Source organism: Mesorhizobium sp. M0060, assembly GCF_040323155.1.
Taxonomy (GTDB): domain Bacteria; phylum Pseudomonadota; class Alphaproteobacteria; order Rhizobiales; family Rhizobiaceae; genus Mesorhizobium.
Map to the genome: position 1 here is coordinate 1 of NZ_JAMYUP010000021.1, position 106,301 is coordinate 106,301.

A 106,301-nucleotide genomic window follows, 5' to 3' on the forward strand; every position below is an offset into this window, starting at 1 on the left:
CTTGAACGGCAAGGACGTGACGATGGCGCCACCGCCGAAGTTCAGCGTCAGCTATGAAAACGATCAACTCGTCGTCCAGTTCGAAACGCAGCCGAAGGACCCGTTGGCCCTTGCTGGAAAAGTCAGTATCGGTGTCTACGATCCGACCTTCTACACGGCAATCGATTTTACCGACGACGACAAGCTTGCGGTGGCCGGTCTGCCGCAAGGCTGCTCACGTTCCGTCGTCCGTCCAGATCCGGACACGGCCATCGCGCAGAACCAGAAGAGCCTGACAGACGCGTTCTTCAGTGATCCGACGGGGACCGATCTCGGCAAGATTTTCGCGACGCGCCTCGAATTGACGTGCGGCTGACCCGGAGCCGGTTCGATGGCAATGTTCCAGACGCTGGTCGAGTTCCAACGCACGATTTACCTGGCGCTGGCCGAGCAGATCAAACTGCTTGCGGCCGGCGGCGGTTGGCTGGCGTTCACGGCCTTTCTGCCCATGGGCATTCTGTTCGGTGCGGCGCATGCGCTGACGCCGGGCCATAGCAAGGCTGTCCTGGCCACCTATCTGGCAGGATCGGACGCCAGCGTCCGGCGTGGGCTTCTGGTGTCGCTGACACTCTCCTTCACGCATGTAACGATTGCCGTGCTGATCGCGGCGCTCTCGTTGCCGTTGGTATCGATTGCCCTGGGCAGTGTTGGCCGCGCCCCGCTGCTGGAAGACGTCAGTCGGGGCCTGCTTGGCCTGATCGGCATTTGGATGCTCTGGCGCGCATTGAGCCACGGCCATCACCACAAGCATGAGGGCGAGGCCGTCGGCGTCATGGCCGGCCTGATCCCATGCCCGCTGACGCTTTTCGTGATGACCTTTGCGATATCCAGAGGCGTTCCGGTCGCCGGCATTCTTTTTGCAATCACCATGATGGCCGGCGTGGCGCTGACGCTGTCTTGCGTTGCGATGCTGTCGATCCTGTTTCGTGAACGTCTGGTGCATTTTTTCGATAGCCGGCCACGCCTGTTCGATGCCATTTCCCGAGCCATTGAGGGCGCTGCCGGCTTGGCGCTTGCCGGCGTAGCCGTTTGGCAGATCACGTCGGGCTGAAATGCCGTGAACCAGATCGAGCGGTGGATCAAGACCCGTTTACCTGAAGGTCAGCCGTGTCTTCGTCGCGGCGCAAAGCTTCGACGCGCATCTGCGCTCGTCGGTGGAACAGACGGATAGGTGACGCCCGACGGTCGAAGTGGCGCCGGGCGACCCTGTATGCGCTAGATCATACGCTTGATGTCGATGTAGTCGCCTTCAGTCTGGATCGTCAAGGTCACGTCGCTGCCACCGCGGTTGCGCCAGAACCAACCGTGATTTCCATCGAAGGCGGCTTCAATGGCACCTTCGTCAGCTGGAACGCTGCGACCCTTTTCATAGCTGACGGACTGACCGCCGCCATCGCCGTGCGTCTCGAAGTTCACCACGCCACCGTCAGCTGTCCAGGAAAAGTTTGCCTTGGCGCCCTGCCGCATCACGAGCTTGACTTCGGCACCCTGGCCTGGCGCCAACGTGAAGGATAGCTCGTCTTGCCTTCCATCTGGCTGGATCGGGGCTTCCGAGGTTGCTTCGGTGGCAGGCGTTGTAGCAATGGCCGGAGCCTCGGCAGGAGCGATCTCTCCAACTGTCACATTGTCTTGGGCAACGGCCTCCCCAGTTGGCGACGGCTGCAAAGCAGGCCGTTCGGCGGTCAGGGCGACGAGGAGGTTTTCAATTCGGTCCATGCGCGCCATCAACTCGGCTGGAGGGACCATTTGCGTCATCCGCTCGGTTGGTGCCTTCGCGCTGGCCATTTCGTCGGCTGCCGCCTCGGCTGCCAGCTGTGTCTTGATTTCGCCCATTCTGGTGAGGCCGAGCAATCTGCCTGCTCCGGTCGGGTCGATCGCATACTCGGACGGCATGACGACCGTGATGAGCAATGCGAAAGCCGTCAGCGCGGCAATGAAGGTGGAGCGCTTGAGCTGCGCTGACGTCGGCAAATCGGCGCGGCTGGGAAGGTCGGTGTTGTACATGATTCGGTTCCTTATGCGGCGACGAACAGGCCGGTGAGCTGATATCCGATCAGCAGGAAACCAGCCGTCATCATGATGACGTTTGCGGTATAGGCGTGGCGCCAGAAACTTCGTGTCCGGCGCCAGTAGCCCATCACGATCAGGATGGCGCCAAGAGCCAAGAGCTGGCCGATCTCGACGCCGACATTGAAGGCCAAAAGGTTGGGCACCAGGCCGTCCGGCGAGATGTTGTATTCGATGATCTTCGTCGACAGGCCGAAACCATGGAAGAAGCCGAAGACCAGCGTCGCGATCTTGGTGTTCGGCTGGAAGCCGAGCCATCGCTGGAAAGAGCCCATATTGTCGAGCGCCTTGTAGACTACGGACAGGCCGATGATCGCGTCGATGATGTAGCTGTTGATGCCGACGTTGAAATAGACGCCGAGCAGCATGGTCGTGGAGTGGCCGAGCGCGAACAGGCTGACATAGATGCCGATATGCTTCATCCGGTAGAGGAAGAAGATTACCCCGAACAGGAACAGGATGTGGTCGTATCCGGTCACCATGTGCTTGGCGCCGAGATAGATGAAGGGCAGCACGTTGATGCCCGAGATTTCCTGGATGTAGCCCTTGTCGCCGGCAGCGACAGCATGGGCAAAGGCCGCTCCGGTCAGCAGCGGCAGGGTCAGGAGAGCGATAAGCAGGGGAAGGACGGATCGCCCACACGTGCGACGCGCGCGTGGTCGGCCCCGGTCGAAGGGTCCTTGCATAAAATTTCCAATCTTCGTCGTTGAGGGTGGCCGCGTGAGCGGCCGCGATCATGCGGCGAGGAATGGCCTCGGCGGTCGCTCAAGCCGGAATGTCGTGCCCGGATCGAGGAAAGTCGGCGGATAATTCAGCCAGCTCCGTTCGACCTGCGGAAAGGTCGGTGCGAACCCGACAGGCGTGCTCGCCGTCTCGTGCGAATGGTCTGCCGCATCGTGCCCGTGAAAATGGCCAGCGCTCTGCTCGTCGGCAACGCCGTCATCGTGTGCGTGGTCATGATCTTCGATCTGCGCGGCGGCTCTGCCGTGACGTTCAACCGCGGTGGCAATCGCGATCGGATCGTGTGAGGTCGAATAGCCGAAAGGACGCAGCACGCCGAACATCATCGCTAAAGCGATGACCAGACAAAAAACTGTGCTGTGGATCCGATTCGGCATGAACGGCGATTATTCTCCAAAATCCTAACGAATGGTTGTTGACTGCACCGGAATCGAGGCCTCTTTGAGGCTTGTTGTATCCCCTCCAAGAGGATAGTATCAAGAGATGAGCGAGCAGCCTCATACCCACGAAACCCATCCCGATATCGTCAAGCGCCTGAAGCGGGCTGGCGGACATCTGAAGGGCGTGATCGAAATGATCGAAGCGGGCCGGCCCTGCCTCGATCTTGCCCAGCAGCTCCATGCTGTCGAGAGGGCCATCGCGCAAGCCAAGAAGACCCTGATCCAGGATCATCTCAACCATTGCCTTGAAGACGTCGTCGGGCCGCTGGCGCGCGAGCAGCGCCGCTCGATCGACGAGTTCAAGGATATCACCAAGTACCTGTGAGAGAACACCATAATGGATAAGATACGCGACTGGTTCGGCTTCGGTCCGATGACGCAGGGCTTCGGCGGCCATGGACATGATCATGGTGATGGTGATGGCGGCCATGGCCACACCCACGGCGTCATCGATCCGACGATCGCCACGACGACGCGCGGCATCTGGGCAATCAAATGGTCATTCGTCGTTCTGGCCGTCACGGCAGCGCTCCAGCTTGTGGTCGTGTTCCTCTCCGGCAGCGTGGCGCTGCTGGCCGACACCATCCACAATATCGGCGACGCGGTCACCGCCGTCCCGCTGTGGATCGCCTTCATGCTGGTCCGCCGCAAACCGAGCAAGGCGTTCACCTACGGCCTGGGCCGCGTCGAGGATCTGGCCGGGATCGTCATCGTTCTCATCATTCTTTTCAGCGCCATCGTCGCAGGCTATGAAGCGATCGACAGGCTGATCAATCCGCGTCCCATCGCGTTTCTCGGCTGGGTCGCCATCGCCGGCCTCATAGGCTTCATCGGCAATGAAGCGGTGGCCGTATTTCGCATCCGCGTCGGCCGAGAGATCAACAGCGCGGCGCTGATCGCGGACGGCTACCATGCCCGCACCGACGGCTTCACCAGCCTGGCAGTCGTCCTTGGCGCTATCGGCGTCTGGCTGGGCTTTCCGCTTGCCGATCCGATCATCGGACTGTTGATCACCGTGGCGATCTTCGCCATCGTCTGGCAGTCGTCGAAAGCCGTCCTCACGCGCATGCTCGACGGAGTCGAGCCTGCCATCGTCGATGAAATCCATCATGCCGCCGAACACGTGTCCGGCATCGGGCGCGTTGAAAGCGTGCAGGCGCGCTGGATCGGACATCGTCTGCATGCCGACGTCGCCGTCAGTGTACCGGAGACGGCGACGGCCAAGGACGTGCTGGGCGTAACCGAAGCCCTCAAGCAGGAGTTGTTCGCCCACTTGCCGGCGTTGGCCGAAGCCAATGTCCGCCTGGTGAGCCCGGCCGGGCCGGCCGTCACTGGCGCAGAAACATTTCATGCTCACCATCATGCGCCGGCGCCCTTCAAGGTCGCCTGCGATCTGGCTGCAGGAACATTGGAAATCGTCGATACACCGGCTGGCGAGCGGATGCGGCTGACCATCGATCGCCACGCCGACGATCTGACGGCGACGGTGATCATCGATCGACCCGAAGGGCCAGAGACGCTTCGCCTCGAGCCCGCCGCTGACAACCATCATCGGCTTGAGAGCACCGTCGCCCCTGCCGAGCCGCATGAGTTCCAGGCGAGGTTGATCCTGGCCGCGAAGGGTCGCGAGCAGGTGCTGCCGTTCAAGATGGTCGAGCCGGAAGGTCACCATCACTGAGACAGGCAGGCCGTTCGCGCCAGTTCTCGACGAACCGTCATCCGCTGCAAGAAGACAAATATGCTTCAGGTCCTGGCCAATCGCACTTACCGTCATCTCTTCCTGGCCCAGGTCATCGCCCTGATCGGCACCGGCCTTGCCACCGTGGCGCTCGGGCTGCTGGCCTATGATCTTGCCGGCGCCGATTCCGGCGCGGTGCTCGGCACGGCGCTCGCCATCAAGATGATCGCCTATGTCGGCGTGGCGCCTGTCGCCGCTGCGTTCGCCGAGCGCCTGCCGCGCCGCACCATGCTGGTTTCGCTCGACCTCATCCGGGCTGCGGTCGCGGTGTTCCTGCCCTTCGTTACCGAAGTCTGGCAGGTATATCTTCTCATCTTCGTCCTGCAGTCGGCGTCGGCAGGCTTCACTCCGGCCTTCCAGGCCTCGATCCCTGACGTGCTGCCCGAGGAGAAGGACTACACGCGGGCCCTGTCGCTGTCGCGACTGGCCTACGACCTGGAAAGCGTCGTCAGTCCCATGCTGGCGGCGGCGCTGCTTTCCGTCATCAGCTTCCACGGCCTGTTCGCCGGTACGGTTGTCGGCTTCCTGGCGTCCGCGGCGCTGGTCGTCTCCGTGGTGCTGCCCAGCCCGCAAGCCTCGGAGCCGCGCGGCATCTATGAGCGCACGACGCGCGGAATCCGCATCTATCTGGCGACGCCGCGATTGCGCGGCCTGCTGGCGCTCAATCTCGCCATCGCGGCGGCAAGCGCGATGGTGATCGTCAACACGGTCGTCCTGGTACAGGCGCAGTTCGGCCTTTCCCAAAGCGACACGGCGCTGGCGCTCGCAGCCTTCGGCGGCGGATCGATGATTGCAGCCCTTGCCCTCCCGCGGCTTTTGGAAAATGTCCCGGACCGGGTTGCGATGCTCTCGGGCGCCGCGATCCTGGTCGCGGGCGTGCTGGTAGGACCGCTCGCCGGCAGCTACTATCTGCTGCTGCCGCTCTGGTTCGTGCTGGGGCTCGGCTATTCGCTGGCGCAGACGCCTTCGGGCCGATTGATCAGGCGTTCCGCCGATGCCGTCGACCGGCCCGCTCTGTTTGCTGCCCAATTCGCGCTTTCGCATGCCTGCTGGTTGATCACCTATCCCATTGCCGGGCGCGTCGGTGCAGCAATGGGATTGCCCTTCACCTTCATTCTGCTCGGCATCATTGGCGCCGCAGCCCTGCTTGCCGCGATCTGGCTCTGGCCGAAACACGATCCCGACGTGCTTGTGCATACGCATGTCGATCTGCCTAAGGACGACCGGCACATCGGCGACGCAGTATGGTCGGAAGCGGGCTATGAGCATTCGCATGGCTACGTCGTCGATGATCGGCACCCGAAATGGCCCACGGCAAGCTGAGAGCTCGAAATGTCTGGCGAGCTCGCCATCTATGGCGGTCTTTTCCTGACCGCGTTTGCCGCGGCGACCATTCTGCCGATGCAATCGGAAGCAGCCCTTGCGGGACTGCTCCTGACAGGAAGCCATGCTCCGGCTCTGCTCATCGCTTTCGCAGGCGCAGGCAATGTGCTCGGCTCGATCGTCAACTGGTGGCTCGGCCGGGGGATCGATCGCTTTCGCAACCGCAAATGGTTCCCGGTAAAGCCCTCCGCGTTGACGCGCGCGACGCGATGGTATCAGCGCTATGGACGATGGTCGCTGCTGTTGAGCTGGCTGCCTCTCGTCGGCGATCCGCTGACGGTCGTGGCGGGGGCGCTGCGGGAGCCATTCTGGAGCTTCCTTGCGATCGTCACGATCGCGAAGGTCGGCCGCTACCTCGCGCTGGCGGCGATGACGCTGAGCTGGACTTAGCGCTTGTCGAGACCCGCGCCGGCACGGCGACATTACGCGGGATGGCGCTTTCCTTTGCCAAGCGCAGCGCTGCGCGCCAACTTGGATTGGCGCCGAATATGTCTATACAAATGGGAATGCATGTGTACAATCGCTACCAATCAATCAAAAATGGGGAACTGAAATGATCACTCTCGACCGCCGCAATTTCCTTGTTTCCACCGCCGGCCTTGCCTTCGCCGCCGCGCTGCCACGCACCGCCTTTTCCGAAACCAACGACACGCTGAAGATTGCCATCTCCGCGGAGACCGGCGATCTCGACCTGCTGCAGAATGTTTCAACGCTGAGCACCTACACCATCGTCTTCGATGCGCTGATCCACTACGGCCAGAACGGTGCGCTTGAGCCGGGACTTGCCACCAAATGGACCATTGCCGACGATCAGCTTTCGATCGCTTTCGATCTGCGTGAAGGCGTGACCTTCAGCGACGGCACGCCGTTCGATTCCACCGCAGCCGAATGGAACCTCAAGCGATGGATGGGGGTGAGCGACTTCTCCTGGATCGGCATTTCCGATGCGTTCGACAGCATTGTCACCGATGGACCAAACAAGCTGACGGTCAAGCTGAAGCGACCGGTGCCGGCCGCACTGCTCGAACTCACCATCGTCCGCCCAGTTCGTTTCCTGTCGCCCAAGGCAGTCGACAAGGATGGCAAGCAGACGGCGCCGATCGGAACCGGTCCATGGATCGTCGAAAAATACGATTCGAGCGGCACCAGCCTCGTTCGCAACGACAAATACTGGGGCGAGAAGCCGCTTTTCAGCCGCATGGAATTGAAGGTGGTTCCCGATGAACTCGCTCGTGCCAACGGCCTCCGCTCAGGCGACCTCGATGTCATCGGTGGCGACTGGGTGGCGACGCTATCGCCGCGCCGCGCCCGTGCGCTGGAAAGCGACGGCATGAAGGTTGTTGCCGAGCCGGGCACCGCGACGATGCTGCTCGGCTATTCGCCGAAGTCGAAGATCATCGCCGACAAGGCCGTTCGCGATGCCGTCTATGCATCGGTCGACCGGGCGGCGATCGCCAAGGTCCTGTTCGAGGGCTTTGCCGACCCGGCCGCCGATCTGTTCCCGGCGAACGTGCCGTCGTCGGGCAAGCGGCATGACGTGCCGGTGCGTGACGTGGCGGCGGCCAAGAAGATACTTGCCGACGGGGGCTGGGCAGAGAGCGGCGGCGCCTGGACCAAGGCTGGCTCTCCTCTGACCATCGACTTTCTGGTTTCCGAAGAGTCCCTGCCGGGATCGCGGCGCATCGCCGAAATGATCCAGGGTCAATTGTCCGAGGTTGGTTTCCAGGTCCAAGTCTCCTCGGTGGACAATGCCACCATGCATGAACGGCGTCCGGCCTTCGACTATGATCTCGCTTTCTTCACCACCTATGGCGCGCCCTACGATCCGCACGGCACGCTGGGCAATGCCTTCGTCTCGACGGCGGACAGCGGGCCCGACGGCAAGATCTATGTCTCGGACGCGCTCGACGGCGTAGTCAAGGCTGCGCTCGAGGCGAGCGGCGCCGAACGCGACCTGAAGATGCAGGCCCTCTACGACTGGCTCTACGACAACACCGCCATCTGTCCGCTCGTCGTCAGCCAGCGGCTGTGGGCCCACAATCCGCGCGCGGAGAATTTCTCGCTTCCGGCGACCGACTATGACCTGCCGTTCAAGGCGATCACGCTGAAGGCCTGAAGAGTTCGAGCCCGAGTGAGGCCTGACGATGAAACGCACGATCCTGCGACGGATGCTGCTTGCCTGCCTTTTGATCCTGGCGGCATCCGCGCTGACATTCGCCCTGGTTGCGGCGGCTCCGGGCAATGTTGCGGCGCTCATTGCCGAGCGTGCGGCAGGTCCTGGCGCTGACGCGCAAATGATCGCCAAGATTGGCAACGAGCTCGGTCTCTACGACCCGTTGCCGATCCGCTACGGACGCTGGCTTTCCGGCGCGCTGGCCGGGGATTTCGGCATATCGCTGCGAACGGGAAAGCCGATCTCTTCGGAGTTTGCCGCCCGCATTCCGATGACGGCGGCTCTGCTTGCCGGCGGCGGCATTCTCGCCTTCATTTTCTCGATCGCGCTCGGCATTGCCGGCGCCGTCAGCAATGGTGGCGTGATGGACAGGTTCCTCCATGCATTTTCGCTGATCGGCGCGTCGACCCCGAACTTCTTCGTGGCGGCGCTGCTGGTCATCGTGTTTTCGGTCATGCTCGGCTGGGTGCCCACCTTCGGCACCAGCGGCTTCACCTCGTGGCTTCTGCCGTGGGTGACGATCGCGCTGTTCCCGGCCTCCGTTCTCAGCCGCGTCGTTCGGGTCAACCTCCAGGAAGCGATGTCGCGGCCGTTTGCGACAACGGGCTTCGCAAAAGGCTTTACCAGAACGCAGGTGCTGCTGCGCGAGGCGCTGCCCAACATCGCCATTCCGTTCCTGACGACATTCGGCGCGCAATTCACGCTGATGATCATCGGATCGATCGTCGTCGAGACGGTATTTGCATTGCGCGGCGTCGGTGCCTTTTTCATCGAGGCGATACGTTTCCGCGACTTCATCGGCATGCAGTCGGTGCTGCTGCTGTTTGTCGTCTTCTTCGTCATGGTCAATTTCATCGTCGACATGATCTGCATCGTCGCGGATCCGCGAATGCGCCGGGCGCGGGGAGCATGAGGCGATGAACATTTCCGCTATCAGGGACATCAAGGACTGGCCGTGGCTGGTGCTGCTCCCCGTAATCGGCTTTGTGCTGATCGGCATCTTCGCTCCTGCGATCATGCCTTACGATCCAAGTGCGCAGGACTATTCGGCGACACTGGAGGGCATGAGCTGGAACCACTGGCTCGGCACCGACTATCTCGGCCGAGACGTCTTCAGCCGCATCGTCGGTGGCGCCCGCATTTCCCTGGTGGCGATGGTGATCGTGCTTGTCGCCGCGCTGGCGATCGGCGTCACGATCGGCTCCTTCGCCGGCTATGTCGGCGGCCGTGTCGAGCTCGTCCTTATCAGCATCATCGACATTGCGCTGGCACTTCCCAGCTTGGTGATCGCGCTGGCGTTGATCGGCATTCTGGGCACCGGCTACTGGTCGATGATCACGGCGCTCACCCTGGCGTGGTGGGCGAACTATGCCCGCATGAGCCGCGCCGTCGTCACCGCCGAGCTGCAGCAGCCCTATATCGAGGCGGCCCGCGTGATGGGCGCCGGTCATCTGTGGATTTTTGTTCGCCATATCCTGCCGCATGTGCTTGCCCTCGTCGTGGTCTATGCAAGCGCCGACGCCGGCGCGCTTGTGCTGGCCATCGCCACGCTCAGCTTTCTCGGACTTGGCGTCGCACCGCCGACACCGGAATGGGGCCAGATGCTGGTCGACGGCATGAGCTACATCGAGGAGGTGCCGCGCCTCGTCGTGCTGCCCGGTCTGGCGCTGACGCTGGTCGTGGTCAGCTTCAACCTTCTGGGCGAAGCCTTCGCATTGCAAAAGGTGCCGCGGCCGGTTCGCGGCGCGACCTTGCGCAGACGCCGAAAGGCGCGCGCTCGCGAAGAAGCCGAGCGTAACGCCGTCGAAACGGGAACGACTTCAGCATGAGCGACGCTCAGCCGATCTATTCCATCGAAGATTTGGTCATCGACCTCTACGCCACCACCGTTTCGGTGCGGGCGGTGGACGGGGTGTCGTTCAACGTCCGTCCCGGAGAAACGGTCGCGGTCGTCGGCGAAAGCGGTTCGGGAAAGACCGTAATGACGCTCGGTCCGCTCGGCCTGCTGCCCGAGGGCGTGACCGTGGACATGAAGGGATCGGCGCGAGCCGACGGAAGCGAACTGCTCAGCATCGGTTCCCGGCAATTGTCGGACCTGCGCGGGCGCTATTTCGGCGTGATTTTCCAGGACCCGATGAGCGCGTTGAACCCGATGCTGAAAATCGGCCCGCAGCTGGCCCGCCAGGCGCGCCGCTTCGCCGGCCTGTCGCATGAGGCCGCGCGCAAGGAAGCGGTCTCGCTTCTGGCACGCTCCGGCATTCCGGACCCTGAGGATCGCTACAACCGCTATCCGCACGAAATGTCGGGCGGCATGCTGCAGCGGGCGATGATCGCGCTGGCGCTGGCGGCCCGGCCGCGCGTGCTGATCGCAGACGAGCCGACCACGGCGCTGGACGCCACCGTCCAGGCGCAAATCCTGGAGCTCATCCGTCAGATCCAGCGCGAGGATGGCATCGCGGTCGTGCTGATCACGCACGATATCGGCGTGGTCGCTTCCGTCGCCGACCGCGTCATCGTGCTTTACGCCGGCCAAGTGGCGGAGGAGGGGACGGCGATGGATGTGCTGACCCGGCCGGTCCATCCCTATACGCGCGGGCTGCTCGCATCGGTGCCGGATTTTCGCGCCGACGAACGCGCGGCGACCCGCGAGATACCGGGCCTGCCGCCAAACCAGATCCGGCTGGAACCGGGTTGCCGGTTTGCCGAGCGCTGCGAACTGGTCGAAGCCGGTTGCCGGCAGCACCGGCCGCCGTTGCAGACGATATCCGCGTCGACGAGCCCGCACCGTGTGGCTTGCCCGGTCGTGCTGAAACGAGAGGGGATCGCCGTCCATGTCTGATGTCGCGGCGATCGAGGTCAGGGGACTAAAGGTCCATTTCGCCAACCGTTCGGGTGTCGGCGCGGTGCGGGCGGTCGATGGCATAAACCTGACGGTCGCGCGCGGCGCGTTCCACGGCATCGTCGGCGAGTCCGGCTGCGGCAAGACCACGCTGGCCCGCACCATCGTCGGTTTGCAGAAGGAGAGCGAAGGCACCGTCCTGATTGGGGGAAGGGATCGCGCCGAATGGCTGAAATCGGACAGGAAGTCGTTCAGCCGCGAAGTCCAGTTCGTCTTTCAGGACCCGTTGGGGTCGATGAGCCGCCGCCAGAGCGTCTACCAGACGCTGGAGGAGCCGCTGCAGATCCATCGCTTCGGCTCATCAGTCGAGCGCCGCCGCCGCATCGCCGAGCTTCTGGACCTGGTTGCGCTGCCTGCGACGGTGCTCGACCGTTTGCCAAGGTCACTCTCCGGCGGCCAGCGGCAGCGCGTTTCGATTGCGCGCGCGCTTGCGCTGAAGCCGTCCATACTGGTCTGCGACGAACCGCTCAGCGCGCTCGATGTTTCGATCCGGGCGCAGATCGTCAACCTGTTCACGTCGCTGCAGAAGCAGCTTGGTCTGACCATTGTCATTGTCGCGCACGATCTGGCGATCGTCCGCGAGGTCTGCTCGGACGTGACGGTGATGTATCTCGGCCGCATCTCGGAAGCCGGCCTGACCCGCCCGCTGTTTCGCGAGCCGGCCCATCCCTACAGCCAGGCGCTGCTGTCGGCTGTTCCTTCTCCCGATCCCCGCATCGAAGCGGGACGCCGCCGGATCATTCTCGCCGGCGATCCGCCAAGCCCGAGCGCGCCGCCTCCGGGGTGTCGATTCAACACGCGCTGTCCGGTGGCGATCGATGTCTGCCGGGTCGAGGAACCAATGCTGCGATCCGTGCCGCATGGCGGCGTTGCAGCCTGTCATCTGGCCGATAGCGGCCGCCGCCCGGTTATCTGAAAGATGGCGTTTCTGCGCCCAACGCGTTTCGCGAAGCTGACCGTCATTGCCGGTGTCCTGCGCGAGCTTTTTCGGGTTTTCGTTTTGTTGGTCACTGCCGCCAAAGTCGGCCATTATCTTGTTCTTGCCGCCGTGACGCAGAGCGTCATCTGACGTCGCGAATCTTCTCGAAGCTGAGCTGGTTAGGTCGGCTGGTTCGAAGAAACCAGCCGAAGAGCCCCGTCTGATATAGGCGGACGGGAAGCCTAGTAGCTCTTTTTGACGGCGACCTTGTCGAGGGCTGCGCGCAGGCCTTCGCCAGCTTCTGCGCATCGCGCGACCGGTCAACCAAGCTACGGCGCAGCGCTCCAGCCAACAGCGACATTGTTAAGACATTCCTGTGGCCGCGCGCCAGGCCTGCACAACGAAGCTGTGCTGGTTCCAGATCATCAGCGCTCCACTCACAGCCATGAGCGCGACCACAAGGCCGCGGAACTGTCGTCCACTCAGGCGTTCGAGCCAAGGCTTGGCCAGCAGATTGGCAAGGGCAGCGCCCAAACCCGCGGCTACGCCGTACATGACCGCCTGACCACCGAGCGCGCCGAGTCCGGTGAATACCGCGATCTTGATGACATCTGTCACAAACGAGTTCACCGATTTCGTGGCGACCAACGTCTCCTTCTCCGAACCGTAGTTCAGATAGAGCGAATTCAAGACGGGTCCCACCGTGCCCATCAGCGCCGACAACAGCGCGACGATCAGGCCGGCCGGGAGGAACCACCAGCGGCGGGCTCGGTAGCTCCGCTCGCGCGCGCCGCCGCGAAATTCCCAGACTGCACTGATCAGATAGATCCCTATGAGTATCTGGAGCCATTCCGCCCGACTGTTGGCGAAGAGCCAGGAGCCCGCAGCGGCGCCGGCGATGGCGCCGGGCAGGTACCAACGGACCAGGCTCCAATCGATGTCGCGCCGGAAGGCCAGGGCGCGAATGGGATTGCCGATGAGCTCGGTCAAGGTGATGACCGGCGCAACCGCCGCGCTCGCTGTGATGAAAGTCACGGCGGGGATCAGCAATAGACCTCCGCCTCCGGCCGAGAGGGTGTTCAGCGCCCAGGTGAGGAACCCCGCCAACGCCAGGAGGCCTAGTCTAATCCAGTCCATCGGATCAGAACGAAGCGGGCCTTCGATCGTTCCGAACGCATCGGTTCGCAAAAACCCGGCCCGCCTTTGAGTCTCGTGTGCAATGGAAATAATCACCCGTTACCGGGCCAAACGCGGGCGCCCGGAAGACCGGACTCCGGCGCACCGTACTAGCTTTGAAAGCTGGTTGAAAGCGTACCGCCTAACCAGCCGGAGTTACGGTGAAGTCATCAAAATACACGTGACTGTCGGCCTTCGACCACAAGCCAACACGCCCGGTCACCGGCTCAGGCAGCGTGTCCTGCAGGTAGAGCTTGCCGTCGACATAGCCTTCGACCTTGGTGCCGGCGATGCGCACCTTCAGGTCGTGCCATTCATGGGTTGAGGTTGGGGTGTTCTTGACCCAGGTCACCGACGAGCGTTTCCCCTTTTCGAACTTCCACAACACAAGGTTGTTCTCCAGAGGGTTGGCGCGAATCGTGAGATAGTCGCCATTGGGCTTAAGGTTGAACAATATCCCTGCACCCTGGTCGATGCGGCCGCTGATGCCCTCGAAACGGACGGCGATCTCTCCATCGCGGAAATCCGGCACGCCCTCAAGAACAGCATAGGGGAAGTATGCATAGGCCTGGACGCGGTCGAGGAACTCGGCGTACCGCTCCCCATAGAGGGCCCGCGCCTTGTCTGCGAGACCAGCGGAAGTCTGTCCCTCCTTCCATTGGCGCCCGTCGACGGCCAACACCTTGTTGTCGCCTTCCGTTTCGATCCGCCAAATGCCTACCACGCCGGGCATCGCCTTCGAATCTGTGCCAACTTCCTCGTCCGAAAAATTGACGATGTCCGGCGAACCCGCCGAAGCGGGCAGCAGCAAGGCCACCAAGCCGACACCTGCCGCGGCAATTGTCTTGAGGCTATGTAAGATGTTCACGGCTGATCTCCTTCTGGCTTGAAGTGTATTTGATGGCCGGTGCGCGGCGGCTCCGCCACCAAGCAACCCAGACGAGCAGCGGCAGGCCGCCGACGAACCAGGGAAGCGCGATCCACGGAGCCGCGACGAGCGGATAGCCGGGATAATCGCCGGCCCCGGTCGCCGGCACGGGCAGGGGTACATTTGCGAGCCCATAAAGGAGCGGCAGTACCTCCTCGGTGCCGGTCGATCGACTGACGGCCGACCGGCCGCCATAGCTGTACTCGACTTCGCCATACGACTCATCGCTTGCGCTGCCGACAACACTCTGCTGGTCGCCTGCAAAACGGATGACAATCCGTGGAATGACCCGCTCGAGCTTCGATAGGACGCTTGTTCGCAAATCGGCGTACCGGGGGTCTTCGGGCGCCAGGTGAACGGTGACGGTCAACTGATCGCTGAGGTGCGCCAGGGCCTGTTGGTCGGCAAGCGAGAAAGAGTTCCGTCGGTCCTCGGTCGCATCGGCCGACCATCTGATCTGGGTAGCCGCGACCATCACAAGACAGGTCGCCACGAGGCAGATGAGCGAACGGACAAGCTTGATGCGCACGGTAGCACCCATGGGGAGCCAGATGGCAGCGAGTGCGGCAAATCCAAGAATCGCCGCAAGCACCCCGACGACCAAACTGAGCGACAACAATCCGAGCTCAAAGGTGTGCAGCGTTTGCGTGAGCGACAGCCGCGACGACCAGCCAAGGAGGTCGGGTTGGCTGGCCGCCGCGAAGTCGATGACCCACGATCCGAGTGTGAAGCCGAGTGTGACAATCGCCGCGGTTGCCGCGCTCTCGGTAAGCGCAGCTGCGAATAACGCGATGGCGCCGACCAACAGGCCGTAGAGGAGATGTCCGAGAACAAGATTCAGGGTCTCGGCGACGAACAGATGTCCGCCCATGAACTCCCAAATCGCGAGCGCAGAGAGCGCAGGGATACTGGCAATGAGCCAAGCTGCGAAGACGGCGACCAGCTTGGCGCCAATCAAAGTCGGCGGTCGATAGGGCAGCTGGATCAGGAGCCGCAAGGCGCCGGACTCCTTTTCGTTGCCGAGCACGCGTATGGCAACAAAGGGAAACAGCAGCGTAACGGCGACGTAGAAGCCGCCGAACGTCGGAACCAGTACGCCGTCCAGCGGGGATAGTGCGCTCGCGAGCCCAGGCGAGGTGAGGGCAGTAGCGCTCGTTTCGCCGTAGAGCGACACGGCCTGAAAGAAGCTGAAGCCGACGAGAGGGCAGAGCATCAGCAGCATTGTCCAGAGCGGCCGGCCGCTCGCCATTTCCCGCAGCTCCTTGGCCAGCAAGGGGCCGAAGGGAGCGTCGAGCGGTACCGCTGCCTCAGGTGAGCGCAAGGAAAACCTCCTCCAACCCACCGGAGAGGATCCCCGCACGCTCCCGCAAGTCGCCCAAGGTCCCGACGCCGCGCACGTGGCCTTCTGCGAGCAAGACGAAACGGTCGCATATGCGGTCGGCATCGAGCAGCTGGTGTATGGCGAGGACGAGGCTGCGCCCCTGCGCCGCAACCTTGCGCAGCACGTCCATGATCTCGCGGGTCTGTCGCAAGTCGAAGCCGTCGAAGGGCTCGTCCATCAGCAGCAGTGGATGCGGCGTAATCAGGGCAAGCGCCAACATCAGTCGACGGGCATACCCTTTGGACAATGCAAGCACCCGCTTGTTCAGCACCGGTGCAAGTCCGACCGCCCTAACTGTGTCCGCGACGTCGAGGTCCGATGTCCGGTAAACACCGGCGAAGAACGCGAGCACCCGTTCGACATACTGGTCGCGCCACGGCCGGAGGCCGTCGGGGAGGTAGAAGATCGATCTCCGGCGCAATGCAGGTGGCAGAGGGGCGCCGTGCCAGAAAATCGTCCCCGAGTCGGCGGGAAGAACGCCGGCAACTGCTTCGAGCAACGTGGTTTTGCCGGCTCCGTTCGGTCCGATGAGACCGAGAACTTCGCCGGCTTCGACCGTGAAGGCAACGTCCGCCAACGCTGTTTGCGGGCCGTAGCGCTTTGTCAAGGCGTCGACCCGAAGGGCGACTCCGCTCGCTGGCGGTGTTGCGATTTGCGCCTTGTCAGGCATCCGGCTTCGCATCAACATCGGCTGATTCCCTCCCGGCGTGCGATTGGGCATTGCCCGGCCGAACTCCGCCGTTGGACGCGCGCGCGGACGCCCAATCTAGCTCTTTTTGACGGCGACCTTGTCGAGGGCTGCGCGCAGGCCTTTCGCCAGCTTCTGCACATCGTCGTTCGCCCAGAAATGCATGAAGAAGAGCCGCGGCTGCTCATCGAGCATGTGGCTATGCAATGCCGTGATCTCGATGCCGTTGCCTTGCAACGCCCTGATAACCGGATTGACCTCCTTGGCAGTCAGCACAAAGTCACCTGTGATCGCCGTTTTGCCGCCGCCAGTCGACTGGAAGTTGATCGCTATGGCGGAGCCCAGGGCGGCCGGCACATCCATGCCATTTTCTTCGACCGGTTCTGCGCGCGGTATAGTGAACTGGTAGACCGCGCCGTTGGCCTTGCCTTTGTAGCCAATAGCTTGGTCGACACCCGCCGTGTCGAACTCGATCTTCGAAGCGGCCGCCGCCTGCGAACCGGCGGATGCAGCCATCGGCGTCTTCGTCAGAGCCAAGCCGGCATGAAGCGCTGTGGCGAGTGCTACGGGATCACCTTGGCCGAAGAGGTGCATGTAGAGCGTCATCGGCTGCGCGCGCAGCAGGTGGTTGTGCACCGCGGTGATCTCGATGCCGCCTTCTTCAAGCTTCTTCATGACCGGGTTCACCTCGTCCTGCGTCAGAACGATGTCGCCCATGACCATTGCCTGATTTCCCATGGGATCGAAGGCGATCCAGCCTCCGAGCGCAAAGCCTGGCTTCAGGGACATGCCGTCGAGCGATACCTTCAGGTCGGTTCGTGGCAAGCCAACTCTATAAACGCCGCCAGGCATTTCCGATCCGGATTTGCCAAGTGTCTGCGCGACAGTTTGCCAATCGGGTGCCGCTGACGCCGGTTGGAGAAGCGCCGACATCGCTATCAGCATTGCGCCGGTGATGTGTTTTGCACGCATGGATTTCTCCTTGTGGTCTGCCCCAATATGCCCAATGACTTTCAATCCGAGACGCTAGTCGCGTGCAGAGGGCTTCTGCAGCACGCCCTCCAGGAAGAACGTCCCATCCGGGTCACGAAGCTGTACTGCGGTATCTGAGATCCATACCTGATAGCAGGTCTCTTCGCCTTCAACGGAAATGCAGAGCTGCCCCTTCTCGACGCGCCACTTGCCGGCGTTCTTCTTGCCCATGTCGTAGCGCACGATCCGTCCGTCGCGGCCGAACGCATCCGCCCAATGAACGTCGTCCGTGAAATCCATGCCGGCGAACTTGGCCTTGATCTCCTTGCCCTTGAGGTGCCGGAACGTGTCCGCCGCGTCCGCGGCATTCACAGCAATCAGGCTGAAGCCAAAGGCGATGGCGGCCATCAGCCGCCGACCAACCGTAGCAGTTCCCGGGCTGTTTCTTTCGAGGGTAATCATCTTTTAGGCCGCCGCCGTAGGCTTCATGGCCGGCGGCCAGCTGTGCGTCTCCGCTTTGCGGCGCGAGGCCCAGGCATAAAGGGCATCGTAGATGACGAAGCCGTGCCTCAGCACCTCATGGTCGTCCGGCGTGACGTCCCGGAGCCCCATGGAGATCGCAAGCAGTCCCGCCGACTGTGGCATGAGATCGTGCCGATCGGTGTCGGCGCCGCGCACGATCGAGGCGATCGTCACGATCGCCGGATCGCGCTCGAGGCCGTATTTCGAGACGAAGGTATCGAAGCTGCAGCCGTCACCCACATGCGTGAACTCGACACCGGGCACGTCATAGGGTGTAGCGCCCGTCTCCTGGGCAACTGGGATCACCCGATCCGGCGGCACGAACAGGAATTCTGGCTCCGTGTCGATGAAGCGGGCGATCAGCCAGGGACAAGCAATACGGTCGATCACCGGACGTTCGCGGGTAACCCATTTCATGGCCTTGTCTCCCTTTAGGTTGGCGCCACTCAGCGCGGCCTACTGCTGCGAGACCGCCAACGCTACGCCTGGTTAAAGAATGATACAAGTGTTACATTTATCTTACCCGTGATACGGTTCACTTATGAGTGAATGGAACAGCCCTGGCTGCTCCTTATCCATCAGCTGCCGAGCAAGCCGGCCTCTCCGGGTGAAGATCTGATGGCGCGCACCGAAATCTTGCGGGCCAAGACGGGACATGTTCTGGACATCGGCGCAGCGCTGGCGGTTATCCTGCTCGGCGTTTGGCCGCTGATCCGGAGATAGGTTTTCGATCTTGGCCCACCCCGCCGCACATCCATGTTTGGGGTCCGCCGTGACATCGACTGGATCGATGCCAACGGCTGTCCCGAAGAGATGTGCCGTTCAGCCCTGCCAGCATCGACGAATATGGCAACTTCGACGGAACCGCCACCCAGGCCGACCTTCCCACCGCCGTCGCGCCGCCAACCCGAGCGCGCTGCGCCGAAGTTCTTGGCTTTCGACACATTTCCGCTGCCATTGTATCGCGAGCGCGCGGCGGTCGCATGACTCCTGTGGCGACTGCGACCGGCTATTGCTGCGTGTTGAGTGCCCGCCTCAAGCTCTGTGCCAACGCCTGAGCATTGCCGATGCCCCAGTAGTGCAAGAAGATGATCCGCGGGTCTTCAAAGAACATGTGATTGTGCACCGCCATTACTCCAATCGCTCCAGCTTGCAGTTCACGGATGACCGAAGAGACTTCATTTTCGAGCATCGCAAAGTCGCCGCAGACCGCGGCGCGCTCGTCCGTGCCCTGGAAGCCTGCCCATGTGTTATAGCCCATTGCGGCATCAATATTGAGCTCGCCACAGCGTGTGCAGACGACGGGCACGGATGGGCGCCCCAGGACAAACTTGAGCACGCCGTCCTTGCTCTCGCCCTTGTGCTCGACAATCGCCTCAAGCGGCGGCGCGTCCAAGCTACTATTCACTTTCTTGATGGCGGGTTCGACAGGATGCTTCTGGCGCACGATCTTTATCGCTTCAAAAATCCTATGCGCTCCTGTCGCCAACGCAGTTTCATCAGCCGTACCCTCGACATGCATAAACATCACGCGCGGCTGCTCGCGGACGAAATGATTGTGTAGGGCTGTTACGTAAAGGTTCGCCTGGATCGCTGCGGCCATCGCGTCCTCGATTTCATCTTCGAGCACGACGATGTCGCCCATCAACGTGGCATGATGTGCCCCCTGTTTAAAACTAACCCAGGAGGTGAGGCCCATAAACGGAATGATCTCAAAGCCGTCCAGGGTCATTCTCACTTCACTGCGCGGGACCGATAACTTGAGCACGTCACCCGTGGTCTGTCCCTTCAGTCCGGTAAGGGATTCAATAGCTTGGGTATCGAGCATCTTAGACCTCCTCGTTTCATCGAGCACTAACCGAACCAGATTTCCGTTGGCGCCACACAATGAATCGAGTGCCGAACGCCAACGCCAGCGTCACCATTATAGGTGCAGGGGTGGTATGAAAAAGAGCAGTACGAAGCAGCCAGCCCACCTGGGATCATTGCCAGCAGAAGGGCGGGACCGGCCCGCTCGGCGGTCGCACCAAGGGCACCGAAAATACCCGTTCCGATGATCATGCCGGCAGTCATGAGCGTAGCTGCGGTGCGTCCGACGGCCCGAGTCGCGGATGATCCTGACTGGCTAGCCCCACCCGAGGCTGTCATTTCGGCACCTCCTGTCAGGCATCAGCGAGACAGTCTGCGAGACGTCAACGCTACGCCTGAATATAATATGATACAAGTGTTGCATTTGCCTTTCTCGGTGATACGGTGTGCTGATGAGCGAAGGGGAACTTGGGACCGAGCAGCGCTGGCTGCTCTTGATCCATCAGCTGCCGACCAAACCAGCCTATTTCCGGGTAAAGATCTGGCGGCGGCTGCAGGGTATCGGCGCAGTTGCGGTCAAAAGCACAGTCTATGCGCTGCCCGCCGATGCAGAAACGCAGGAGGATTTCGAATGGCTCCTGAAGGAAATTATCGACGGTGGCGGTGAGGCGATGGTGTGTGAGGCGCGTCTGATCGACGGCCTGACGGACGCACAGGTTCGGGCGCTGTTCGATGCCGCGCGGGACATCGACTATGCAGAGATCGCCAAGGCAGCGCGCGATCTAACGGCGGCTATCGACTCCGACAAGACCGAGGATCGGCGCGCGGATGCCCGCGCGCAACTCGGTCGAATGCGCAAGCGGCTTGCCGAAGTCGTGGCGATCGACTTCTTCGGCGCCAGCGGGCGGCTCGCCGCCGAGGGACTGATCGCCGAGCTCGAGGCTCAGCTTATAGAGGACAAGGCCATGACCAAGGAACCGAAGAAGACGGCCGAGCTGGGTGAGGTCAAGGGCCGGACCTGGGTCACGCGGCTGGACGTGCATGTCGACCGCATCGCCTGCAGCTGGCTGATCCATCGCTTCATCGATGCCGATGCAACGATCCGCTTCGTGGCGGGCAAGGGACACGTGCCAAAGGAGGGCGAATTGCGCTTCGACATGTTCGAAGGCGAAATCACCCATGAAGGGGACCGCTGCAGCTTCGAGGTACTGCTCAATCGTAGTGGCTTAGTCGACCCGGCGCTGCAGGCCATCGCCGAGATTGTCCATGACATCGACCTCAAGGACGGCAAGTTCAGTCGCGAGGAAACCACCGGCATCGCCAGCCTGATCGCTGGGATCGCCATGGCCAATGCGGAAGACGAGCAACGGATCGCCGAGGGTGCTTCGGTGTTCGACAACCTCTATCGATATTTCCGCCAGAAGCGCGGGTGAAGGGGAACCAATGACCAGCGTTCGTGCCGTCCATCCGAATGCGCTCGGCGATGACCCTTCGCATGGCATCCCCTTCGGCGAAGCAGTGCGGGTCTGGGCGCGTGTGGCGGCGTTGAGTTTTGGTGGCCCGGCCGGCCAGATCGCGGTAATGCATCGCATCCTCGTTGAGGAGAAGCGCTGGATCGGCGAGACGCGGTTCCTGCATGCGCTGAACTACTGCATGCTGTTGCCAGGACCGGAGGCCCAGCAGCTCGCCGTCTACATCGGGTGGCTCCTGCATAAAACCCGAGGCGGGCTCGTGGCCGGCACGCTGTTCGTATTGCCGGGCGTGATCGCCATCATGGCGCTGAGCTGGATCTATGCGATCTTCGGCAATGTTGGCGCGGTGCAGGCGCTTTTCTTCGGCCTGAAGGCCGCCGTCCTCGCCATCGTGCTCGAGGCGGTTATCCGCGTCGGCAAGCGGGCGCTCAAGAACAACGTCATGGTAGCGGTCGCTGCCGCCGCTTTCATTGGGCTTTTCCTCTTCCATGTCCCGTTCCCGCTCATTGTCCTGACGGCTGCAGTGATCGGGTATGTCGGCGGGCGGGCCGGGCTGGCACCTTTCATGGCGGGCAACGGCCATGGCAAGGTCGGCGGCAAGCAGGTCGCCGATGCGGAATCGGCGCTCGGCGAAGGCATTCCTGCTCATGCTCGCCCGCCGGTCAGCTGGTCGTTGAAGATCGGCGGTGTGTTTCTGGTGCTATGGCTGGCACCTGTCCTCGGCCTTTTCGTGCTGTTTGGGTCCGGCAATGTCTTCGCCGATATCGCGGTGTTTTTCTCGAAGATGGCGGTCGTGACCTTCGGAGGCGCCTACGCCGTCCTCGCTTACGTGGCGCAGCAGGCTGTCGATACATATGGCTGGCTGAAGCCAGGCGAGATGCTGGACGGCCTTGGCATGGCGGAGACGACGCCTGGCCCCTTGATCATGGTAACCCAGTTCGTTGGCTTCATGGGCGCGTATCGAGCGCCGGGATCGCTTAATCCGCTGCTCGCTGGAACGTTGGGCGGCCTGCTCACCACCTGGGTCACCTTCACACCTTGCTTCCTCTGGATATTTGTCGGTGCGCCGTTCGTGGAAACGCTGCGCAGCAACAAGGCCTTGTCCGCCGCGCTGGCGACCATCACGGCGGCCGTGGTGGGCGTGATCCTGAACCTGGCGGTGTGGTTCGCCCTTCACGTTCTGTTTGGAGCACTGCGCGAGGTCAAAGGGTTCGGCATGACGGTCGATGTGCCCGCATTCAGCTCCGTCAATATCCCGTCGCTCGTCCTGACATTGAGTGCGCTGCTGGCGGTGTTCCGTTTCAAGATCGGCATGCTCCCGGTGCTCGCCGGCTGTTCGATCCTCGGGCTGCTCTACGGGATGGCGACGGGAGCGATCTAACCCCGTGCAGCCAGCGCCCTGACCCGTGGGGTGAGGAGGTGGAGGCATCGTTGACGTTACAGTGGCTGGCACATGGCTTGCGCAAAGCTATTTCGAAGCAACGGTTCAGGCTCCTTCCTGCGGGTGCTGAGCCGACGGCCGCGAACCTGCTGACATCCAGGGGACTCCGGGCGTTCGGTGACGGTCTGGTCAGCATCCTGCTTCCCGCCTATTTGGCCACGCTCGGCTTCGACGCCTTCGAGATCGGAACCCTGTCGACGGCGACGCTCGCGGGTTCAGCCGTTCTCACCCTGGCTGTTGGGATCGTCGCGCATCGCTTCTCCCGTCGCGCGCTGCTGACCGCAGCGGCCGTCCTGATGATAGCCACGGGGATCGTCTTCGCTGTGGTTCACGATTTCTGGCCGCTGCTTCTCATCGCGTTCGTCGGCACGCTGAACCCATCTTCAGGGGACGTCAGCGTGTTTCTACCGCTCGAACATGCGCAGCTTGCGCAGAGCGTCACCGACCGCGACCGCACGGCGCTCTTTGCGCGCTACAGCCTCATCGGCTCTCTCGCCGGCGCCGTCGGAGCGCTGGCCGCAGGAGCGCCCGACTTTCTCCGCGACGCCATCGGCCTGGAAATGAAACAGGCCCTCCAGGCAGCTTTTCTATTTTATGCCTCGCTTGGGTTGGCGGCGGTGCTCCTCTATCGGCGGCTGCCGAGTGACGCGCCTGACACAAACAGAGTGTCGGCACAGCCATTGCGCAGGTCTCGCTCCATCGTTCTAACGCTCGCCGCACTCTTCAGCCTCGATGCTTTCGCAGGCGGCTTCGTCGTCCAGTCGTTGTTGGCCCTTTGGCTCTTTCAACGGTTCGGCCTGTCGCTCGCCGCGACCGGCGCAATCTTTTTCTGGACGGGTGTCCTTTCGGCTGCGTCCTATTTGGTCGCTGTGCGAATTTCCCAGCAGATCGGACTCGTAAACACCATGGTGTTTACGCACCTTCCGTCGAGCCTCTGTCTGGTGCTCATCCCGTTCATGCCGAGCGTCGCTCCGGCTATCGCTCTTCTGCTGATTAGAAGCGCGCTGTCGCAGATGGACGTGCCGACTCGCACATCGTACGTCATGGCCGTGGTGACGCCCGAAGAGCGGGCTGCCGCGGCGAGCATCACCGCCGTCCCGCGCAGCCTCGCGGCGGCCGCCAGTCCAGTCCTCGCAGGGGCTCTCCTTGCCGTCTCCAGCTTCGGCTGGCCCCTGATCATCGCCGGTGGGCTGAAAATTATCTACGACCTTCTGCTGCTCGCGACATTTCGCAGTGTTCGCCCTCCAGAGGAGCACGGGGGCGGGAGGAATGACATGTCAGTCGGCCATGATCGAACTGGCAACGACGCGCGGGTTTCCTGGTGGCGTTGAAGGCACGACCACCAGCCGGACAAATTGCTTACGTCCGCCGGCAACGAAGATGTAGAGACGCGAGAACTCCTCCGTATCGCGATCTTCGGCAATCTTCTCGGCATCCGTACGGGTGAAGAAACTCTTCCGAAATGCCTCTTGATCGATATCGGGAAATGCCAGCGTACACGTCTGCACCGGTTTGCCGCTCATCGTTGCCTTGGTGGTGCCGATGATGGTTCCTGCTGGCAATCCTTCCTCCGCTTCGGCCACCAGCCATGCCTCCACTGAGGTTGGATTAGCGATTGGCGCGAGTTCGGCGAAGCCTGCTTCGGCAATAAGTGTCCACCTGCGCTCGTGCGCGGTCTCTATCATGCGCTCGAAATTGGGACCCTCGGCCAGACAGGTACGGTGAAATTGTTCGACAGCCTGATCCGCATCACTGGCGGCCTGCGCCGGCGACATCGTCAGACCCAAGATGGTCCCTGCCAACGCTAGAAATCGGAACATGTCTATCTCGCGTAGCTGATTGTGGACGAACCACTTATCCTGAACGGGCTACGACACTCGTTGTTCCGGACTGTCGGCGCCTGCATGGCCGGTATTGATCTGGTGGCTTGATGGAGGCGCGAAGCGCCTGCGCAGTTGATGCAATGTTCAGGCATCTGGCAACTGATGGAACCATGCCGCACTGGGTTTCGATGACGGACCCTGCTACAGACCCACTCACACCGCCGGGCGGGACCATTTGATCTCGTGCTGAGTTCCTGGAGACATCTCCCGGCGCTCGCCGAGGAACCTGCATGTCGTGCTCGCCGGCAACCAGCCCCGGTGGTTTTTCGGGCACTTGGCCTATGTCCCAGTCCACTGTGGAAACTTGTTAAAATCCCTTACGGCAAAGGTTTTCGAGGTCCGCTTTTGCCATTCCCTCGAAGCCCAGCGCGGGAAGAATATCATTATCTCCCTTAAGATCGCGACCGTAAGCCGCCGAGAATATGGCAATTCCAGATTCATGGAGAATCGCTGAATTTCCGCTGATCTTCCCCAACAAAACGGTCGGCAGCAGCCCGAACGGAACGTCCTCGAGAATATAGCGGCTTTCGATGGTTGACGGGCCGAAGCCGCCGCGGCCTTGGCGATCCATCTCCTGGTTCATTTCCGAAACGGTGGCCATGGGGACGTGAAACGACAATGAAAAATGCTCTTCAACTGAATTTCGCAGGCGAACGCTCCGAATGGACGATGCCCCTGCCCGCCGTCATCCAGTTCACGTCGCCGGGCCGGATTGTCTCGACATTGCCGGCGCTGTCGCGATGAACCATCTCGCCCTCGAGTAGATAGCTCAGCGTCGAAAGGCCGATATTATGGATGCCTGCCAGATGCTGGTTGATCATCTTCACCGAAGCGCCGATGCCAGGTTCGTGGCCCAGGTGATAAACCTTCGCCGCGACCGCATCCAGGACATGCCGCGCCCGTGCGAAGGCATTCGGGCTACCCGACGCCATGATCGTCAGGGCGCCGCTCGCAGCTTTTTCTGCGCCGCCCGAGATCGGGGCATCGAGATAGAGGATGTCGCGCTCCGCGAGGCGCGTGGACAGGCGTCTCGCCTCCGATGGCGCCATGGTCGCCGACGAAATGAACACCGACCCCGGCGCCATTGCGGGGCCAATGCCGCCATCGCCGAAAAGCACCGCGTCGGTCTGCGCGCTGTTCACGACGACGCAGAGGACGACGCTCGCATTGGCAACAGCTTCACTCGGTGATACCGCTATCCGCGCGCCGGTTGCAACCAGCCTTTCCGTAGCCGTCGCGGAGGGATCGTAGCCCACGACCGCGTGTCCGCATCGCACAAGCGAACTCGCCATACCAAACCCCATCGATCCCAACCCGATGACGGCGACGTTTGATTTTCCCGCGCTTTTGTCAGCAGACATGCGTATCCAACCTCTTGCTTTCAATCCAATCATAATGCAGATTATCTACAATCTGCAACGGGCCGTCGCCGCACTTTTTGAGATTTTCAGGTTGGCGTCCGTGGTGGGCTCAGTGCGTTTGGCTTCGGAGCCATGCGCCTAGAATCTCGGGTGATATGGATGCGAGAGACGAAGCTCCGTGAACAGATTGTCCGCTTCGGCAGGTCGCTGTTCGATCGCGGACTCACCCCCGGTTCCTCGGGAAACATCTCTGTTCAGCTCGACGAAGGCGGATGGCTTGTGACCCCGACAAACGCGTCGCTCGGATTTCTGGATCCGGCGTCCATTTCCCGCATTGACGCAAAGGGCAATCTGGTCTCGGGCGATAAGCCGACGAAGGAGATCCCCCTGCATTCCGCGCTCTACGACACAGTCAAAGGATCTCGGGCTGTCGTGCATCTGCATTCGACGCATTCGGTCGCCGTCACGATGCTTCCCGAAATCGATCCGAAGTCGGTGCTGCCGCCGATGACGCCGTACTATCTCATGCGCGCTGGCCGAACTGCGCTGGTGCCGTATTTCAGGCCGGGCGATCCGGCGGTCGCCGAGGCGATCAAGGGATTGGCCGGCAATTATACGTCGGTCCTGCTGGCAAACCATGGGCCGGTCGTGGCCGGCAAGGATCTCGAGGGCGCTGTGTTCGCGATCGAGGAACTCGAGGAAACGGCGAAGCTGTACCTTCTGCTTCGCGGTCTCAACCCGCGATATCTTTCTGCGGAGCAAGTCGCGGATCTGGCCAGGCAATTCCCGCTTCCGGGCCCTGACGGAGCGCACGACCACCACTAAACAAGGCAGTTTCGTCTGGAGCGGGGTGGTCCAAAAATACGTTGACGTATTGTAGATAATCTGCAATTCTGAAGCTGGGAACAAGGAAGCAAATAATGCTCTCGCAGGACCTGAGTACCGAGCATTTCCGGCAATCGATGCGGCGCGTGGCGTCCACGGTCTGCGTGATCTCGTGCAGGCACGATGGGCGCCGATATGGCATCACCGTCACGTCGGTCACGCCGCTCAGCTTCGCTCCCATTTCGATCCTTGCCTGCGTCAACCGCAACTCGTCGATCAACGTGCCGCTCAAGGAAGAGGGGCAATACTGCATCAACGTGCTTCGGGCCTCGCAGGCCGACATATCCAACTCTTTCAGTGGCGGACGGCCAGCCGAGAGGCGTTTCGACATTGGCGAGTGGACCGAAAAGGACGGCATACCGTACCTGGCAAGCGCCCAGGCGAACCTGTTCTGCGAAATGGATCAGGCGATCTCCTATGCCACGCACGACATCATCATCGGACGGGTCGCAGGGGTGGCATTTGCCTCCGATGTCGACCCCCTGATCTACCAGAACGGCGCCTACGCGCTGACTTCACCCATGGTCCTGCAGAAGGCTGGATAGGACTGTTTGCCAGCGTCGACAGCCGTCGCCGAGGGATCTTAGGAGCAAATGAATGCAGCTTGGCCTTTTTAACCTGATGACGCTTCGCGATCATCCCGACGGTGCCCAGGGCGTGATGCGCGATACCCGCAAGATGGTGGAGACCGCTGATGAGCTCGGCTTCGATGTCGCGTGGTTCGCCGAACACCATTTCGCCAACTATTCGAGTTCGCCGTCGCCGCTGATGATGTGTTCCTACGCGGCGGGGTGGACCAAGCGGATCAAGCTTGGCCCGGGCGTAATCGTGCTGCCGCTTTATAACCCGCTCCGTGTGGCCCAGGAGATCGCTGTCGCCGACACACAGACCGAAGGCCGCCTCATCATCGGCATGGGTACCGGCTATCAGCGCTATGAGTTCGACCGCTACAACATCGTGCTGGACGATCGGGTCGACGTTTTCCTCGAGTATTGGGACGTCATCGAAAAGGCGCTTGTCGATGGCGAGGTAGAGTACAAGGGAAAGTACATTTCCCTCCCCAAGACCCATTTCGCGATCAGCACCCAGCAGAAGCCCCTTCCGCCGATTTTTGTGACCTCCTCCCACCCCAAGCTCCTCGAGCGCTTCAAGAAGTGGAAGGCGGTTCCGTTCCTTGCAGCCAGCACGCTCGGATCGCCCGTGCTCTACAAGATGGTCAACGGGCTCAACGACGCCTGGACGTCCATCGGCGAGCAGCCTTCGACCAAGCCCTTGGCGATCATGCAGTACCTGGCCATAACCGACAGCCGCAGCGAGGCATTGGTCGTGGCGGAGCGGGCCCGGTACGTGGGGCGTATGGCACATTATCTTCGCCAGGCTTCACCGCCGCTGGACGACAACAGCTACATCAGCAACCAGGCGTACGAAGGCGAGTACACGCTCGACCAATATGCGGACAACATGGTGGTAGGCGATGCGCATGCCGTTGCCGAGAAGATGGTCGCGGACATCAAACGTCTCAATCCAAGCAACTACACCTGCAACTTCTCCTTCGGCTGCATGCCAATCGAGTTGGCGCATCGCTCGCTCGTTCGATTCAAGAACGAAGTCGTGCCGCTGATCGAGAAGGAAGTGGGACCTATCGAAGCTCTCGGCGTGTCACCCGGGCTGGCGAGAAAGGCGAGTTGAGCGGCCTCACAAATGCTCAGCCAACAAAAAACTAGTGTGCAATACAAGAAAGGGGAATGAAATGAAAACGATTGTAAAGGCTCTGCTGGCGACAGCGGTCGCTACTTTCACGCTTGCCGCTCAGGCGCATGCCGACTCGGCCCTCGACACGATCATCAAGAACAAAAAGCTGCGTTGTGGCATCATGCTGGACAGTCCGCCTGCCGGCTTCCGCGACTCGAACAACGAGCCCGACGGCTATGACGTGACGTACTGCAAGGACATGGCAAAGGCGCTTGGCGCAGAGCCGGAAATCATCGAGACGCCTTCGCCGGATCGTATCCCGGCGCTGGTTTCGAACCGCATCGACGTCCTTATCGCCTCGACTACGCCGACCCCGGCACGTGCGCTGACCGTGGCGTTCACCCAGCCATACACCAACAACGTCATGGCAGTCGTGACCCGCAAGGACACTGGCATCGCCAAATACTCCGAACTGGCATCCAAGAAGCTTGGTGGTGTCGTTGGCACCACGCCTGAGCAACTCTTCAAGGATGAGCTGGGCAAGGGCTGGGAGGGTACGGGTGCGACCTACACCGGCTTTGCGAGCGATGCGGAAACCTTCCTGGCTCTGCAGCAGGGCAAGATCGACGCCATCGTGATTAATGTCGCCGTCTTCAACTCGCTATCGCAAAGTGGTCAGTTTCCGGAGTTCGTGATGGCCGGACTTGCCCCTCTCGCCGACTTCGGGTCGATTGCCGTCAAACGTGACGACCAGCAGTTCCTCAACTGGGCGCGCGTTTTCGTGTTCACTCAGGTTTCGAATGGGCGTTGGGCCGAGGTGTACCACAAGTACTACGGCAATGGCCCGCTGCCGCCGCTGACAGCTGAAGGCATTAACTTCTAACCATAGGGCTCATGCCGGCAGGAAAACCTGCCGGCATGAGCATGGGATGTTTGGCATGAACGGCTATCAGTTCTACTGGTCCATAGTCTGGGATTCACTGCCCCTGCTGCTGGCCGGAGCCTGGGTGACGATCCAGATCACCATTCTGGCCTTCATTGTCGGCACGCTCATTGCGATGCCCATGGCTGTCGCGCGCCAGCAGGGCGAGGGATGGGCCTACCGGTTTTCGACCTGGTGGGTGGAGCTGTCGCGCAACACGCCTGCTGTCTTTCAGCTCTATCTCTTCTATTTCGGGCTGGGCGCCTTCCACATCAACATCCCCAGCTACGCCGCCGTCCTCATCTCCGTCTCCTTCAACAACGCCGGATACATGACAGAAATTTTCAGGGGTGGCCTCAACGCCATCCCGCGACAGCAGCTGTCGGCTTCGCGCTCACTCGGCATGACCAGCCCGCAGAGCTTCATTCATGTGATCTTTCCGCAGATGTTCAAGGTGATCTTCCTTGCCTATGTCACACAAGGCATCTGGGGAATGCTGAACACCTCGCTTGGCATGCTGGTCGGACTGCAGGAGCTCTCGGGCGCCACGCAGTACGCGCAGTCCGCATCCTTCCGGACATTCGAGTTCTTTCTGGTCACGGCGCTGATCTATTACCTCATCGCCAAAGGGCTGCAGTTCTCGTCCCACCTGGCCTTCCGCCTCATATACAGGAGCTAGGCGTGCAGTTTCAGTTCGCAAACCAAGGGCTCGCCTGGTCGGATGCTTATTTCCTGGCTCAGGGTCTGCTCAACACTGTCAGGCTGGCCGCCGCAGCAACCCTTGTCGGCACCCTTGCCGGGATCGTCCTTGGCTGGTTGCGCACCGTGTCAATGACCGTGAGGATCGCCACGGCCCCCTTCATCGACATCCTGCGCAGCGTGCCGATGATCATCCAGCTGATACTCGCCAACAGCCTCCTATCGATCCTGGGCTTCGGCACTTCACCCTTTTGGTTCGGTACCGTCGCGCTTGGTGCCTGGATGTCGGCGGTAACTGCCGAGGTGGTCCGGGCGAGCCTCCTCTCAGTCCCGGTTCAATACCGCAAGAGCGCTCGCTCGCTCGGCATGAACGGCTACCAGGAGCTCTTGTACATATCCATGCCCCTGGCATTCAGGACGGGATTGGCTCCGTGGATCGGGCTCGTCCTCAGCCTGATCAAGGACAGCGCTCTCGCAGGCGTGGTCGGCTACATCGAATATATGCGTTCCACGCAGATACTCATCACCAGGACACATGAGACCTGGCTGCTGCTGATGGGTGCGGGGCTTTTCTATTTCCTTATCTGCTATCCTGTTTCCCGGTACAGCCGGCACCTCGAAAGAAAGGTCCGCGTATGATCCGCATCAGCAACGTCCAGAAGGCCTTCGGATCGGTGATCGTGCTCAAGGGCATCGATCTCACGGTCGAAAAGGGCGAACTCGTGTGCCTCATCGGCGCGAGCGGGTCGGGAAAATCAACGCTCCTGCAATGCATCAACGGGCTCGAACCGATCCAGGGTGGCGAGATTCTCGTCGACGGCATCAGCGTCCACGATCCGAAGACGGATATCAACAAGCTGCGCAGCAAGCTGGGCATCGTCTTCCAGCAGTACAACGCTTTCCCGCACCTCACGGCGCTGGAAAATGTCGCGCTGGCACCCCGGGTGGTCACAAAGCGAAGCCGCGCGGTGGCGCGCGCACTTGCGCAGAAGCACCTCGAGCATGTGGGGCTCGGCGACAAGGGCGACAGCTTGCCGTCTCAGCTCTCAGGCGGCCAGCAGCAGCGTCTCGCCATCGCCCGAGCGCTTGCGATGGAGCCGAGCTATATGCTCTTCGACGAGGTCACCTCCGCGCTCGACCCCGAACTTGTCGGCGAAGTGCTTGAGACCATGCGTCTCCTAAAGAGCGAAGGCATGACGATGGTGGTTGTCACGCACGATATCAATTTCGCTCGGGAATCGGCGGACCGCGTGGCCTTTCTCTGCCAGGGCGAAGTCTGCGAAATCGGCACGGCCGAAGAGGTGATCGACAATCCCCGCAAAGAACAGACACAGAAGTTCCTGCGGCGCGAGAATCGCAAGCCCCTTGAAATCGTCAGAAGCTCAGTCGCCTAGCGAATTCCATCCAAACGCAGCATCGGAGGGTAACTCATGATCTCGTTCAATCTCACGGGAAAGGCGGCGCTCGTCACCGGGGGCGCGTCGGGCATCGGCCTCGAAACCGCGCGCATGATAGCCAAGGCAGGCGCCAAGGTCGCAATCAACTATCTGCTGGCGGACCAGCGGGGCGAGGCTGCTCTCGTTGAGCTCCAAAAGGAGGGGCTCGACGTCATCGGTGCTCCAGGCGATGTCGGCGACGCCGGGCAGGCCAAGGCAATGGTGCTCGAGGCGGTGGCGAAGCTCGGCCGTCTCGATCTGCTTGTCAACAACGCGGGAATACCTGGCGTGAAGGTCCCGGTGCCGATCAACGACCTGGACAGCATAACCGAGGAGCTTTGGGCAAATCTGCTGAACGTCAACCTTATGAGCGTTTTCAGGTGCTCGAAGGCCGCGGCGCCTGCTCTCAAGCTGGCCAAAGGTTCGATCGTGAACACCGCTTCGATCGCCGGCTTCGGCGCCGTGGCCAGCACCATCGCCTATAGCGGCTCCAAGGCCGCCGTCATCAACCTGACGAAGAACCTGGCGCGTGCGCTCGCGCCCGATGTGCGCGTCAACGCGGTGGCGCCCGGCGTCGTCGAAAGTTCGTGGGCGATTGAATGGTCGGAGGAGCGTCGCCAGAGCACCCTCGCCAGCACACCTCTGAAGAAAGTCTGCACCACGGCGGATGTCGCGGAGCTTATCGTGTTCCTCGGTTTCGCCGGCGCGCTGATCACCGGTCAGACGGTGGCGATCGACGGCGGCATCTCGATCTGATCAGCAATGGAGAACGCCATGGAACTCGTGAAGCTAAAGTCCGGCAGCATCCTGGAAGAGAAGGAAGGCTATTCGCGGATCGTCGCCCTCGACAACTGGATCTTCATGTCCCTGACCGCAGGACGCGACTACAAGACCCGTGTGATGCCTGAGACGGCCGTCGAGCAGGCAAGGCAAGCGATGAAGAACGTCGAAGGCGCGCTTGCGGCGGTCGGCAGCAGCCTTGCGGATGTTGTGCGGCGACGCATCTTCATTCCGCGCCAGGAAGACGTCCCGGAAGTCATGGCCTATATGGGCGAAAAGTTCCGGGACATCTCTCCGGCAAGCTGCGTCAGCTGTGGTCCGTTGGGCGGACCTGAGTATCTCTTCGAAATAGAGCTCACTGCGTATCGTGGTGCAGGCGCCCTTCCGGCGAAGAACCTGTCGGTCTCGCTCTAACGGCAAGCCAGGCGAGACAGAATGTTTTCCACTTATTCCGTAAGGATAGCTTAGTGGCAGGCTTCTCATTATCGCATTCGTATATAGTCTACATTCCGAATGCCTGTGCAGCCGATCTCCTGCGGTCGGCTTATGAGGATCTTGATGCGACACGCAAATCAAATAGGCGCCATTCTGGCTCCCATGACGCAGATGGAAAGCACGCAGTTCGCTGCGGAGCAAATCCGGAACGCGATCATTGCTGGGCACTTCAAGCCCGGCGACCGTCTCGTCGAGCAACAGCTTACCGACATGTTGAACGTCTCCCGGCATCCGGTCCGGGAAGCATTGCGCCTGCTTGCTCGCGAGGGGTTCGTCGAGATCAAGCGGAACAAGGGAGCATCTGTCAGGGCGGTGGACGCAGACAGCGTCATCGAAGTTTACAATATCCGGATGGCTCTGGGAAAAATTGCCCTAGACCATCTGCTCGCCGAGCCAGGTCGCCTGGCTTCGGTTGACCTCAAGCGCCTCGAAAAATTGGCTGAGAATGCCGTCAAGTTCGCTAACCTCGATAGCCAGGTCGAGACCGTTCGCAACGATCTTGAGTTCCAGCAGGCGATCATTGATGCAACGGGATTACAGCGGACCATTCGCTACTTTTCTGAGCTGACCGCAGACGTGAGGCGCTTCAACCATCAACTCGGGGTCGTTTATACTGACCGAAGGGGCGATGCCGAGAAGTATGTTGTCAAGCTATTCGAAAGCTTACGGGACGGAGATCTGCATACTGCGCATGAGATCTGGAATGCCAAGTTCTCGAAGGCTCTTCAGCGCTACCTTTCGCTGATTACCGACAGTGAATCAGATGGGGCGACCCGCAACAGCGTTGGGGTGAAGGCCAGTCGACCCTCAAGGCGGTAGCAAGGCACTGCCTTGCACGTCCTCCCGATTTCGGCATCTAGGTCATGATGCGGCTCGGGCTTGATCGCCGCCATAGGGCGTCGAGCTAGGTGTGACCTGCCAATTTCCATCTGAGCTGCACGCGCTTTTGCTTAAACAATGTTGCACCTGATTTCACTAGCAGAATCGACGCAGACGCGTCATTGTGCAATGAATATTGCGAAAGAGTGCAACATGAAACCGACCGCTGAAGCGCCGCGTGACTATGAAGAGCTCATCCGGCTCATCCACGACCGCTACGACGAAATGAGCAAATCCTACCAGAAGATCGCGCTCTATCTCACCCAGAATCCCAACGACGTCGCTGTCAGGTCGGTGAATGCGATTGGGGATAGCAGCGGAGTGCATGCCTCGAGCTTCGTACGCTTTGCGCAGGCGCTCGGCTATGAAGGCTTCAAGGAGCTCCAGTCCCTTTTTCAGAAGCGTCTGTCGACCGCCGCGCCCGGCTTCGAGGCCCGTATCAAGGCGCTGGAAGGCGAATTGGGAGCGCGAACAGATCGCAGCGAAGTCGGATTCATGCGCGACCTCGTGGTCCGCGACATCGCCTCGCTGCAGGACATGCTGACGCAAATACCGCCCGAGGACCTGGCCAAGGCTGTGACCCTTCTCGAAAAGGCCGACGCGATCTACCTGATCGGGCAGCTGAGGTCGACGCCTGTGGTCGAACTTCTCCGTTATATCCTGACGATGTTGGGCAAACGTTGCGTGCTGCTTGATCCGGGCGGCGGACTTGCCACGCATATGGCGCGCATGATCCGCAAGACCGATGTCTTGTTTGCCGTGTCCTTTCGCTTCTACGCCAATGAAGTCGTCAACGTCGTGGAGGAAGCCGCGCGCAGCGAAGTTCCGATCATCGCCATTTCCGACAGCACGCTGTCCCCGCTGGCCAAGAACGCCAGTGTCCTCTTCGCCGTACCGGAGCATGAATATACATTTTCCCGATCGCTTGCCGCCCCAATGTGCCTCGCCCAGGCGCTGACAGTTGCGCTCGCGGCGCGACTGCAGAACAACGCTGTCAGTCCGCGCATACCCACCGTCACCGGGCAGTAGCGGTTCCCCGACAACAACCCAGGCGTTCCGCGTCCTTGGCATTCCGGTTGCGAAGCAAGCGCAGCAGGTGCACTCGAGTCTGCGATTCGCAATAGAAATTGCGCACTCCGCACGATGCAAAGATTTCATTGTCGCATCGTTGACACATCATTCATTGCCGAATATTTATATTTTGCAATTTTCGTTGCAGCTCGTCCTCAATCCGGATCGGGAGTTGTCCCGCGCCGTCATGAAGGAGGAGACGAACTCAATGTTCCTTGGGAGGAAACAATGAAGCGACTTCTGACTGCATTTCTGACGGCAACCGCTATGGCCGGCGCCTTGGCGACGGCACATGCTCAAGATGCCAAGAAAGTGTTCTTTCTGCTGCCGAATACCACGACAATTCGCTTCACAAGCCGGGACGCGCCGTTCTTTGTCGCGGCGATGAAGGAGAAGGCGCCGAACGCTCACGTGACGGTGCAGAATGGCGAAGGGGATCCGGCGCGGCAGCAGCGGCTGGTCGAAGACGCCATCACCCAGGGTGCCAGCGTGATCGTGCTTGCGGCGACGGACGCAAACCTTGCCGCTGGCAGTCTCAAGGCGGCAGCCGATGCAAAGGTGCCGGTGGTCCTTTATGATCACGATGCGGTCGGCGGCAAGGCCGAAGCGCACGTCGTCTTCGACTCGCTGTCAGTTGGACAAGCGCAAGGCAAGCGCGCCGCCGAGCTGATCAGCGCAATGAAGAAGTCGCCGGTCAAGGTTGCGCGTGTGAAGGGTAATGAGGGCGAATACGGTACAGGCCAGTATGAAAAGGGCCAGAACGAATTTCTTCAGCCGTTGATCGATTCCGGCAAGGTGAAGGTCGTCTGCGAGCAGTACACGCAAAACTGGGATCCGGCGCTGGCTCAATCCTTCGCCGAAGACTGCCTGACCCGCAATGGCGGTGATGTCGATGTCTTTCTCGGCATGAACGACGGCACCACCGGCGGTTCGGTTGCCGCGCTGATCAGCCAGGGCGCCAAGCCTGGCGATAAGCTGGTGACGGGCGGGCAGGACGCGACCGTCGAGGCATTGCGGTACGTCGCGCAGGGATGGCAGGACAACTCCGTGCTCAAGGATCTCAAGGTCGAGGCGACCTATGCGGCGGACGTCGTGGCTTCGATCCTGGATGGCAAAGGAGTGCCAAAGGATCTGATCAACGGCAAGGTGAACAACAAGTTCATGGATGTGCCGGCTGTCTTCCTGCCGGTGAAGAACATCACCCTGGACAATCTCTCGGACGTCGTCACTGCAGGCGTCTGGACCTGGCCAGAAATCTGCAAGGGCATCGAAGACACCGAAGTCTGCAAGAAGAACAACAAATAGCGAGATCGACCGAAGGACAGCGGCGCTCGCTGTCCTTCGGCTACCTGATGGGAGGAGCCTGATGGTCAAAGCGGAAGCAACCCGCGGCGGCGCCGATGTTCATGCGGCGAACCAATCCACGCCGCTTATATCGATGCGCAACATCCGTAAATCGTTTGGGTCGGTCCATGCTCTTCAGGGAGCTTCGGTGGACGTCCACGCCGGCGAGGTGGTGGCGCTTGTCGGCGACAACGGCGCCGGCAAGTCCACGCTCGTCAAGATCATGGCCGGCGTGTTCGGCTTCGACTCCGGTGACTACAGCATCGAGGGCCAACCGGCCAAGATCGCCAGCCCAGCCGACGCCACCGCCCTTGGGATCCAGACCGTCTATCAGGATCTCGCGCTCTGCAACAATCTGGACGCCGTGCAGAACCTGTTTCTCGGGCGCGAGCTGACTGGTCCGGCATGGTTCGGCCGACGGATCCGTCGCGCCGAATGCGAAGTTCGTGCCCGCGAGGTGCTGACGCGCATGCGACTTGGCCAGCTGTCACTGACGCGTCCTGTCGGAGCAATGTCCGGCGGCCAGCGACAGAACATTGCCATCGCACGTTCCATCCTGTGGACGCCGAAGGTCGTCATATTCGATGAGCCGACAGCCGCACTCAGCCACTCCGCCGCCGAGCAGGTCTCGGCCCTGGTTCGCACCTTGGCCAATGATGGGCTCGGCATCGTCGTGGTCAGCCACGACATCCACAATTTCGTCGTCAACGCCACCGACCGCATCGAGGTCATGCGCCTAGGCGCGAACGTCGCGAGTTTCAAATCGAGTGAAGTGACAGGCGAGCAAGTGGTCAACGCGATGGTCGGTGGCAACGAGGCAGTCAACCTCGCTGGCTGAGCCCCCTGGGGCGAAAAGTATCAGAAGGATACGTCAAAAATGGCAAACTCGGCCGCCGCTTCCGGTGACGTCAAACACCGCACTTTCGGCGAAGTGCTCAACAGCGACATGCGTGCGCTGCCCGTCATAATCGGGCTCGTGGCGCTGTGGGTGTTCTTCGCGCTCCAGAGCAATGTCTTCCTGACACCGCAGAACCTGTCGAACCTGCTCGTCCAGAGCACGGTTGTGGGCATCATGGCGATCGGTCTGATGTTCGTGCTGCTGGTCAAGGAAATCGACTTGTCGGTCGCGGCGATCAACGGCGTGACATCAGTCCTGATGGCCAAGCTGGTTGTCGACTACGGCGTTTCGCCCTGGCTGGCGGTGACGGTCGCAATCGTAATGGGTGCTGCTATCGGCAGCTTTTCGGCGCGCTGGGTCACGTTTGTCGGCGTACCGTCCTTCGTGGTGACGCTGGGGCTCGGACTGGCTCTCAATGGCTTGCAACTCGTGCTTTTGCCTCCGACCGCCCGCTACGGTTTGATGGGAACCGGTATCGACAAGATTGCAGAGACTAAGATTTCGGGGATCACGTCATGGAGCGCGCTGGCGATTGGGCTCGTCGCGTTTGCCGCTCTGGTCCTGTCGGGCATTGCCCGCAGAAAGCGCGCCGGTCTGGAAGCTTCCCTGTTCAGCCGCTTTGTGCTGCCGCTCGGCGCGGCCGCGATTTTTGGCGCCATCGTCGTGATGATCCTCAACGCACATCAGGGCATACCAGTTGTGGTTTTGATCTTTGCGATCCTGCTCGGGATAGGCGGGTATATCCTCAAGGAAACCCGGTTCGGCCTCTATCTTTATGCGGTCGGCAACAATGACGAGGCTGCGCGACGGGCCGGCGTCAAGGTTGCGCGCATCAAGATGGCGGCCTTCGCTATTGCCGGCGCTATCGCTGCGCTGGCTGGCGTACTGGGCGCGTCGCGGGCACTAGGCGTTGGCGTCTTCTCCGGTGGCGGAGTAGGGGGCGGCACGCTGCTGCTGGAATCAATTGCCGCCACCGTCATCGGCGGCGTCAGCCTGTTCGGCGGCCGCGGCTCCATTCACGCGGCCCTGTTGGGCGCGCTTGTTATCGGAACAGTCCAGAACGGGCTCAACCTGATGGGCGTCGAGAACTACGTTCGCCTCATCGTGACGGGACTGCTTCTCGTGCTGGCGGTATCGATCGACAAGCTGATCGAAAAGGCCATGGGTCAGCAGAATTTCTGATTTGCGTTGGGTTCGACCCAATCACGCTGAAACGATCGGCGGAAACTGGAAGGCAGTAGTCGCCGGCTTACCTGGGCTGCTATGAAAATCCGGTATTGCGTTCAGCGTAGGTGCTCGATCCGTCATGCGATGGTCAAGGCAAGTCGACGCCAAGGCGTGCGGCATGGTCGAAAAGTGCATCGAACGTCATGCCGCCAAAGCTGTCGGAGACAAAAGCCAGTTTCATCTCGCTATCATCTACCGGTCATACAGGGACGGCTTTTCCGCCCTCGCTATGGCGACACGCTGACCCTCGTGAAGTGCTTTGACACCGGCTTCGGCGACCAGAGCCGTGCAGTAGCCGTCCCAGACGTCTGCGGCGACCGCCGGGAATTCTCCTGTGCGAACGAAGTGAAGGAAGGCCTTGTCCTGGAGCCGGTAGGCTTCGGCAAAACGCGGGCGCCAATCCGATGCATAGCGCTCGAAGGCCATGAGAGCGCCGTTCTGGCGCGTTGTGGCAGGCACATTTAGAAAGATCGATCCCTGTTCGCCGACGAGTTCGCCACGCACGTCATACCCATAGGCGGCGTTGTTGTGATCTCGATGTTGACGAGCTGACCCCTGTCTGTTTCGAGAACCATGAGACCGGCGCGCCAGTCTTCGATGCGTCGACACCCCCCGGCTGGAAAACCGAGATTGCCGTATGATCGGCGCCCAGTACGAAGCGTGCGACGTCGAATTCATGCGGTGCGGAATTGGTGATCGCCATCTGGCCGGTGAAGTTGGCCGGCGCTTCCACGTTCCGATGGAAGTTATGCATCATGATCGCCCGGCCAAGCGAGCCGTTGTCGAGCGACGCCTTCATGTCGCGATAGGACGGATCGAAGCGGCGCATGAAACCAAGCTGGACGAACCGTCGGCCGCGCGACACTTCCGCCTCGATCACGCCCAGACACTCCTTCGAGCTTTGCGACAACGGCTTTTCGCAGAGCACCGGCTTTTCGGCCTCGATCGCGGCGAGCGACAGCGGTGCGTGGGTCTCGTCGGGGCTGGCAATCACCACGGCGTCAACGTCGCTGCGCCGGATGGTTTCCAACGGGTCCGTGGCGGCATAGGTCGCGCCGTAGTCCTGTGCCACCTTTAGGGCTCGCTCCGGTGAGGCGTCGCATACGACCTGGAGGCTTGCCGCCGGCAGGTCTTCGGCGACAATCCGGGCATGGTCGGCGCCCATGATGCCCGCGCCGATGATTGCTATTCTGATCGACATCTATTGCCCTATTTTCTGAGAGCCGACTGGCGAAGAGACTTGTCTCCAAATGCCGCAAGGACAACGATCACGTCCGGCAAACCGCTCCAATGACCTGTCAGACGGCGTAGGGTTTGAGCCAGGGTTGCCCGTCGGCTTCGGCGCTATCGACCACTGCATCGACGAATGCCACGCCCTTCAGCCCGTCATAGGCGGTCGGCACATTCAACCCTATTGCCGTTGCCTTGCGCCCCTCACGACGAGCGTGGATGGCTTCGGCAAAGCCGCGATAGAGGTTGGCGAAGGCCTCCAGATAGCCCTCGGGATGGCCGGGTGGTGTGCGGGTTCGCACTTTCGCTGCCTCGCTCAAATCGTCAGCACCCCGCTTCATAGTCTCGGTGCGGCTGAACAGCGGTGAGAACGTCAGCTCGTTCGGTTGCTCCTGGAACCAGGTTAAACTGCCCTTCTCGCCAAAGACACGCAGTCGAATCCCGTTCGAGCAGCCGAGTGCGACCTGTGACGACCAAAGCAGCCCTCGCGCGCCACCTTCGTAGCGCAGCAGCACATGGGCGTTGTCGTCAAGCACGCGTCCCTCGACGAAGGAAGCGAGGTCTGCTGTCAGGGCCTCCAGCTTCAGCCCGGTCACGAAGCCAGCCAGATGATAGGCGTGCGTGCCGATGTCGCCGATCGAGCCGCCACGCCCCGATCGCTTCGGGTCGGTGCGCCAGGCGGCCTGGACATTGCCTGCCGCCTCGATGGCCGTCGCCATCCATTCCAGGGGATACTCCACCTGCACGACCCGGATCGCGCCGAGCTTGCCTGCTGCCACCATCTCGCGCGCCTCATGCACCATCGGATAGCCCGAATAGGTATAGGTCACGCCCATGAAACGTCCGGTCTCGCGCACCAGCTGCTCGAGCGCGATCGCGTCTTCGAGTGTGTTGGTCAGCGGCTTTTCGCAGATCACCTCGTAGCCGGCCCCGAGAAAAGCCTTGGCGATCGGAAAATGGGTGTGGTTGGGCGTGCAGATCGCCACCACGTCGATACGGTCCTCGCGATTGTTCTCCGCGGCGATCATGGCCTTGAAGTCGTCATAGGACCGGGTGGGATCGATGCCTTGCGTGGCCGCGAAGCGGTGGCCGCTTGCCGCGTCCGCGTCGAACGCGCCGGCGACAAGCTGGAAGGCGCCATCGAACCGGGCGGAGATGCGGTGGATGTTGCCGATATAGGCGCCTTCGCCGCCGCCGACCATGCCAAGCCGAAGCGGTCGCCGAAAATCAGCAGTCACGAGCGTGCCCCCCTGTCGATACCTAAAATGGCATCGTTGATCGTGCGGTCCGCACTGGCCTTGACGAAGTCGTCGAAGGCGCGTTCGGAAACGCGGATGATGTGATCGGCGATGAAGCGGGCTCCCTCAGCCGCGCCGTCCTCTGAATTCTTGAGGCAGCATTCCCACTCGAGCACCGCCCAGCCGTCGAAGTCGTAGCCGGAGAGTTTCGAGAAAATCGCCTTGAAGTCAATCTGTCCGTCGCCTGGGGAGCGGAAGCGGCCGGCACGCCGGATCCAGGGCTGGAAGCCGCCATAGGCGCCGGTCTTGCCGTCCGGCCGGAACTCGGCATCCTTGACGTGGAACATTTTGATGCGCTCGTGATAGTGGTCGATGTAGGCGAGATAATCGATCGCCTGCAGCACGAGATGGCTGGGGTCGTACATGATGTTGCAGCGCGGATGGTTGCCGACGCGCTCCAGGAACATCTCGAAGGTCAGCCCGTCATGCAGGTCTTCGGCAGGATGGATTTCGTAGCACAGGTCCACGCCACTCTCGTCGAAGGCATCAAGGATTGGCCGCCAGCGCCGAGCCTGCTCATCGAAACCGTCGTCGATCAGCCCATCCGTCCATTGCGGATAGGGATAGAGGAACGGCCACAGCAGCGAACCTGAGAAGGTGACATGGCGGTCTATGCCGAAACGCCTCGACGCCTTGGCGGCGAGATGAAGCTGCTCGACTGCCCACGCCTGCCGTGCGGCCGGATTGCCCCGCACCTCGGGTGCGGCGAAGGAATCCGCCGGATGATCGTAGGCGGGATGCAGGGCCACAAGCTGACCTTGCAGATGCGACGCCAGTTCGGTGACAACCAGGCCGTGTTCGGCGAGCTTGCCGGCATAGTCATCGCAATAGGTCTGGCTTTCAGCCGCTTGCTTCAAATCGATGACGCGCTTGTCCCAGGTCGGTATCTGCACGCCCTTGAAGCCCTTGGCCGAGGCCCAGCCGGCCAATCCCTCGATGCTGTTGAACGGTGCTTCGTCGCCCGCGAATTGAGCCAGAAACACAGCTGGCCCCTTAATGGTCCGCATCTTGCTCTCCTTCTGGCGGCAGGGCCGCCGGTTCATCCGTTATCGGAGCCGCCCAGAAGAGTGATGTGGGTCCTCACAGGGCAGCTGCTTTCTTTTCCGTATCCGCTTCGACGGTTCCAATGGCTTCAGAGCGCCATCGCCTTCTCAGGCACGGCCATGGGACCGGGTGCGGCGCCAAGCACGGTCTGGTCGTAATCCACCACCGCACCCGTCATGAGACCCGCATCGTCCGAAACGAGAAAGTTGACCGCTCGTGCCGCCTCGCGGGGGTCGATCAGGCGTCCGAAGGGCAGGTGTGCAACGGCTTTCGCTTCCCAGTCGGGATCGCCCTTCTCGCTCGCCTGCAATTCCCGCTCGTGGTCGGACGCCATCCAGCCGATATCCAGCTGGTTGACGCGGATGCGGTTCTTCATGACGGAAAATGCCGTGTTGCGGGTCAGTGTCGCCAGTGCCGCCTTGGTGGCGCAGTAGACGTTGATGAACGGCTGGCCGGCCTGCTGCGAAATCGAGCCGATGTTGCAGATCGCACCCTCGATGCCATGGCCGATCATGTGCCGGATGGCTTCCTGCATGAGGAAATAAGGTCCGCGTACATTCACGGCGAACAGGGCGTCGAACAATTCTGGCGACGTGTCGAGGATCGTGCCTCGGTCCGTCCGGGCACCGGCATTGACCAGCACGTCGATTCTTCCGAAAACGCGCTCCGCTTCCGCGATCACGCGGCGGCAATCCTCGACATTGCCAAGATCGGCGTTGACATAGTGCACGGGCACGCCCGTGGCGTGCGAAATGTCTGCGGCCACCGCGCGGCCCTTGGTTTCGTTACGACCAAGTGTGACGAGGCCAGCGGCTCCGGCTCGGGCGAGCTGGCGAGCGATAGCCGCGCCCAGTCCTTGCGTCGATCCGGTGACGACGCAGATCTTACCATCCATCCGGTTCATGCCTTGTCCTCCACTGTGTAGCCAGCCGCGGCCATGACGCGCAGCAATTCCTTGTGACCTATCTTCGCCATTTCGAGCGGCGGGCTTTTGACGGGATCCTGCTCGGCTTCAACGACGAACCAGCCTTCGTAGCCGTGGCTCGCCAAGCGCTTGATGATCGCCTCGAAGTCGAGCGAGCCGTCGCCGGGCACGGTGAAGGCTCCCTTGACCACCGCGTCGAGAAAACTTTCCCGGGTGCGGTCGAGCCCGTCTACGACTGCCTGGCGGATATCCTTGGTGTGTACATGCGAAATGCGGGCGTGGTGCTTGTCGACCACCCGCAGCACGTCGCCGCCGGCAAAGGCCATGTGGCCGGCATCGTAGAGCAGGGCCAGACCCTCGCCGGAATGCTTCATCAGGAAGTCGAGCTCTTCCTCGGTCTCGATCGGCGCGGCCATGTGGTGGTGGTAGGAAATCGGCATGCCCTCGCCCGAACACCATTCGGCGAAGGCAGTCATCTTGCGACCATAGATTCTGATCTCGTCTTCCGAGAGCCGCCGCTTGGTGGAAAGCGGCGCGGAGCGATCACCCTGTATGGTGCCTGCCGTTTCGCCGTAGACGATGCAGGGGGCATCGACGGCCTTGAAGAGCTGCATCTGCTGCGCGATGCGGTCTTTCTCCGCTTCGATATCGCCGTCAAGCAGCAGACCGGAGAACCAGCCGCCGCAGACGCTCATACCGTGCTGCCTCAGAGTGGGTTCGAGCACCGCCGCGTCCATCGGGAAACGGCGACCGGTCTCCATGCCGGTGAAGCCGGCCTCGCGGGCCTGCCGCAGACACTCCTCCAGCGAAACGTCGTCGCTCAATTCGGCGAGGTCATCGTTCCACCAGGCGATCGGCGCGATGCCAAGCTTGGCTCTCATCTTGATCTCCATCATCATTCCAGCTGCCGCCGCCAACTTTTGGCGCCGCGAAAAAAACTGCCGGAACAATGCTCAGGGAGTGTGGCATCGTTCCGGCAGAGGACGCCCCGGGGGGCGTCCGAAAAACCTAGACTCCTATGCGCTGCCGTTTGCGGCCTTCGGCTTGAACCGAATGGGCCTCGCGCACCTCGGCCCGCTCGCTGACCTGCGGCACGCCGACATCCCACCAGGCGTCGCCGGGTGTCCAGGTATAGCCATCGGAGACGATGGTGATCACCGTGGTGCGATCCGTCCCTTTGGCCCACTCCACAGCCTGGCCGAGATCCGCAAGGCTCTCAACCCGCCGCGTGAGGGCGCCCATGGCCTCGGCGTGTTTTGCAAAGTCGACCGAAAACGGCTCCTTGACCCGGCAATCCTTGATCATGTTGTTGAAGGACGCGCCGCCCTTGGCATTCTGTAGCCGGTTGATCACCGCATAGCCGCCATTGTCACAGACGATCAGGATCATCTTGTGGCCGACGAGAACCGATGAGTAGACGTCGGAATTCATCATCATGTAGGTGCCGTCGCCAATCATCACGATCGGCGTGCGGGTCGGATCCGCCATCGCCGCACCCCATCCGGCCGAGATCTCATAGCCCATGCAGGAAAATCCGAACTCGCAGTCGAACGTGTTCGGCTCCTTCACGCGCCAGTTCTTCATGACTTCCCCGGGAAGCCCGCCCGCCGCGGTGATCAGCAGATCCCGTTCGCCGGCCTTCGCGTTGACCACGCCGACGACCTGCGCGTAGGTCGGAACCGGGTCATTCGTAGGCTTCTGGAATCCGTCGAGCGCGGTGTTCCAGTTGGCAAATTCGACCTTGCCCTTTTCGGTCCAGCCGCTTTCGGCTTTCCAGTCACCGAGCGCGGCCTCGACCTCGTTGATGGTTTCCAGCGCATCGCCGACCACGGCGAGAGCCCGGTGCTTCGTGGCATCCCACCGCGCGGCGTTGATCGAGACGAATTTGGCGTCGGGGCTGAACGCACTCCACGATCCCGTCGTGAAGTCCATGAGCCGCGTGCCGACGGCCAGGATCACATCGGCCTCACCCGCAAGCGCGTTCGCCGATGTCGAGCCGACGATGCCAATGGGCCCGATATGGGCAGGATGGTCGTGCGTCACCGTGCCCTTGCCGGCGATGGTTTCGGCAAGCGGAATACCGCGCGCCTCGGCGAATTTCGCAAGAGCGGCCTCCGCACCGGAGTAACGCACGCCGCCGCCTGAAATGATCAGCGGACGCTTTGCCGCCTTGAGAAGACGCACCGCTTCTTCGAGACGCGCGCGATCCGGCCGGGGGCGCGGAATCGCATGGACCGTGGGTTCGAAGAAGGACTCGGGATAATCCCAAGCGACTTCCTGCACGTCTTGCGGGAGGGCGATGAAAGCTGGCCCGCAGTCGGCCGGATCAAGCAGAACCGCGACCGCCTGGGGCAGCGAGGAAACGATCTGTTCGGGATGGACAATGCGGTCCCAGTAGCGAGTCACCGCCTTGAACGCGTCGTTGACGTTGACTGTAGGATCGCCGAAGTGCTCGACCTGCTGCATGACCGGATCGGGCCGGCGGCTGACAAAGGTGTCGCCGGCCAGCATCAGTACCGGAAGCCGGTTTGAATGGGCGACGCCCGCGGCGGTCACCATGTTCAGAGCCCCCGGGCCTATGGAGGTGGCGGCGATCATGATCTGGCGCCGGCGCTTCGCCTTCGCGAACCCGATCGCGGCCAGTGCCATCGACTGCTCATTCTGGCCGCGCCATGTGGGAAGGACGTCCTGCGCGGCCTCCAGGGCCTCGGACAGGCACGTGACATTGCCGTGACCGAAAATGGCGAACACGCCCGCAAACAGCGGAACCTTGCTGCCGTCGACGATGGTGAACTGATTGCTCAGATAGCGCACAAGCGCCTGCGTCATGGTCAGACGAATGGTCTTCGTCATCACTACCTCCCTAGCGAATTTCCGTTGTGCAGACTATTACGAAATAGCCATTGACAAATCAACCTCTTTGCAACGATCATTGCAAAAATATTGTTGCGGAGGAATGCAATGCTGAGAATTGGCGTGCTCGGTTGCGGGCGCATCGGGCGCATGCATGCGGCCAATATCGCTGCACACCCACGAACGAAACTGGCGGCGGTGTATGACGTCAATCGCGCCGCCGCCGACGAAGTGTCAGCCATGCTCGGCCTTCCCGCGTTGGACTCGGCCGACGCCATGTTTGACACGGACGATGTGGACGCCGTGTTGATCGCGACGGCCACCGATACCCATGTCGACTACATTGAGCGGGCAGTGGCGGCCGGAAAGCCAGTGTTGTGCGAGAAGCCCATCGACCTTGACCTGATGCGTGTCGATCGCTGTGCCGCAAACATCCGTGGAAGCAAGCTGCCCATCATGATTGGCTTCGTCCGCCGCTTCGATCCCGGGCATGCTGCGGTGCGGGCGGCCATCCAGAGTGGCGAGCTCGGCGAGCTCCACCAGGTGATCATCACGTCGCGGGATCCTGGCATGGCGCCAGCTGCCTACACACGCGTGTCCGGCGGCATATTTCGCGACATGACAATCCACGATTTTGACATGGCTCGCTTCATGCTCGGTGAAGAGCCCGTTGAGGTCTTTGCGACCGGCAGCCGGCTGGTCGACCCGGACCTGATGGCCGAGACGAATGACTGGGATACGGTGACCGTGGTTTTGCGCACCGCCAGCGGCAAGCAGTGCATCATCAACAACTCACGACGCGCGGTCTATGGATACGATCAGCGCGTCGAGGCTTTCGGATCGGCCGGCATGGCGATTTCCGAGAACCGACGCGCGCATGAGGCCCGTATCTATGCCGATGGGCTGAGCGATCGGGCGCAGCCATACCTTCACTTCTTTATCGAGCGATATAGGGAAGCGTTCAACGCTGAAATCGACGACTTCGTCGACGCCATCGAAAATGGACGCCAGCCGTCGGTCGTATTCGAGGACGGACGCCTTGCGCTGGTCCTCGCCGAAGCAGCGATCAAATCTGTCGCAGAGCGTCGGGTGGTCAGCACCAGCGAGATCGGTGACGGCAATGTATGACAAATACGGACTTTTCATCGACGGTGAATGGCGCGCCGCTTCCGACCGAAGCACGGCGACCGTAGCCAGTCCCGTCACCGAACGCTCACTGGGCGACACTCCAACCGCGACGCTGGACGATACACAATCTGCCTTGGCGGCCGCCGAACGTGGCCTTTCTGCCTGGCGAGCAAAGAGCGCGTTCGAGCGCGCCGACGCGCTTCACGCTATCGCCGACGAAATGGGCCGGCGCAAGGACGAAGCCGCCCGCATGATTACGCTGGAGACGGGCAAGCCCATTGCCCAATCCGAACGCGAGTGGGTTCTGGCGACGGATCAGTTCCGGTGGTACGCCGAGGAGGCTCGGCGTGTTTATGGCCGTATCGTCGAGAGCCGTGTCCCCGGAGGTCGCTTCGAAGTGCTGCATGAGCCGATCGGCGTCGTGGCGGCCTTTACGGCATGGAATTTTCCGGCCGCGCTCGTCGCCCGCAAGGTCGCCCCGGCGCTTGCCGCCGGTTGTTCGGCCATCCTTCGGCCTTCGAGCCAGACGCCAGGGGTCGCGATGGTGATGATCGACTGCCTGCGTGCGGGCAGGCTCCCCCCAGGCACGGTCGGTCTTCTCGTCGGGTCCACGGCCACAACCTACGTGCCGCTGATGGCGTCGGCGCTTGTGCGCAAGGTTTCGCTGACCGGGTCTACACGGGTCGGGCAGCAAATGCTGCGCGACGCAGCCGATACGGTGAAGAAGGTGTCGATGGAGCTTGGCGGTAACGCGCCTCTCATCGTCTTCGACGACGCGGATATCGAAAGCGCGCTCAACGTGTCCGTGCCCACGAAGTTCGCCAATGCCGGGCAGGTTTGCGTCACGCCAGACCGCTTTTTCATCCACGAAAAGGTCCATGATGCTTTCGTCGACGGGTTCGTCACGCGGGCGAAGGCCCTGAAGCTGGGTGATGGGCTCGATCCGACGGTGCAGATGGGCCCCTTGATCAATGCCAGGAGGACCGACGAAATCGAACAAATCGTTACCGACGCGGAAAAGGCCGGTGCCAGGATTGCCGCAGGCGGCCGCCGCTCGCCGGCGTTCAACGCCGGTCATTTCTTTGAGCCGACGGTCCTTACCGATGTTGCTGACGACATGACCGTGTTTGCCGAGGAGAATTTTGGTCCGATCGCGGCCATCACCCGTTTCTCGTCCGAAGAGGAGGTCCTGGGTCGGGCAAACGCCTCGAAGATGGGGCTTTCTGCCTATGCCTTCACCCGGGATGCGGGGCGCGCCCGCAGAGTTGTCGCGACGCTCAAGGCCGGAATGGTCGGCATCAACAGCTTTGCGCTAGCGGCTTCCGAGGCGCCGTTCGGCGGGACCAACCATTCCGGCATGGGCCGGGAAGGCGGCGCGGAAGGTATCCGGGACTATCTCGATACCAAGCTGGCTCAAATCGTATTCTAAGGAGCGTTTTTCATGATCAAGAACAGGCTCAAGCAGCTTTGGGCCGATGGGAAGCCGACCATCAATGGCTGGCTTTCGATCGGCAACAGTTTCACCGCCGAGATCATGGCGGCGCAAGGTTACGACTGCATCGGCGTCGACCTCCAACATGGAGCGCTCGATTACAGCGGCCTGCTGCCAATACTCCAGGCGATGCGTGCCTCCGCTACGGTGCCGCTCGTCAGGGTGCCTTGGCTGGAGCCAGGCATCATCATGAAAGTGCTCGACGCAGGTGCTTACGGCGTCATCTGTCCGATGGTGAATACCGCCGAACAGGCGGCCGAGTTTGTTAGCTACGTGCGCTATCCGCCACTCGGCAGCCGAAGCTTTGGTCCGACACGTGTGAATTTCGCGGCCGGTGCCAATTACGCTTCTGAATCCAATGGCGAGATACTTGCCTTTGCCATGGTTGAGACGGCCGAGGCGATGGACAATCTCGACGCGATCGCTTCGACCCCTGGACTGGACGGGATCTACGTTGGTCCGGCCGACCTGACCCTCGGCATGACCCAGGGCCGCTTGCCGCCTGCCTTCGACCGCGAAGAACCGGAGATGATCGAGGCCATCCAGCATATCGTGGCGGCCTGCAAAAAAGCCGGCATAGCCGCGGGATTGCACTGTGGAACTCCGGCTTACGCGGCGCGTGCGATCGGGTGGGGCTACAACATGACCACCGTCTCCAACGACGTGCGCATGCTGGCCGGTGCGGCGGAAGCGAACGTCAAAAAGTTCAGGGAACTCACGGGCGGATCAAGCGTCAGCGCCGGTTCCAAGGGAGGGTACTGATGCCGCATGTTCTGGTTGCCGGGAAGCTGCACCCGGCTGGAATCGCGTTGCTCGATCATGCCGCCGGCGTCACCTACGACTATGTCGAGGAAGTGTCGGAGCCAAGCTATGCCCACCTGATCGACAGGGCCGATGGATTGGTGATCCGCACACAGCCTCTCTCGGCCGCGACCGTCGAGATGGGGCGCAGGCTCCGGATCGTGTCCCGTCACGGTGTCGGCTACGACTCTGTTGATTTGCCGTCCCTCAACAAGCGCGGCATCACGCTCGCCGTCGTCGGAGACGTCAATTCCATATCTGTCGCCGAGCACGCCATGATGATGCTCCTTGCCTGTGCCAAGCATGCTGTGCGCGGGGACCAGTCAGTTCGCGAGGGCGCCTGGAATTGGCGAAACAGGCTGGAAGCTTCGGAACTGGCCGGCAAGCGTCTGCTGATTCTAGGCTACGGCCGCATCGGCCGGCATCTCGCGAAGATGGCGGCTGCCTTTTCCATGGGCATCGCCGCCTACGATCCGTATCTCGAAAAAATCGGATGGCCGGAAGGCCCTGCGAAAACCGTCTCCGATCTGGCGTCGGCCCTTCGATGGGCGGATGCCATTTCCGTGCATGCGCCCAAGGGCGATAAACCTGTTATCGGCGAGCACGAGTTTTCCCTCATGAAGCCGGGAGCCTGGCTCGTGAACACAGCGCGCGGCGGCGTAGTTGACGAAAGGGCACTTCTTGCAGCCCTTCAGTCCGGCAAGGTGGCGACCGCCGGCCTCGATGTCTTCGACGAGGAACCGCCCGCTTCCGACAATCCACTCCTCTTATGCGATCAGGTGATCCTGTCGCCTCATATTGCCGGCCTCACAATCGAATGCGGTGAACGGATGGCCATGTCGGCGGTGCAGAACGTGCTCGATTTCTTTGAGAGCAGGATCGACCCGGCGCTGGTGGTCAACGGCAAAGAGCTGGAGGGCCAACCCGCGTCGTTGAACGGCCATTGAAAGCCGCACAAAGGTCTGTCAGTCCGGCGCCACAAGAAACATTGCAACAAAGCGATGCTGCCATCCCGGCAATCATCAGATTTCGATTTCGCACCAAGCTGCGCCGAAAAATATCTTATCAAAAACAGCTAGTTAATCCGCATAGAAAATAGTTGTTGCAAATTATAAAACTCTGCAATAAGCATTGTTGCACAAGAACTTCATACGCAATATCCATTGCAGAATGAGGCGAGGCGAGACTCCAAGAGCCGCCGTGTCCATGGGAGGATGACCACGTGTCTTTGCTTGAAGTGCAGGGCGTTGGCAAAAGCTTCGGGGCAATCCGCGCGCTGTCAGACGTCAGCTTTTCGATCGAACCCGGTGAAGTGGCCGGCCTGATGGGCGACAACGGCGCCGGAAAATCGACAATGGTCAAACTGATTTCGGGAAATTTTCCCCCGACCGAAGGGCAGATCAGAGTCGGCGGCAAGGCCTGCCACTTCCACAAGCCGCTCGATGCTCGCGCCGAGGGGATCGAGGTCGTGTATCAGGATCTCGCACTGGCGGACAATCTAACCGCTGCGCAGAACGTGTTCCTGGGTCGAGAACTCAAAAAGGGTGTCTGGCCTTTCCGGATTCTAGATAAGCAGGCGATGATCGATCGCTCCGCGGAGTTGTTCGGCGAACTGAAGTCAGAAACGCGGCCACGCGATCTCGTAAAAAAAATGTCGGGCGGTCAGCGCCAGGCAATTGCGATTTCACGGACCCGTTTGTCCAACGCCAGACTCGTCATTATGGACGAACCGACCGCTGCGATTTCCGTGCGCCAAGTTGCTGAGGTCCTGGAATTGATCCGGCGCATGAAAGCGGGCGGTGTCGCGGTGATCCTGATTAGCCACCGCATGCCAGACGTTTTTGCCGTCTGCGATCGTATCGTCGTTCTACGGCGCGGCACCAAGGTTGCCGACAAACCCACCGTTCAGACATCTCCGGAAGAAATCACCGGACTAATCACGGGAGCGATCCGTGCAGCCTAGTCAACCCGAAGCGATCCAGGAAAGCCACGCCTCGATTGCCGACGTCGTCGGCATCATGGAACAAACTGCGCTTCAGAAGTTGAGAAGTAGCCAGGCCTTCTGGGTCTCGGTCGCGCTCTTCCTCCTTGTCGCGTTTATGACCATGTTGGAACCGAGCTTCGGCACAGCCGAAAATGCAACCAACATCACCCGGAATTTCGCGCTGATCGCCATCATGGGCCTGGGCATGACCGTGGTGTTGATTACGGGCGGGATCGATCTTTCCGTTGGGTCAGTCATGGGCCTCGTGGCCATCGTGGCCGGTCTTCTACTGACCTGGCATTATCCTTGGTACGTGGCGTTCGCCTCCGGCCTTCTCGCTGGAGTTGCCTGCGGGTCGTTCAACGGCTTTTTCGTCGCCTATATCGGCATGCCGTCCTTCGTGGTCACGCTTGGCATGCTGTCGATAGCGCGTTCGCTGGCGGTGGTGCTGTCAGGCAACCAAATGCTCTATCAGTTTGGGCCTGACGCCCCGATCGTGAAAGCCATCGGCCAGGCAAAGTGGCCGGTGCACTCGCTGGAGGGATGGGCTCCTAGCTGGATACCGCAGTTCTCGTCCCATTTCTGGGTGATGGTGATCATGGCGCTAGCCCTCGGCTGGGTGTTCATCTTCACCGCGTGGGCCCGCCATCTGTTCGCGATCGGCGGTAACGAGAATGCGGCACGCATGACGGGCGTGCCCGTCGATCGGATCAAGTTCCAGGCTTATGTTTTCTCGTCCTTCTGCGCCTCGATCGCATCCTTGCTCCTGCTCGGTTACAGCGGCTCGGCGATCAATGCGGTGGGAACAGGTTACGAGTTGCGCGTCATCGCCGGCACCGTGATCGGCGGCGCCAGCCTGATGGGCGGCTATGGCACCGCGTTCGGCGCGGTTATCGGATCGGCCTTCCTCGAGGTCGTCCGCAACGCCCTGCTGATGGCAGGCATCGATTCCAACTGGCAGGGTGCCTTCGTTGGCATCTTCATCATTCTCGCCGTGCTTCTTGGCATGGGGACGTCCGGCAGATCGCTGAAGTCCTTCTTCACCATCAAGCGTGGCTAGAGCTCTGCCGGCTTATGCCGGTGGAATATCCTGAGGTGAACACAACAAACGGAGGAACATCGATGAAGAAATATCTTTTGGCGGCTGCGGTTGCCGCGTCCGCCCTGACGGCGGGGCAGGCCTACGCCCAGCAGAAACTCGTATTCGCGCTGGTGCCGAAGAACATGAACAACCCCTATTTCGACCAGGCTCGTGATGGCTGCAAGAAGGCAGAGGCCGAGTCCAACGGCGCATTCGAGTGCATGTACATCGGACCCGGCGAGCACGGTGGCGGTGAGGAACAGGTTCAGATCGTGCAGGATCTGGTTGCCAAGAAGGTCGATGGCATCGCCGTTGCACCGGCGAACGCGGCAGCCATGGCCGTCGCACTGCAGGCCGCGAAGGAAGCTGGTATTCCCGTGCTGACCTGGGACGCGGACGTGCTGCCCGAGAACAAGGATCTGCGCGCCGCCTATGTCGGAACGCACAACTACGAGATCGGCGTGAACCTCGCCAAGATCGTGCAGACGATCAAGCCGAAAGGTGGCACCATCTGCATCCAGTCCGGCGGCGCGGCAGCGGCAAACCATAACGAGCGCATGCAAGGCATCCGCGACACGCTCTCCGGGACCAAGTCGGCCGCCTCGCCGGGCGATCCCCTGACCAGTCAGAACGGCTGGACCGAGGCGCCCGGCTGCCCGCTGTACACCAACGATGATTTCCCGCTGTCGGTGCAGCAGTTCCAGGACTACATGGCGAAGATGCCGAACCTTGACGCATTCGTGCCGACCGGCGGCTTCCCGCAATTTGTGCCGGACGCCAACCGCGCTGCGGTCGAGCCGTACAAGGACAAGATCGCCAAGAAGGAACTGGCGCTGGTCGTTGCCGATACCTTGCCCACGCAGATTGAACAGATGAAGGAAGGGTACTCTCTCGGCCAGGTAGGTCAGCGTCCCTTCGAAATGGGCTACAAGACCATGTTCGCGCTCAAGGACATGAAGGACGGCAAGCCGGCTCCGACGGATCCGACCTACACCGGACTTGACGTCTGCACGCCGGAGACGGCCGACACCTGCATCGCGAAGTAACCATGAAAGGGGCGGGAGAAATCCCGCCTCCTATTCCGCGACCGACCCCGTTGCAAACTTACACCTTCTGAAGCGTGGAAGCATGACAGCAGACAGACCTAAACTACGGATTGGGCTGATCGGCTCTGGCTTCATGGGCAAGGCCCACGTGTTCGGCTTCGCAACCGCGCAACGTGTGTTTGATCTACCATTTGAGATTGTCCTTCATACCATCGCCGACCGCTCTGACGACATCGCAGCCAAGGCGTCGCGAGCGCTAGGCTTTGCTCGGTCGAGCGGCGACTGGCGCACGCTCATTTCAGATCCCGAAATCGACCTGATAGACATCACCGCTCCGAATGCCTTTCACAAGGAAATGGCGCTCGCAGCCATCGGTGCCGGCAAACACGTCTACTGTGAAAAGCCCCTCGCACCGCTGGCGAGCGACGCATGGGAGATGGCCAAAGCGGCCAAACAGGCTGGGGTGCGCACGCAGGTCGGCTTCAACTATCTTTGCAACCCGATGCTGCGCCTTGCGCGTGACATGATCCGGAACGGTGAGCTTGGCGAAATCTGGAGTTACCGCGGTATCCATGCCGAGGACTATATGGCGGATCCGGAAAGCCCATTTACGTTCCGCCACGATCCAGCCGGCGGCGGTGCCCTCGCAGACCTTGGCAGCCACGCGCTTGCCACAGCGGAATATCTTCTTGGCCCGATAAGCCGGTGTTGAGCGATTGCGTCACGGTGATAGGTTCGCGCCCCGACGGCACCGGCGGCAGACGCGATGTAGAGGTCGACGATCTGTCCCGGATGTTCGTCCGATTCGAAAACGGTGCATCGGGCACCATCGAGGCCAACTGGATCGCCACGGGCCGTAAGATGCAGCACGATTTCGAGGTGTACGGCACCGCGGGCGCGCTGGTCTTCTCGCAGGAGCGTTTCAACGAGTTGCACTTCTACAGCGTCGCGGACCGAGCTGGACGTCGTGGTTTCAGGCGCATCGAAGCCGGTCCGGACCATGACCCCTACGGTCTGTTCTGTGTCGCCCCCGGCCATCAGCTGGGTTTCAATGATCTCAAGGCCATTGAGATAGCGAACTTCGTGAAAGCTATTTCCGGAGGAGCGCCAGAGCCGATGAATTTCCGGTCCGGCGCGCGTATCCAGGCCCTCCTTGAGGACGCAAGAAGGTCCTCCGGCGAGGGCGTGGATCGACGTCAGCGCATAGGTGCTGCTCCGTGCTGCCGAAGGCCAGCGGGGCCCGCTCGGTGATAGCAACAGCAACTGGAGCCCTTTCATGTCAATTCGGCTTGCCGTTGTCGGTGCCGGGATCATGGGAAATGACCATGCCAGCATCTTCGCCGAGGATCTTCCGGGGCGACGCTGCAGGTGATCTGCGATGCTCGGAGAAACGGGCACGTCATTTGGCGGACCGTGTTGGCGCAAAGTATGTTCTGACCGATGGTCGATTCAGGCCTACAGTACGTCACTCATCATGATACGGATTGGAGAGGTCGCCATGCCGAGGCCTATCGCCGTCAGAACGGCGCCTTCCTGAAATTCGTCCGCACTGGTGAATTCCCCGCGAACACTGCGGGCCCCTGGGATGGATACGGCGCCGCCATCGCTGCGGAGGCGGGGGGCGCCCTAGCGGAAAATCGAAGGGTTGAGGTTGAAATGGCGAGCCAGCCAGCCTTCTATCGCCCTGGGGACCAGGCGAAATCCATTAGGCTGGCCCACGGATCTAGTGCGGGCCAGAAAGTCATCCGAGGGTTTCAGATCGCCTGCAATTTGTAGTCCGCCGCTTTTGACCGGCACCACGCCGCGTTGGATGATCGCAAAGCCTGAATTCGCGTTGCTCGCACAAGCAGCGTTCGCTCGGCGACCCGGCGTGCGCCCTTATGCCGGCAAGCCAGCCATCCGCATGGCGTCGGTGACGTCATCGATTATCTCAGGCGCAATTCCGACGGCGGCAGACCAGCGCCTGATGGTGAATTGCGGGTCGAGCGACAAAAGTCGCGTGGCCGCCGCTTTTGCCTCGTCGAGCCGCCCAAGCCTGGCAAGTGGTGCCGCCAACCATCCGTGCAGGATGCTGAAGCCGGGGTTCAGTTCCACCGCCCTTCGGCCGGCCGCGACGGCCTGTTCGTGCCGGCCGGAGAGGAAATTACCGAACCCGATGATGCCTTGCGGCACGCAGCTCATGGCGTCGAGGGGGCTCAGCCGCATTGCCCGCTCGCACCAATCGATCGCGCGCGCCGCGTCGCCGCCATAGGCCACCGGCACGCAGCCAAAGGCATAGACGAAGGCGCAGGAAGCACTGAGCGCCAAAGCCTCTGTAAACGCCTCGTCGGCCAGCCTGCGGTCATGCTCCACGAGGCCGATGGTGAAGCCGGCCAGAGCGAGCGCCATCGCGTCGCCCGGACCGTGCTCGATCGCCGCATGGGCATGGCGGATCGACTTCTCGCGGTTCTCCGCGTCCATGCCGCCGCGCACAAATAGGGTCTGATGCGCCCAGGCGGCAAAGCCATGGGCAAGAGCATAGGTCGGCTCGATGGCTAAAGCCTGGTTCAGCAGGGGCAGACCCTTGGCGGCACCTTGCGGCATGAAGGTGTAGACATCAGGCAGTGCGCGAAGCAGGAGATCATAAGCGTCGAGACTGTCGGGGCGCTGGCGCCTGACGCGTTCGATCTCGGCCCGGCGCAAATTGGGCTCTATTGCCGCGATGACGCTGACGGTGATTTCGTCCTGCAGCGCGAAGACGTCGGTCAGGTCGCGGTCATAGCGTTCGGCCCACAAATGGCTGCCGTCCTCCGCGTCGATGAGCTGGCCGGTAATGCGCACGCGGCTTCCCACCTTGCGCACGCTGCCTTCCAGCACGTAGCGCACGCCGAGCTCGTGGCCGACCTGCTTCACGTCCACCGCGCGGCCCTTGTAGGTAAAGCTGGAGTTCCGCGCGATGACGAACAGCCACCTTATGCGCGACAGACCCGTGATAATGTCCTCGACCATGCCGTCGGCAAAATAGTCCTGATCCGGATCGCCGCTCAGGTTCACGAAGGCCAGCACGGCGATGGAGGGACGGGCGGGAATCCCCGAGGCAGGCTTCGGTTGCTCCACCCGTGTCGTCGCCTCGGTGCCGGCCTCCTCGAGCACGGTGCCGACGAAGCGAAAGCCCCTGCGTAGAATGGTGCGGATCAGGCGCTGCTCATCGCCACTGTCGTGGAGTGCATTGCGGGCGGCGTTGACGCGGCTGGCGAGCGTGGCGTCCGAGACGATGCGCCCCTGCCAGACCGCATCGACCAGGTCATCCTTGCTGACCACCCGTTCGCGATTGCGGATGAGATATTGCAGCAGGTCGAACACTTGCGGCTCGACGGCGATCAGGTCGTTGCCGCGACGCAGTTCGCGCCGATCGCAGTCCAGAGCAAAATCCTCAAAAAGATACGGCAAAATTACTCGCTCCAGACCACGCTGCAAACAGACGTACACTCTAACCGCGTCGTTGACGCAAAATCAAAGCGATCTCAATGCAAAATCAAGAGGTCCTGAAGGCCGCGTCAAAGCGCGCCACTTCGCCTTGCCGCATAGTCCTCTTGCAACAAACTCTTCAACCAATGTTTTCGAAAAAGGAGAACTCAAATGTCGAACACTGCAGCAAAGTCCGTCGTCCTCGTGCATGGCGGCTTCGTCGATGGATCCGGCTGGGACGGGGTCTATCAGATCCTCAAGAAGGACGGCTATGACGTGACCATCGTCCAGAACCCGACCACTTCGCTCGCCGACGATGTCGCCGTCACCAAGCGTGCCATCGCCGCCGCTCCGGGCGATGTCATCCTGGTCGGCCACTCCTATGGCGGCGTCGTGGTGTCTGAGGCCGGCACAGATGCGAAGGTGGCAGGTGTCGTTTATATCGCAGCCTTCGCGCCGGACGCCGGCGAGTCGGTCTCGACCTTGATCGCCAACCCGCCGCCCGGAGCGTCGGTGCCGCCGATCCTGCCGCCCGTCGACGGCTTCCTGATGCTCGACAAGGCCAAGTTTGCAGCCTCGTTCGCAGCCGATGTCCGGCCCGGGCTCGCCTCCTTCATGGCGGATTCGCAGGTTCCGTGGGGCGTGGCGGCGCTCGAAGGCAAGGTCACTGCTCCGGCCTGGAGGGTAAAGCCCAGCTGGTACCTTGTCGCCACCGACGACAGGATGATCCCGCCGCCGGCGCAGCGCAACATGGCGAACCGGGCGCAGGCAACGACGGTGGAGGCGCCTGGCAGTCACGCCGTCTACGTCTCCGATCCTGCAGCTGTCGCAAGCCTCATCAAACAGGCGGCCGCCGGCGTCGGCAAACACTGAACGCGCATCACCCTTGATGGGCTGCCTGGGCGCCTGGCGGCGCCTGGGACCGCTAGGCCGGCCGAACGACCGGATGCACCAGGACCTGACAGCTGTTGGCTGCATCAGAGCGAGCAATGCACCAATTTTGCTGCGACAAGATCCGCAAGGCCCGAGCCGACGGCTGGTGTGAAGCCTCCAATCAGGTCAACATGGATCCCAGGGGAGAGCCATGCGCCATGCCCCGGTTGATCAAATCGGCAACCATGCAGTCCGCACTCTCCGGATTGATATCCTATCCCTCGGCAATTGGACGAACGGCGCGATATGCCTCCGGTATAGGGCTGGCGACGCGGCCTGAGCCGAGGACGAGCGGTTTTCGCGAGTCCTCGCGCGAAAGGCACGCGCCGCGAGCGCCGAGGTCGCCACTGTCCGCCGCGCTGTGATGACGTTGCCGTCCATCATGGCCAGCACATGCTTGATCCAACCGATCCGTTCTCCACCGGCTATGAGGTTTCCGACACTTGGCCGGCTAAGAACTTGCCCGGTTGAGAATATGAGCTGAAAGCGACAGAGCCCTGCGAACGCCAGCATCGGATGATCTGCTCTCGTCGAATGACGCAAGGTCTCAAAAACGGGGAGAGCCTCTACACGTCCCCCCGGAACGTCTGCTTCTGCTGGCCAAGCCCTTCAATGCCGAGCTCGACCACGTCGCCGGGCTTCAGGAAGACCGGCGGCTTCATGCCGAGGCCGACGCCGGGCGGCGTGCCGGTCGAGATGATGTCGCCCGGGTGCAGCGACATGAACTGGCTGAGATAGGAGACGAGATAAGCGACGCCGAAGACCATGGTCTTGGTCGAGCCGTTCTGCATCGTCTTGCCGTTGACCGTCAGCCACATCGGGATGTTCTGCGGGTCCTTGACCTCGTCCTTGGTCACCAGCCACGGGCCGATCGGCCCGAACGTGTCGCAGGACTTGCCCTTGGTCCACTGGCCTTGGCGCTCGGCCTGGAAGGCGCGCTCGGAGACGTCGTGCGAGACGCAATAGCCGGCAACATAATCCAGCGCCTCGGCCTCGCCGACATATTTGGCTTTTCTGCCGATGACCACGCCGAGTTCGACTTCCCAGTCGGTCTTGACCGAGCCGCGCGGGATCAGCACGTCGTCATTCGGCCCGACAATAGCCGAGCTTGCCTTCATGAAGATGATCGGCTCCGGCGGCACGGTGGCGCCGGTCTCGGCGGCATGGTCGGAATAGTTCAGGCCGATGCAGATGAACTTGCCGGTGCCGGCAACGCAGGCGCCGATCCGCGGCTTGCCGGAAACCGCCGGCAGCGATTTCGGATCGAGCTTCGACAATGTCTCGAGCGATGCCGGGTCAAGCGCCTTGCCGGCAATGTCGGTGACATGGGCGCTGCGATTGAGCTGAGCGCGTCTTTCGCAGTGTTCCAACCGAGACGCCCCCGCGATAACGGTCAGAGACTTCCTCGGCAGTTAGGCATTTCTCTCATCCGTCGAGTTCTCCATCCATATCGCCAGCTATCGCCACCGTGCGTGCCTCCGAGTGTAGCGCTCTTGGGGCAGATCCGCTTGGCGATGCGATCCAAGCGATCCAATCATGCATGACAACGCTCCCGAATTCTCAAACATGCGGCCATACGGAAATGATGGGATCAGTTGCCCGAAGATGGAAGGCGTCAACCATGGTGAGTAGTGTTTGAGGATATGGCCGGATAGAAATCGGAGAGTCCGCCCAACCAAGAACGCAGGGCTTGACCGAGGCTCGGGCAAGCCGGTCCAGTCTAACACAGCTTAACCGCGTCTATTGGTGGATTGGACATATAAGCGAATAAACTCAATCAGTTATTGGAGTGCGTGTGCAAAACTGCACACGAAAGTTCTGCTTCACTTCCATTTTCATTCTTGCGATGGGGCCGCCGACAGGTCTCGTGAGCCGCCGCTGGCAGGCGGCGCTCGCCAGCCGAACTACGGTGTCCGATTGTATCCTGGCTTAGAGCGGTTCCTGATTTGACGGAATCGAAGGGGATTCCGGATCAGTCGGTTTTGTGATTCAAGATGCTGGCTGGAGTGGAGGCCAGCATCGGATGACGCGACCTCTTTCGGATGATCTTCGCGAACGTGTTGTAGCGGCGGTTTTGGGTGGCGAGAGCCGCCGGTCGGCCGCGAAACGGTTCGGCATTTCGCGGCGGTGAAGTTGTTGCAGCGCCATCGGGCGACTGGCTCGGTTGCGCCTGGCAAGATGGGCGGACATCGCAAGAGGGTGCTGGAGCCGCACCGTGCCTTCATCGAGGCGCGTGTGCGTGAGACGCCGCATCTGACACTGCATGGTCTGAAGGATGAGTTGGCCGCACGCGGGGTCAAGGTCTCGCACAACGCGGTCTGGATGTTCTTGAGGCGCGAGGGCCTGAGCTTCAAAAAAAACGCTGTTCGCCCTTGAGCAGGCGCGCGCTGATATTGCCCGCAGGCGTCAGCGATGGCGCTCTTGGCAGGCCGGCCTCGATCCGCAGCATCTGGTCTTCATCGACGAGACCTGGATCAAGACCAACATGGCTCCGCTGCGCGGTTGGGGGCCGAAGGGCGAACGGCTGCGCGGCTTGGCCCCGCACGGCCACTGGCGCACGCTTCCTCGGCGCGCTGCGCTGCGATAGGCTCGCGGCACCTTGCGTCTTCGACGGGCCAATCAACGGCCAATGCTTCCGCGCCTATGTCGAGCAGCAGCTCATCACCGTGCTGAAACCCGGCGACATCGTCGTCATGGATAATCTGGGAAGTCATAAGTCGGCGGCCATCAGGCAGATGATCAAGGCGGCCGGCGCCAGGCTTTGGTACCTACCGCCCTACTCCCCAGACCTCAATCCGATCGAGCAGGCCTTTGCCAAAATCAAACACTGGATGCGCCAAGCTCAGAAACGTACCGTCGAGGACACTTGGCGCCACATCGGCCACCTCGTTGAAACGATCGAGGCAACCGAATGCAACAACTACTTCGCAAACGCCGGCTACGCTTCCATCAAAACGTGAAAGGCTCTAGTCCGCGGCTCGGTTATCGCTACGTGAGCGGCGATCCGGAGCCGTTGTTGATGGGAGCGGGTCCGCGAACCGCGAGCAACTCTGCGGTGGGGACGGCGCACGTCCTGCGATTAGGCGCTGTCGCGATAGGGAATTCTGTTAGAGCTCGCACGTTGCGAAATTTCGCTCGGCAAGCTGGATAAGCACACGACCGCCCGCGCCTTGTTCAAGGAGTTCGTGTGCATGCGCGATTTCTGCGAGAGGAAATCGGGCCGCGATGTTCACACGCAGCGATCCGTCTATCAGCGCGTCGGTGAGTTCGCGGGTGGCCTGCGCTTTGACCGACGGGTTGAAGTCGTCGCTGCCGAGCAATCGAAGCGTAACATTGGCGAAGCCGAGCTGCCAGTACGGGATTGCCGGGCGATCCTGTGACGAATAGTAGGCGCTGATCACCCCGCCGACAGCGATGACCGCGGCGTCGACCTCAATATGCGACGCAAGGTCGACCTCCGCTATTCGATGCACGCCATCGGGTGCTGCCTGGCGGATGTGGGCGACAAGGTCTGGGTCATCGGCGAGGAACGCATGATGCGCGCCGATTTCGCCGACCGCGTTCACCTGCGCCTGGTCACGGACAATCGCGATGACTTGGGCCCCATCTCGGCGGGCCAGTTGCACAGCGATCGAGCCAACGCCGCCGGCCGCGCCGTGAACGAGCACGCTAAGTCCCGCGACGGAGCCGTCGGCGAAGATCGCCCTATGCGCGGTGATACCGGCGATCCCCAGACATGCGGCCTGCTCTGCCAGCTCCACTTCGCTCGCATTGCGCGCCGAGAATGGCAAGGGCACTGCGAACTCCGCACGCACCACAACCAACTCGGCCGCCGTCCCGAACGGCCGATAGGGTTGGGCGCCATAGCACCAGACATGCTGTCCGATGCGGTCTGGTGACACGCCCGCGCCGACGGCGTCGATGACGCCGGCGCCGTCGCTGTGCGGAATCACCCGGGCATAGCGCATCGGCGCGCCCTGCCAGCCGGACCGTTTCTTCATATCGCCGGGATTGATCCCCGATACGGCCAAGCGAATACGAACTTCACCATCGGTTGGCTCGGGGTCAATCATCTCGCCGACCACAAGCACATCTCGGGCGGAGCCGTGCTTTTCATACCAGGCTGCACGCATCGTCGTTCCTCGCGAAGTAGTGTTTCGTTTGGCGGTGAGCTGCCGGATTGAACGAGCGGCCCGGTTCTCCACGCGGGCGTCGGCGATGATCCGTGTCTGATCGCCGACGATGATCAGGAGCCTGCTTTCATCAAACAGACTGTTCGGACCCGCTCGCGAAGTCACCGAAAGTCTCCCGACGATCAGCGTTGCGCTGGCGGAAGGGTGGAAGAGAAGCTGTAGCGAGCGAGCTTCCACGCCCCGACCTCCTTGTGCAACACAAACAGTTCCTGATTGTGCGACGGAACTTCGTTGCCGGTGGCGTGAATCTTCATGGTGCCAGCGGATGTCGTTCGCAAAAACGCCCATTCATCAGAAACGACCTGGATCTCGGCGATCTGGAAATGGAGGTTGATGTCGATCGCCTGGAACGTCGCAACGTAGAATTGCTCGACTGCCTTGATGCCCACGACGGTTGGGGTCTCTTGCGGCATCAACACACTATCGTCCGTGTAAAGCTTCACGACAGCTTTGGCGTCGGAGTTGTTAAGCGCCTGCTCGTAGCTTTGAAGCTGTTGCGTTATGGCGGCTTTGACCGGTTCGTTTGACTTGGCTGGCGCCGCCAGCACGATCAGAGGAAGCACAGCAAGTGCCAGCGCTGCTAGGTTCTTGCGAAGGATTATAGACATCATTCTCTCCTGTTGCCGCTCGCCCGAGAACACATCCCGTTTGCGGATATCGGCAAATTAGTCCGCTCATGGATGGTGTTCTATGCACGTATCTGGTAATCTCCCTCTCATATTTGATAGGGAACCGAGCCGTGGACCTAAATGCCCTGCAGATGTTCGTGAGTGTCGTACAGCGCGGCAGCCTGTCGGCCACCGCGCAGCAGACGGGCATTCCGCTGCCGACGCTCAGCCGCCGGATCCGCGAACTCGAGCGGGAACTGAAGGTGCAGCTGCTCGAGCGCTCCGTTCGAGGCACCCGGCTGACAGACGCCGGAACGCGTTTGTATGAGCATGCGACCAGAGGGGTCGAGGCATTCGTCGAGGCCGAACAGGCGGTCAGGAGCGACCAGGCGCGTCTAAGGGGACGACTTCGGCTCTCCCTGCCGACGGCCTTCGAACCTTGGTGGGAACTGCTCGGCGCCTTCCAGCGACAACATCCCGACATTCAGCTGAGCGTGTACACCACCGGCCGCCGAGTCGACCTCGTCCAGGATGGAATCGACGTCGCGTTGCGCGTTGGAGATGTCCTGCACGAGTCGATGGTGGCGCGGCGACTGCTCTCCTATCGCCACGGGCTGGTTGCCAGTCCCGCACTGCTGGAGCGATTGGGAACGCCCGCTACTCCCGATGCACTGCACCGCTTTCCTTGCGCTACCTGGTGCCGGGACGCCAACACGCAAGGCATCTGGCGGCTCGGCGAGCATATCATCGAGCCGAAGGCGGTGCTGACCACAAACGATTATCTGCAGCTTCGGGGCCGGGCGCTGGCCGGCGAGGTCGTCACGGAACTGCCTCCGTTCCTGGCCGCCGAACCCATACGGAGCCGCCAGCTATGCGCCGTGCTTGCCGACCACCCGATGCCAGAACAGCAGGTCAACCTGCTCTATCCTTCGCATCGGAATCCTTCCAGCATCGTCCGGGCCTACCTGGATTTCTGCCAGAGGCATCATGTCGCGAAGTTTCTTGTCCTTCCCGCTGCAAAAATTTCATGAGCTGTGCGCGTACACGCAGAGCAGCGAGCCCGCTGGCCCCACCGGGGTGAACCAACATCGGAGATTTGCTGTTACGCACTGATCCACGGATAGCGAGCGGTGTCCTTCCCGGCATAGTCTGGGTCGAGATAGATGGACACACGCTGGATCAGAAAATCGCGGATTTCGAACACGTCGCACCAACGGCCGGCGCCCCAGGCCGGATGGTCGGCCTCCCACGGGCCGTCGCGGTGTTCGCCGCTGCTTCTGCCCTCGACGACGATCGTGTCGGACCCGGAGAAGATGTAATTGAAGTCCTGGCTGTGATGACGGATCGACTTGAAGGTCGCACCGACATCACCGAATAGCTTGCCGATTTCGCTACGGCCGTGGGCTACGCCCCATTTCGGGAAATAGACGACGGCGTCCTCGGCAAACAGTTCAAGGAATGGTCGCTCGTCCGAAGTCGAGCCGCGATCGAGAGACTTGAGGTACTCAAGGGCGACCGACTTTCGCTGCTCGTCGGTCATTGTCGTGTGAACTATGCCCATAACGGCTCCTCCTACGGGTTTTCTGACGTCTCAAGTCGAACATGTCTGCTTGCCCGTTCAGACGGGCAGTCTGGCGTCCGGATCCATCTCGTAGTTATGGACGAAATCCGACGGTGGCTGCGGCCCCCAGAAAGCCAGCCCGTCCTCGTGGCTCGACGGCTTCAACGAGGGATGGATCGATTTCAGCGACCACGGCCGGTCGGCGGTCAAAGGTACGACGACGCTCGACAGCGTCATCGCCGAACTCCTCGAGGCGAGCCGGGCCAAGGCAGCCGCCTGACACGATCAGGACTTGCCGCATGGACTTTCGAACCAGCCGGCGGCGCGAAGCGGCGGCGGGCGCGTGTGCCCTGCCGCCGCCACATCCGCGAAAGGACACCATCATGGAATCAATCACCACACAGGGCGTTGCGATTCCGCGCATTGGCTTCGGCACGTTCCGCGTGCCAGGGGGCGACGCCCAGCCGGTCGTCGAGAGCGCGATAGCGGTCGGCTACCGGCATATCGACACCGCGGCGATGTACGAGAACGAGGCCGCGGTCGGCGCCGCCATCAAGGCGTCCGGCGTGAACCGGAACGAGCTCTTCGTCACGACGAAGGCCTGGCACGACCAGCTTGCGCCGGATGCGCTCCGCCGGGCCTTTGACGCCAGCCTGGGCAAGCTGCGGCTCGACCATGTCGATCTTTACATGAGCCACGTGGCCGTCGAGAGACATGGACATGGCGACGACGCTGAGGCGCTGATGTCTGTGCGAGAGCGCGGCCTTACGCGTACGATCGGCGTGTGCAACTTCAACCTGCCCATGATCCGCCATGCCGCGGAGGAGATCGGTGCGCCTATCGCGAGCGTTCAGGTCGAATACCATCCGTTCCTTTCGCAGGACCCGATGCTGTCCTACCTGCGGGGCAAAGACATCCCCTTGACGGGCTACGCACCGCTCGCTCAGGGTCGGGCCGCGAGCGACGCGACACTCGCTGCCCTCGGACGTAAGCATGGCTGCAGCGCCGCGCAGGTGGCCATCGCCTGGCTTCTGGATCAGGAGGACGTCATCGTGATCCCGAAAGCCGCGCGCCCCGAAAGCGAGAAGGCCAATCTCGACGCATTCGGCATCCGGCTCGACGACGAGGATCGCGCGCAGATCGCCGCTCTGCCGAAAGACCAGCGCTTCGTCCGGCCCCCCTTCGCTCCGGAGTGGGACGCCCTCGAGTGAAGTTCACCGGCGCAGGCGCTTTGGCAGGGTGGAATTGCACAAGGCGTGAATGTCGGCATCCATGTTCCGGTCGCCCAGTGTCTCGCGCCGTTTCGCGATTCCCATCGACGGACCAGGCCTCAAAGACGTGGCCTCCGTCGGCTACGACAGCACGCCAGAGTTAAGCTAAGTCGGCCAAGTTATCCTCGCGATACCGTCCGCGGACGCCCGAACGGGGCTCGTGTCACAGTCTGAATTTGCGGACCTGACAATAGCCGCTCGTGAGCGATCGAAGTCCCGAACCAGCCCGTGTCGAAACAATGCATAAACGACTTGGGCATTCCGGTCGCGCCAGGCAGAATCAAACGAATATCCGGAATCGCTACGGGCCTGTGGCCGAGATGCGGTTATCTCGTGTCGGCTCGTCTTTGCCCGGCTGCGCGACCATCATCGCTTGGATCGTGGCGGCGACATTGTCGGCCGCTGAGATCAGGACGCTGTCGAGATGATGAATGTACCGGCTGGTGATCGTGCCCGCTGCATGACCCAACATCGCTGCGATGGTCGGCTCGGTATAACCGAGCTCTGACGCTACCGAGGCGAAGGAATGCCGCAACTGCCCTCGATATCGACTTCGCCGCAACGCAGACTGATGACCTCGCTGCGCCAGCAGCCCGTTAGGGCGATCACCCCGATCATTTCTGCGGTGGCCTCATATTGTCCGTCCTCGACCGCCTGCCGCAGAATATCGCCGAGCGTGCGATACTTCTGCTCGCTGAGACGGCGGGCGTTGACCCTGTCCTTCGGTTTGCGAACGCCATGCACAGGGTTCTGCTCGAGGATCATCCCGAGCTCCACTGCATAGGTGATGCCGCCGAGGAGACCGATCTTCCGGGCCGCCGTACCAGCTCACCGCGACAGCCGACCCTCATCGTCGATAAGGGTCAGGCGAGAGGGCGGGGCATCTCCCCACGTCCAGAGCACGAGATTGACATCGTCCGCGGTCGCGCCCAGCACAAAGCTCCTGACGAGCAATCCGTGATAGCCAAGGCCGATCAGTCTTCGGGCAAATGCCTGCGTCACTGCCTCACCGGTCGCCTTCATCTGGTCGCGCCAGGAGCTATCAGCAAGCGCGCCGGCATCAACACTCTCGGCCAGAAGCGCCTGTTCGTCCCGGCTGTCGAAGATCTGCTCGATGTCTGCATCGTAGGAGACTAGCGTGGTCGGCTGCAAATTGCCGACCTGATTTGCTTCCCGCAGCGCAGTCAGCACGGAGAGGGATGTATAGAGTGCGGGAGTGCCCTTCGGATTGAACCGACCGCCGTAAAGCTCAGCACCGCGACCCGAACGCGCCGCGCGCGCGTAAATGGGGTTTAGCGCCCGATAGAGCTTGCCTCGATACTGCATCCACCGGGTCAGGCGTGGATGCCGGCATCGACAGCGTCGATATAGTCGAGCACCTCGTCAGCCCGACCGCTACGGACCAGTTGCATGGCCGTCTGCCCGGAGAAGCCGGGCAACGGTTCGGACCGATACCATGCATAGGCCATGAGCGCCGAGCCGAGGCGCGGCTCGACCTTATTTACGATCTCCACCATTTCGCGCAGCCGACGCTGGGTTTTGTCCGACCGAACGCGGTCTTTGCGCTGGACGGCGTCCTTGCCGAGGCCGGCAGTCTTCGCAACTTCCTCGCTGGTCGTTCGGAGAGCCTCCGCGATCTTGCGCGGCGCGAAAAATCCGTTGTCGGAATATTGAATCAGGCCCATCAGCTGCTTCCTGTGGTCGGCTCATATTATGACGCAATATGGCGTCAAATCTGGCGGCATTCAATGGTTGGCACGCTCGCTTCCGCCTTTGAGCTTGCGCTCCTGCCTCTGGGACGAAACTGTATCACCCGTGCGGATGCTGCCTCGCCACGCATCAGCGCAGCGATATGGTCGCCACTCCGTTCGCCGCATCGATCAGCAAGCTATCCACGCGTTCAGGATATAGCCACCGGTCACCCCGCTGAGCCGGTGCCCCAGCATCGCGGCAATCGTCGTAATCGTCGCCCCGAGCTGTTCCGCAACGCCCCCGAAGCTATGGCGCAAACCATGCAAAGTCACGGCATCGAGCGGGCCGCCCTCGGGAGGCTTTTCGTCACGGCACGTGGCCGCGGCGGTCTCAGCCGAAAGGCGTGCCGTTTTCTGAACCATCTCCCAGAGGCCAGGTGGCCCCTGGTAACCGGCCTGCTCAGGCCCGGCAGCAAACACGTAGTCCGAAATCGGCTCCAAACTATCGATCATCGCAAATGCAGCCTGGCTGAGCGGCCGCAAGGATGGTCCGGTCTTGGTCTCGCCAAGGGCGAGGCAAGTTCCCAGAGCATCTACCTCGTCCCAGCGCAACTGTTGACATTCGCCACGCCGGACACCGCTCAGCGCAATGAAGCGAATGGCAGCGATTCCAATCTGGCTGTGCCTGGGTGCGCCGTGGCGATCGCGTTTCTGCTCAACTGTATGAAGGGCTTCTGCCAGCGCGGGATACTGATCGCCGGTTAGGAGTGCCTTCTTCTGCGCATCCGCAAAACGACGAACCCCCCGTACCGGATTCTGCTCGACATGCCCATTATCGATGCCCCAGGCAAAGATCGCACCAAGAAGCCCTAGTGTGCGAGTCAGCGCACCCTTGCCGCCTTTCACGATCGACCGACGCCGTGGCCCGAGCTTTTCGTCTCTGACGGTCTTTCCGGTTACGACGCCTGTCTTAAACAGCTCAATGTCCATTCGCGTAGCCGCGCGCGTCCGCCACGCTCCGAGATTGCTCCGAACGACATTCCCTCCGATGAGCCGAATGGCTGATCGTACGCAAACTCACACCGAGCTGGCAGCTTTGGACCGACCGACCACAGCCGTCGACGATAGCGCAGGGGGATTACGCTAGATTAGGCTAGCGGCAATTTGGGCCTGCCTGCTGGTCAGCCGTGGGGAGAGCTATGCTCAAACAAGCGGGGAGCGATCGCTTTCAATCGACGAGATCACGCGGCCGGAGTTGCCCTCTGGGGTTCACGTTTCGATGGGCGACGCAACTGCTGTTCCTCCCCATTGCTCAACAGAGATCGGATCCCGTTAAACACCAGGGTTATGGCTTCGTCGCGACCGACATCGTCGGCGGCCGCCTTACGCAGCCAAAGTCCATCGATCAGGGCAGCGATGATGAGGCTCGCCTCGCGAAGGCGTGTCGCATCGAACATCCCTTCAAACACCGAAGCCAGATTTGAGCGCAATCGCTGGTAAAACAGCCTCTGCAGCCGGGCATATTGCGGGTTTACGCCTGCCTCGGCGCAGACTGACAGCCAGGCGTTGGCGATGGGGCGGGTAAAAGCCGTGGCGGGAAAGTTTCCTTCAACGATCGCTTCCAACCGTGCCCAACCGGTCCGTGCCGTGCGCAGCCGCGCGATGACATCTTCCATCAGCAGGCGGTTGTTGTAGCGCACCATGCCGAACAGGACTTCGTCCTTGCCCTTGAAATAATAAGCGAGAATGCCGGGCGACATGCCGGCTTCGCGGCATATGCGGGCAGAGGTCATGCCTTGCAGCCCATGTTCGAGGAACACGCGGCGCGCGGCCGCGATCAGCTCGATCCGCCGGATGTCCTCGATTCTGGTTCGCTTGCTCTGAGTCGCCATTTCCCTTTCTAGCAAATTAGATTTTTGTACGCTCATACAAGATTCTATATTGACATACAGCGCAAACGCCATAGCGTCAGCTGGCAGTCCGTCTCAACGAGAAAAAGGGGAACCACAAATGCGCACGACAGTCGTCTTTGCCTTGTTTTCGGGGTTGATCGCTTCACCCGCCATGGCCGCCGATGAGGCGCAGTGTCAGAAGGTCCGCATGGCGGATCTTGGCTGGACCGACATCGCCCTGACCAACACCACCGCCGAGGTGATCCTCGATGCCCTGGGCTACGATGCCTCGCAGACCTTGCTCGGCCTCGGCGTCGCCTATTCGGCCTTGAGGGAAAACGACATGGATGTGTTTCTGGGCAACTGGCGGCCGGTCCAGGACGAGGAATACAAATCATACTTCGATGAAGGATCGGTCGAAGTGCTGGGCGTGAACCTGGAGGGCGCCAAATATACGCTCGTGGTTCCGCAATATGTTGCGGACCAGGGGGTCAAAAGCTTCGATGATCTCGCAGCCCACGCCGACAAGTTCGGCCGCAAGATCTATGGCATCGAGGCGGGATCGAACAAGCCGCTGCTCGACATGGTGGCGGCCAACCGACACGGGCTTGGCGATTGGCAGATTGTGGAGTCCAGCGAGGCAGCAATGCTGACGCAGGTCTCAAACTCCGTGGCAGATAAGAGCTGGGTCGTATTCCTCGGCTGGGAACCGCATCCGATGAATCTCGATTACAAGATAACCTACCTGTCGGGCGGAGACGTCGAGTTCGGGCCGAATTTCGGCGGTGCCACTGTGCGCACCATCGGCCGCAAGGGCTTTTCGGCAGAATGCCCCAACGCGGCCAAGCTGTTCGCCAATCTGGCCTTCGATCTCACTTACGAAAACTATGGCATGCGGATGATCCTTGGAGAGGAAAAATCCGCCGACGAAGCCGCCCGCGAGATGATCAAGCGCAACCCCGACAAGCTCGCGAAATGGCTGGATGGGGTCTCGACCCTTGACGGTCAGCCAGGCTTGCCGGTCGTGAAAAGCGCACTCGGCCTTTAGATGAGCCACAGCATGCTTGCAGCCGTGCTGGAACGCGCGGGTCAGCCGCTGCGCATCATGAGTGTGCCGCGGCCGGAACCGGGTCCCGGACAATTGCTGGTTCGTCTGGAGGCGAGTGGCATATGCCATACCGACGTGCATGTGTGGCAAGGGCATCTGCGGCCAGTATCGGGGCAACTGACGGCGATACTCGGCCATGAGGGCGTGGGCAGGGTCGTGCAGGTGGGCACTGGCGTCACGGACTGGCGCCTTGGCGAGCGTGCCGGCATCGCCTGGCTTCACGATACCTGTGGCCGCTGCGATGAATGCCACTCCGAAATGGAAGCTTTCTGCCAGCACCAGCGGGCCCATGGCTTCGATGTCGCGGGCACTTTTGCCGAATACGTCGTGGCCGATGCACGTTTCGCAGCGCGCGTGCCGGACGAAGGTGCTGCGGCCATATTGGCGCCATTAATGTGCGCGGGCCTGACCGCCTTTGGCGCGGTGAGGCGGGCGGGGGTCGTTGCCGGCGAGATCTGTGCCGTATTCGGCTGCGGCGGCTTGGGCCTGTATGCGATCCAGATCGCCCGGCGGCTCGGCGCAGTGGTCGTCGCCGTTGATACGGATGAGGCCAAGCTCCAGCTTGCAGCTTCGCTTGGCGCCGAGCACACACTTCGTGCCTCACCTGGCCTCGCCGTCAACTGGCCGGCGCACCTGCGTGCCCATGTGTGCATCAATTTTGCGCCGACGCCAGCAACCTGGGATGCCATGGTCGCGGCAATCCGTCCCCGTGGCAGGATCATCGCAGCGGCGATGGTCTCGCAACCGGTGCCCCTCAGCCAGGAGTGGCTCACCGCGAGTGGTGTCTGGATAACGGGTACCAGCGTCGGCACGCGCGCGCAGATGCACGAACTGATTCAACTGCATGAGGCAAAGCCGTTCGAGGCACAGGTAGAGCGCGTCACGCTCGCCGGGGTGACCAGCGCACTGGACCGGTTGAAGGCGGGAAACGCCGAAGGGCGGCTGGCGATTGTCTTTGGTGCCGACACCTGACGATCCAACAACTTGATCTGCTGGCTGACAGCCAGATGTATGACGAGCAATGCGGTGGCGGCGCTGCGCTGATCTGGTGGGCAACCCGTGAGTCAGCGAATGACGTTTATGGCGCAAGCAGCCATAAGGAAACGCGGCCATGTATGAGCATGGGCATGGGCATTGTACCTGCTAGCGTCTGCAGAATCGCGAGTTCGAGCTAAATCAGCGGCGAGATCATACGGAACGATACGGGAAAGCTTCTGATTTTGGCCCACGAAAAAAGCAATAAAATCAAAGGTTTGAACATGTCCTCCGGGCCTACCATTATCGTTATTTATCAATGCTTACCGGTATATTTTGGTTCGTCAGCCAATTCATAACTGGCGAACCTCCGTCCATATCGGCTCCCGAGGCCGCCCTGCGCGCCGCCGCATGGGCTATCGTGGTGCATTTAAAGCTTGTACGGCAGGCCGTCGGTGGCGACACGGCGGCCAATTGGACCAGCCGAGGTCCCATGAACCGGAGCCGCAGCCTTCTTGATTGGCATGAACGCTGCTTCGGCGGCCATCAACGGATTTGGCGGTCGGCGCGGGAGGTTGCCACTGGTTCATCCTGCCCGAAGACGACACATGCCTCCAGCCGGCGTCTTCGGTGCTCGCGACACCGATCTGCCGGGCTTCACAGGTGTGTCGTCGGCGTTGATGTTGGGCGGCATCTCGTGTTGCGCCCGCCGACGTTACCATTGCGGCGAGCTTCGGTCGGTGAAAATCTGACATCCATTGAGTTCCGACTGTCATCCGTTGGTGCCGCGCAGCGTCTCGAATAGAAACCAGACGCGCTTCTCGCTCTCGTCGATCCAGTTCTCCAGCAGGCTGCCGGTGGCCACGTCGCCATATTCGTCGCAGAGATCGTGCATCGGGCGCATGCTCGCGACGAGTGTTGCATTGTCCTGACGCAGTTCGGCGAGCATTTCGTGCGGGTGAACGAAATCCGCGTCGTTGTCCTGGAGCCGCTGCCGGCGGGAAATGTCTCCGATCGACTTGATGGTGCCGGCGCCGAGAGCGCGGACCCGCTCTGCCAGCGGATCGGTCATCGCAACGATCTCCGCGCTTTGATCGTCGAGCAGACGGTGGTAGTCGCGGAAATGCGGACCCGACATATGCCAGTGGAAATTCTTCCTCTTCAGATAGAGAGCAAAGATGTCGGCGAGTAGCACCGTCGCGGCGGCGCCGATGTCTTTCGTCGCGTTCGTACAGAGGCCGGTCGGTGTCTTCAGATCATAAGCTGTGTGTGACTTTACGGTCGTGTTCATGAGGCAGTTCCTGGTGTTGCAAGGGCGGACGACCGGTCCGCCGTTCGGGGGATTGATGCGAAAACCGCTCGATCCTTTGTTTTGCACGGCGTGCTTCCTTGAGATTGTCGGGCTCACGCCTGGGAAGGTTGGCCGGAAGGGGTCAGCAAGCTGAGGCCGACCAGCACTGGAGGCACGACGAAGCACCAGGTCGGAGAGGCGACGAAGGCGAGTGCTGCGGCAGCGCATCCAATCGCAAAGCTGAGAAGGCTGGTTGCCATGCGCTTCAGCCGCTGCTTGACCTCGCGCGAGTGGTCGGTTGCCGTCATGAGGTCGGCGAGATCGATCATGATCTGCGTCGTCGTGCCGGTCATCAGCGTCGTCGGCGGCAGCTTGGAAAGATAGGCTCGATGCAGCCCGTTCTGGATCGCCATGGCCGTTACGAGGATCATCCCGATGGTGATGGCGGCAGGCGAGTCGCCATTCGAGACAGGGCCGTGAACGAAGGCGGCGATGGCGGCGATCGTGAAGAGCATAAATTTCAGGGAGAGGAGCGTGACGATGGCTCTTCGTCCGGCGAGCTTGAGGCGCAAGGACAGCACGCTCGTCAGCAGGATGACGATGCAGAAGACCGGCAATGCGAGCAGCTTCGCGATAATCCCTGTCGTTCCGAAGACGAGCGCTGCCCCCAAGGTCACGAAGTTCCCCGTGACATGGGCAGTAAAGAGGCCGGCAAAGGCCAGGAAGCCCATCGTGTCGACATAACCGCCGTTGAAACTGAGGAGCACGCCGAGCGACGGTCTGGTCATGATGATCTCCGCTTACCTTATGTTCCCTAAGCGATTCACACCGAACTCAGGGCGTGTGCAAGGACAACGATCACCCCTCACGATCCTTATCATCTGAAGCGCGCTATCCTTGATGGACGTCCGTAATAGAATCCCTTCCGAAAGAATGGGATTATAGGGAAGCGGCCCGCCGCGGGTCGGCTCGTTCATTCGGCTGGTCCTGACATCCGGCGACTGGCAAGGTCGTTTCCGGCAACAAGGACAAAGGCTCCAGCAAGCCCGACATGCTCGAAGAACGCATTCATGGCCATGGACTGCGCGAGGCCGGGCGGCAGTTCCCAGTAACGCAGGGCGATCCGTGTCGCGGCGAGGGTGAAGGCGGCAAGCGCCAGCGCTCCGATCCAACGCCAGTATCCAGTCAGAATCAGCGCCGACATCGCGAGTTCGAAGACGATAACGACGGCGGCGAAGAACGGTGCTGGCAGAAGTCCGAAATGCTCCATCTCGGCGATAGCGCCGCCGAAATCGAGGAGCTTGACGAGCGGCCCTGGATATAGGCCGCACACAAGGCGAGCAGCGCGAATATGCGCAGGGTAGGTGCGGTGAGCAGTCTGCCGGCGAGTCCCTGTTCAATCGCGATAGTATTCGTGTTCATGAATGGCTCCCTGGATCAGACGGCCCAGCAACTGCAGCCGAGCGCGCCGAAAAAACCCTTGAGGTCGGACACCGGCAGCTTCGAAAGCCTGGCGCCGGCATGATTGTGACCGTGCACGCCGCATGCGGATGAACAGCCGCACGAGGTGATCGCGGTTCTTCGCAGCGAATGGCGCCCGATACCGTCCGCCTCGCCCCAGGCGCCATAGCCGCCGAAGACGCGGACCGGTGACCAGTCCGGCATCGCGGGCGGAACGGCGCTCTCGTCGAGATCGGCGAAATCACCAACGCCATAGACCACCTTGCCTCCAACAATAGTGAGTTCCGAAGTAAGAAACGAAATCTCTTCCTCGGCACAGGCGAAGAAATCCTTGTCGGGGACAATGAGGTCGGCGAGATGCCCTTTTTCGATCCGGCCTCTCTTGCCCTCGTCGTTCGAGAACCAGGTGACATTCTCGGTCCACATGCGAAGAGCCGTCTCGCGGTCGAGGCAGTTGCGGCGCGGATAGATCCGCATGCCACCGACCGTGCGCCCCGTGACCATCCAGGAGAGCGAGACCCATGGGTTGTAGGAGGCGACGCGGGTGGCGTCGGTGCCGGCCGAAACGCGGACACCCCTCTCCAGCATCTTTGCGATCGGTGGTGTCGCCTCGGCGGCGCCCTGGCCGTAGCGTTCGACGAAATATTCGCCCTGGTAGGCCATGCGATGCTGAACGGCGATACCGCCGCCCAGCGCCGCGACCCGGTCGATCGATTCCTCGGAAATCGTCTCGGCGTGGTCGAAGAACCAGTTCAGGCCGTCGAGCGGAATATCCTGGTTGACCTTCTCGAAGACGTCGAGCGCCCGGCTGATGGTCTCGTCATAGGTGGCGTGCAGCCGCCAGGGCCAGCGGTTTTGCGCAAGGATCCGGACGACTTCCTCCAGGTCGCCTTCCATTTCCGGCCGCATGTCCGGACGCGGCTCGCGGAAGTCCTCGAAATCGGCGGCCGAGAAGACGAGCATCTCGCCCGCGCCGTTGTGGCGGAAATAGTCCGTCCCCTGTTTGTATTTGACCGAGGAGGTCCATTTGAGGAAGTCGTCCTTCTCCTCCTTCGGCTTCTGCGTGAACAGATTGTAGGCGAGACGCACCGTCATGAGGCCGTCATCGGCGAGCTTCTGGATAACCGCGTAATCGTCTGGATAATTCTGGAAGCCGCCGCCGGCGTCGATGACGCCGGTCACGCCGAGCCGGTTCAGTTCGCGCATGAAATGGCGCGTGGAATTGACCTGGTAGTCGAAGGGCAGCTTGGGGCCCCTGGCAAGCGTCGCATAGAGGATGCCGGCGTTCGGCTTGGCGAGCAGCAAGCCGGTCGGATTGCCGGCCGCATCGCGGGCGATCTCGCCGCCGGGTGGGTTCGGCGTTTCCTTGGTGTAGCCGACGGCGCGAAGGGCTGCGGCATTGAGAAGAGCGCGGTCGTAAAGATGGAGAATGAAGACCGGCGTGTCGGGGGCGATAGCGTTGAGTTCCTTGATGGTCGGCAGGCGTTTCTCGGCGAACTGGAGCTCGGTGAAGCCGCCGATCACCCGCACCCATTGCGGCGGCGGGGTGATTTCCACCTGCCGCTTCAGCATCGCCATGGCGTCGGCAAGCGATCGGACGCCGTCCCAGCGCAGTTCCATGTTGAAGTTCAGGCCGCCACGCACGACGTGAGTATGGTTGTCGATCAGCCCGGGCAGCACGCGCTTGCCCTTGAGGTCGACAATCCTGGTCCTGGTGCCGCCCAATGCCATGATATCATGGTCGCGGCCGACGGCCAGAACCTTGCCGTGCTCGATGGCGACGGCGCTCGCGGCCGGATTGGAACGGTCAAGCGTAGTGATCAGCCCATGATGCAGGATCAGGTCTGCCGTGGTATTTTTGTCCATGATTCATTGTCTCGCAAGTTTGGAAATCAGCCCTGCGCGCTCGTGTCCGCACGTTGGCTTCCCGGCGACTCGGATGGCAAGCCGCCTTGCGGCAAATGCCCGAATACATGGGGGCGCACCTGATGCAGCCATGAAAGAGCCGCGGGCTCGCTGCGCCACATGTTCTTGATCAGCGGCGGAAGCTGTTCGCCGATGAGAATGCCAAGAAGACCGACAAGTGCGATGATGGGTGGGGCCGGAGAGCGGACGTTCAACAGTCCATAAATGATGCCCACCAGAAGGCCGGCGGCAAGCGAGATGACATAGGCTTTCATGGGGCGCTCCAGGAGAACGGAAGGGATTGTCGGAGTGCCGCCGGGGAAATCGCCGGCACCACTCCGGACGGTTCAGCCTTCGTGGGCGCCGAGCATGGTCTTGGCATAGATGACGCCGAGGCCGTAAGCGCCACCAAACGTCTTGGCGATGCCGGTCGTCAGGCCATAGGTCTCGCCGCGTGCCCAGTCGCGCTGCAGCTCCAGCAGGTATTGGAGCGATGTCATAGGCCGCACGCCGGCCTGGATCATCCGTTGCATGGCGCGCTCATGCGCTTCGTCGGAGACATCGCCGCAAGCGTCTGCAATCACGTAGACTTCGAAGCCCTGATCGAGCGCGGACAGCGATGGGCCGACGATACAGACGCTAGTCCAGAGGCCGCACATGACGAGACGATTTTTGCCAATCGCATTGACTTGCTTGATGACGGCGGCGTCCTCCCAGGTATTCATAGAGGTACGGTCGAGCAGCGCCTGGCCGGGAAAAGTAGCTGTAATCTCGTCGAACATCGGTCCCGAGAAGGTCTTCTCGGCAACAGTGGTTAGGATCGTCGAAACTCCGAAACCGGCGGCGGAATGGGCGACCAGCGCGGCGTTGTTGCGCAGCAGGACGGCATCGATCGACTTGGTGGCAAAGGACATCTGCGACTGGAAATCGATCATGATCAGCGTGTGGTCTTTCGGCGAAATCAGCTCTGAACCGGGTGTCGGAGTGGCATTCATCGGCATGGTCGTCCTTGTCTGAAATGGATTGACGTTCGGTGCAAAGCCTGACCGGCAGAGCATTCTGCGCTTGCGCCTCTCCCTCGAGAGCGTCGGGAAGCTTCGTTTTCCGTAAGGCACATTTGATCACGGCTCCAAATTCAAGGCTTGTAGGAAGCCTCCGCGCTTTTGACGTTTCTCGCAGGATTGCCGACGGTTCAGCAGAGGCTGCTTCGAGGCATCGAAGCAGCGCGTCGCTCAAACGGCAGCGAGCTGCGCCTGCCCCCCCCGATGACGTCAAGGCCGCTCGCCGCGGTTGGCTGGTTCAATCGCATGGGCGTTAATTCACATGTCGATCATGCATGAGACGTCAAAATGCCCAGTGCTTTGTACAAGCACCGAGCGCCGGCCCGTGATCAAAGCATGCTCTCGTAAGCAGCGCCCAGCGTCGGGAAGGTTGAACTCGCCGCAAGTCCCTCTCGCCATCTCGCAAGCTGCTTGAGAGAGGAAGATTCATGACGACAGTCCGGACCCCATGGTCACCGCAAAGCAGATTGTCTCGGTCATTCCGTCCCTGCCTTGCTCGTGCAGCCTGTTCTGCCGCCGTGCACATCCTTCTTCGTGTGTGCAACTCGATACGGCTCTCCAGGAGAGCAGGGGCGCTCGCGCGAGCAATTGCGCTTGGCCTGTTCGCAAGCCAGCTCACTGCATGCATTGCAGCCTTTCCGCGGGACAGCGTCCCACAGCAATTTGCGTCGGCGGCCGAGCCGCCCGGCTATCAAAACAACATCCGGGTCTGGGGCGATTCCTATGCCAGCTATCCGGCCGGCCGACTTGTCAGGCTGCGCGACGAGAGACTGAAAGCGTCGAAGGCCGATCCGTCCATAAAGATGAGAGAGCTCAACGCTCTTACTTTGTCGGGCGGTGGCAGCAGCGGCGCCTTCGGAGCGGGGATTCTTGCCGGCTGGGCTAAAGCTGGAACCAGACCAAAGTTCGACATCGTTACCGGGATCAGCGCAGGTGCGCTCATAGCGCCCTTTGCTTTCCTGGGGCCAGCCTATGATGGCGAGCTCAAGGATGGCTTCACCGAGGTCAGCGACGCCAATATCTATACAAAGCACAGTTTGCTCGGAGCGCTCTCCAGCGGCTCATTCACCAGCAATGCGCCGCTCGCCAAGATGCTCGACGAACACATCACCGACAACATGCTTGCGGCGATCGCCAGCGAGTACGCCAAGGGACGCCGCCTGTTTATCGGCACGACCAACCTCGATGCCGACCGGGCCGTCATCTGGGACATGGGAGCCATTGCAGCGAGTGGGCGGCCGGATCGCAGGAAGCTGTTCAACGAGGTCATCCTCGCCTCAACGTCCGTTCCCGGCATCTTTCCACCCGTCAACCTGGAGGTGACCGCAGCCGGCAGGACCTATCACGAGATGCATGTCGACGGTGGCACCGCCAACGAGGTCTTCCTGATGCCGGCCGGACTAACGCTCGGCGAACTCGACAAGACCTTCCACACCAGGGTCAAGGGGCGGCTGTACGTGATCCGCAACGGTCGAACCACACCGGAGTACAGCTCGGTCAAAGCCGGCCTGCCGAATATCGCCGAGAAGGCTGTCTCGTCGCTCATCAAGACGCAAGGCATCGGCGACCTCTATCGGCTCTACGCAATCGCCGAACGGGATGGGATTGACTTCAGCTCCATAGACATCCCCGCAGACTTCACTGTCGAAGCGAAGAGCCCGTTCGACAACAAGTTCATGCGGGCGCTGTACGCAAAAGGCTACGAAATGGGCCGCGACGGCGTCCCGTGGAAAAAGACACCGCCAGGATTTTCCAGATGAGCCTGCTGTTGAAACGACCCGATGACAATCGCCATCAGGCATTGTCCAGACCAGATGATTGGAGACCCAGGTGTCGGACATGTCGCGTGACCCGATAAGCAAGACATCGGATTCGAGTGACGAGTCATTGTCGCCCGGGACCGGGGCGCCGGTGGCGCGTCTTGACGGTCTTGGAACTCCGGACCGAAGCCTTGGAAGCCCTCAACCTGAATTGCAGCAACCGGATCTTGGCGCGTCAGTCCAACTCGCCGCCGCTGAGCCGCCCAGAACCTCGAAAATGGCGGCGATCATCGTTGCGCTCACAACGCTGGCGATCGTCGGTTTGTCATTGTGGTATCTCGTTCAGCCGCAGCCGCTGCTGGTGCAAGGTGAAGCCGATGCCACGCGCATCGATATCGCGGCTCGTATCGATGGCAGGATCGGACAGCGGCCGGTTTCGCGTGGCGACAATATCACGGCCGGGCAACTGCTGGTGGCGATCGATAATCCGGAGCTGTTGACGAAGCTCAGCGAAGCGCAGGCAGCAAGGGTCGTCGCTCAGGCGGACTTCACTCGCATCCAGGTAGGCACGCGCGCCGAGGAGGTTGCGGAACGCAAGGCTGAGGTCGCGTCAGCGCAGGCCAATCTAACGCTTGCCCAGCAGACCTACGACCGGGTCAAGCAGGTCACCGAGGGCGGCTTCGAATCGGTCGCAAAGCTCGACGAGGCGACCGCGTCGCTGGACGTGGCAAAGCGAACCCTGGAGCAATCAAAGCTCGCCTATCAGGAAGCTGTCGCTGGCCACACTGCCGAGGAGCGCGGTGTGGCCCAAGCTGCCGTCGCCAAGGCCGAGGCCGCGATCGCGACCTTGCAGGCGCAGGTCAATGAGATGACCGTCAAAGCGCCTATTGCGGGGCAGGTCTATCAGGTCGGCGCGGAGCTCGGCGAATATGTGTCACCCGGAGTGCCGTTGCTCTCGCTGGTGGACCTCAGCGATGTCTGGGTGGGCTTCGATCTTCGCGAGGACCTGATCAAGGATCTGAAGGTGGGGGACCGGTTCACGGTCAGGATCCCTGCTCTCGGTGACATGCCTGTAACCGTCGAGGTGCGGACCATCGCCACACGCGGCGAATATGCCGGATGGCGCGCAACGCGCGCGACTGGCGACTTCGACCTCAGGACCTTCGAGGTGCGGGCCTATCCAGTCGACAAGCTCCGCGACCTCAGGCCCGGCATGAGCGCCTACGCGGATTGGAAGGGGGCGCACTGATGCCGAGTGTGCGTCGTTCCGGCATTGTCGATGTCGCTGTCCGCGAGGTGGCCTGGATCCGCCACGACAAGGTTGCCCTGCTGCTCGTCATCGTCATCCCGCTGATTGCTTTTGCGATCCTTGCCGCCACATTCAGCAATGCGGTCATCCGGGATCTGAGGGTCGACGTGGTCGATCAGGACAGGTCGAAGACGTCCGAGACCTTCGTGCAGGCGATCAGCTCGGCACCGGGCGTCACCGTGGCGAGACGTTCCTCCGATCTCAATGGCGCCATGCATGCCGTTCGCTCCGGCGAGGCCATTGCCACGGTCTATATCCCCGAGAATCTCGAACGCGACATCGCAGGGGGGCGCCGGCCGCAGGTCGTGGTCTTCTTCAACAAACAGTTCTTCACGCCTGGCAACGTTGCCTCGAGTTCGCTGCAGGCGGCGCTATCGGCAGCCATTGCCGACCTGCCGGCAGAACCACGCACCGCCACCTTCACGCTTGGTCCGCTTGTCGTCGAACAATACGTCCTCACCAATCCCGCGCTGAACTATGTGCAGTTCCTTTTGCGAGCGATCCTGCCGACCGTGCTCCATATCGTGATCGCAATTTCCGCCGGCTATGCCGTCGGCTCCGAGTTCCAGTCACGCAATATGCGCGAATGGCTGGCGACGGCCGGGGATAGCATGCTCATCGCGCTCGTCGGCAAGCTGGCGCCCTATTTCGGCATCTTTCTCGTCATGATGGCTGTCGGGCTCGGGATCATTCACGGCATTTTCGAGATACCCTTTCGCGGCGACCCTGTGCTGGTGGCCGCCGGTGCTTGCCTGCTGATCATTGCTTATTTGTCGTTGGGTGCGCTGCTGCAGCTTCTCGTCAGGAACCTTGCCCTCGGTCTCAGCCTGACCGGCATCATCTGTTCGCCAGCGTTTGGCTTCGCCGGCGTCGGTTTTCCCGTCTTGGCCATGAACATCTTCTCCCGTGCCTGGGGGGCAATGCTGCCGCTGCGCTGGTACATCCAGATCCTGTTCGACCAGGCGGCCCGTGGCGTACCGGCAGGGGATTCCGCCGAGCCTTTCATGATGCTGGGCGGATTGGCGGTCATCTACTTCAGCCTGGCCTGGCTGAGGCTGCGATCTGTTGCTCGGCATCCGCGGCCAAAGCCAATCGAAGCCCCCCAACAAGACAGGCCGGGAAGGATCGGCATTGTTCGAGCATTCATCGACGAACATCGCTGGATCATCCGCGACCGCATGGCCTTCGGTCTGATCGTCATGGCGCCGATCGTTTACGGCGTGTTCTACCCGCAACCCTATCTCGGCCAACTTATCAAGGACGTCCCTATTGCCATCGTGGATGACGATTCCTCCGACGTCAGCCGTACGATCATCCAGGCAGTCAATGCCGACGAAGCGGTGAAGGTGCTGCTTCGGCCGACGACGTTGGCCGAAGCGCAGGCCGCGCTCGCACGCCGGGAGGTGTTCGGTATCCTGGGTATTCCGGCAGGAACTGAACGCGACATCCTGAAGGGCGATCAGGCCAGACTGCCTGCCTATGTCGATTCAGCCTATTTCCTCCTCTACAATCGGACGCTGCAGGGTATTCAGGAAGGCGTGGGCGCGGTCACAGCAGATCTTGCGGCGCGCAGCGCCCGCTCGAATGGCAGCCTCTACCGCGCGGCTCTCGTGCAAAGCTCGCCTGTAGAGATTTTGAACCAGCCGCTTTTCAATCCCACCGGCGGTTATGGCAGCTACATCGTTCCAGCCGCCTTTCTGTTGATCCTGCAGCAGACGCGACTGATGGGCTCGGCCTCGGTGGCCGGGATGGCCTATGAGCAGGGCGGCCGCAGCGCTCGCCGCCGTCGTGGCACCGTGTCAGCAGTGACTGGTCAAAGCCTCGCGCACCTGCTGCTTGCATTGCCGGGCCTCGCGCTGTTCCTCATCGTGCTCCCCAGGGTCTACGGCTTCTCGGCAAGCGACCGCGTGCTCGACCTGGTCGTGCTGGCCATCCCCTTCATCCTCTCGGTCAGCCTGCTCGGCCAGTTCGTTGGCAACTGGTTCAAGCGGGGCGAAACGGCGGTTCTCCTGTTCGTCGCGATCAGTCTTCCGATCTTCTTCCTGGTTGGCGTCGCATGGCCGCTGGAAGCGATTCCGCCGATGCTTCGGACGGCCAGCCTTATCCTTCCAAGTACCTTCGGCATCGATGGCCTGGTGCGGGTCAACCAGATGGGAGCGACTCTGACGGACGTCTGGAAAGACTGGATGGGGCTGTGGGTGCTGACAGGCGTTTACGCTGTCCTTACTATCGCCTCATCCAGAATCGCCGCGGGTTGGAGGGTGCCCGATGCTCGCTAGACCGCGATATGGTTTTGCAATCGCATTGGCCGCGGCAGGCACGATACTATGCAGTGCCAGGCAAGCGTCGGCAGAGCAGGCAAAGCCACCGATCGCCGGCATGGTCCGGCAGACCGAGATTCGCATCGCACCCGAGACGACGGGGCGACTGGCGACGATAGTCGTCATTCCAGGCCAGCGTGTCCACAAAGGCGATCTTCTTGCCGTGCTTGACAACCCCGAACTGACAGCAGCCGTTGGTGAAGCCAAAGCCGCTGCGTCGAGCGCCAAGGCAGAGCGGGATCGGGTGTATTCGGGCGTGCGGGCGGAAGAGGTGGCAATCGCCACCCAGGCCGTCCAGACGGCGCAAGCCAATCTTCTGCTCGCCCAGCAGCGCTATGACCGCGCATCGGCACTTGCGGGCAAGGACTTCGCCAGCAAACAAACGCTCGACGACAGCACGGCGTCGCTTGCAAAGGCGAAAGCTGACCTTGATCTCAAGCGGGCGCAAGTCGCCGAGGCAAGTGCTGGTCCCACCGCCGAGGAGCGTGCTGTGGCCGATGCCCAAGTGGTGTTGGCCGAGGCGACAGTCGCGGAGCTCCAGGCCCAATTGGACAAGACCAGACTGACCGCGCCGACGGACGGCACAATAGGCATTCGCGTTGGCGAGCCCGGCGAGATTATTGGTCCGGGAAAGCCGGTGATGACGTTGGAAGCGGAAGGTCAGGTGTGGTTCGCTTTCACGCTGCGTGAGGACGATCTGCACCAAATGGCGCTAGGCAAAACCGTAGCGCTGACGGTGCAGGGCGGGCGCCAGATCGAGGCTCGCGTGACGGAACTGCGCCCTCTGGGGGAATTCGCAACCTGGCGCGCGGCCCGCGCCGTCGGGAGCCATGATCTCAATTCCTTCCGACTGCGCCTTGATCCAAACGGCAGTGCTGGAAGGCTGGAGCCCGGCATGACCGTTTGGCTCACCACCCAACCGTAAGACTTGAAGGGTCGTCGGATGAGGTCGGTCGTGGGCGCGACAAGAAGACCCGGAAAGCGGCCGTCGGCTTTGAGCGCCATATTCAGAAGGGCAATCGTCTGCGACCTTCCCGTAGGGGTGGTAGATCGGAACGGATCAAAGGTGTCCGCCAGGCTCGTCTTCTTCAACAAGCAGTTCTTCGCAACCGCAATGTCACCTCCAACTCGATTCGGTCGGCAGTTTCAGCCGCCGCCGACCTCAGTGTAGGTCCGCACAGCGGCGCTCTCACACTAGGTCCTCTTGTCGTCGAACAATACGTGCTCCCAATCCCATGGTTACCTACGCACCCCTATCCGAAATCATCGCGGATCCCATCGTCCAGACTGGCGTGCTCACCACGCTGGGCGCATTGGTTACGCGCATTCTGCTCCGCAACCGACCGACCCTCCGCTTGGTCGGCCAACTGGCGTTCTTTTTGGCGCTCACTGCGCTGCTGCTATACCACGGGATCATCCCGTATGAGGTTGATCCGGCCGACATCTCTAGGGTGCAGCGCGTATTCACTGGCATCGTCAAGGTGATCTGGTGGATCAATGCCGCATGGTCGCTGATCGGCGTGGTCCGCGTATTTCTCATTCTCGATCACCAGCCCCGTGAGGGACGGCTTCTTCAGGATCTTGTCGTAGGCATCATCTACGTGACAGCGGTCCTCTCGATCATCGCTTACGTATTCAACGCCCCGGTCGGAACACTGATAGCCACATCTGGCGCCGTCGCTATTGTCCTCGGCCTTGCCTTGCAGAACACTCTGGGGGACGTCTTCTCGGGCGTAGCGCTCAATCTCGCCAAGCCTTACGGAATCGGCGACTGGCTTGTGCTGAGCAATGGCTTCGAAGGCAAGGTTGTGGAGATGAATTGGCGGGCCACCCATCTTCTGACCGGTGCAAACGACCTGGTGGTTGTCCCCAACGGCGACCTCGCGAAGGCAAGGTTGACCAACCTCAGCAGTCCCGAGCGGAGCCACGGGGTAACACTGACGGTCCGGTTCCGGCCAACCACAGCGCCGTCCACGATGGCCGATGTGATGCACTCGGTTCTCTTGAGCAGCAATTCGATCCTGACACGACCGGAGCCGAGTGTGCAAATACTGTCGCTGGACGGAGGTGCAGCGGAACTGGAGCTTGCTTTCAGGGTTGCGGACAGGGCCCTCGCCGGCAAGGCAAAGAGCGAGGTCTTCGACCTGATTTTCCGTCATGCCAAGGCGGCCGGGCTCACTCTTGCTGCGCCCATGGAAGCTGTTGGCTCCGCATTCTCGGAATCGAATGGGGTTGAGATGCCGTTCGGTTTCCATACCACGCCACGGCGACTTCTGGACGCGATCCCCCTGTTTGCCCCGCTGACCGAGGATGAGAAGGAAGCGCTCGCTTCGACGATGACACGCCGGACCTTCCGAAAGGGAGAAGCCCTCGCAAAGCAGGGGGAGGTGCTGAAGTCGCTGATGATCGTGCGCAGCGGCGTCGTAGCCGTAAATCGGCGCGAGGGCGCGCGCGAGATGGAACTGGAGCGTCTTGCGCCGGGTGACTGCTTCGGCGAAGGCGGTCTTCTGACGGAAGCCGGCGAGTTCGGCGGCATCAAGGCTCTCACTTTCGTGGTCGTTTATGAGATCACACAAAAGGGCCTGGCGCCGCTGATGCGGGATCGCCCCGCAATCGCCGACGAGCTGGCCTTGCTTCTCTCGAAGCGGAACGCATCAGAGATGCTTCGGCTCGGCCGAGGCGACGGGGCGAATGCCACGACGACGATGCCGCCGCTGCGGGCGCGTATCAGGCACCTGTTCAATCTCTGACTTCGACCAACCAATCCTTGGTAGATGGCGCGTCTAACCTCAAACAGCAGCAATCCTGCGAGAAGTGTCCAAAGCGCAGACGCTTCCTACAAGCTTTGAATAGTTTGCCGTGATCAAATGCTACTCACGGAAAACGAGACGGCCGAAAGGCCTGCCTTCGCACAAACTCGGAGGTCCCAATGTCCAATCAAGGTTTCAAACTGGTTAAGTCACGTTCTGATTTGGCGCGCATCAAAGTGATTGGGGCGGCACTCGTACTAGTCGCCATGTTCTCCATACCCGCGGCGGCGGAGGCTGGATCGCCTCTGTGCGCCTCGCGGCCGGAAATTCTGAAGCAACTTTCCACACGATTCAAAGAAGCACCCGTTGCCCTCGGTCTGGCTAAAAACGGCTCAGTCGTCGAAGTGCTGACCAGCGACGACGGCGAGACCTGGACGATCATGGTCAGCCAGCCGAACGGCCCAAGCTGCCTAGTCGCGGCCGGCGAAGGCTGGGAAGAATTGAAGCGGGTCGGCGCCAAGGGCGAGCGCGGCGCCTGATCGCGTGGATCACAAAAGAAGGAACGCCAAGATGGTTGACGTCTATTCCCGCGAAAGCGCACCGCGACATAAGTCGCGGTCCGGTATCGTCCCGATTGCTCAGCAGCTTTGGTCAGAGCAGGCATCTGACCTCGGATCGCACGCCGTTGCCCGCAGGGTGCGGGCCACGCGCCCTGACGACGCGCACGGCATCCCGCTGGCATTCCTGTCGCGGTTCATCGTTCTTCAGGCAATTGGCGCCGCCGCAATGGCCGGCCTGTGGGTCGTCGGCGTTGCCGGCAAGCCGTTCGCTGGCAACAACGGGTTTCTGTGCTGGTTGATCGTAGCCATCGGCGCCCTGGGCATTCTGTGCGTCTTCTTTCGGCGCTGGCGCGATGTCGATTGGCTGGCGACGCATGTGGTGCGGATCGGGCTGCTTGGAACCGTGGTTGGGCTCATCGTCGCCTTCTCCGCGGCGCGCGCTGGCGGCTCGGCCGACCCCAACGCAATCCGTTCGATGATCGGGTCGGTGATCGACGGCATGTATGTCGCGCTCTATGCGACGCTGCTCGGCATAGCCACGAACCTGTGGCTCAAAATCAATCTTCGACTGCTCGGTAACTTCGATGGATGAGGAAACTCTCACCGTATGGCTCGACACCGCTCTGTTGATGCTCGGCGGCTTCGTCCTCATGACCACACTCATGATGACGGTGATGAACCCGCCGGCCAAGGCGAGCGAGACCGATGGCGTCACGGCGCCCGGAAACGTCACCGTCGAGACACAATGGCCCGACAAGCTCGACGCCGATGTAGATCTGTGGGTCCAGGCGCCCGCCGATGTGCCGGTCGGCTACTCCAACAAGAGCGGCAAGGTGTTCGATCTGCTGCGCGACGACCTCGGCATGGCGCAGGACATGACCGACTCCAACCATGAAGTCGCCTATTCGCGAGGAGCTCCCGCGGGCGAATACGTCGTCAATGTTCACATGTATCGCGGCGTCAACGTTGCATATCCAATCCCGGTGAAGGTAATCGTCAGCGTAAAGTCCGATTCCACCAAGTCGTCCGCGCCGCTGGCCACAACGACGGTCCAGCTACGCAAGCCGAACCAGGAGCTTACCGCCCTGAGATTCCGGCTCGATTGGACCGGCCAACTGGTGCCAGGCAGCATCAACAGCATCTTCAAAGCCTTACGCGTGGCGGCCACCCAATGATGATCGCTCCCGTCATCTTCGCCCTGCTGCTCGGCGCGTTCATCTTCGTCATCCTGCCGCATGCAGGCATTGCCCGCCGCGCCCTCTCGGTCGGCATCTTCCTGACGCTGATCGCCGTCGTCTATGTCGGCGCGAGCGAGCTTCTTGGCCGTCCGAAGCCGTTGACGCTCGAGTGGCGCGACACGGCAAAAGCTCAAGTGGTGGGCGCCGTCCCGGTTGAGAACGAAGCCATCTACGTATGGCTCACGACGCCCGGCTCGACTGAGCCGCGCTTCTATGTGCTGCCATGGAGCCAGCAAGCCGCGCAACAACTTCAGGATGCGATGGGCAAGGCGGAGGCCGACGGCACTGGGGTTGAGATGAAGATGCAGACCGCCGACGCGGGTCTCGATACCCGCGAGCCGATGTTCTACGCTCGGCCGCAACCGGCCCTGCCGGCAAAGGACTATACGAGCGTCGTTAGCCCACTCGTTTCCAAGTGAGTCATTGACACGATCTCGGCGGCAAGCATTCGAGCTAATGTTCCGCGAGTTCGTTCCGGGCGCGTGCGTCGCCAAGGCATTCAATCATATTGACGTTCAGGTCCTGCCGGAGCCGCCGGTATCGAGTAGCCAGCGGGTCCTGTTCGACTCGTGCGATGATGTCGACGCGGAGGCCAAGATTCGCAAGATCATCGAAAGGACCTTGGCGGGCTCGAAAGGGCGGACCACTGGCCGGGCTACCGTTCGTTCACTTGCGGCCACCAATTTTATCAAGATCTGACGGTCAACGGCGTCGGGCCAAGCTCGAGATCGGTCGGCCTCGGGCGCCTGTTGGCACTCCAACGGCGGGTGCGAGCTGGCCATGGGATGCTGAGGTAGGCCGAACCGAACGGCCAGAAAGATCCTGCGAGAAACGTCAAAAGACCAGATGCTTCGTACAAGCCCTGAATCTTGAGGCGTGATCAAATGCAACTCTCGGAAACCAGACTTCCCGAAGCTCTCGATGGAGAGAAGCCATGGCCGACAATCTCGATATGACGACCGGGCAGCGCGTCACTGATGACAATATTGCCCTGCCGCCAGTTCCTGACCCGCGCGTGTTGCTTGCTTCCATTGTTCACGATTTCAACATATTGCTGACGCCGATCGTGTCCGTCCTGGAGGAGATGCAAAGTCGCGGGGTCGTAACTGCACGGCAACTGAAAAGGATTGACGGAGCGATTTATTGTGCTTTTCGCGCCAAGACGTTGGCGCGGCAACTGCTCGATTTTGCGAGCCCCCGACCACTCAATCTTGCTGCGGTCGATGTCGGTCGGCTTCTGGAACGGCTCGAGGCACCGTTTGCAAGTTTGTTGTCGACGCATTTTCGTCTTGACCTCGACATCGCGGAGGGTCTCCCCAAGGCTTGCATCGACCAGCAGCTGATCGAGCGGGCGTTGCTCAATCTCGTTTTGAACGCCCGTGACGCGATGCCGGCCGGCGGACGTGTGACGATCGCTGTTGCGCAGGATTGCCCGTCCAGCAGTCGGGCGTGGGGAAGCGGCTCGATGATCCGTCTGACAATCTCAGACTGTGGCATCGGCATGGATGAGGCGACCCTGAAAATGGCGGGGGAACCCCATTTCTCGACCAAAACAGACGGAACAGGCCTCGGCCTGGCGACCGTCAAGCAACTCATGGAACGCCAAGGTGGCGGGCTGTCGGTCGCCAGTGCGCCTCATCGCGGCACCACCATCGATCTGTGGCTGCCGGTGATGTCAGCGTCATTCGCCGATTAGCCTTGTCGATCAGCCGGCCTAAAGGAGACGTGCGATGGATGTCCGCATTCTAATCACCAAAGTTGCTTCGAGCACTCGTGATTTCTTCTGGCCGCGCTACCGACCAGAGCTGTACTACATGCGGGGCGCCGGGCCGGCTACTGCTCGCCGTGCCGTCATGGTTCGTTCGGGCCAAGTGCTGCCAACGCTGCGCGAAGAGCAGCGGCAGTCTCTCCTGGCGGCGCGCTGCTACTCGCCTGGACAGCGCTGCGCTTGGACCATCGGGCGCTACCCTGCGGACATTCACTTTGATCCGAGGATCCGTTGAGCCCGCCACCGTCGGAAGGCCGCAAGTGCGTTCCGCTCGATCGTGACCCAATCATTCCAAACACAAAACCAGCATTGGAGTAATCACCACTCTTGCTGTCGCAACCCTCCTCCTTTCAGACGGAGCTGTCTTTGCTGCAAGCGATCACTATGGGTCGCAAGATGTGCAAAGACCTGCGACAATGTCCGACCCGACATATACCTTCTCCAACGAGATCGGCACTGCTGGCGGCCAGAAGCCTCCGGCAACCAAGGACGAATACGGCCGCGGTCCTTGGGGCAGGTAATCTTTGAACGAACCTGGGAGGGCCGGGTCACCCTCGGCCCTCCTCGCCGAATAGGCTACGCAAGCACGCTAAGGTGATGCCTCGTTTGGCGCCGCGAGCATTTCGTATGCCAGGGGCTGCCTGCCGGGCGAACGACTTCTTGGATCGGGCGCGGCCGAATGTGGCAGGCCGCTTCGGGTCGCAGCAAGTCTTTACAAGAAACAGGGCAGTCCACGAGCTATTCGATTTGCATGGTCGTCAGATCGGCCAGCTGCAAGATCCCCCGGCTAATCATGAGGTGATGAGCGATGTTGGCTGAGACTGGTCCCTCCGAAAATGCCGCCGACGGTGGTGGCTCACGCACCATGCGCCCGCGAGTCGTAATCCTAGGCGCCGGTTTTGCCGGAGTGGCAGCGGCGCGGGCCCTCAAGAGATCCGATGCGGACGTTGTTCTGATCGACCGCCGCAATCATCATATCTTCCAGCCACTGCTCTATCAGGTGGCGACCGCGGTGCTTGCACCGTCCGAGATCGCGGCGCCGATCCGGCAGTTGGAAGCGAAGCAAGCCAATTTGAATGTGATGCTCGCCGATGTAGTAGATGTCGATTCGACTCATCGCACGATCGATGCCCTCTTTCCCGGGATCGGCATCCGCAAGGTACGGTTCGATGTGCTAGTGGTCGCCACGGGCACGCGTCCGAGCTATTTCGGCCACGACGAATTCGCAGCCTTTGCACCGGGGATCAAGAATCTCGCTGACGCCGAGATAATTCGAACCAAGATCCTCAGCGCGTTCGAAATGGCAGAGGCGACCGACGATGAGACCGAGCGCGCCCGCCAGATGAACTTTGTGCTCGTCGGGGCCGGACCGACCGGTGTCGAACTTGCGGCATCGATTGCACAAATGGTGAGGATCACACTGCGTCGGAATTTCAGGCAGATCGATCCGGCAACCAGCACGATCACCTTGATCGAGGGAGGAGATCGGGTTCTTCCGAGCTTTGCTCCGTCACTGTCGAAAAAGGTCGCCAGACACCTCGCCAAGCTCGGCGTGAAGGTTGCGACCGGCGTCAAGGTGGATCGTGTCGACGCCCAGGGTGTGATCGCGGGCGGCGAAAGAATTCCAAGCGCGACCGTTTTGTGGACGGCAGGCATGGCCGCATCGCCGATCATCCAGCTGCTCGGCGCCAAAACGGACCGAGCGGGCAGGGCGCTGGTCGAACCTTTCCTCAATTTGCCGGGCCAGCCGAACATATTCGTGGTCGGCGACGCCGCGTCCATACAGCAGGACGGGCGACCCGTACCCGGCGTCGCGCAGGCAGCCATCCAGCAAGGGCGCTATGTGGGACGAGTCATCTCCGATCAAATCAAAGGGCGCGAACCAAAGCGGGCGTTTCGATACCGAGACAAGGGCAACATGGCGGTCGTCGGCAAGAACTTCGCCATCCTGGAGGCCGGTCATCTGAAAACGGCTGGCTTCCTGACCTGGTTTATATGGGCTTTCGTTCACCTGTTGGCTCTACCCCAGCTTCAAAACCGCTGGCGGGTTCAATCGCAATGGCTGTGGTCGTATCTGACCGGCCAGCGCAGCTCGCGGCTGATCTCCGAAACGCCGCGACCCACAAATGCCGCGGTCACGACCAAGCAAACCACGGCGCCGTGATCCGTCTGGCGCGCGAAAGCGACGATCTCTCAAGTCAGCCACGCCGCTGTCGGACGTGAGTTCGCCTGGCCAACGGCGACTTCTTTGCCTCTGCGCTTGCGGGGGTTTGCGAGGGAGTCGCGCTACCGTATGTTTGTCGAAATCAAGCGAATTGCTGGGCGCTATTCCTTTGCCATTTGGCAGTCTGACTTGCCGCCGAGACAAACAAGCCGGCGCACGTCGATCAAATCCAGCGACGACCGGTCCCGATAAGCTCCTGCTGCAACCGATTGAAGTGCGCGGCAGCTGGTAGGAGCGCGGCAATGACCAAGAAACCCACGACCGACGATCGTTCTGATCGAGCGACGCTCACAGAAGCCGCCAACCATCTGACGAATGGCCTGATTGATCAACTGCACGACATCCTCGAACACACCGCGCAGGAAAATCTGAGAAGCGCACGAGAATGCGGCCAGACGGCGCTCAATGTGATGCAGGCCGCGGCGGTGCTCAGGACGGTCCACGGCTATGCCTGCATGACATCCAGGCGGCTCCAGCAGATCGCGTCGCTCATGCAGTTGGGGGAGGGGGCGGGTGACAGACCTGAGCACCTCGAATTCTGTGACCGCGAAGGCCCCGGCTGCGCGTGCGAGATAGTGTGCAGATACAAGCCGAAACACCTTCGTACGGAGGGCGAGAAGGCGTTCGCCGACGCCGAGCGACAGAGCCGTCAGTTCTTTCAGAACCAACCGCCGAATGGATAGCGCGAACCAAGCTCACGTTTCGAGCCTGAAAACATGGCCTTGCCGGCAAGCAAGCTCCGTCCGTCAGGGCCAGCCGTCTTCATCCTCACTGCCAAACCGTGCTCCTGGGCGTTGCAAAGTCACTGGGTCAACCTGATTTTTGATCCCGTTCGTGGACGGCAGTTCACGTCGCGCCCACGTACAAATCAACGCTGGAGGCGCGCCAAATCGGGCACAGGCGTCCTACCCGCCGCAGAGTTCTCCAAGAAGAAGCCGCCGGCTGAAGCCATAGTCCTACTCACACTTTATTCCGAGAGATCGGACAATCGAGCAGGAGAGCGAGAATGGCAGTGGCAATCGCAACCAAGGAAGACAAGCAGGCCAAGCCTTTGCCGGCGCCAAACAGCGACTTCTACCAGCTTGTCGATGTCCTGACCCCCGACGAATTGGCGGTGGTCAAGAAGGTGCGAGCCTACATGGAGAGCAAGGTCCAGCCGATTATCAACAAATACTGGTCTGATGATGCGTTTCCCTTCGAGCTGCTGCCTTCGTTCAAGGAGCTGGGACTCGGCGGGCTCGGATACGAGGGCTATGGCTGTGCCGGCGGCAGCCAGAAGCTGTTCGGCTTCGTCGCTATGGAGTTGGCACGCGTCGACGCTTCGTTCTGCACCTTCTTCGGCGTGCACAGCGGTCTCGCCATGGGCTCGATCTATCTCGACGGCTCTGAGGAGCAGAAGCAGAAGTGGCTGCCGCCGATGGCGCGCTGGGAAAAGATCGGCTGCTTCGGCCTTACCGAGCCATTGGTCGGTTCGGGCACGAGCGGAGGGCTGACCACGACCGCCAAGCGCGAGGGCGACACCTGGGTGCTCAATGGGCAGAAGCGCTGGATCGGCAACGCGACGTGGTGCGACGTTTCGATCATCTGGGCGCGTGACCTTGCCGACAATCAGGTGAAAGGCTTCATCGTCGAGAACAAGACGACGCCGGGATTCAGCGTCGAGAAGATCGAGCACAAGATCGCGCTCAAGGTCGTTCAGAACGGCGTGATTACGCTGAAAGACGTCCGCGTGTCGGAAGCCAACCGCCTGCAGGGCGGCAACTCGTTCCGTGATACCGCGCGCGTGTTGCGGATGACGCGCTACATGGTCGGCTGGGCATCGACCGGCATCCAGATGGGCGCGTTCGAAGCAACACTGAAATATACGCAGGAGCGTCTGCAGTTCGGCAAGCCGATCGCTTCATTCCAAATGGTGCAGGATATCCTCGCCAAGATGCTCGCCAACCTGACCGCGTGCCAGTGCCTGATGGTCCGCCTGGCGCAGATGGATGACGAAGGCAAGCTTGCCGACCATCACGCCTCGCTGGCCAAGGCGTTCTGCACGGCAAAGTCACGCGAGACGGTTGCATGGGGGCGTGAACTGCTCGGCGGCAACGGCATCGTTGCCGACTACAATGTCGCGCGCTTCTTCAACGACGCCGAAGCGCTCTACTCATACGAAGGCACCTACCAGATGCAGAATCTGATCGTCGGTAAAGCCATTACCGGCCTCGGCGCATTCGTGTGAGCAGCGGCGAGCCAGGGTCGCTCCCCCCACCCTGGCTCGCCCCCCCTTTCCTGAACAGGAGATTCATCATGGCCGTGGAAACGGCGGGCCTGGCGCTCGCAAACGTGCTCTATGCGAAGAAGGGCAGCATTGCCTACGTCACCGTCAATCGCCCAAAGGTCCTCAACGCGCTCAACACGCCGACATGGTCGGATTTGAGAAAGGCCTTCGAGGACGCTCGCGACGATGTCACGATACGCGGCGTCATTCTGACGGGTGCCGGCGATAAGGCTTTCATCGCCGGCGCCGACATCAGCGAGCTCGCGCAGTTGTCAGCGTTCGAGGCTGAACAGTCCAGTCGCTTCGGGCAAGGGGTACTGGACCTCGTCGAGAATCTTGGCAAGCCGGTGATCGCGGCTGTGAACGGATTTGCGCTCGGTGGCGGCTGTGAGACGGCGATGGCCTGTACCATCAGGATCGCGGTGGAAACGGCGCGGTTCGGCCAGCCGGAAGTCGCACTGGGCCTGGTGCCCGGTGGTGGCGGAACGCAGCGACTGCCGCGGCTCGTCGGCAAGGGCCGCGCCCTTCAGCTCATCCTCTCGGGCGAGATGATCACGGCGCAAGAGGCGTATCGAATCGGGCTGGTCAACGAGATTGTTCCGGCCGCCGAGTTGATCACACGCGCCGAGGCCGTCCTGCACAAGATCGCCTCCAACGCTCCGATTGCCATCAGGTTCGCGCTCGAGGCGGCAAACAAGGGGATGGAGACGAGCCAGGGCGAAGGCCTGCTGCTCGAGGCCTCCTACTTCGGGCTCTGCGCCGCAACCGAGGACAAGAAGGAGGGCACGGCCGCCTTCCTCGAGAAGCGCGCGCCACAGTTTCGTGGGCGCTGAAGACCCCGACGCACACGGCAATTCAGAAAGGACAAACCATATGGCAACCGACAACATTTTCGCCGGACTGAAGGTGGTGGACCTGGCCAGCTTCATCGCGGGGCCAGCCGCTGCGGTGATCCTGTCCGACTTCGGCGCCGACGTCATCAAGGTCGAGCCGCCAACCGGCGACACGTGGCGGATTGGATACAGGGTTCCGCCGCAGCCGCAATCAAAAGACAACTATCCATGGCATCTCAACAATCGCAACAAGCGCGGACTGGCGCTCGATCTGAAGTCGCCGCAAGCGCAGGAAGTTTTGCGGCGGCTGGTCGAATGGACGGACGTTCTAATCGTCAACACGCCGCATCCGGCTCGCGAAAAACTCAAGCTCGGCTATGACGATGTCGCGGCGTGGAACCCGCGGCTGATCTATGCGGACGTTACCGGCTATGGCGACAACGGGCCTGACGCCCAGCTCCCGGGATTCGACCTTACGGCGTACTGGGCCCGAAGCGGCCTGCTGTCGCTAACGCGCGATGCGGGTGCCCCGCCGACATTCCCGGTCACCGGAAGTGGTGACCATGCGACGGCGGTCATCCTTTATTCGGCAATTGTCACCGCACTGTACCGGCGCGAACGCACCGGAAAGGGCTCGTACGTCACCACTTCGTTGCTCGCCGCTGGCGTCTGGGCCTCTGCGGTCATGGCACAGGCCGCGCTTGCCGACGCCACGTTCTTCCCGTTGCATGATCGCGCCAATCCGCCGAACGCGACCTTGAATGTCTATCGGGCGGCCGACGAGACATGGTTCTTGATCGTGCTGACACCCGACAAATGGCCGGCTCTGGCCAATGCGATCGGTCGTCCGGATCTCTTGACGGATGCCCGTTTCGCGGACCCAGCGAAACAGGCAGCGAATTCAGGGCAACTCACGGCGATCCTGGATCAGATCTTTGCCGCGCAGCCGATGGCCCATTGGCGCGAAGTCTTCGAACAGGCCCACCTCACCTTTGGCGTGGTGCAGGCGCCCACCGACGTGATCAAGGATCCGCAGCTCAGGGCGAATGACATCGTCATGCCGCTCGATGGCGCTGGTGGGAACCTCAAATTCACGATTGGCAGCCCCCTGCAGGTGCATGGCGTCCCCAAGGCTCCGGCCCGACGCGCGCCAGAGCTCGGCGAACACAGCGAGGAAATCCTCGAGCAGCTCGGCTTCGACACGAGCGATATAGCCGCTCTGCGCACCAGCGGCACCGTGCCGAAGGCACCGGGACGCGCCGCGTAGAGCGAGGTTCGCACCATACCGAGCTAAACGATCATTGCACGGAAATTGAAGACGATGGATGACATAGTTACGGAATGGTCCGACGGCGTACTTCGCATTGAACTCAACCGGCCGGAAAAGAAGAACGCGCTGACTTCGAGCATGTACGCGAAGCTCGCCGATATCTTCAATGAGGCGGGCAAGGACGACAGTGTCCTCGTCGTGCTTTGGCACGGCGCAGGGGATGCTTTCAGCGCCGGCAACGATATCCAGGACTTTCTGAAGAATCCTCCAGGTCCTGGAGAATCCAGCCAGGCCCGACTCATGAATGCACTGGCCGATTTCGACAAGCCGATCGTTGCGGCTGTGCGCGGCGCCGCGATTGGAAGCGGAACGACGGTGCTGTTGCACTGCGACTTCGTCTACGCAGGCGAAAGCACCAGATTTCAGATGCCTTTCATCAACCTTGCCGTGGTGCCTGAATTTGGCTCGAGCTACGCCGTTCCGGCTGCGATCGGGCACATCCGCGCGGCCGAGTTGATTCTGCTGGGATCGGCATTCGATGCCAGGCGCGCCACGGAGTTGGGATTGGTCACGCAGGTCGTGCTCGATGAGAACCTACTGCCGGTGGCGACCGAAACGGCGCGCAAGCTGGCAGCGAAACCGGCTGGTGCGCTGCAAGCGTCCAAGCGACTTCTGAAGCGTCCCTTTCGTGAACAGACCAAGGCGGCGATGCAGGCCGAGAACGATGCGTTCAGCGTGCATGTCCGCTCCGAGGAGGCGAAGGAAGCGCTGACGGCCTTTATGGAAAAGCGCCCTCCTGACTTCACCAAAACCAGGAAACCTCCAGCGGCCGCATAGAGCCATTCCCGGCGAACAAACATCCAGAGATGCCACAGCTCGGCATCGCGGCCCTGAGCTATGAAAGGAAAGAGCCATGAACGACGCTTCCGCGACGAAGTCGAAATCAATATCGGGCAGCAGGGACACGGTCGGCCGACTGTTCGTTCTCGAGCTGAGTGGCGACCGTATCCATTCGATGAGCCCGGACGGCTCCGACCGGAAGGTGATCGTCACTGGTTGCCATCTGCCCGACGGCATCGTGGTCGATGTCGAGGCCGGCCATATCTACTGGACGAATATGGGAGTGCCCTACCTTGACGACGGGTCCATAGAGCGTGCCGACCTCGATGGCAGCAATCGCAGGGTCATCGTCCCCCAGGGCATCACACACACGCCCAAGCAGCTCCATTTGGAGAAGCGGAGCGGCAAGCTCTACTGGTGCGACCGCGAGGGCATGCGGGTGATGCGCGCAAATCTCAACGGCACAAATGTCGAGACCCTGGTCCAGACGGGCGAGGGCGAAGACGATAGCCGTGACGCCACCAAATGGTGCGTCGGTATCACGGTCGATCCCGTGCGTGGGCAAATCTACTGGACGCAGAAGGGTCCGGACAATGCCGGCCTCGGCTGCATCTTCCGGGCGAGTATACACCTGCCTAAGGGGGAGGACGCCGCCAGTCGAACGGACATCGAAACGTGGTTCGACGAGCTGCCTGAACCGATCGACCTCGAGCTCGATCTCGAAAGCCGCGTCCTCTACTGGACGGATCGCGGCAATCCGCCGGCCGGCAATACCGTCAATCGTGCCTCGATCGATGCGCCGGCCAGGAATGGATACGCACCGGAGCTCGTCGTCAGCGATCTGATGGAAGGCATCGGTATCGCGCTCGATGTTCCCGGCGATCGGATGTTCGTCACCGACCTCGGTGGCTCGGTCTATACCGCAAAGCTCGATGGCTCCGAGAAGCGTACGTTTCTCTTCGCCCAAGGCAATCTGTCCGGCGTCGCATACGCCGAAATTCCCTCGAAGGAGAAATGACCATGGCTGGCAGCAAGCAGATCTCTCAGGTCACCATCATAGGTACGGGTGTTATCGGCGCCAGCTGGGCGGCACAATTTCTTGCAAAGGGCCTCGATGTCGTGGCGACAGACATCGCTCCCAATGCGGAAGCTTCATTGAGACGCTTTGTCGACGCGGCCTGGCCCGCGCTCGACAGGCTGGGGCTCGCTCCCGGCGCCTCGCCGATGCGGCTGGCCTTTACCGCCGACATGTCGGAGGCCGTCAAGGGAGCTGATCTCGTCCAGGAGAACGGACCGGAGCGGATCGACTTCAAGAAAAAGCTGTACGGTCAGCTCGACGAACTGCTGCCGTCCGATGTGATCATCGCCTCGAGCTCATCGGGCCTGACAATGAGCGAGATCCAGTCCGGCTGCCCGCACCACCCGGAGCGCTGCGTCATTGCGCATCCGTTCAATCCGCCCCATCTGGTTCCGCTGGTCGAGATCGTCGGCGGCGCGAAGACGTCCGAGGAGACGATCCGGCGCGCTTCGGAATTCTATACGGCTCTGGGCAAGAAAACGGTCCGGCTGCACAAGGAAGTGCCCGGGCATGTCGCCAACCGGCTGCAGGCTGCGCTTGCCCGCGAGGTGTATCATCTGGTTGGCGAGGGCGTCGTCAGTGTCGCCGACGTCGACACCGCGGTCTCCTGGGGACCGGGACTGCGGTGGGGCATCATGGGCCAGGTCCTGCTCAATCATCTCGGCGGCGGCCAAGGTGGCATGGAGCATTTCCTGCAGCAGTTCACCGGTCCGATGACGGCCTGGTGGAAGGTCCTGGGTTCGCCCGAGCTGACACCGGAGCTGCAGCAGAAGCTGATCGACGGCGTTCGCGCCGAGGTGGGCTCGCGGTCGATCGACGACTTGGCCGGAGAACGAGACGAGGTTCTCCTTGGTCTTCTGGAATTGCGCAACAAGGCGGCTGAGGAAGCGTCGCAGTCGAGAAAGGCCGATCGCGTCGCGTAGAGACCGTCATTAAACCATTTGGCCGGCGTCCTCGCCATCGAGCGCTGACGCGTGACATATCCCGAGGACGCCGCCATGGTCGGAAGACTTATAGAAGTCACCAAGTCCGCCTATCAGTATCCGCTGCTCATCAAGCAGCTGTGGCATACCCCCCTGCTGCAGGCGCCCGATCAGGAGATCGTCTATCGTGACCTGAGACGCTTCACCTACCGCCAGTTGCGCGAGCGCATCGGGCGGCTCGCATACAGCCTCGACAGGCTTGGTGTCCGCGCCGGCGACACGGTCGGTGTGCTCGACTGGGACAGCAACCGGTTCCTGGAGGCCTACTTTGCCGTTCCAATGATGGGAGCTATCTTGCAGACGGTGAACGTCCGCCTGCCGCCGGAACAAATCGCCTATACGATCAAACACGCGGGCCCGTCGGTGCTTCTCGTCAACGACGACTTCGTTCCGGTTCTCGAAGGTATCAAACAGCAACTGCCCAAGGTGAAGACGCTGATCCTGATGTCGGATCGCGCGGCGCCCCAGACCGGCGGGCTTTCGTTTGCCGGCGAATATGAGGACCTGCTGCTTGGCGCTTCGCCCGACTACAGCTTTCCGGACTTCGACGAGAACACCCTTGCCACCACCTTTTATACGAGCGGGACAACGGGTTCGCCGAAGGGCGTCTACTTCAGCCATCGCCAACTGGTTCTGCATTCACTCGCCGAAATGGCTTTCCTGGGTAGCGCCGCAAAACAAGGCCGGCTTTGCCGCGACGACATCTACATGCCGATCACCCCGATGTTCCACGTGCACGCCTGGGGGTTTCCGTGGACCGCGACGCTTTCCGGCGTCAAGCAGGTCTATCCGGGACGCTACGATCCCGCTTTTCTCCTCAAGCTGATCAAAACCGAAGGCGTAACCTTCACGCATGGCGTGCCGACGATCCTGCAGATGCTGCTCGGCGCGGCCACGGCGGCAAACACCGATCTCGCCGGCTTGAAGATGGTGGTCGGAGGTTCCGAACTGCCGAAGGGGCTTGCCAAACAGGCGCTTGCGCTGGGCGTCGACGTCTATGCCGGCTACGGCATGTCGGAGAGTGCACCACTGCTTTGCCTGGCACAGGTGAAATCAGCGGACCTGACTGGCCATTCGGAGAAAGAGATCGATATCCGAACCAAGGCCGGCATGCCCGCGCCACTGGTCGATATCCGTTTGGTCGGCACGGACCGCAGCGAATTGCCTCATGACGGAAAAACTGCTGGCGAAATCGTCGTGCGTGCGCCGTGGCTCACGCAAGGATATGTCGACAACGCCGAAGCGTCCGAGCAGTTGTGGGATGGCGGCTATCTGCACACAGGCGACATCGGCGTCATCGAGCCAAGCGGGTACGTTCGGATCATCGACCGGATCAAGGACGTGATAAAGACCGGCGGTGAATGGGTGTCATCGCTGCAGCTCGAAGATCTCATTTCGCAGTGCAAGGGTGTGTCGGAAGCTGCTGTCATCGGCGTCAAGGACGGTAAATGGGGAGAGCGACCGCTGGCGCTCGTCATCAGGGACGCCCACACAGGCGACGATCTCAACGACATGCAAATAAAGGCGCACCTGAAAGCCTTCATCGATGGCGGTGTGATTTCGAAATTCGGAATCCCGGACAAGATCGTGTTTGTCGATGCGCTCCCCAGGACAAGCGTCGGGAAATTCGACAAAAAGAAGCTCAGAGAGAAATACGGCGAACGCTAGTTCATTTACAACAGCGCCAGGATGCCGCAGGGCAGCGCGGCGCCGCAGCTTCGGCAATCCGTTTTTCTCTCCACAGGCGAGGGCGACTCGCCCTCCTCTTTTGCGATGGAGTGCGCAGAAACAACCAAATCGCAGCACATCCATGCAAGCGACCGGTATCCTTCCCGGCTAAGCTTATCGCTAATATCCCGACAGCGGATTGGTCGTCTTTCAGACCGTGCTTCGCAAAGGACGTGGGAAATCTGAAGGGTTTGTGTCCCGCTGTCTCCTCTGGGGCCGCCGCATTGATACCACGTCATTTCGCCGGTGACATTTCTGTCGGTCGGGTTCTCGAGTGACCCGGAACTGTCGGCAGATTGTGACGCGAGGTATTTTTCGCAGCTCCCAGCGGGCAAGCCAGCAGTGAATGAACTGGTTCGCTGCATTTCGGACAAGCCCCTCATGTCACAAACATATGGATAGGCGGAGCCGAACTCGCCTTCCCGAGGCATTCGCATAATTTTGCAGATACCAGCTTTGCAGAGCGTCCGTCTCGGAGGATGAGGCGGAAAGCTTCGCCCGAGAGGATATGGTCTGTCCCTGGCGCAGGGGGTAAGATGCCCGCGCCACCTTTGCCGGGTCGTCAGCGATCCTCTGCGACATGGCGTCTCCGACAAAGGCAGGTCCAGATCTGGAGGCCGGCCATGGAGCGACGTGTGTCAAAGGACGGTAACGGAGGCGAGGAGGCACTTTTCAGCGGCGAGCAAGAGCTTCGCTTATTGGTGGAAACGATCCCGACGTTGGTGTGGCGGGCTGAGCCCGAGGGTAATATCGAATACGTCAACAAGCGTGTGCTTGACTATTTTGGCGCGCCGCTTGGCGAAATCACTGGCTGGGGATGGGCGGAAAGAATCCATCCGGAGGACGTCGCCTTCAAGGTGACCAGCTGGCTCGAAAATCTCGAAACGGAAAGTCCTCACGATGTCGTCTGCAGATTTCGCGGAGCCGACGGCCAATATCGCTGGTTCAATGTACGCGGAGCACCTCTGAAGGCCAGCGATGGGCGTGTGCTGCGCTGGTACGGCGTCCTGGTCGACATCGATGAAGCAAAGAAGGCAGAAGACCGGCTACGTCGCAGCGAAGCCCATCTGGCCGAAGCGCAGAGCCTGAGCCGCACCGGTTCCACGATCTATAGCGAGACCACGCTTCTCTATTGGTCGGAAGAGACTTACCGCATCTATGGGTTTGATCCGGCATTGGGCATTCCGAGCTTTGAAGCCGTGTTGAAACGGGTCCACCTCGACGACCGGGACCGGGTGCTCGCTGCGGCTGAGCGTGCGTACACCGAGAAAAGAGGCTATTCGATCGCGTACAGAATCATACTGCCCGATGGAACGGTCAAACACCTGGAATCAATCGGCCGTCCTGTGTTTTCTTCGAACGGAAGGATTGTCGAGTTTTTCTGCACAAACATGGATGTGACGGAACGCAAGCGGGCCGAAGAGGCCCTGCGGGAAAGCGAACACAAGCTCCGTCAGATCTTCGAAACGGTACCAAGCCTGCTGTGGTCAGCGGATCCCGCCGGCGAACCGACCCAGCTCAATCAGCGCCTGTTGGATTACAGCGGCATGCGACTTGAGGACTTCAGGCATGGCGGTTGGGAGACCTTCCTGCACCCCGACGATTTCCCAGAAACCGCAAAGGCTTTCCAGCACGCAATTCAGACCGGAACGTCGTACGAGGCTGTGAACCGTCTGCGTCGAGCGGACGGCGAGTTTCGTTGGCACCACACGCGTGGTGAGCCTCTGCGCGACCAGCAGGGGCGCATTGTCCAGTGGTACGGCGTGTCTGTCGACATCGATGAAGCCAAGAAGGCCGAAGACCGGCTGCGCCGCAGCGAAGCCCATCTGGCCGAAGCACAGAGGCTCAGTCACAGCGGTGCGACGGCCGCCAACAAATCGAAGGTCCTCTATTTTTCGGAGGAGGCTTACCGCATCTGGGGGTTTGATCCGACGCTGGGTATTCCGAGCTTTGAAATGATGGCCGAACGGCTTCACCCAGACGACCGGGATCGGGTACTTGCAGGGGTTCAGCTCGCATTCACAGAGAAAAGAGGCTACTCGCACGAGTACCGAATCCTACTGCCCGATGGCACGGTCAAACACATCGAATCAATCGGGGAACCTGTGTTGTCCGCAAGCGGGGAGCTTTTCGAGCTCGTCGCCACGCAGATCGATGTCACGGAGCGCAAGCGGGCTGAAAAGGCTCTTCGGGAAAGCGAATACAAGCTCCGTCAAATCTTCGAAACAGTACCAGGTCTCCTCTGGTCATTGGACCCCGCCGGCGAACCGACCCAACTCAATCAGCGGCTGTTGGACTATAGCGGCATGCGATTTGAGGAGTTCAAGCAGCGTGGTTGGGAGGCCTTCGTGCACCCTGACGACCTTCCAGAAACTGCAAGCGCTTTCCAACACGCAATTCAGACCGGAACTTCATACCAGGCTGTGAACCGTCTGCGTCGGGCGGACGGCGAGTTTCGTTGGCACCATGCTCGTGGTGAGCCCCTGCGCAATCGACAGGGACGCATCATCCAATGGTATGGCCTGTCTGTCGACATTGATGGAGCCAAGAAGGCTGAAGAGCGGCTACGCCGCAGCGAAGCCTATCTGGCGGAAGCACAGAGGCTGAGTCACAGCGGTGTGTCGGCCTTCAACGAGACGAAGATTCTCTATGGGTCGGAGGAGACTTACCGCATCTGGGGGTTTGATCCGGCGCAGGGGGTTCCGAGCCGCGAAGCCGTGTTCCAACGAATCCACCCAAGCGACCGCGACCGGCTGAACGCAGAGGTTCAGCGCGCGGTGGGCGAGAAGAGAGGCTACTCGATCGGGTACAGAATCGTACTGCCCGATGGAACGGTCAAACACCTCGAAGTAATCGGCCAAACTGTGTTCTCCGCGAGCGGGGAACTTGTCGAGATTGTCACCACACAGATCGACGTGACAGAACGCAAGCGCGCCTCGGAAGCATTGCAGGAGAGCCAAGCGAAATTCCGTGACTACGCCGAAAGTGCCTCCGATTGGTTTTGGGAAATCGGCCCGGACTACAAGTTCACGCTGCTGACCGAGAATGCATTTGGTTCAGACTCGGCTGATCGAATTGGCACGGCGTGCTGGGATGGCGCTCTCGATCTCGAAACGGAGCCGGAGAAATGGCGGCTTCTCCAGACAACTCTCGATTCCCGTAAATCATTCCGTGACTTCGTATATCACTCCGCTCGCCGCCACGGCTCGTCCATCCATGTGAAGGCAACTGGCAAGCCAGTGTTTGACGCCGAGGGAAAATTCCGTGGCTATCGCGGCACCGGCACCGACGTGACAGCACTCATGCGCGCGCAGGAGGAGCATGAGAGGCTGCGCCAGCTGGAGTCGGATCTTGCACACATGAACCGCCTGAGCGTAATGGGAGAACTGACCGCCTCGCTGGCTCACGAAATCACGCAACCGATTGCGGCGGCGCGCAACAACGCCCGTGCGGCCATGCACTTTCTGGACAGAAATCCACCGGATCTGGGCGAAATCCGAGAAGCGCTCGCCAGCATCGTCGACGATGCCGACCGAGCCGGAGACATCATCGACCGTATCCGTGATCACATCAAGAAAGCGCCTCCTCGAAAGTCTCGTCTCGACCTGAACGAGGCGATCGACGAAGTGATTGGGTTGGCGCAAAGCGCGATCACCACGAATGGAGTCTCGGTCCGAACCCGCCTAGCGGAGGGGCTGTATCCCGTCGAGGGGGATCGTGTTCAACTGCAGCAAGTCGTGCTGAACCTGATCCTGAACGCGGTCGAAGCCATGAGTACGCTCCAGGCCGAGCCACGGGAGATGTCGATCAGCACCGAGCAAACGCAGACCGGTGGCGTTCTCGTGTCTGTGCGCGATTCAGGTCCGGGCATTGATCCGGATAATCTCGATCGAGTTTTCGAGGCTTTCTACACCACGAAGTCAAATGGCGTCGGGATGGGACTGTCGATCTCCCAGTCGATCATCGAAGCCCACGGGGGCCGGCTGTGGGCAGACATGAATGCATCGGGTGGGGCCGCACTTCGGTTCTTCTTGCCCGGCGCGGGCAAGGCACTCACGAATTCTCGTCGCTCGGCCGCCCAGACTGGAGAGCCTCACGAAGACGCCGTGATGGCGACATCAAAGAGGCCCGCGACGTGACGACTCCGTCCGGACATGCACCTGAGACCGTTTGGGAGGACGGGGAGTTCGTCCTGTCCCGTGGCCTGTGGGATGGCGAATCCTTGCCGCTCCTCGCAGCCATGCCCTCATCGGCGCAGCCCTCGCCAGAAACCCTTGCGCGGCTGCAGCACGCCTATGCGCTGAGGGATGAGCTCGACCCTGTCTGGGCGGCCCGACCCTTGAGGCTGGAGCTTCACCAGGGGCGGCTTACGCTCTTCAGCGAGGACCCCGGCGGCGAGCATCTGTTGCGGCTCCTAGAGCGGCCCTGGGAGATTACAGCGTTTCTACGCCTCGCCATCGGCGCGGCTACAGCGCTTGGTCAGCTTCACCAGCACGGCCTCATCCATAAAGACGTCAAGCCGGCGAATATGCTGGTGAATCCCGTCACCGGCCAGGTATGGCTCATGGGCTTTGGCATCGCCTCGCGTCTGCCACGCGAGCGCCAGGCCCCCGCGCCGCCGGAGGTGATCGCCGGCACACTCGCCTACATGGCGCCCGAGCAGACCGGCCGGATGAACCGCTCGATCGACGCTCGCAGCGATCTCTATTCGCTCGGCGTCACGTTTTACGAGATGCTCACCGGGACATTGCCGTTCACAGCCTCCGATCCCATGGAATGGATCCACTGCCACATTGCCCGCCAACCGCCACCGCCCGACGAGCGGGTCGCGGGCATCCCGGGGCCGGTCTCGGTGATGGTGATGAAGCTTCTCGCCAAGACGGCCGAAGACCGCTACCAGACCGCCGCGGGGCTCTCGGTCGATCTGCGCAAGTGCCAGGCGGAATGGCAGTCGCATCGTCGCATAGAGCCGTTTCCGCTCGGCATTTGCGACGTGTCGGACCGACTGATGACGCCGGAGACGCTTTACGGCCGGGAGCATGAGCTCGGGACGCTGCTTGGCGCCTTCGACCGGGTCGTGGCGAATGGCGCAACAGAGCTCGTGCTCGTGTCCGGGTACGCCGGCATCGGCAAGTCTTCGGTGGTGAACGAACTCCAGAAGGCGCTCGTCCCGCCGCGGGGCCTGTTTGCGTCGGGCAAGTTCGACCAGTACAAACGAGACATTCCGTATGCCACCCTGGCGCAAGCCTTCCGGAGCCTCGTGCGGCCCGTTCTGGGCGAGAGCGAAGCTGAGCTTGGCCGTTGGCGAGACTCCCTGAGCGAGGCGCTCGGCCCCAACGGCCAGCTCATCGTCAATCTCGTTCCCGAATTGGAGCTCGTGATCGGGAAACAACCGCCGGTCGCGGACTTGCCTCCACAGGATGCAGAGAACCGCTTCCAGATGGTTTTCCGGCGCTTCCTCAGCCTGTTCGCGCGGGCGGAGCACCCACTGGCGCTGTTCCTCGATGATTTGCAATGGCTGGATGCCGCGACGCTCGACCTCCTCCAGCATCTGGTCACCCATACGGAAGTACGGCATCTGCTGCTGGTGGGGGCTTACAGGGACAACGAAGTCGGCCCGGCGCATCCGCTCATACGAACGCTCGGCGGGATACGCGAGGCGGGAGCAAGAGTCGAGGAGATCGTGCTGACCCCTCTTGGACTGGACGATATTGGGCGACTCGTCACCGACGCTTTGCATTGCGAGCCGGAGCGCGCGCGGCCCCTGGCGCAACTGGTGCACAAGAAAACCAGCGGCAATCCGTTCTTCGCGATCCAGTTCCTTACGGCGCTGAACGAAGACGGGCTTCTCGTTTTCGATCCCGTCGCTCCAGCCTGGCGATGGGACATCGATCGCATCCGCGCCAGGAGTTACACCGACAACGTCGCAGATCTGCTCATCGAAAAGATGAGGCGGCTCTCCGTCCCCGCCCAGGAAGCGATGAAACAGCTCGCCTGCGTTGGTAATGTCGCCGACGTCGCCACTCTGACTCTGGTTTACGAGGAAACGGAGGAGGCGATGCACGCAGCGCTCTGGGAGGCCGTCTGCGCCGGGCTCATCCTCCGATCGGGCAGCACCTACACATTTCTCCACGACCGTATCCAGGAGGCTGCTTATGCGCTCATCGCCGAAGGCGAGCGTGCTATGGCGCATCTTCGGATTGGCCGATTGCTCGCGGCGCAGACCACGTCGGAAGAGCTGGAAGACAGCATCTTCGACATCGTCAACCAGTTCGACCGCGGCGCGGCGCTGATTACCGCGCCGGAGGAGCGCGAGCAGGTCGCCGAGCTCAACCTCATGGCGGGCAAACGTGCCAAGGCGGCAACCGCCTATGCCTCAGCGCTGCAGTATTTTGCCGCCGGCCGCGCTCTGGTGGCGGAGGACGAATGGGAACGGTGCTACCGGCTCACGTTCGACCTCGAACTCAACTGGGCTGAGTGCGAGTATCTATCCGGGGAGTTGGCCTCAGCGGAAGAACGTCTCTCGGTGGTGTCAACGCGCGCACGGACAACTGTTGACTCTGCTGCCGTCACCTGTGTGCGTATCAACCTCTACACGAACTTGGACCAGAGCGGCAGCGCCGTGGCCGTCGGCCTGGACTATCTCCAGCGGGTTGACGCCCAGTGGTCGCGGCACGCGACGGCGGAAGACGTCCGCCAGTCCTATGACCGATTGTGGCAGCGGCTCGGGTCTG

100 protein-coding genes and 5 pseudogenes are annotated in these 106,301 nt (G+C 61.4%); 67 read left to right on the forward strand and 38 right to left on the reverse strand.

Going from position 1 to position 106,301, the window contains the following annotated elements:
* Both NKJ94_RS20345 and NKJ94_RS20350 read left to right on the forward strand, forming a co-directional pair.
* A partial coding sequence (locus NKJ94_RS20345) for a DUF1007 family protein (protein WP_352527310.1) occupies positions 1-355 on the forward strand: 355 nt, incomplete at its 5' end.
* 21 nt (positions 356-376) lie between these two features.
* Positions 377-1,090 (forward strand): HoxN/HupN/NixA family nickel/cobalt transporter, encoded by a 714-nt coding sequence (locus NKJ94_RS20350; RefSeq protein WP_352527389.1) that lies wholly within the window; start codon positions 377-379, stop codon positions 1,088-1,090.
* Positions 1,091-1,254: 164 nt separating this feature from the next.
* Here NKJ94_RS20350 and NKJ94_RS20355 read toward each other — a convergent pair whose 3' ends face one another.
* Genes NKJ94_RS20355 through NKJ94_RS20365 form a run of 3 tightly spaced genes read right to left on the reverse strand, consistent with a single transcriptional unit; the run spans position 1,255 to position 3,224 of the window.
* On the reverse strand, positions 1,255-2,043 hold the full coding sequence (locus tag NKJ94_RS20355) for a hypothetical protein (RefSeq protein WP_352527311.1): 789 nt from the start codon (positions 2,041-2,043) through the stop codon (positions 1,255-1,257).
* Positions 2,044-2,054: 11 nt separating this feature from the next.
* Positions 2,055-2,792 (reverse strand): HupE/UreJ family protein, encoded by a 738-nt coding sequence (locus NKJ94_RS20360; RefSeq protein ID WP_352495696.1) that lies wholly within the window; start codon positions 2,790-2,792, stop codon positions 2,055-2,057.
* Between the two features lie 48 nt (positions 2,793-2,840).
* Positions 2,841-3,224: a hypothetical protein gene (locus NKJ94_RS20365; RefSeq protein ID WP_352527312.1), complete on the reverse strand. Its 384-nt coding sequence runs from the start codon at positions 3,222-3,224 to the stop codon at positions 2,841-2,843.
* A 106-nt stretch (positions 3,225-3,330) separates the two neighbouring features.
* On the opposite strand from NKJ94_RS20365, the gene NKJ94_RS20370 reads away from it, so the two are divergent.
* From NKJ94_RS20370 to NKJ94_RS20415, 10 genes are all read left to right on the forward strand, one after another.
* Positions 3,331-3,612, forward strand: a complete 282-nt coding sequence (locus NKJ94_RS20370; protein WP_352495699.1) for a metal-sensing transcriptional repressor — start codon at positions 3,331-3,333, stop codon at positions 3,610-3,612.
* A 9-nt stretch (positions 3,613-3,621) separates the two neighbouring features.
* Positions 3,622-4,965 carry a cation diffusion facilitator family transporter gene (locus NKJ94_RS20375; protein ID WP_352527390.1) on the forward strand — a complete coding sequence of 448 codons (1,344 nt, stop codon included), beginning with the start codon at positions 3,622-3,624 and terminating at the stop codon, positions 4,963-4,965.
* 60 nt (positions 4,966-5,025) lie between these two features.
* On the forward strand, positions 5,026-6,348 hold the full coding sequence (locus NKJ94_RS20380) for an MFS transporter (RefSeq protein WP_352527313.1): 1,323 nt from the start codon (positions 5,026-5,028) through the stop codon (positions 6,346-6,348).
* Between the two features lie 9 nt (positions 6,349-6,357).
* Positions 6,358-6,798, forward strand: coding sequence for a YqaA family protein (locus NKJ94_RS20385; protein ID WP_352527314.1), 441 nt, complete (start codon positions 6,358-6,360; stop codon positions 6,796-6,798).
* 163 nt (positions 6,799-6,961) lie between these two features.
* Positions 6,962-8,524 (forward strand): ABC transporter substrate-binding protein, encoded by a 1,563-nt coding sequence (locus NKJ94_RS20390; protein WP_352527315.1) that lies wholly within the window; start codon positions 6,962-6,964, stop codon positions 8,522-8,524.
* A 28-nt stretch (positions 8,525-8,552) separates the two neighbouring features.
* Positions 8,553-9,494 carry an ABC transporter permease gene (locus tag NKJ94_RS20395; protein ID WP_352527316.1) on the forward strand — a complete coding sequence of 314 codons (942 nt, stop codon included), beginning with the start codon at positions 8,553-8,555 and terminating at the stop codon, positions 9,492-9,494.
* Positions 9,495-9,498: 4 nt separating this feature from the next.
* Positions 9,499-10,410, forward strand: a complete 912-nt coding sequence (locus NKJ94_RS20400; protein ID WP_352527317.1) for an ABC transporter permease — start codon at positions 9,499-9,501, stop codon at positions 10,408-10,410.
* Positions 10,407-11,420, forward strand: coding sequence for an ABC transporter ATP-binding protein (locus tag NKJ94_RS20405; protein ID WP_023722128.1), 1,014 nt, complete (start codon positions 10,407-10,409; stop codon positions 11,418-11,420). The genes NKJ94_RS20400 and NKJ94_RS20405 overlap by 4 nt, the downstream gene beginning before the upstream one ends.
* The gene (locus NKJ94_RS20410) at positions 11,413-12,396 is read left to right on the forward strand and encodes an oligopeptide/dipeptide ABC transporter ATP-binding protein (RefSeq protein WP_352527318.1); all 984 of its coding nucleotides are present in this window, start codon (positions 11,413-11,415) and stop codon (positions 12,394-12,396) included. Before NKJ94_RS20405 ends, NKJ94_RS20410 begins: the two co-directional genes overlap by 8 nt.
* Positions 12,397-12,399: 3 nt before the next feature.
* On the forward strand, positions 12,400-12,549 hold the full coding sequence (locus NKJ94_RS20415) for a hypothetical protein (RefSeq protein WP_502896090.1): 150 nt from the start codon (positions 12,400-12,402) through the stop codon (positions 12,547-12,549).
* Positions 12,550-12,762: 213 nt separating this feature from the next.
* On the opposite strand, the gene NKJ94_RS20420 is transcribed toward NKJ94_RS20415, so the two are convergent.
* The 7 genes from NKJ94_RS20420 to NKJ94_RS20450 form a co-directional block, all read right to left on the reverse strand.
* Positions 12,763-13,536 carry a sulfite exporter TauE/SafE family protein gene (locus tag NKJ94_RS20420; protein ID WP_352527391.1) on the reverse strand — a complete coding sequence of 258 codons (774 nt, stop codon included), beginning with the start codon at positions 13,534-13,536 and terminating at the stop codon, positions 12,763-12,765.
* Positions 13,537-13,717: 181 nt separating this feature from the next.
* Positions 13,718-14,443: a LamG domain-containing protein gene (locus NKJ94_RS20425; RefSeq protein ID WP_352517440.1), complete on the reverse strand. Its 726-nt coding sequence runs from the start codon at positions 14,441-14,443 to the stop codon at positions 13,718-13,720.
* Positions 14,427-15,824, reverse strand: coding sequence for an ABC transporter permease subunit (locus NKJ94_RS20430; protein ID WP_352527319.1), 1,398 nt, complete (start codon positions 15,822-15,824; stop codon positions 14,427-14,429). The genes NKJ94_RS20425 and NKJ94_RS20430 overlap by 17 nt, the downstream gene beginning before the upstream one ends.
* The gene (locus NKJ94_RS20435; RefSeq protein ID WP_352517438.1) at positions 15,811-16,605 is read right to left on the reverse strand and encodes an ABC transporter ATP-binding protein; all 795 of its coding nucleotides are present in this window, start codon (positions 16,603-16,605) and stop codon (positions 15,811-15,813) included. Before NKJ94_RS20435 ends, NKJ94_RS20430 begins: the two co-directional genes overlap by 14 nt.
* A 45-nt stretch (positions 16,606-16,650) precedes the next feature.
* A complete protein-coding gene (locus NKJ94_RS20440) occupies positions 16,651-17,544 on the reverse strand; it encodes a DUF1259 domain-containing protein (protein ID WP_352527320.1) in 894 nt (297 codons plus the stop codon).
* 54 nt (positions 17,545-17,598) lie between these two features.
* Positions 17,599-18,006, reverse strand: coding sequence for a hypothetical protein (locus tag NKJ94_RS20445; protein ID WP_352527321.1), 408 nt, complete (start codon positions 18,004-18,006; stop codon positions 17,599-17,601).
* Positions 18,007-18,009: 3 nt separating this feature from the next.
* Positions 18,010-18,483, reverse strand: a complete 474-nt coding sequence (locus NKJ94_RS20450) for a chromate resistance protein ChrB domain-containing protein (protein WP_352517436.1) — start codon at positions 18,481-18,483, stop codon at positions 18,010-18,012.
* A gap of 132 nt (positions 18,484-18,615) precedes the next feature.
* On the opposite strand from NKJ94_RS20450, the gene NKJ94_RS20455 reads away from it, so the two are divergent.
* Positions 18,616-18,789, forward strand: coding sequence for a hypothetical protein (locus NKJ94_RS20455; protein WP_352517435.1), 174 nt, complete (start codon positions 18,616-18,618; stop codon positions 18,787-18,789).
* A gap of 286 nt (positions 18,790-19,075) precedes the next feature.
* Here NKJ94_RS20455 and NKJ94_RS20460 read toward each other — a convergent pair whose 3' ends face one another.
* Complete coding sequence (locus NKJ94_RS20460; protein WP_352527322.1) at positions 19,076-19,894, reverse strand: DUF1259 domain-containing protein; 819 nt, start codon at positions 19,892-19,894, stop codon at positions 19,076-19,078.
* 433 nt (positions 19,895-20,327) lie between these two features.
* Here NKJ94_RS20460 and NKJ94_RS20465 point away from each other — a divergent pair, with 433 nt between their 5' ends.
* From NKJ94_RS20465 to NKJ94_RS20475, 3 genes are all read left to right on the forward strand, one after another.
* Positions 20,328-21,308 carry a chromate resistance protein ChrB domain-containing protein gene (locus NKJ94_RS20465; RefSeq protein WP_352527323.1) on the forward strand — a complete coding sequence of 327 codons (981 nt, stop codon included), beginning with the start codon at positions 20,328-20,330 and terminating at the stop codon, positions 21,306-21,308.
* Between the two features lie 10 nt (positions 21,309-21,318).
* Positions 21,319-22,728 carry a chromate efflux transporter gene (gene chrA, locus NKJ94_RS20470; RefSeq protein WP_352527324.1) on the forward strand — a complete coding sequence of 470 codons (1,410 nt, stop codon included), beginning with the start codon at positions 21,319-21,321 and terminating at the stop codon, positions 22,726-22,728.
* Positions 22,729-22,817: 89 nt separating this feature from the next.
* Positions 22,818-24,119: an MFS transporter gene (locus tag NKJ94_RS20475; RefSeq protein WP_502896096.1), complete on the forward strand. Its 1,302-nt coding sequence runs from the start codon at positions 22,818-22,820 to the stop codon at positions 24,117-24,119.
* Here NKJ94_RS20475 and NKJ94_RS20480 read toward each other — a convergent pair.
* The 3 genes and pseudogenes from NKJ94_RS20480 to NKJ94_RS20495 all read right to left on the reverse strand — a co-directional run bounded on the left by NKJ94_RS20480 (position 24,066) and on the right by NKJ94_RS20495 (position 26,065).
* Complete coding sequence (locus tag NKJ94_RS20480; protein WP_352527325.1) at positions 24,066-24,608, reverse strand: hypothetical protein; 543 nt, start codon at positions 24,606-24,608, stop codon at positions 24,066-24,068. The genes NKJ94_RS20475 and NKJ94_RS20480 overlap by 54 nt on opposite strands.
* Before the next feature lie 370 nt (positions 24,609-24,978).
* Positions 24,979-25,311 (reverse strand): annotated as a pseudogene (locus NKJ94_RS20485) (NAD/NADP octopine/nopaline dehydrogenase family protein); the annotation flags it as partial.
* The gene (locus NKJ94_RS20495; protein ID WP_502896092.1) at positions 25,304-26,065 is read right to left on the reverse strand and encodes an NAD(P)-dependent oxidoreductase; all 762 of its coding nucleotides are present in this window, start codon (positions 26,063-26,065) and stop codon (positions 25,304-25,306) included. The gene NKJ94_RS20495 and the pseudogene NKJ94_RS20485, both read right to left, overlap by 8 nt.
* A 126-nt stretch (positions 26,066-26,191) precedes the next feature.
* Here NKJ94_RS20495 and otnC point away from each other — a divergent pair, with 126 nt between their 5' ends.
* The 14 genes from otnC (at position 26,192) to NKJ94_RS20565 (ending at position 38,315) form a co-directional block, all read left to right on the forward strand.
* Positions 26,192-26,857, forward strand: coding sequence for a 3-oxo-tetronate 4-phosphate decarboxylase (gene otnC, locus NKJ94_RS20500; protein WP_352527326.1), 666 nt, complete (start codon positions 26,192-26,194; stop codon positions 26,855-26,857).
* Between the two features lie 95 nt (positions 26,858-26,952).
* The gene (locus NKJ94_RS20505; RefSeq protein ID WP_352527327.1) at positions 26,953-27,462 is read left to right on the forward strand and encodes a flavin reductase family protein; all 510 of its coding nucleotides are present in this window, start codon (positions 26,953-26,955) and stop codon (positions 27,460-27,462) included.
* A 52-nt stretch (positions 27,463-27,514) separates the two neighbouring features.
* On the forward strand, positions 27,515-28,606 hold the full coding sequence (locus tag NKJ94_RS20510; protein WP_352527328.1) for an LLM class flavin-dependent oxidoreductase: 1,092 nt from the start codon (positions 27,515-27,517) through the stop codon (positions 28,604-28,606).
* A gap of 61 nt (positions 28,607-28,667) precedes the next feature.
* Positions 28,668-29,492 (forward strand): ABC transporter substrate-binding protein, encoded by an 825-nt coding sequence (locus NKJ94_RS20515; protein WP_352527329.1) that lies wholly within the window; start codon positions 28,668-28,670, stop codon positions 29,490-29,492.
* Positions 29,493-29,547: 55 nt separating this feature from the next.
* Positions 29,548-30,210 (forward strand): amino acid ABC transporter permease, encoded by a 663-nt coding sequence (locus tag NKJ94_RS20520; protein ID WP_352527330.1) that lies wholly within the window; start codon positions 29,548-29,550, stop codon positions 30,208-30,210.
* Between the two features lie 2 nt (positions 30,211-30,212).
* A complete protein-coding gene (locus NKJ94_RS20525; RefSeq protein ID WP_023718647.1) occupies positions 30,213-30,869 on the forward strand; it encodes an amino acid ABC transporter permease in 657 nt (218 codons plus the stop codon).
* The gene (locus NKJ94_RS20530; protein ID WP_352527331.1) at positions 30,866-31,624 is read left to right on the forward strand and encodes an amino acid ABC transporter ATP-binding protein; all 759 of its coding nucleotides are present in this window, start codon (positions 30,866-30,868) and stop codon (positions 31,622-31,624) included. Before NKJ94_RS20525 ends, NKJ94_RS20530 begins: the two co-directional genes overlap by 4 nt.
* Before the next feature lie 36 nt (positions 31,625-31,660).
* On the forward strand, positions 31,661-32,422 hold the full coding sequence (locus NKJ94_RS20535; protein WP_352527332.1) for an SDR family NAD(P)-dependent oxidoreductase: 762 nt from the start codon (positions 31,661-31,663) through the stop codon (positions 32,420-32,422).
* 18 nt (positions 32,423-32,440) lie between these two features.
* On the forward strand, positions 32,441-32,860 hold the full coding sequence (locus tag NKJ94_RS20540) for a RidA family protein (RefSeq protein WP_352527333.1): 420 nt from the start codon (positions 32,441-32,443) through the stop codon (positions 32,858-32,860).
* A 183-nt stretch (positions 32,861-33,043) separates the two neighbouring features.
* Positions 33,044-33,760, forward strand: coding sequence for a GntR family transcriptional regulator (locus NKJ94_RS20545; RefSeq protein WP_352527334.1), 717 nt, complete (start codon positions 33,044-33,046; stop codon positions 33,758-33,760).
* Between the two features lie 213 nt (positions 33,761-33,973).
* The gene (locus tag NKJ94_RS20550; RefSeq protein WP_031193895.1) at positions 33,974-34,849 is read left to right on the forward strand and encodes a MurR/RpiR family transcriptional regulator; all 876 of its coding nucleotides are present in this window, start codon (positions 33,974-33,976) and stop codon (positions 34,847-34,849) included.
* A gap of 270 nt (positions 34,850-35,119) precedes the next feature.
* Positions 35,120-36,196 (forward strand): ABC transporter substrate-binding protein, encoded by a 1,077-nt coding sequence (locus NKJ94_RS20555; RefSeq protein ID WP_352527335.1) that lies wholly within the window; start codon positions 35,120-35,122, stop codon positions 36,194-36,196.
* Between the two features lie 61 nt (positions 36,197-36,257).
* A complete protein-coding gene (locus NKJ94_RS20560; protein ID WP_352527336.1) occupies positions 36,258-37,073 on the forward strand; it encodes an ATP-binding cassette domain-containing protein in 816 nt (271 codons plus the stop codon).
* Between the two features lie 39 nt (positions 37,074-37,112).
* A complete protein-coding gene (locus NKJ94_RS20565) occupies positions 37,113-38,315 on the forward strand; it encodes a sugar ABC transporter permease (RefSeq protein ID WP_352527337.1) in 1,203 nt (400 codons plus the stop codon).
* Between the two features lie 237 nt (positions 38,316-38,552).
* On the opposite strand, the pseudogene NKJ94_RS20570 reads toward NKJ94_RS20565, so the two are convergent.
* The 6 genes and pseudogenes from NKJ94_RS20570 to iolD form a co-directional block, all read right to left on the reverse strand.
* Positions 38,553-39,561: pseudogene (locus tag NKJ94_RS20570) on the reverse strand (Gfo/Idh/MocA family oxidoreductase).
* 97 nt (positions 39,562-39,658) lie between these two features.
* Positions 39,659-40,792 (reverse strand): Gfo/Idh/MocA family protein, encoded by a 1,134-nt coding sequence (locus NKJ94_RS20575; RefSeq protein WP_352527394.1) that lies wholly within the window; start codon positions 40,790-40,792, stop codon positions 39,659-39,661.
* 32 nt (positions 40,793-40,824) lie between these two features.
* A complete protein-coding gene (locus NKJ94_RS20580) occupies positions 40,825-41,895 on the reverse strand; it encodes a sugar phosphate isomerase/epimerase family protein (protein WP_031193888.1) in 1,071 nt (356 codons plus the stop codon).
* Between the two features lie 125 nt (positions 41,896-42,020).
* Positions 42,021-42,836 carry an SDR family oxidoreductase gene (locus NKJ94_RS20585; RefSeq protein WP_352494519.1) on the reverse strand — a complete coding sequence of 272 codons (816 nt, stop codon included), beginning with the start codon at positions 42,834-42,836 and terminating at the stop codon, positions 42,021-42,023.
* The gene (iolE, locus tag NKJ94_RS20590) at positions 42,833-43,738 is read right to left on the reverse strand and encodes a myo-inosose-2 dehydratase (RefSeq protein WP_352527338.1); all 906 of its coding nucleotides are present in this window, start codon (positions 43,736-43,738) and stop codon (positions 42,833-42,835) included. The genes NKJ94_RS20585 and iolE overlap by 4 nt, the downstream gene beginning before the upstream one ends.
* A gap of 127 nt (positions 43,739-43,865) precedes the next feature.
* A complete protein-coding gene (iolD, locus tag NKJ94_RS20595) occupies positions 43,866-45,710 on the reverse strand; it encodes a 3D-(3,5/4)-trihydroxycyclohexane-1,2-dione acylhydrolase (decyclizing) (RefSeq protein WP_502896094.1) in 1,845 nt (614 codons plus the stop codon).
* 108 nt (positions 45,711-45,818) lie between these two features.
* On the opposite strand from iolD, the gene iolG reads away from it, so the two are divergent.
* From iolG to NKJ94_RS20635, 8 genes and pseudogenes are all read left to right on the forward strand, one after another.
* Positions 45,819-46,838, forward strand: coding sequence for an inositol 2-dehydrogenase (iolG, locus tag NKJ94_RS20600; RefSeq protein ID WP_352527340.1), 1,020 nt, complete (start codon positions 45,819-45,821; stop codon positions 46,836-46,838).
* Positions 46,831-48,267 (forward strand): NAD-dependent succinate-semialdehyde dehydrogenase, encoded by a 1,437-nt coding sequence (locus NKJ94_RS20605; RefSeq protein ID WP_352527341.1) that lies wholly within the window; start codon positions 46,831-46,833, stop codon positions 48,265-48,267. Before iolG ends, NKJ94_RS20605 begins: the two co-directional genes overlap by 8 nt.
* Positions 48,268-48,279: 12 nt before the next feature.
* Positions 48,280-49,092, forward strand: a complete 813-nt coding sequence (locus NKJ94_RS20610; RefSeq protein ID WP_352527342.1) for an HpcH/HpaI aldolase family protein — start codon at positions 48,280-48,282, stop codon at positions 49,090-49,092.
* The gene (locus tag NKJ94_RS20615; RefSeq protein ID WP_352527343.1) at positions 49,092-50,078 is read left to right on the forward strand and encodes a hydroxyacid dehydrogenase; all 987 of its coding nucleotides are present in this window, start codon (positions 49,092-49,094) and stop codon (positions 50,076-50,078) included. The genes NKJ94_RS20610 and NKJ94_RS20615 overlap by 1 nt, the downstream gene beginning before the upstream one ends.
* A 275-nt stretch (positions 50,079-50,353) precedes the next feature.
* On the forward strand, positions 50,354-51,094 hold the full coding sequence (locus NKJ94_RS20620; RefSeq protein WP_352527344.1) for an ATP-binding cassette domain-containing protein: 741 nt from the start codon (positions 50,354-50,356) through the stop codon (positions 51,092-51,094).
* On the forward strand, positions 51,084-52,175 hold the full coding sequence (locus NKJ94_RS20625; protein ID WP_352527345.1) for an ABC transporter permease: 1,092 nt from the start codon (positions 51,084-51,086) through the stop codon (positions 52,173-52,175). Before NKJ94_RS20620 ends, NKJ94_RS20625 begins: the two co-directional genes overlap by 11 nt.
* 62 nt (positions 52,176-52,237) lie before the next feature.
* Complete coding sequence (locus tag NKJ94_RS20630; protein ID WP_352527346.1) at positions 52,238-53,242, forward strand: substrate-binding domain-containing protein; 1,005 nt, start codon at positions 52,238-52,240, stop codon at positions 53,240-53,242.
* A gap of 82 nt (positions 53,243-53,324) precedes the next feature.
* Positions 53,325-54,493 (forward strand): annotated as a pseudogene (locus tag NKJ94_RS20635) (Gfo/Idh/MocA family protein).
* Positions 54,494-55,120: 627 nt separating this feature from the next.
* Here NKJ94_RS20635 and NKJ94_RS20640 read toward each other — a convergent pair.
* Positions 55,121-56,671, reverse strand: a complete 1,551-nt coding sequence (locus NKJ94_RS20640) for a winged helix-turn-helix domain-containing protein (RefSeq protein ID WP_352527347.1) — start codon at positions 56,669-56,671, stop codon at positions 55,121-55,123.
* Positions 56,672-56,860: 189 nt separating this feature from the next.
* Between NKJ94_RS20640 and NKJ94_RS20645 the strand changes: the two genes are divergently transcribed.
* Complete coding sequence (locus NKJ94_RS20645; protein ID WP_352527348.1) at positions 56,861-57,562, forward strand: alpha/beta hydrolase; 702 nt, start codon at positions 56,861-56,863, stop codon at positions 57,560-57,562.
* A gap of 626 nt (positions 57,563-58,188) precedes the next feature.
* Here the strand turns inward: NKJ94_RS20645 and NKJ94_RS20650 are convergent.
* The gene (locus tag NKJ94_RS20650) at positions 58,189-58,992 is read right to left on the reverse strand and encodes a fumarylacetoacetate hydrolase family protein (RefSeq protein ID WP_352527349.1); all 804 of its coding nucleotides are present in this window, start codon (positions 58,990-58,992) and stop codon (positions 58,189-58,191) included.
* A gap of 653 nt (positions 58,993-59,645) precedes the next feature.
* Between NKJ94_RS20650 and NKJ94_RS20655 the strand changes: the two are divergent.
* Positions 59,646-60,582, forward strand: a pseudogene (locus NKJ94_RS20655) (IS630 family transposase).
* A gap of 147 nt (positions 60,583-60,729) precedes the next feature.
* On the opposite strand, the gene NKJ94_RS20660 reads toward NKJ94_RS20655, so the two are convergent.
* Both NKJ94_RS20660 and NKJ94_RS20665 read right to left on the reverse strand, forming a co-directional pair.
* The gene (locus tag NKJ94_RS20660) at positions 60,730-61,992 is read right to left on the reverse strand and encodes an NADPH:quinone reductase (protein ID WP_352527350.1); all 1,263 of its coding nucleotides are present in this window, start codon (positions 61,990-61,992) and stop codon (positions 60,730-60,732) included.
* On the reverse strand, positions 61,938-62,426 hold the full coding sequence (locus NKJ94_RS20665; RefSeq protein ID WP_352527351.1) for a YybH family protein: 489 nt from the start codon (positions 62,424-62,426) through the stop codon (positions 61,938-61,940). Before NKJ94_RS20665 ends, NKJ94_RS20660 begins: the two co-directional genes overlap by 55 nt.
* Positions 62,427-62,491: 65 nt before the next feature.
* On the opposite strand from NKJ94_RS20665, the gene NKJ94_RS20670 reads away from it, so the two are divergent.
* Entirely contained in the window at positions 62,492-63,454 is a 963-nt protein-coding gene (locus tag NKJ94_RS20670; RefSeq protein WP_352527352.1) for a LysR family transcriptional regulator, read from the forward strand.
* A 71-nt stretch (positions 63,455-63,525) separates the two neighbouring features.
* Here the strand turns inward: NKJ94_RS20670 and NKJ94_RS20675 are convergent, their stop codons facing one another.
* Both NKJ94_RS20675 and NKJ94_RS20680 read right to left on the reverse strand, forming a co-directional pair.
* The gene (locus tag NKJ94_RS20675) at positions 63,526-63,984 is read right to left on the reverse strand and encodes a nuclear transport factor 2 family protein (protein WP_352527353.1); all 459 of its coding nucleotides are present in this window, start codon (positions 63,982-63,984) and stop codon (positions 63,526-63,528) included.
* A gap of 57 nt (positions 63,985-64,041) precedes the next feature.
* Entirely contained in the window at positions 64,042-64,221 is a 180-nt protein-coding gene (locus NKJ94_RS20680) for a hypothetical protein (RefSeq protein WP_352527354.1), read from the reverse strand.
* Between the two features lie 146 nt (positions 64,222-64,367).
* Here NKJ94_RS20680 and NKJ94_RS20685 point away from each other — a divergent pair, with 146 nt between their 5' ends.
* The gene (locus NKJ94_RS20685) at positions 64,368-65,195 is read left to right on the forward strand and encodes an aldo/keto reductase (protein WP_352527355.1); all 828 of its coding nucleotides are present in this window, start codon (positions 64,368-64,370) and stop codon (positions 65,193-65,195) included.
* Positions 65,196-65,556: 361 nt separating this feature from the next.
* On the opposite strand, the gene NKJ94_RS20690 is transcribed toward NKJ94_RS20685, so the two are convergent.
* From NKJ94_RS20690 to betI, 6 genes are all read right to left on the reverse strand, one after another.
* Positions 65,557-65,790, reverse strand: coding sequence for a hypothetical protein (locus NKJ94_RS20690; protein ID WP_352527356.1), 234 nt, complete (start codon positions 65,788-65,790; stop codon positions 65,557-65,559).
* Entirely contained in the window at positions 65,766-66,020 is a 255-nt protein-coding gene (locus NKJ94_RS20695) for a hypothetical protein (protein WP_352527357.1), read from the reverse strand. The genes NKJ94_RS20690 and NKJ94_RS20695 overlap by 25 nt, the downstream gene beginning before the upstream one ends.
* 63 nt (positions 66,021-66,083) lie before the next feature.
* Complete coding sequence (locus tag NKJ94_RS20700) at positions 66,084-66,581, reverse strand: RES family NAD+ phosphorylase (RefSeq protein ID WP_352527358.1); 498 nt, start codon at positions 66,579-66,581, stop codon at positions 66,084-66,086.
* A gap of 8 nt (positions 66,582-66,589) precedes the next feature.
* Positions 66,590-66,940 (reverse strand): MbcA/ParS/Xre antitoxin family protein, encoded by a 351-nt coding sequence (locus NKJ94_RS20705; RefSeq protein WP_352527359.1) that lies wholly within the window; start codon positions 66,938-66,940, stop codon positions 66,590-66,592.
* A gap of 195 nt (positions 66,941-67,135) precedes the next feature.
* Entirely contained in the window at positions 67,136-67,936 is an 801-nt protein-coding gene (locus tag NKJ94_RS20710) for a tyrosine-type recombinase/integrase (protein ID WP_352527360.1), read from the reverse strand.
* Between the two features lie 251 nt (positions 67,937-68,187).
* Positions 68,188-68,838, reverse strand: coding sequence for a transcriptional regulator BetI (betI, locus tag NKJ94_RS20715; RefSeq protein ID WP_352527361.1), 651 nt, complete (start codon positions 68,836-68,838; stop codon positions 68,188-68,190).
* A 118-nt stretch (positions 68,839-68,956) separates the two neighbouring features.
* Here betI and choX point away from each other — a divergent pair, with 118 nt between their 5' ends.
* Together choX and NKJ94_RS20725 are read left to right on the forward strand one after the other, a co-directional pair.
* On the forward strand, positions 68,957-69,886 hold the full coding sequence (choX, locus tag NKJ94_RS20720) for a choline ABC transporter substrate-binding protein (RefSeq protein WP_352527362.1): 930 nt from the start codon (positions 68,957-68,959) through the stop codon (positions 69,884-69,886).
* A 12-nt stretch (positions 69,887-69,898) separates the two neighbouring features.
* Entirely contained in the window at positions 69,899-70,918 is a 1,020-nt protein-coding gene (locus NKJ94_RS20725) for an alcohol dehydrogenase catalytic domain-containing protein (protein WP_352527363.1), read from the forward strand.
* A gap of 775 nt (positions 70,919-71,693) precedes the next feature.
* Here the strand turns inward: NKJ94_RS20725 and NKJ94_RS20730 are convergent.
* The 6 genes and pseudogenes from NKJ94_RS20730 to NKJ94_RS20755 form a co-directional block, all read right to left on the reverse strand.
* Positions 71,694-72,212 (reverse strand): Dps family protein, encoded by a 519-nt coding sequence (locus NKJ94_RS20730; protein ID WP_352527364.1) that lies wholly within the window; start codon positions 72,210-72,212, stop codon positions 71,694-71,696.
* A 113-nt stretch (positions 72,213-72,325) separates the two neighbouring features.
* On the reverse strand, positions 72,326-73,000 hold the full coding sequence (locus NKJ94_RS20735; protein WP_352527365.1) for a YoaK family protein: 675 nt from the start codon (positions 72,998-73,000) through the stop codon (positions 72,326-72,328).
* Between the two features lie 185 nt (positions 73,001-73,185).
* Positions 73,186-73,634, reverse strand: a pseudogene (locus tag NKJ94_RS20740) (DoxX family protein).
* Positions 73,635-73,649: 15 nt separating this feature from the next.
* A complete protein-coding gene (locus tag NKJ94_RS20745; RefSeq protein WP_352527366.1) occupies positions 73,650-75,539 on the reverse strand; it encodes an amidohydrolase in 1,890 nt (629 codons plus the stop codon).
* 26 nt (positions 75,540-75,565) lie between these two features.
* Entirely contained in the window at positions 75,566-75,853 is a 288-nt protein-coding gene (locus NKJ94_RS20750) for a XapX domain-containing protein (protein WP_352527367.1), read from the reverse strand.
* A 72-nt stretch (positions 75,854-75,925) separates the two neighbouring features.
* Positions 75,926-76,573, reverse strand: coding sequence for a hydrolase (locus NKJ94_RS20755; RefSeq protein ID WP_352527368.1), 648 nt, complete (start codon positions 76,571-76,573; stop codon positions 75,926-75,928).
* A 584-nt stretch (positions 76,574-77,157) separates the two neighbouring features.
* Here NKJ94_RS20755 and NKJ94_RS20760 point away from each other — a divergent pair.
* The 23 genes from NKJ94_RS20760 to NKJ94_RS20875 all read left to right on the forward strand — a co-directional run.
* The gene (locus NKJ94_RS20760; protein WP_352527369.1) at positions 77,158-78,399 is read left to right on the forward strand and encodes a patatin-like phospholipase family protein; all 1,242 of its coding nucleotides are present in this window, start codon (positions 77,158-77,160) and stop codon (positions 78,397-78,399) included.
* 277 nt (positions 78,400-78,676) lie between these two features.
* Positions 78,677-79,648: an HlyD family secretion protein gene (locus NKJ94_RS20765; protein ID WP_352527370.1), complete on the forward strand. Its 972-nt coding sequence runs from the start codon at positions 78,677-78,679 to the stop codon at positions 79,646-79,648.
* On the forward strand, positions 79,648-81,987 hold the full coding sequence (locus tag NKJ94_RS20770; protein ID WP_352527371.1) for an ABC transporter permease: 2,340 nt from the start codon (positions 79,648-79,650) through the stop codon (positions 81,985-81,987). Before NKJ94_RS20765 ends, NKJ94_RS20770 begins: the two co-directional genes overlap by 1 nt.
* On the forward strand, positions 81,977-82,954 hold the full coding sequence (locus NKJ94_RS20775) for an HlyD family secretion protein (protein ID WP_352527372.1): 978 nt from the start codon (positions 81,977-81,979) through the stop codon (positions 82,952-82,954). The genes NKJ94_RS20770 and NKJ94_RS20775 overlap by 11 nt, the downstream gene beginning before the upstream one ends.
* Before the next feature lie 310 nt (positions 82,955-83,264).
* Entirely contained in the window at positions 83,265-84,779 is a 1,515-nt protein-coding gene (locus tag NKJ94_RS20780) for a cyclic nucleotide-binding domain-containing protein (protein ID WP_352527373.1), read from the forward strand.
* Positions 84,780-84,958: 179 nt separating this feature from the next.
* Positions 84,959-85,318, forward strand: a complete 360-nt coding sequence (locus NKJ94_RS20785) for a hypothetical protein (RefSeq protein ID WP_352527374.1) — start codon at positions 84,959-84,961, stop codon at positions 85,316-85,318.
* A gap of 31 nt (positions 85,319-85,349) precedes the next feature.
* The gene (locus NKJ94_RS20790; protein ID WP_352527375.1) at positions 85,350-85,931 is read left to right on the forward strand and encodes a MotA/TolQ/ExbB proton channel family protein; all 582 of its coding nucleotides are present in this window, start codon (positions 85,350-85,352) and stop codon (positions 85,929-85,931) included.
* Entirely contained in the window at positions 85,924-86,514 is a 591-nt protein-coding gene (locus NKJ94_RS20795; RefSeq protein WP_352527376.1) for a DUF2135 domain-containing protein, read from the forward strand. Before NKJ94_RS20790 ends, NKJ94_RS20795 begins: the two co-directional genes overlap by 8 nt.
* Entirely contained in the window at positions 86,511-86,996 is a 486-nt protein-coding gene (locus NKJ94_RS20800; protein WP_352527377.1) for a hypothetical protein, read from the forward strand. The genes NKJ94_RS20795 and NKJ94_RS20800 overlap by 4 nt, the downstream gene beginning before the upstream one ends.
* A gap of 37 nt (positions 86,997-87,033) precedes the next feature.
* A complete protein-coding gene (locus NKJ94_RS20805) occupies positions 87,034-87,276 on the forward strand; it encodes an NAD(P)-binding domain-containing protein (RefSeq protein WP_352527378.1) in 243 nt (80 codons plus the stop codon).
* 235 nt (positions 87,277-87,511) lie between these two features.
* Positions 87,512-88,273 carry a sensor histidine kinase gene (locus tag NKJ94_RS20810; protein ID WP_352527379.1) on the forward strand — a complete coding sequence of 254 codons (762 nt, stop codon included), beginning with the start codon at positions 87,512-87,514 and terminating at the stop codon, positions 88,271-88,273.
* A 34-nt stretch (positions 88,274-88,307) separates the two neighbouring features.
* Positions 88,308-88,580 carry a hypothetical protein gene (locus NKJ94_RS20815; protein ID WP_352527398.1) on the forward strand — a complete coding sequence of 91 codons (273 nt, stop codon included), beginning with the start codon at positions 88,308-88,310 and terminating at the stop codon, positions 88,578-88,580.
* A 573-nt stretch (positions 88,581-89,153) separates the two neighbouring features.
* Positions 89,154-90,509, forward strand: a complete 1,356-nt coding sequence (locus NKJ94_RS20825; protein WP_352527380.1) for an NAD(P)/FAD-dependent oxidoreductase — start codon at positions 89,154-89,156, stop codon at positions 90,507-90,509.
* 302 nt (positions 90,510-90,811) lie between these two features.
* Positions 90,812-91,252 (forward strand): hypothetical protein, encoded by a 441-nt coding sequence (locus tag NKJ94_RS20830; protein ID WP_352527381.1) that lies wholly within the window; start codon positions 90,812-90,814, stop codon positions 91,250-91,252.
* A 323-nt stretch (positions 91,253-91,575) separates the two neighbouring features.
* Positions 91,576-92,796, forward strand: a complete 1,221-nt coding sequence (locus NKJ94_RS20835) for an acyl-CoA dehydrogenase family protein (RefSeq protein WP_352527382.1) — start codon at positions 91,576-91,578, stop codon at positions 92,794-92,796.
* On the forward strand, positions 92,793-93,668 hold the full coding sequence (locus tag NKJ94_RS20840) for an enoyl-CoA hydratase-related protein (RefSeq protein WP_502900659.1): 876 nt from the start codon (positions 92,793-92,795) through the stop codon (positions 93,666-93,668). Before NKJ94_RS20835 ends, NKJ94_RS20840 begins: the two co-directional genes overlap by 4 nt.
* A gap of 40 nt (positions 93,669-93,708) precedes the next feature.
* The gene (locus tag NKJ94_RS20845; RefSeq protein WP_352527383.1) at positions 93,709-94,935 is read left to right on the forward strand and encodes a CaiB/BaiF CoA transferase family protein; all 1,227 of its coding nucleotides are present in this window, start codon (positions 93,709-93,711) and stop codon (positions 94,933-94,935) included.
* A 54-nt stretch (positions 94,936-94,989) separates the two neighbouring features.
* On the forward strand, positions 94,990-95,775 hold the full coding sequence (locus tag NKJ94_RS20850; RefSeq protein ID WP_352527397.1) for an enoyl-CoA hydratase: 786 nt from the start codon (positions 94,990-94,992) through the stop codon (positions 95,773-95,775).
* Positions 95,776-95,851: 76 nt separating this feature from the next.
* Complete coding sequence (locus NKJ94_RS20855) at positions 95,852-96,796, forward strand: 3-hydroxyacyl-CoA dehydrogenase (protein WP_352527384.1); 945 nt, start codon at positions 95,852-95,854, stop codon at positions 96,794-96,796.
* A gap of 2 nt (positions 96,797-96,798) precedes the next feature.
* Positions 96,799-97,779 carry a 3-hydroxyacyl-CoA dehydrogenase NAD-binding domain-containing protein gene (locus NKJ94_RS20860; protein ID WP_352527385.1) on the forward strand — a complete coding sequence of 327 codons (981 nt, stop codon included), beginning with the start codon at positions 96,799-96,801 and terminating at the stop codon, positions 97,777-97,779.
* Positions 97,780-97,854: 75 nt separating this feature from the next.
* Positions 97,855-99,507 carry a fatty acid--CoA ligase gene (locus tag NKJ94_RS20865; protein WP_352527386.1) on the forward strand — a complete coding sequence of 551 codons (1,653 nt, stop codon included), beginning with the start codon at positions 97,855-97,857 and terminating at the stop codon, positions 99,505-99,507.
* Positions 99,508-100,190: 683 nt separating this feature from the next.
* On the forward strand, positions 100,191-103,706 hold the full coding sequence (locus NKJ94_RS20870) for a PAS domain-containing sensor histidine kinase (protein WP_352527387.1): 3,516 nt from the start codon (positions 100,191-100,193) through the stop codon (positions 103,704-103,706).
* Positions 103,707-103,789: 83 nt separating this feature from the next.
* A partial coding sequence (locus NKJ94_RS20875; RefSeq protein WP_352527388.1) for an ATP-binding protein occupies positions 103,790-106,301 on the forward strand: 2,512 nt, incomplete at its 3' end.

Bases quoted from the DNA above. Each gene is read 5' to 3' on its own strand.
- NKJ94_RS20350 (WP_352527389.1), top strand. From the start codon at position 377: ATGTTCCAGACGCTGGTCGAGTTCCAACGCACGATTTACCTGGCGCTG.
- NKJ94_RS20355 (WP_352527311.1), bottom strand. From the start codon at position 2,043: ATGTACAACACCGACCTTCCCAGCCGCGCCGATTTGCCGACGTCAGCG.
- NKJ94_RS20360 (WP_352495696.1), bottom strand. From the start codon at position 2,792: ATGCAAGGACCCTTCGACCGGGGCCGACCACGCGCGCGTCGCACGTGT.
- NKJ94_RS20365 (WP_352527312.1), bottom strand. From the start codon at position 3,224: ATGCCGAATCGGATCCACAGCACAGTTTTTTGTCTGGTCATCGCTTTA.
- NKJ94_RS20370 (WP_352495699.1), top strand. From the start codon at position 3,331: ATGAGCGAGCAGCCTCATACCCACGAAACCCATCCCGATATCGTCAAG.
- NKJ94_RS20380 (WP_352527313.1), top strand. From the start codon at position 5,026: ATGCTTCAGGTCCTGGCCAATCGCACTTACCGTCATCTCTTCCTGGCC.
- NKJ94_RS20385 (WP_352527314.1), top strand. From the start codon at position 6,358: ATGTCTGGCGAGCTCGCCATCTATGGCGGTCTTTTCCTGACCGCGTTT.
- NKJ94_RS20390 (WP_352527315.1), top strand. From the start codon at position 6,962: ATGATCACTCTCGACCGCCGCAATTTCCTTGTTTCCACCGCCGGCCTT.
- NKJ94_RS20395 (WP_352527316.1), top strand. From the start codon at position 8,553: ATGAAACGCACGATCCTGCGACGGATGCTGCTTGCCTGCCTTTTGATC.
- NKJ94_RS20400 (WP_352527317.1), top strand. From the start codon at position 9,499: ATGAACATTTCCGCTATCAGGGACATCAAGGACTGGCCGTGGCTGGTG.
- NKJ94_RS20405 (WP_023722128.1), top strand. From the start codon at position 10,407: ATGAGCGACGCTCAGCCGATCTATTCCATCGAAGATTTGGTCATCGAC.
- NKJ94_RS20410 (WP_352527318.1), top strand. From the start codon at position 11,413: ATGTCTGATGTCGCGGCGATCGAGGTCAGGGGACTAAAGGTCCATTTC.
- NKJ94_RS20415 (WP_502896090.1), top strand. From the start codon at position 12,400: ATGGCGTTTCTGCGCCCAACGCGTTTCGCGAAGCTGACCGTCATTGCC.
- NKJ94_RS20420 (WP_352527391.1), bottom strand. From the start codon at position 13,536: ATGGACTGGATTAGACTAGGCCTCCTGGCGTTGGCGGGGTTCCTCACC.
- NKJ94_RS20435 (WP_352517438.1), bottom strand. From the start codon at position 16,605: ATGCCCAATCGCACGCCGGGAGGGAATCAGCCGATGTTGATGCGAAGC.
- NKJ94_RS20440 (WP_352527320.1), bottom strand. From the start codon at position 17,544: ATGCGTGCAAAACACATCACCGGCGCAATGCTGATAGCGATGTCGGCG.
- NKJ94_RS20445 (WP_352527321.1), bottom strand. From the start codon at position 18,006: ATGATTACCCTCGAAAGAAACAGCCCGGGAACTGCTACGGTTGGTCGG.
- NKJ94_RS20450 (WP_352517436.1), bottom strand. From the start codon at position 18,483: ATGAAATGGGTTACCCGCGAACGTCCGGTGATCGACCGTATTGCTTGT.
- NKJ94_RS20455 (WP_352517435.1), top strand. From the start codon at position 18,616: ATGGAACAGCCCTGGCTGCTCCTTATCCATCAGCTGCCGAGCAAGCCG.
- NKJ94_RS20460 (WP_352527322.1), bottom strand. From the start codon at position 19,894: ATGCTCGATACCCAAGCTATTGAATCCCTTACCGGACTGAAGGGACAG.
- NKJ94_RS20465 (WP_352527323.1), top strand. From the start codon at position 20,328: ATGAGCGAAGGGGAACTTGGGACCGAGCAGCGCTGGCTGCTCTTGATC.
- chrA (WP_352527324.1), top strand. From the start codon at position 21,319: ATGACCAGCGTTCGTGCCGTCCATCCGAATGCGCTCGGCGATGACCCT.
- NKJ94_RS20480 (WP_352527325.1), bottom strand. From the start codon at position 24,608: ATGTTCCGATTTCTAGCGTTGGCAGGGACCATCTTGGGTCTGACGATG.
- NKJ94_RS20495 (WP_502896092.1), bottom strand. From the start codon at position 26,065: ATGATTGGATTGAAAGCAAGAGGTTGGATACGCATGTCTGCTGACAAA.
- otnC (WP_352527326.1), top strand. From the start codon at position 26,192: ATGCGAGAGACGAAGCTCCGTGAACAGATTGTCCGCTTCGGCAGGTCG.
- NKJ94_RS20505 (WP_352527327.1), top strand. From the start codon at position 26,953: ATGCTCTCGCAGGACCTGAGTACCGAGCATTTCCGGCAATCGATGCGG.
- NKJ94_RS20510 (WP_352527328.1), top strand. From the start codon at position 27,515: ATGCAGCTTGGCCTTTTTAACCTGATGACGCTTCGCGATCATCCCGAC.
- NKJ94_RS20515 (WP_352527329.1), top strand. From the start codon at position 28,668: ATGAAAACGATTGTAAAGGCTCTGCTGGCGACAGCGGTCGCTACTTTC.
- NKJ94_RS20520 (WP_352527330.1), top strand. From the start codon at position 29,548: ATGAACGGCTATCAGTTCTACTGGTCCATAGTCTGGGATTCACTGCCC.
- NKJ94_RS20530 (WP_352527331.1), top strand. From the start codon at position 30,866: ATGATCCGCATCAGCAACGTCCAGAAGGCCTTCGGATCGGTGATCGTG.
- NKJ94_RS20535 (WP_352527332.1), top strand. From the start codon at position 31,661: ATGATCTCGTTCAATCTCACGGGAAAGGCGGCGCTCGTCACCGGGGGC.
- NKJ94_RS20540 (WP_352527333.1), top strand. From the start codon at position 32,441: ATGGAACTCGTGAAGCTAAAGTCCGGCAGCATCCTGGAAGAGAAGGAA.
- NKJ94_RS20545 (WP_352527334.1), top strand. From the start codon at position 33,044: ATGACGCAGATGGAAAGCACGCAGTTCGCTGCGGAGCAAATCCGGAAC.
- NKJ94_RS20550 (WP_031193895.1), top strand. From the start codon at position 33,974: ATGAAACCGACCGCTGAAGCGCCGCGTGACTATGAAGAGCTCATCCGG.
- NKJ94_RS20555 (WP_352527335.1), top strand. From the start codon at position 35,120: ATGAAGCGACTTCTGACTGCATTTCTGACGGCAACCGCTATGGCCGGC.
- NKJ94_RS20560 (WP_352527336.1), top strand. From the start codon at position 36,258: ATGGTCAAAGCGGAAGCAACCCGCGGCGGCGCCGATGTTCATGCGGCG.
- NKJ94_RS20565 (WP_352527337.1), top strand. From the start codon at position 37,113: ATGGCAAACTCGGCCGCCGCTTCCGGTGACGTCAAACACCGCACTTTC.
- NKJ94_RS20575 (WP_352527394.1), bottom strand. From the start codon at position 40,792: ATGGTCGGCGGCGGCGAAGGCGCCTATATCGGCAACATCCACCGCATC.
- NKJ94_RS20580 (WP_031193888.1), bottom strand. From the start codon at position 41,895: ATGCGGACCATTAAGGGGCCAGCTGTGTTTCTGGCTCAATTCGCGGGC.
- NKJ94_RS20585 (WP_352494519.1), bottom strand. From the start codon at position 42,836: ATGAACCGGATGGATGGTAAGATCTGCGTCGTCACCGGATCGACGCAA.
- iolE (WP_352527338.1), bottom strand. From the start codon at position 43,738: ATGAGAGCCAAGCTTGGCATCGCGCCGATCGCCTGGTGGAACGATGAC.
- iolD (WP_502896094.1), bottom strand. From the start codon at position 45,710: ATGACGAAGACCATTCGTCTGACCATGACGCAGGCGCTTGTGCGCTAT.
- iolG (WP_352527340.1), top strand. From the start codon at position 45,819: ATGCTGAGAATTGGCGTGCTCGGTTGCGGGCGCATCGGGCGCATGCAT.
- NKJ94_RS20605 (WP_352527341.1), top strand. From the start codon at position 46,831: ATGTATGACAAATACGGACTTTTCATCGACGGTGAATGGCGCGCCGCT.
- NKJ94_RS20610 (WP_352527342.1), top strand. From the start codon at position 48,280: ATGATCAAGAACAGGCTCAAGCAGCTTTGGGCCGATGGGAAGCCGACC.
- NKJ94_RS20615 (WP_352527343.1), top strand. From the start codon at position 49,092: ATGCCGCATGTTCTGGTTGCCGGGAAGCTGCACCCGGCTGGAATCGCG.
- NKJ94_RS20630 (WP_352527346.1), top strand. From the start codon at position 52,238: ATGAAGAAATATCTTTTGGCGGCTGCGGTTGCCGCGTCCGCCCTGACG.
- NKJ94_RS20645 (WP_352527348.1), top strand. From the start codon at position 56,861: ATGTCGAACACTGCAGCAAAGTCCGTCGTCCTCGTGCATGGCGGCTTC.
- NKJ94_RS20665 (WP_352527351.1), bottom strand. From the start codon at position 62,426: ATGATGTCTATAATCCTTCGCAAGAACCTAGCAGCGCTGGCACTTGCT.
- NKJ94_RS20670 (WP_352527352.1), top strand. From the start codon at position 62,492: ATGGATGGTGTTCTATGCACGTATCTGGTAATCTCCCTCTCATATTTG.
- NKJ94_RS20675 (WP_352527353.1), bottom strand. From the start codon at position 63,984: ATGGGCATAGTTCACACGACAATGACCGACGAGCAGCGAAAGTCGGTC.
- NKJ94_RS20680 (WP_352527354.1), bottom strand. From the start codon at position 64,221: ATGACGCTGTCGAGCGTCGTCGTACCTTTGACCGCCGACCGGCCGTGG.
- NKJ94_RS20685 (WP_352527355.1), top strand. From the start codon at position 64,368: ATGGAATCAATCACCACACAGGGCGTTGCGATTCCGCGCATTGGCTTC.
- NKJ94_RS20695 (WP_352527357.1), bottom strand. From the start codon at position 66,020: ATGATCCTCGAGCAGAACCCTGTGCATGGCGTTCGCAAACCGAAGGAC.
- NKJ94_RS20700 (WP_352527358.1), bottom strand. From the start codon at position 66,581: ATGCAGTATCGAGGCAAGCTCTATCGGGCGCTAAACCCCATTTACGCG.
- NKJ94_RS20705 (WP_352527359.1), bottom strand. From the start codon at position 66,940: ATGGGCCTGATTCAATATTCCGACAACGGATTTTTCGCGCCGCGCAAG.
- NKJ94_RS20710 (WP_352527360.1), bottom strand. From the start codon at position 67,936: ATGGACATTGAGCTGTTTAAGACAGGCGTCGTAACCGGAAAGACCGTC.
- betI (WP_352527361.1), bottom strand. From the start codon at position 68,838: ATGGCGACTCAGAGCAAGCGAACCAGAATCGAGGACATCCGGCGGATC.
- choX (WP_352527362.1), top strand. From the start codon at position 68,957: ATGCGCACGACAGTCGTCTTTGCCTTGTTTTCGGGGTTGATCGCTTCA.
- NKJ94_RS20725 (WP_352527363.1), top strand. From the start codon at position 69,899: ATGCTTGCAGCCGTGCTGGAACGCGCGGGTCAGCCGCTGCGCATCATG.
- NKJ94_RS20730 (WP_352527364.1), bottom strand. From the start codon at position 72,212: ATGAACACGACCGTAAAGTCACACACAGCTTATGATCTGAAGACACCG.
- NKJ94_RS20735 (WP_352527365.1), bottom strand. From the start codon at position 73,000: ATGACCAGACCGTCGCTCGGCGTGCTCCTCAGTTTCAACGGCGGTTAT.
- NKJ94_RS20745 (WP_352527366.1), bottom strand. From the start codon at position 75,539: ATGGACAAAAATACCACGGCAGACCTGATCCTGCATCATGGGCTGATC.
- NKJ94_RS20750 (WP_352527367.1), bottom strand. From the start codon at position 75,853: ATGAAAGCCTATGTCATCTCGCTTGCCGCCGGCCTTCTGGTGGGCATC.
- NKJ94_RS20755 (WP_352527368.1), bottom strand. From the start codon at position 76,573: ATGAATGCCACTCCGACACCCGGTTCAGAGCTGATTTCGCCGAAAGAC.
- NKJ94_RS20765 (WP_352527370.1), top strand. From the start codon at position 78,677: ATGGCGGCGATCATCGTTGCGCTCACAACGCTGGCGATCGTCGGTTTG.
- NKJ94_RS20770 (WP_352527371.1), top strand. From the start codon at position 79,648: ATGCCGAGTGTGCGTCGTTCCGGCATTGTCGATGTCGCTGTCCGCGAG.
- NKJ94_RS20775 (WP_352527372.1), top strand. From the start codon at position 81,977: ATGCTCGCTAGACCGCGATATGGTTTTGCAATCGCATTGGCCGCGGCA.
- NKJ94_RS20780 (WP_352527373.1), top strand. From the start codon at position 83,265: ATGGTTACCTACGCACCCCTATCCGAAATCATCGCGGATCCCATCGTC.
- NKJ94_RS20785 (WP_352527374.1), top strand. From the start codon at position 84,959: ATGTCCAATCAAGGTTTCAAACTGGTTAAGTCACGTTCTGATTTGGCG.
- NKJ94_RS20790 (WP_352527375.1), top strand. From the start codon at position 85,350: ATGGTTGACGTCTATTCCCGCGAAAGCGCACCGCGACATAAGTCGCGG.
- NKJ94_RS20795 (WP_352527376.1), top strand. From the start codon at position 85,924: ATGGATGAGGAAACTCTCACCGTATGGCTCGACACCGCTCTGTTGATG.
- NKJ94_RS20800 (WP_352527377.1), top strand. From the start codon at position 86,511: ATGATGATCGCTCCCGTCATCTTCGCCCTGCTGCTCGGCGCGTTCATC.
- NKJ94_RS20805 (WP_352527378.1), top strand. From the start codon at position 87,034: ATGTTCCGCGAGTTCGTTCCGGGCGCGTGCGTCGCCAAGGCATTCAAT.
- NKJ94_RS20810 (WP_352527379.1), top strand. From the start codon at position 87,512: ATGGCCGACAATCTCGATATGACGACCGGGCAGCGCGTCACTGATGAC.
- NKJ94_RS20815 (WP_352527398.1), top strand. From the start codon at position 88,308: ATGGATGTCCGCATTCTAATCACCAAAGTTGCTTCGAGCACTCGTGAT.
- NKJ94_RS20825 (WP_352527380.1), top strand. From the start codon at position 89,154: ATGTTGGCTGAGACTGGTCCCTCCGAAAATGCCGCCGACGGTGGTGGC.
- NKJ94_RS20830 (WP_352527381.1), top strand. From the start codon at position 90,812: ATGACCAAGAAACCCACGACCGACGATCGTTCTGATCGAGCGACGCTC.
- NKJ94_RS20835 (WP_352527382.1), top strand. From the start codon at position 91,576: ATGGCAGTGGCAATCGCAACCAAGGAAGACAAGCAGGCCAAGCCTTTG.
- NKJ94_RS20845 (WP_352527383.1), top strand. From the start codon at position 93,709: ATGGCAACCGACAACATTTTCGCCGGACTGAAGGTGGTGGACCTGGCC.
- NKJ94_RS20850 (WP_352527397.1), top strand. From the start codon at position 94,990: ATGGATGACATAGTTACGGAATGGTCCGACGGCGTACTTCGCATTGAA.
- NKJ94_RS20855 (WP_352527384.1), top strand. From the start codon at position 95,852: ATGAACGACGCTTCCGCGACGAAGTCGAAATCAATATCGGGCAGCAGG.
- NKJ94_RS20860 (WP_352527385.1), top strand. From the start codon at position 96,799: ATGGCTGGCAGCAAGCAGATCTCTCAGGTCACCATCATAGGTACGGGT.
- NKJ94_RS20865 (WP_352527386.1), top strand. From the start codon at position 97,855: ATGGTCGGAAGACTTATAGAAGTCACCAAGTCCGCCTATCAGTATCCG.
- NKJ94_RS20870 (WP_352527387.1), top strand. From the start codon at position 100,191: ATGGAGCGACGTGTGTCAAAGGACGGTAACGGAGGCGAGGAGGCACTT.